The following is an 84,927-nucleotide window of genomic DNA, read 5'->3' on the forward strand; positions in this document are numbered from 1 at the left end:
TCTCAATCCAGGGGGGCGGGCTGTGGATAACGTGCCTTGCGTTCGAGGTCATCGAGATCGATGTGGTTGCGCATGTACTGTTGGCTGGCGTCCACCAATGGCTGGTGGTCCCAGCTTTTCAGCTTGCCGATGGCCAGCGCTTCGGCCACCAGCCGGCGGCGGCGCTGGCTGGCCAGTACCTGCTGGCGCAGGTTGGGGATGTCCCAGCGCTGTTGCGCTTCATCGACAAATGCCTGTAGCAGCGTCTGGTGGTCCGGGCTGCCGGTGAGGTTCTCCCGCTCGTGCGGGTCGCGGCTCAGGTCATAGAGTAGACACGGGTCGTCTTCGCTGTACACGAACTTGTAGTGCCCGCGGCGGATCATCATCAGCGGGCCGACGGTGCCTTCGGCCATGTACTCGCCGATCACCTCGTCGTGACCGCCCTGCCCTTGCAGGTGGCCCAACAGTGAGCGGCCATCCAGATGCAGGTCTTTATCCACAGCGCCGCCAGCCAGTTCGACCAAGGTTGGCAGCAGGTCGCAGGTCGACACCGAGGCAGTTACCCGGCCCGCTGCAAAGCGCTTCGGCGCATGGATCAGCAACGGTACCCGCGCCGACATTTCGAACCAGTGCATTTTGTACCAGAGGCCACGCTCGCCAAGCATGTCGCCGTGGTCGCCGGAAAACACGATCAGTGTGTCATCGGCCAGGTTGCATTCCTCCAGGGTCTGCAGCAGCTGGCCAATGTTGTCATCGATATAGCTGCACGCGCCGAAGTAGGCACGGCGGGCATCGCGGATCTTGTCCACAGGCAGTGGCTTGTTCCACAGGTCGTAGACCTTCAGCAGGCGCTGCGAATGCGGGTCGAGTTCTGCCTGGCCGAACTCGGCACGGGGCATGGGGATATCCACACCTTCGTAGCGGTCCCAGTAGCGTTTGGCAATGGTGTAGGGGTCATGCGGGTGAGTCATCGAAACGGTCAGGCAAAATGGCCGGCCATCGTTTTCGCGCACATGGTCGTACAGGTACTGACGCGCCTTGAACACCACCTCCTCGTCGAAATCCAGCTGATTGGTGCGCACGCACGGACCGGCTTGCAGCACCGAGGACATGTTGTGGTACCAGCTTGGACGCACATCGGGTTCGTCCCAGTTCACCGCCCAACCATAGTCGGCCGGGTAGATGTCGCTGGTCAGGCGTTCTTCATAGCCGTGCAACTGGTCGGGGCCGCAGAAGTGCATCTTGCCTGACAGCGCGGTGCGGTAGCCCAGGCGACGCAGGTAATGGGCGTAGGTTGGCACATCGGCAGGGAAGTCGGCCGCGTTATCGTAGGCGCCAATACGGCTGGGCAACTGACCGCTGACCAGGGTGAAGCGTGATGGTGCGCACAGCGGGCTGTTGCAGTAGGCCGAGTCGAACACCACGGCTTGCTCGGCCAGGCGGCCGAGGTGCGGCATCTGGATGGGCGAAGGGCCGTAGATCGGCAGCAAGGGCGCGGCCATCTGGTCGGCCATGATGAACAGGATATTTGGACGCGTCATGGGGGCTTCCATCGTTGAGGGTTATGCGAACCGCTTGCCTACCAAGATGCGACTGTGGATAACATGGGTAAAGCCCATGGCGGGCAATGACTGGGATTAGCTACGCTTATGTTTGACCACCTTGCCGGGTTGTCGCTGGATACCTTGCGTGTATTCGAGGCTGCTGCGCGCCTGCGTGGCTTTACCGCTGCGGCGCTGGAGTTGGGTACCACGCAGCCGGCAGTGAGCCAGCAGGTGAAGCGCCTGGAGGCACAGTTGGGCACGCGCTTGTTTGACCGCATTTACCGGGGCATCGAGCTGACCGAGGCTGGCCAGGTGCTGTTCGAACAGGTGCAACAGGGGCTGCAGGCCATGGATGACGGTATCGCCCAGGCCAGCGGGCGTGGCCAGCATGAAGTGCTGCAGGTGGCCACCGACTTCGCCTTTGCGGCGTTCTGGTTGATGCCAAGGCTGCAACGCTTTCATGAGGCTTATCCACAGGTGGATGTGAGCCTGGTGACGGGTGAGCGCAGCCAGGGCATGTTGCGCCCGGACATCGATGTGGCGGTGCTGTTTGGCGATGGACGCTTTCACCAAGGAGAAAGCCGTTGGCTATTCGATGAGGAAGTGTTCCCGGTGTGCAGCCCCCGTCTGATTCATGGCAAAGCCTTGTCAGCTGTGGCCTTGCAACGATTGCCGCTGCTGCATTTGAAGGGCGAGCAGGCCAGCCGCTGGTTTGACTGGGCGGGGGTATTTCGCGGGTTTGGTGTGACCAGCCCACCGCCGGCGGGGCAGTTGCGGTTTGATAACTACACCTTGCTGATTCAGGCAGCGATTGCCGGGCAAGGAGTGGCGATTGGCTGGGGGCACCTGGTGGATGGGTTGGTGGAGCAAGGGTTGCTGTGTCGGCCGTTGGAGGGGAGCTTGCGTTCGCAACGCGGCTATTACGCGGTGTTGCCACCGCGCAAGCGGCGTGGAGCGTTGATCGAGCGGTTCGTGGATTGGCTGGAGCAGGAGCGCAACCGCTGAGCCCCAAGGCTGCGCGGTCATCTAGACCACGAAGTTAAGATGCTCGCCCCGGTGCAGGTCCAGCTCCAGCATATCCACGATCCCCGCCGCCACACGCGCCCACGCCGCGTCCGGCAGCGGCTGCGGGGTATTGATCAAGGTCCAGCGCAGCGCGCTGCGCTGCAACCCATCAACTACCTGATCCACGCTCTCCCGCTCTGCTGGGCTGTACTTGTTCGGCTCGTCCAGCACAGCGAAATCGCCCACCAGCAATAGCCGGCGTATAGTCGTACGCTCAAGCCCCGCCACCAGCGCTTCGCTCAGGCGTGCTTGCCCCGGCAGGTCACCTGACGCCAGCGTCGATAAAAGGGCGATTACCGCTGAACCGCCTGCCGCGCCATGCTCCGCCTGGTCGGCACTGTTCAGCCCGCCTATCTTGAAGTGCAGGCCGGGGCGGGCGGTGTGGCGGTTGAGGTCATCCACCACGGCGGTGACTTCGTGTTGGCGCGATAGCAGTTCGGCCACCAGGGCATTGCCCAAGCTGCTTTCAGGCCCGAACAGGACCAGTTTGAATACTGGGGTTTCGGCGTTTTTCACTGCATCACTCCGTGTACAGGTGGTGATGGTTGGACCGCAATCAGGAGTTATCGTGCAGAGGATCAAGGGTTACCACGCCCACGTTTATTACGACGCAGCCACCATGGAGCAGGCCCGGGAACTGTGCGAGGAGGCGGCGCGGCTGTTTCCCGTGACCATGGGGCGCATGCACCAGAAACCGGTTGGGCCGCATCCGGACTGGAGTTGCCAGCTGGCGTTCGGGCCGGAAGTGGTGGGGGTGGTTTTGCCTTGGTTGGCGCTGTACCGCAAGGGCCTGGTGGTATTCATGCATCCGGAAACCGGGGATGAACTGGCGGATCACCGGGATCATGCGATCTGGATGGGGGCCGTGCGGCCATTGAATCTGTCGATTTTTGGGGGCTAGGCGGGAGTAGCCTGTGCTGGCCGCTTCGTGGGTGAACCCGCTCCTATAACGCTATCGCAGAGCCAGAGGGTGGCGCTGGTTCCGTAGGAGCGGGTTTACCCGCGAAGCAGACGACGCGGTTTAGCGGCGCGCGCCGCGCACCCCTTCAGCCAATGCCGAGCACAGGCTCAATACATCGGTCACCGCCTGATCGGCGCTCTTGGCCTGGGCAATCTTGTCGACCAGTGCCGAGCCCACCACCACACCATCTGCCAGGCGGGCAATGTTCGCAGCCTGTTCCGGCGTGCGAATGCCGAAGCCAACGCTGATCGGCAGATCGGTATGCCGGCGCAGGCGGGCAATGGCTTCGGTCACATGCTCGGTGGTCGCCGAACCGGCACCGGTCACGCCGGCCACCGACACGTAGTAGACGAACCCGGAGCTGCGCTCCAGCACGCGCGGCAGGCGCGCGTCGTCGGTGGTCGGGGTGGTCAGGCGGATGAAGTCGATGCCTGCGGCCTGGGCCGGGGTAGCCAGTTCGGCGTCGTGCTCTGGCGGAAGGTCGACGATGATCAGGCCATCGACGCCCGCTGCCTTGGCTTCAGCCACGAACGTGTCCACGCCAAAGCGGTGGATCGGGTTGTAGTAGCCCATCAGCACGATTGGCGTGGTCTGGTTATCCACACGGAATTCGCGAACCATCTGCAAGGTCTTGGCCAAGGTCTGGCCAGCTTCAAGGGCGCGCAGGGTGGCCAGCTGGATGGCCACGCCATCGGCCATCGGGTCGGTGAACGGCATGCCCAGCTCGATCACGTCGGCGCCAGCAGCCGGCAGGCCCTTGAGGATCTGCAGCGAGGCGTCGTAGCCCGGGTCGCCAGCTGTGACGAAGGTGACCAGTGCCGAGCGGCCTTCGGCCTTCAGCTCGGCGAAGCGTTGTTCAAGACGGCTCATGCCTGTTTCTCCTGGGCGGCCATGTGGTTCATGACGGTTTGCATGTCTTTGTCGCCGCGGCCCGACAGGCACACGACCATCAGGTGGTCCTTGGGCAGCTTCGGTGCGCGCTTGATCGCTTCGGCCAAGGCGTGGGAGCTTTCCAGGGCTGGGATGATGCCTTCCAGACGGCAGGTTGCGTGGAACGCATCCAATGCTTCGTCGTCGGTGATGCTGACGTACTCGACGCGCTTTACCTCATGCAGATAGGCGTGCTCCGGGCCGATGCCCGGGTAGTCCAGGCCTGCGGAAATAGAGTGGGCATCGGTGATCTGGCCGTCTTGGTCCTGCAACAGGTAGGTGCGATTGCCGTGCAACACGCCCGGTACGCCGCCGTTCAGGCTGGCGGCGTGCTTGTCGGTGTGTACGCCATGGCCACCGGCTTCAACGCCGATGATCTGCACGCTCGGCTCTTCGAGGAATTCATGGAACAGGCCCATGGCATTGGAGCCACCGCCGACGCAGGCAACCAGGCTATCAGGCAGGCGGCCTTCCTTCTCTTGCAACTGGGCACGGGTTTCTTTGCCGATGATCGACTGGAAGTCGCGGACCATGGCGGGGTACGGGTGTGGGCCAGCTACGGTGCCGATCAGGTAGAAGGTGTCTTCGACGTTGGTAACCCAGTCACGCAGGGCTTCGTTCATGGCGTCTTTCAGGGTGCCGGTGCCGGCGGTAACCGGCACGATCTCTGCGCCCAGCAGCTTCATGCGGAACACGTTCGCCTGCTGGCGCTCGATGTCGGTGGCACCCATGTAGATCACGCAAGGCAGGCCAAAGCGCGCGGCGACGGTGGCGGTGGCGACACCGTGCATGCCGGCGCCGGTTTCGGCGATCAGGCGCTTTTTGCCCATGCGCTTGGCCAGCAGCACCTGGCCGATGCAGTTGTTCACCTTGTGCGCGCCGGTATGGTTGAGCTCTTCACGCTTGAAGAAAATCTTCGCCCCGCCGCAATGCTCGGTCAGGCGCTCGGCGAAGTACAGCGGGTTAGGGCGGCCGATGTAGTCGCGCTGGAAGTACGCCAGCTCTTCAAGGAACTTGGGGTCTGCCTTGGCAGCTTCGTATTCGCGGGCCAGGTCCAGCACCAGTGGCATCAGGGTTTCGGCCACATAGCGGCCGCCAAACGAGCCGAACAGGCCATTGGCGTCGGGGCCGGGGCGGTATTGGGACTGGGACATGGGGCGCTCCAAGGCGTAGTGAATGAGTGATGGGCTTTACTCTAACCACGGCAAGCTCGGCTGAAAACCGATAAGATTGCGCAAACTTGTCAGAAAAACTCACAGGTAAAATGGCCCACGACCTCCCTCCCCTCAATGCCCTGCGTGCCTTCGAGGCTACAGCCAGGCTGAACAGTGTCAGCCAGGCAGCGGAAGCGCTGCACGTCACCCACGGCGCCGTCAGCCGGCAGATCAAGGTGCTTGAGGAGCATCTGGGCGTCGCCCTGTTCGTCAAGGACGGGCGCGGCATCAAACTCACAGATGCAGGCGTTCGTCTGCGCGATGCCAGCGGTGAGGCCTTCGACCGGCTGCGCAGCGTGTGTTCCGAACTCAGCCGTGATGTGAGCGAGGCGCCGTTCGTGCTGGGCTGCTCGGGCAGCCTGCTGGCACGCTGGTTTATCCCGCGGCTGGGGCGGTTGCAGGCGGATTTGCCTGAGCTGCGCTTGCATCTGTCGGCGGGTGAGGGCGACCTTGACCCGCGGCGGCCTGGGCTGGATGCGTTGCTGGTGTATGCCGAGCCACCGTGGCCGGCGGATATGCAGGTGCATGTGCTGGCCGAGGAATGTATCGGACCGGTGCTCAGCCCGCATTTCGCAGGCTTCCAGCGCTTGCGGGGGGCGCCCGCCCAGGCACTGCTGGGCGAAGCCTTGCTGCACACCACTTCACGCCCGCAAGCCTGGCCGACCTGGGCGGTGCAACAGGGCCTGGACCCGGCGGCCATTCACTATGGCCAGGCCTTCGAGCACCTGTATTACCTGCTGGAAGCTGCCGTGGCCGGATTGGGCGTTGCGATTGCACCGCAGCCACTGGTCGCCGATGACCTGCGGGCGGGCCGTTTGAGTGCGCCGTGGGGGTTTTCACCTACCCAGGCGGCGCTGGCATTGTGGGTGCCACGGCGCGCCGCAGACGGGCGCGCCGAGCAGTTGGCGCAGTGGTTACGGGCGGAACTTGCGCGGCAGGGCGCTTAGTTTCGCTTGCACATCAGGTAGGCCGCCAGCAGGCCCAACGCACCAATGGCCACACCAGCGGTTGTGTAGGGGTGTTCCTGGGCGTAGTCCCGGGTGGCTATGCCGGTCTGGCGGGTGCGCTGCTTCACTTCCTCGTACGCATCGCTCAGTAGGCTGCGCGAATGACGCAGTGCGCTTTCAGCGTTGCTGCGGATTGCCTTCACCGACTTCTGGGACTCTTCCGACGCATCATGCTTGAGGTTTTCCAAGCTTTTCAGAAGGCTCTCGATCTCTGCTTCCATGCTTTCCAGGGACGTTTTACGCAGCGAGTTACGGTGCATGTTGACTCTCCTTTGCAGTATGGGCTCTAAGGATTGCGACCCTTGGCCTGCGAGAAAGTGCGATCGAACTTTCGCTGACAGTGGCCGCTCGCAGGTAAACCAGGCCTGCGCTGCTAGGCTGAAACTCACTGTCACCCATGGAGAGCACTCATGACCGATCATCACACCTACAAGAAAATCGAACTGGTAGGGTCTTCGCCCACCAGTATCGAAGACGCCATCAACAATGCTCTGGCTGAAGCCGGCAAAAGCATCAAGCACCTGGAATGGTTCGAAGTGGTCGATACCCGTGGCCATATTCGTGACAACAAGGCGGCGCACTTCCAGGTCACGCTGAAGGTCGGCTTCCGTATCGCCAATAGCTGATATAGCGTCGGGCTGCATGATCTCGGCGTGATGAGGTATTCAGGAACGGGGCGCCTTGGTGGGGTCCCCTTCTGATTTCATCTGCACAAGGAAAGCGAGTGATGAACAAACTGATTCTGGCGCTGGGCCTGATGACCCTGGCCGGTGGTGCGCTGGCAGCGGGCAAACCGTGCGAGGAACTGAAGGCGGAAATTGCGGCCAAGCTGGATGCCAAGGGCGTTACTGGCTACAAGCTGGAGATCGTCAAGAAAGGCGAGCCGGCGGGCAAGGTCATTGGTAGCTGCGAGGCCGGTACCAAGGAGATTGTGTACCGCCGCGGCTGATGGCCCCGCTCATTCGCGGGCTTGCCCGCTCCCACAGGTACAGCGCAGGCCTTGAAGGCTCCAGTCAACCTGTGGAAACGGGCGAGCCCGCGACGAGGGTCACTCGGTCTTGAGGGCCTGCGCCATCAGCTCATATGACCGAATGCGGTCCGCATGCTCATACAGGTCACAGGTAAAGATCAGTTCATCCGCTCCCGTCTGGTCCAGCAGCACTTCTACCTTGGCCTTTACCTTCTGCGGGCTGCCGATCATGGCCAGCCCCAGGAAGCTGCCCACCGTCTCCCGCTCATGGGGCAACCACAGCCCATCCATGCTCTCCACGGGTGGCTTCTGCATCAGGCTCTGTCCGCGAATCAGCGCCAGAATGCGCTGGTAGACCGAGGTTGCCAGGTATTCGGCCTTCTCGTCGGTCTGCGCCACCACCATGGGTATGCCCAGCATCACATACGGCTTATCCAGCGTGGTCGAGGGCCTGAAATGATTGCGATATACGCGAATCGCCTCGTGCATGAAGCGTGGTGCAAAATGCGAGGCGAAGGCGTAGGGCATGCCGCGCATGCCGGCCAGCTGGGCGCTGAACAGGCTGGATCCCAGCAACCACATTGGCACGTCGGTGTCGTGCCCGGGTACGGCGATCACTTTTTGATCATCGGTGCGTGGCCCGAGGTAGCGCGAAAGCTCCTCGACATCGTCCGGGAAGTCATTCGGGCTGCCAGCGCGCTCGCGTCGCAGGGCATAGGCGGTCATTTGGTCCGAACCCGGCGCACGGCCCAGGCCAAGGTCGATACGCCCCGGATACAGGCTGGCCAAGGTGCCGAACTGCTCGGCAATTACCAGCGGCGCATGGTTGGGCAGCATTACCCCACCAGAGCCCACGCGAATACGTGAGGTCCCACCGGCCAGGTAGCCGATCAGCACCGAAGTCGCCGAACTGGCGATGCCGTCCATATTGTGGTGCTCGGCCACCCAAAAACGGTTATAGCCAAAGCGCTCGACATGCTGCGCCAGGTCCAGCGAGTTGCGCAGCGATTGCGCGGGGCCGGCGTCGGCGCGCACGGGCACCAGGTCCAGGGTGGAAATCTTCAGGTCACGCAGCTGCGTCATGGAGCCTCCGCAAGAATGATTGGCCAGAGGCCTTTTTGATTCTGTATGGGCGCATTCGTTGGATTCAATGCCTGCAAGCATATTGCTCTGAACTTGCGGCAGGCGGCGGGCCTCTGAACCGTAGGCAAGCAACCCAGTGATCAGGAGGCATCATGAAAAAGACAGCATCGGCGATCTGGCAAGGTGGCCTGAAGGATGGGAAAGGTCTGCTTTCTACCGAAAGCGGCGCGCTCAAGCAGAACCCTTATGGCTTCAATACACGTTTCGAGGGCACACCCGGTACCAACCCGGAGGAGCTGATCGGCGCGGCGCATGCCGGTTGTTTCTCGATGGCGCTATCAATGATGCTCGGCGAGGCGGGGCTTACCGCAGAGCGGATCGACACGGCTGCAGAGGTGACGCTCGACAAGCAAGCGGACGGTTTTGCCATTACTGCCGTGCACCTGGTGCTCAGGGCCAAGGTACCCGGGGCCAGCGAGGCTCAATTCCTGGAGATTGCCAGCAAGGCGAAGGAAGGCTGCCCGGTGTCCAAGGTTTTGAATGCGAAGATCAGCCTGGATGCCGCGTTAGTGGGGTGAAGCGGTGCAACGGTAGTGGTTTGCTGTAGTCTAAAGAGCGTCGGCAGCGCCACTGCCCTTTCCAGGAGCCGTTCCATGATTCGCGTAGCTATCGCTGTGTTGGCTACCCTTGTCGCCACGTCTGCGCTGGCGGCCGTCAAGCCATGCGAGGAGCTGAAAGCCGAGATCGAGGCCAAGATCCAGGCCCAAGGGGTTACGTCCTACACGCTGGAGATCGTGCCCAACAGCGAGGTCGAGGACCAGAACATGGTCGTCGGGACCTGCGATGGCGGGACGAAGAAGATCATCTATCAGAAGAACGATCGATAAGCATCAGGGCTCGGGGCTGCAATGCAGCCCCGAATTCACGGTATGCAGAACACCTCGCTAGGCTCGTTCACCACCACCTTGCGGTTGGCGTCATACAGCAGCACCTGCGGCTCCATCACTGGCGCTCGCGCCTCCAGGCGATAGCGCTCGCCGGCCTTGAAGTTGTCAAAGCGTACGGTCAGGTAACAGGTTCGGTCCCTGGGTTCTGACATGATGCCGCCCGAGTAGATTTCATAATCGAAGCGCACCACCAGTTCGTGCTTGCCCGGCGTCACCTGAAAGTAACGGCCATCCTCCAGGCGCTTGCCATCGAGGCGGTCGGCCATGATCACCCGGCCGGGGGTCATGGTGTACAGGTCGACCCACGCCTGCTTCGGGTCGACGGGCGGCAAGGGGCTGGCGCAAGCCCCCAGTGTACTGAGGGCGATCAGCATCATGGGCTGGCGCATGGCGAAACTCCCACTTGCGATTTACAAGTAACAAGCATAGCGCCGTTTGTGCGTTCAGGTGCGTTGGCAACCTGCCGGCAGCCCTTGACCCAGCAGTTTTTGCTGGTGGTCGTAGAGTTTGATCCAAGGGCGGAAGCCAATGCTGCCAGCCTGCAGCTGATAACGCTGCCCGGCGCTGAAGTCCTTGAAGGTCAGCTTGACCTGGCAATCGCGCCACAGTGGCTCATTGACGGGGCCGATATTGCTGGGATTAACCGGAAACTGATAGCGCACGGTCAGTTCGTGGCTGCCGGGTTGAACCTCGAAATAGCGGCTGTCAGCCCAGTCACGCTCATCTACCTGCACGGCGTACAGCGAGGTGTTGTCGTAGCGCGTGAGGTCGACCCACGCCTGATTCGGGTCTGGGTCTGGCAATGTTGAACAGGCAGAGATCAACAACAGTGAGCCGGCGACCAACAATGCACGCATGGCGAAACTCCCCCTTGGCGAGATAGTCTTGGAGCGAAATGGTCTTGAGCGAGTCAGACAGTACCGGATGCTTCGACTTTTTCTTATGCAGCGCTCAGGCCTTGGGGCACTCGACCGCATTTTCACCCGTTTGGTTCCGCTGCTTGCGGCGCTCCTGCTGAACGGTTGCAGCAATGTCGCCTACTATGGGCAGCTGGCCCAGGGCCAGTGGCAGTTGCTGCGGGCGCGGCAGCCTGTAGAGCAGGTATTGGCCGACCCTGCTACCCCTGCACCTTTGCGCGCGCACCTGCAACAGGCCGAACAGGCGCGGGTGTTTGCCAGCCAGCAATTGAAACTGCCAGACAACCGCAGCTACCGGGTATACGCCGACCTTGGCCGCCCCTACGTGGTGTGGAATGTGTTCGCCACGCCCGAGTTGTCGTTGCAACCGGTAACGCACTGCTTTCCGATAGCCGGGTGCGTGGCGTACCGCGGCTACTACCAGCAAGGCGCGGCGCGGGGCGCGGCGGCGTTGATGCGCCAGGATGGCCTGGATGTTTACGTCGGCGGCGTGGAAGCTTATTCGACCCTGGGTTGGTTCGATGACCCGATTCTGTCGTCGATGGTGGGCTGGGGCGATGAGCGCCTGGCTACGTTGATCTTTCATGAACTGGCCCACCAGCGCTTCTACGTGCAGGACGATACCGAATTCAATGAATCCTTCGCCTCGTTCGTCGAGCAGGAGGGCACGCGGCAATGGGGTGCGGCGCGTGGGCTGGCGGCGGTTGGCGCAGGGCAGAGGCAGCAGCAGCGTGACCAGTTCATCCGCCTGGTGCTGGCCTGTCGTGAGCGATTGCAGGCCATTTATGACGGGCCTTTGGATGATGCGCACAAGCGGCTGGCCAAGCGGGCGGAGTTCGACCGGTTAAGGCAGGAATACCGGCAGTTGCGTGATGGCCAATGGGGTGGGGACAAACGCTATGACGCCTGGATGCATGGGCCGATGAATAATGCCAAGTTGTTGCCGTTCGGGCTGTATGACCAGTGGGTGCCGGCGTTTGCCGCGCTATTCCATGAGGTTGATGGTGACTGGGCCCGGTTTTATGAGCGAGTCGAGCAATTGGGGCGTTTGCCGATTGATGAGAGAAAGGCAGCGCTACAGGGGTTGATGGCTGGCCGGTAAGATCCTGGGGGCCGCAAAGCAGCCCCCAGGGCCGTCACGCCTTGAGGAATGCCTGATGCATCTCGGCCAAGGTGGCAAAGTGGAAGGCAGGCTCCTCTGCCATCAACTCTTCCTGGCTGCCAAACCCGTACCCCACCGCTACTGCCTGCAGCCCGTTGCTGCGCGCGCCGATCAGGTCATGCTTGCGGTCACCGATCATCAGCGTCTGTGCAGGGTCCAGCCCTTCTTCATCCAGCAAATGGCGAATCAGCTCGACCTTGTTGGTGCGCGTGCCGTCCAGTTCACTGCCGTAGATCACCTTGAAGTGATGATCGAAGGCGAAGTGCCGGGCGATTTCGCGGGCGAACTCCCACGGTTTTGACGTGGCAATGTACAGCGTGCGGCCCTGGCCGTTCAGGGCTTCGAGCAATTCGGGCACGCCGGCGAACACCAGGTTTTCGTACAGCCCGGTCACGCGGAAGCGCTCCCGGTAGAAGTTCACCGCATCCCAGGCCTTGGCTTCGTCGAAGTTGTAGAACTGCATGAAAGCCTGCAGCAGGGGTGGGCCGATGAAATGCTCGAGGCGGGCCAGGTCCGGTTCATCGATGCCCAGCTTGGCCAGGGCGTACTGGATCGAGCGAGTGATGCCCAGGCGTGGGTCGGTCAGGGTGCCGTCGAGGTCGAAGAGGATGTTTTGCTGGTGCATGTACAGGGTTCCACTTGAGTGCTGCGTGGCCTTCTTCGCGGGCATGCCCGCTTCCACAGGTACAGCGCAGGCCTTGATGGCTCCACTGAACCCGTGGGAGCGGGCGCGCCCGCGAATGCGGTCATTCAGGTTGATCGTAGCCTTCGGCCAGGTGCTGGTCCTTGAGCTTCACGTAGTTGCCGGCGCTGTAGGAGAAAAATGCGCGCTCCTTGTCATTCAGCAGCCGGGCCTGTTTCACCGGGCTGCCCATGTACAGGTAGCCACTGACCAGGCGTTTGCCCGGCGGCACCAGGCTGCCAGCGCCGATGATCACTTCGTCCTCGACGATGGCACCGTCCATGATGGTGCTGCCCATGCCCACCAGGATGCGGTTGCCCAAGGTGCAGCCATGCAGCATCACTTTGTGCCCGATGGTCACTTCGTCGCCGATGATCAGCGGGAAACCGTCCGGGTTGAAAGGCCCCGCGTGGGTAATGTGCAGCACGCTGCCGTCCTGCACGCTGGTGCGCGCGCCAATGCGGATGCGGTGCATGTCGCCGCGCACCACGGTCAACGGCCAGACCGAACTGTCTTCACCGATCTCCACGTCGCCCAGCACCACCGCCGAACGGTCGACGAAGGCCCTGGGCCCAACTTTCGGAGTGTGTTGCTGGAAGCTGCGAATGGCCATGATAGCGTCTCTCATCTGTGCCGATAGGCAGGCTGCCTGCTGCGGTCGGCGTCGATTGTAATTAAGATGGGGCAGTGTTTCTTCTGCCAAGGTATCCAAACCGTGACTGCGAACAACCCGCTTCTGCAATCCCACGATCTGCCGCCCTTCTCGCAAATTCGTGCCGAACACGTGTTGCCGGCGATCGAAGCGATCTTGGCCGACAACCGTAAAGCCATTGCCGAGATCCTAGAAAAGCAGGGCAAGAACCCTACATGGGCCGGCCTGGTGCTGGCCATGGACGAACTGAACGACCGCCTGGGCGCGGCCTGGAGCCCGGTCAGCCACCTCAATGCGGTGTGCAACAGCGCCGAGCTGCGCGAGGCTTACGAGTCTTGCCTGCCAGCCCTGAGTGCCTACTCTACCGAACTGGGCCAGAACCGCGCGCTGTTCGAAGCCTACCAGGCGCTGATCGACAGCCCGGAGGCCGCCAGCTTCGACGTGGCGCAAAAGACTATCCTCGAGCACGCCCTGCGTGACTTCCGCCTGTCGGGTATCGACCTGCCAGCGGACAAGCAGCAGCGTTACGCCGAGGTGCAGAGCAAGCTCAGCGAGCTGGGCAGCCGTTTCTCCAATCAGTTGCTCGACGCCACCCAGGCATGGACCAAGCATGTCACCGACGAAGCTGCGCTGGCCGGCCTGACCGATTCGGCCAAGGCGCAGATGGCCGCTGCAGCCCAGGCCAAGGGCCTGGACGGCTGGTTGATCACCCTCGAGTTCCCCAGCTACTACGCGGTGATGACCTACGCCAGCGACCGCGCCCTGCGCGAAGAGCTATACGCCGCCTACTGCACCCGCGCCTCCGACCAGGGCCCGAATGCCGGCCAGTTCGACAACGGCCCGGTGATGCGCGAAATCCTCGACCTGCGCCAGGAACTGGCCGAACTGCTGGGCTACAAGAACTACGCAGAGCTGAGCCTGGCCACCAAGATGGCCGAGTCCAGCGACCAGGTGCTGAGTTTCTTGCGTGACCTTGCCAAGCGTTCCAAGCCGTTCGCCGCCCAGGACCTGCAACAGCTCAAGGCCTACGCTGCCGAACAAGGCTGTCCCGAGCTGGCCAGCTGGGACGCCGGCTACTTTGGCGAGAAGCTGCGCGAGCAGCGCTACAGCGTGTCGCAGGAAGCCCTGCGCGCCTATTTCCCGATCGACAAGGTGCTGGGCGGCCTGTTCAGCATCGTGCAACGCCTGTACGGCATCGAAATCGCCGAGCTCAAAGGCTTCGACAGCTGGCACCCGGACGTACGTCTGTTCGAGATCAAGGAAAATGGTCAGCATGTTGGCCGTTTCTTCTTCGACCTGTACGCCCGCGCCAACAAGCGTGGCGGCGCCTGGATGGACGGCGCCCGTGACCGTCGCCGCACTGCCGGCGGCCAGCTGCAGAGCCCGGTGGCCAACCTGGTGTGCAACTTCACTCCGGCCGCGCCCGGCAAGCCCGCGTTGCTGACCCACGATGAAGTCACCACCCTGTTCCACGAGTTCGGTCACGGCCTGCACCACATGCTGACCCGCATCGAGCATGCCGGCGTGTCCGGCATCAACGGCGTGGCCTGGGATGCGGTCGAGCTGCCAAGCCAGTTCATGGAAAACTGGTGCTGGGAGCCGGAAGGCCTGGCACTGATTTCGGGTCACTACGAAACCGGCGCCGCCCTGCCCCAGGACCTGCTGGACAAGATGCTGGCCGCGAAAAACTTCCAGTCGGGCATGATGATGGTGCGCCAGCTGGAGTTCTCGCTGTTCGATTTCGAGCTGCACGCCAGCCATGGCGACGGCCGCAGCGTATTGCAGGTGCTCGAAGGTGTGCGTGACGAGGTGTCGGTCATGCGCCCGCCGGCTTACAACCGCTTCCCCAACAGCTTTGCGCACATTTTTGCGGGCGGTTACGCGGCGGGCTACTACAGCTACAAGTGGGCCGAAGTGCTGTCGGCTGACGCCTTCTCGCGCTTCGAGGAAGAAGGCGTGCTGAACGCCGAGACCGGCCGCGCCTTCCGCGAGGCGATCCTGGCCCGTGGTGGTTCGCGCGAGCCGATGGAGCTGTTCGTCGACTTCCGTGGCCGTGAGCCTTCCATCGATGCATTGCTGCGCCACAGTGGTCTCACCGAGGACGCTGCAGCATGAGTGAGGTAGCTGTGAACAAGACCAAGAAGCGCTTCATTGCCGGTGCCGTGTGCCCGGCGTGCAGCGAGCCCGACAAGCTGATGATGTGGAACGAAGACGGCATACCGCACCGTGAGTGTGTGGCTTGCGGCTTTACCGACACCCTCAACGAGCAGGGCTTGTCGGTGCCGAAAGAACTGGGCACCCGGGTCAACCACCTGACGCCGAAAGCCGCGCCGGCCAAGGTGCAGACCGTGCAGTTCTTCCCAAATCCGAAGCTGAAAAAGCCGGCTGAGTAATACAGTCATGCCGCCCGGGTGCAATGCCCGGGCAGGCATGGACAGGTGTTAGATAGTCAGGCCACCTGGCGCACGTTGGCCATGCAAGCTCTCTTGCTCATTTCTACCAGCAAGGTGTGCGTCATGGCCAACCCTCTTCTGCAAAATAGCCATATCCCCGTCGATTACTCATCCATCACCCTCGAAAACATGCAGGCGGCATTCGCTCACGTGCTGCTGGCACACGAGAACGGTGTAGAACGCATCATCCGTGATCAACGAACCATGCCCACCTGGGATGACATGGTGCTGGCGGTGGATGGGCTGGATAGCCAGCTGCTGGCAGTGTTGTATGCCGCTTCACCACTGGTCGGCCGGGATACGGCCTGGGCCAACGCCATCATCGATTTCTACGGCAGAGTGACGGCATGCTTCGAACAGAAGTTCGCCAACACTGGCTTGCATGAGCTGTATGAACGCTTGGCCGGCAGTGACATCGGCAAACAACTGGATGCCGGGAAGCGCGCCACCTTGCGTTGGCATCTGGACAAGTTCGCCGCTGGCGGCGCGTTACTCGACTCCGCAGGCAAAGCGCGTCTGGCAAACCTTCAGGCGCAGATTGGCACCGCACGCGAGGCGTTCCGCAGCAACATCAACCGGCCTGGGTTGAATATCACCGATGAAGCCGAACTGAGCGGCATACCACAGCGGGTACGCGACGAATTGGCTGCAGGAGCACAACAAGCAGGTAAGCAGGGGTGGTTGATTGCGTGTGACACGGTGACTACTCGTGAGGTGCTCAAACATGCTGGCAACCGCCAGCTCCGTGAGCGTGTGTACCGGGCTTTCCACGCCCGCGGCGTCAGCCATGATCCGCAACAGGACAACGGCACGTATCTGCAGCAACTGGCGCAGTTGCTTGAGGCGAAGGCCCTCCTGCTCGGTTACTCCGGCCATCTGGAGCAGAGCTTGCAGGTGAAGAGTGCGGGTTCGGTAGCCCAGGTGTGCGGTTTTCTCCACGATCTGGCCGAGCATGTGCGACCTGCCATGTTGCGGTGGCGTTCGCAGGTGGAGCGCGGGGCTGCCGAGCAGGGCCTGGGCAAACCCCTGCCCTGGGATTTCGAGTACCTGCGGCGTGCTTCGCGTAGTGAGTTTCCTGCCGAAGCGCTGCGCGATTACTTCCCGCTGAATACCGTTGTCAGTGCGTTGCAGCAATTGGCGCAGAAGTTGTTTGGTGTAGTGCTGCAGCCCAAAGCGCTGCCTGCTTGGGATGACAGCGTGCAGCCGTTCGAGGTGTGGCAGGACAGCGCTTTCATTGGCTTTCTGTATCTGGATGCCGTGCAACACGCAGGCAAGCAGCCAGACGCGGTGTTTACCACCTATGTAAGGAATCGTCGGGTCGATGCAGAGGGTATCTACCAGGCAGCCTCGGTGGTGGTGTTCAGTGATGTGCCGCAAGCGCTGTCAGGTTTACAGCCGTTGCTCGATCATTTGTCACTGCGCAAGCTTTTCCATGAATTCGGCCATGCCTTGCACCACCTGCTGGTACGTACGACGAACCACGTCATGTCCAACGTGACCGAGCTGGGCACCGATGGTGTGGAGTTGTTCGGCAAGCTGTTCGAGCGTTGGGTCTGGGACGCGGACTATCTGGTGGCGATCTCGGCGCGCACGCAGGACGGCCGTCAACTATCCCGCAAGCAAGCCGATGAGTGCCTGCAGCAGTTACGACAGCAGGGCGTGGAGGAGATCGCGAGTGATCTGTGCCTGGCGTTGTTCGACATGGACCTGCATGGCACACCAAACGATGGCAGGTCCTTGGAACAGCGATTGGGTGATGCCCGCGAACGTTGTGGTTACTGGCCGCTGGCTGATTTCGAACATCCGGCGCATGCCTTCGACCACCTTGTGAACGGCTACGATGCTGGTTACTACGCCTACCTGTGGTCGGATGTGCATGCCTTCGATTTGTTCACCCGCTTCGAAGCCGAGGGCCTGTTGAACGAAGCCACGGGTCGGGCACTGCAGGAAGCACTGTTCGCTCCAGGGGCATCGCGCCCGTTACGTGAAGGCATCGAGGCGTTTCTTGGGCGGCCATCGAGCCAGGCAGCGTATCTCAGCTGGCATGGCCTGAAGTAGTCAGACCAGAGGTGCTGGAAAGATCCCGGCATGCACGATACTGTATATGAATACAGTATGCAGGTGAGCCATGATTCCTCCAGCACCGCAAAAGGGCCGTGGCACGGCGCACAACCCACACAACCGCTTTGCCCCTGGTCATTCGGTGGCGGAAGATGATGGCTGGTACCAGGAAGTGCCGCAAACCCAGGGCACCGAGGTGCGGATTGAGACAGCCAAGTCGGTGATCAGCCGCAACACTTCACCCGACCTCCCTTTCGATCGCTCCATCAACCCTTACCGTGGCTGCGAGCATGGCTGCATCTACTGCTATGCCCGCCCCTCGCACGCCTACTGGGACCTTTCTCCCGGCCTGGATTTCGAGACCAAACTGATAGCCAAGACCAACGCAGCCGAGGTGCTGGCACAGCAATTGAGCAAACCGGGCTACGTGTGCGCGCCGATCAATCTGGGCTCCAACACCGACCCGTATCAGCCGATTGAGCGGGAACAGTTACTGACCCGGCGCTTGCTCGAAGTGTTACTGCGTTTTCGTCACCCGGTGACCATTGTCACCAAGGGTTCACTGGTGCTGCGCGACCTTGACCTGCTGGCCGAGATGGCCCGCCAGCGCCTGGCACGGGTGATGATCAGCCTGACCACGCTGGACGACAGCCTCAAGCGCGTGCTCGAACCCCGAGCGGCCTCACCCGGTGCGAGGTTGAGGGCCATCCGGGTATTGCGTGAAGCGGGCGTACCGGTGGGTGTTTTGTGTTCGCCAATGATTCCAATGATCAACGACAGTGAGCTGGAGCGCCTGCTGGAGGCGGCCAGGGAGGCTGGCGCACAGAGTGCGGCCTACATGATGCTGCGTCTGCCGCTGGAAGTGGCGCCGTTGTTCGAGCAGTGGTTACAGGACCATTACCCGCAGCGGGCGGCGCATGTGTTGAGCCTGATCCGCCAGAGCCGCAGTGGCGCGCTGTATGACAGCCGGTTCGGCGTACGCATGCGTGGTGAAGGGGTGTTTGCCGAGTTGCTGGCGCAGCGCTTTGCCAAGGCAATGAAGCGGCTGGATTTCGAAGGGCGCGAGGCGCAGGCGCTGGATTGCTCGGCGTTCTGCCCGCCGGGTGGGCAGATGACGCTGTTCTGACATGATCCCGCTCACACAAGGGCTGCGCATTGCTCACAACGCTACTAATAACAACCAATAATTGCGCTAATACATATTGGCAACTGATGTTTTTTTGCTATTATCCAACTCTCGCCTTTTTCTCTGGAACGCCCGTTCTAGAGCCTTCTAATTAAGTTTCAGTTAAGTTTTCCCCGCTAGCGTAGGTAATAAGTCCACACCGACTGTGATCTATGGCCCGTGCGTGTCATCTAAAACCGTGCATAGCCTGAATCTTTCACCGGTAAAATGGATTTACCTACACACCGTCAAGAGGATGAATCATGCCCGTCAAGGACCCATCCAAGGTCGTACCGCAGGTCCCCGCGGAAAGCGCCGATGCTGCCCTTAAGCACATCGTCGACGGCTTCCTGCGCTTTCACCATGATGTTTTCCCTGATCAGCAAGAGCTGTTCAAGAAGCTCGCCACCGCGCAAACACCACGCGCCATGTTCATCACCTGTGCCGATTCGCGCATCGTTCCCGAGCTGATCACCCAAAGCTCGCCAGGCGACCTGTTCGTAACCCGTAACGTGGGTAACGTGGTACCGCCTTATGGCCAGATGAACGGGGGCGTTTCCAGCGCCATCGAGTACGCCGTAATGGCGCTTAAAGTGCACCACATCATCATCTGTGGCCACTCCGACTGCGGCGCCATGCGTGCGGTACTCAACCCCCAGTCGCTGACCAAGATGCCTACCGTTGGCGCCTGGTTGCGCCACGCTGAAGTAGCCCGCACCGTGGTCGAGAACAACTGCTCCTGCGGCAGCGAGCACGAGACGATGCAAGTGCTGACCAAAGAGAACGTCATCGCCCAGTTGCATCACTTGCGCACCCATCCTTCGGTGGCTTCGCGCCTGGCGGCCGGTGAGCTGTTCATTCATGGTTGGGTGTACGACATCGAGACCAGCAAGATCGAAGCCTACGACGCCGCCAGCGACAGCTTCCTGCCCTTGGCCGCTGGTGAACCCGTTCCCTGCGCCACTCCGAGAGGCCGCTACTAAGCGACCCGTCCGCCGCTAGAACCTTGATAGCCGGCTGCACCCTGCAGGGGTGTGGCGCGGCCTTCGGCTGCCTTGAATTCCCTGACTGCCCTGCCGGCGTGCTCGCTGGCGGCCCGCGCCTGCGCGCTTGTCAGGGGCAAACGTGCCCACGGCCAGGGGAATGGCCGTGCGACTAGAGAAAGGAGAAACACGGTGAACATTACACAGTTGAAAGCGGCCCTGCCGCGTGAGTTGCTGGCGTCGGTGGTGGTCTTCCTGGTGGCCCTACCGTTGTGCATGGGCATTGCGATCGCCTCGGGCATGCCACCGGCGAAAGGCCTGATTACTGGGATTATCGGCGGCATTGTCGTTGGGTTCCTTGCCGGATCGCCGCTACAGGTCAGCGGCCCCGCTGCCGGTCTGGCGGTACTGGTGTTCGAGCTGGTACGCCAGCACGGCATGGCCATGCTTGGGCCGATCCTGCTGTTGGCCGGCTTGCTGCAGTTACTGGCCGGGCGCCTGCGCCTGGGCTGCTGGTTCCGCGTCACTGCGCCGGCGGTGGTGTACGGCATGCTGGCGGGGATTGGCGTGTTGATCGTGCTGTCTCAGGTGCATGTGATGTTCGACACGGCGCCGCAACCGTCAGGCCTGCAGAACCTGCTGGAGTTCCCGGCAACCGTGGCGGCAGCCCTGTCACAGGAGGGTGTTGGCTCAGGTTGGATGGCCGGTGCGCTTGGCCTGGGGACCATCGCCATCATGTGGGGTTGGGAGCGCCTTCGGCCGCAGCGGCTGCGCTTTGTCCCGGGTGCCCTGCTCGGCGTGGCAAGCATGACCGCCATCAGCATGTGGCTGGTCCTGCCGGTAAACCGCGTGCAAGTGCCGGCAGACCTGACTGAGGCCATTGACTGGATTCGCCCGGGTGACCTGATGCAACTGGCTGACCCTGCTCTGCTGGTCGCCGCCTTTGCCCTGGCTTTCATCGCCAGCGCCGAAACCCTGCTGTCGGCTGCAGCGGTCGATCGCATGCACAGTGGTCAGCGCTCGGATTTTGACCGTGAGCTTTCAGCCCAAGGCATTGGCAACATGCTTTGCGGGGTGCTGGGCGCCTTGCCGATGACCGGGGTGATCGTGCGCAGTTCGGCCAATGTCCAGGCCGGAGCGCAGACCCGGGCCTCGGCGATTTTCCATGGCCTATGGCTGTTGGCGTTCGTGGTGGCGCTTAGTAGCGTGCTGCAACAGATACCGGTAGCGAGCCTGGCGGGTGTGCTGGTGTTTACCGGGATCAAGCTGGTCGACTTCAAAGCGTTTCGTGGGCTAGGCCGTTATGGCCGCATGCCGATGTTCACCTATGCGGCGACGGCGCTGGCGATCATCTTTACCGACCTGTTGACTGGGGTACTGCTTGGCTTTGCCCTGACCTTGCTGAAACTGGCGTTCAAGGCTGCGCGGCTGAAGATCAACCTGGTCAGCCTGGAGAAGCCGGGGCATATGGAGCTGCGGCTCAGCGGTGCGGCGACGTTCCTCAAGGTGCCGGCGTTGACCCAGGTGCTTGATAGCGTTCCGGCGGGCACCACGTTGCACGTCCCGCTGGGTAACCTGAGTTATATCGACCACTCGTGCCTTGAGTTGCTGGAGGACTGGAGCCGCAGCAATTCTGCCAATGGATCACGGTTGCGGATAGAGCAGCGGCGCCTGAAGCGGCGGATCGAGGGGCGCTTGCGGACCACGGCGGGGGTTGGGGCCTAGCCCCCAGTGTAGGAGCGGGTTCACCCGCGAATACGATGGCAGCGGCAGCGGTGAACGGCGGGTGGAAATTGGTTAGCAGGCCCGGCCCATTCGCGGGCAAGCCCGCTCCTACACCGGGCACGCTTCGGTGGTTCGGCACAGGCCGTTGTAGGAGCGGGTTCACCCGCGAATGGGCCGGGACAGGACAATCAGGCCGGCTGACCCAGCTCCACACCCAGCTGGCGCGACAGGCACGGCCAGCGCTTCCACGCCGCGCCGGTTTCCGGGCTGCTCAGCTTTTCGCGGTAAGCCTCCACCGATTCCACCGCAAAGCTTTCGTCATTGAGCATTTCGTCAACCGAGTGGTGCACCACTTCATCCAGCTGGTTGGCAAAGCTTTCGCCAATCAACTGGTGGGCAATCAGGTTGGCCACCGTGGTGTCGACCGGGATCAACGGCTGCTGGAAGTGGCGGATGTACAAGTCATTCACCTCTTCCACCAAGCGGTGCGCCAGGTAGGCCTCATCCAGTAGGCAGTCCAGGCCCACATGCCCTTGCATCACACTGGGCGGCTGAAGGAAGTAGGCCTCGGCAATTTTCAGTACCGGTTTGATCTGGGCTTCGATGCCGGCTTCGCGAGCGACCTCGTGGGCGGCCTCCAACAGTTCCGGAACCTGATCGATGTAGGCGCTGACGAAGCGCGCCAAAGTACCCTGGGCGTCCTGCTCAGGCAGTTGGATCGAGGGGTGCAGGTGGGGCAGTTGCAACTCGAGACGCTGTTTCAATTGGCCGGTCTGGCCTTCATGTTGATGGGCTTGGCTTACCTGCTCGCGTACAGCAGCGATGTTCATGACAACTCCAGGGACATTACGTTTCAAACGGAAGACACTAAATTAGCTCGGTATACAGAATACCTAAGACGTATTTGTTATAAACCACGCAAACGTGTGCTATCTCTGGCATAACCGAATGCCACCATTTTGCCATGAACTCTCAAGCGCGCGGTTTTCAGGCGTTCTGGCCATTTCGTGAAGTTCATTTCACAGGCGTCATTGCGTGCCATTGGTCGCTGTCTATACTCCCGTTGAACGTGATTCGTTGATGAGGCCCGACTGCTTTTAGCAGGGGCTCGGTCGTCGAAGCCAGGCAGTCTTGACCGCCGTTCCCTCTTGCCGCAGGCCACGCCTCCGGGACAACAAGAATTAGAAGGGGAACCCGCAATGATGCGACATCCACATGTCTGGATGGGCCTCCTGTTGTGGTCGGTTTTTGGTCAGGCGAACGCCGCCTGGACCGTGAACATGCACCCAGGGGCGACGGAAGTTTCCAACGCCGTCTTCGACCTGCACATGACCATCTTCTGGATCTGCGTGATCATTGGCATCGTGGTGTTTGGCGCGATGTTCTGGTCGATGGTCATCCACCGCCGCTCCACTGGCCAGCAGGCTGCGCATTTCCACGAGCACACCTGGGTGGAAATCCTCTGGACCGTAGTCCCCTTCCTGATTCTGGTGGCCATGGCTATCCCGGCCACCAAGACGCTGATCGACATCTACGATGCCAGTGACTCGGACATCGACATCCAGGTCACTGGGTACCAGTGGAAATGGCATTACAAGTACCTGGGCCAGGACGTCGAGTTCTTCAGCAACCTAGCTACCCCTGCCGACCAGATCCACAACAAGGCGCCCAAGGATGAGCATTACCTGCTGGAAGTCGACCAGCCGCTGGTGCTGCCGGTGGGCGCGAAAGTGCGCTTTCTGGTCACCGCTGCCGACGTGATCCACTCCTGGTGGGTGCCGGCCTTCGCGGTCAAGCGCGACGCCATCCCGGGCTTCGTCAACGAAGCCTGGACCCGTATCGAAAAGCCCGGCATCTACCGTGGTCAGTGCACCGAGCTGTGCGGCAAGGACCACGGCTTCATGCCGGTGGTGGTCGACGTCAAGTCCAAGGCCGATTACGAGACCTGGCTGGGCGAGCGCAAGGCTGAAGCCGCCAAGCTCAAGGAGCTGACCAGCAAGGAATGGACCCTGAACGAGCTGGTGGAACGAGGCGACAAGATCTACCACACCACCTGCGTGGCCTGTCACCAGGCCGAAGGCCAGGGCCTGCCGCCAATGTTCCCGGCGCTCAAAGGCTCGAAGATTGCCACCGGGCCCAAGGAAGACCACTTGAGCATTGTCTTCCATGGCAAGCCCGGCACGGCCATGGCCGCTTTCGGCAAGCAGCTGTCGGAAGTCGACATCGCCGCTGTGGTCACCTACGAGCGCAACGCCTGGGGCAACAACAAAGGCGACATGGTCACGCCGAAGGACGTGCTGGCGCTGAAGCAGGCAGAAGCCAAGTGAACCGGGTTACTCGCGGCAATCATTGGATTGCAGGAGACAGGACATGAGTGCAGTGATCGACGACCACGCCCACGGCCACGACCATGCGCACGGCCCGGCCAAGGGCCTGATGCGCTGGGTACTGACCACCAACCACAAAGACATCGGCACGATGTACCTGTGGTTCAGTTTCATCATGTTCCTGCTCGGTGGCTCGTTTGCCATGGTGATCCGCGCCGAGCTGTTCCAGCCGGGATTGCAGATCGTGGAGCCGGCGTTCTTCAACCAGATGACCACCATGCATGGCCTGATCATGGTGTTCGGCGCGGTGATGCCAGCCTTCGTCGGCCTGGCCAACTGGATGATCCCGCTGATGATCGGCGCACCTGACATGGCACTGCCACGGATGAACAACTTCAGCTTCTGGCTGCTGCCGGCGGCCTTCCTGCTGCTGGTATCGACCTTGTTCAGCCCGGGCGGAGGGCCGAACTTTGGCTGGACGTTCTACGCGCCGCTTTCCACCACCTATGCGCCAGCCAGCGTCACCTTCTTCATCTTCGCCATCCACCTGATGGGTATCAGCTCGATCATGGGGGCGATCAACGTGATTGCCACCATCCTCAACCTGCGTGCCCCTGGCATGACCCTGATGAAAATGCCGCTGTTCGTCTGGACCTGGCTGATTACCGCGTTCCTGCTGATTGCGGTGATGCCGGTGCTGGCCGGCGTGGTAACCATGATGCTGATGGACATCCACTTCGGTACCAGCTTTTTCAGTGCCGCAGGTGGCGGTGATCCGGTGCTGTTCCAGCATGTGTTCTGGTTCTTCGGTCACCCTGAGGTTTACATCATGATCCTGCCCGCCTTCGGTGCGGTCAGCTCGATCATCCCGGCGTTCTCGCGCAAGCCGCTGTTCGGTTACACCTCGATGGTGTACGCCACCGGCGCCATCGCCTTCCTGTCATTCATCGTCTGGGCCCACCATATGTTCGTGGTAGGCATCCCGGTGGTCGGCGAATTGTTCTTCATGTACGCCACCATGCTGATTGCCGTGCCCACCGGGGTGAAGGTATTCAACTGGGTCAGCACCATGTGGGAAGGTTCGCTCACCTTCGAAACGCCGATGCTGTTTGCCATCGCCTTTGTCATCCTGTTCACCATCGGCGGTTTCTCCGGGCTGATGCTGGCGATCGCCCCGGCGGACTTCCAGTACCACGACACTTACTTCGTGGTGGCGCATTTCCACTACGTACTGGTGCCTGGTGCAATTTTCGGCATCTTCGCCTCGGCCTACTACTGGCTGCCGAAATGGACCGGCCACATGTACGACGAAACCCTCGGCAAACTGCATTTCTGGCTGTCGTTCATCGGCATGAACATGGCCTTCTTCCCCATGCACTTCGTAGGTTTGGCCGGCATGCCACGGCGCATTCCCGACTACAACCTGCAGTTCGCCGATTTCAACATGGTGTCGTCGATCGGCGCGTTCATGTTCGGTGCCACGCAGATCTTCTTCCTGTTCATTGTCATCAAGTGCATCCGCGGTGGCGCGCCGGCACCGGCCAAACCCTGGGATGGCGCCGAGGGCCTTGAGTGGTCGATACCCTCGCCTGCGCCCTACCACACCTTCCAGACACCCCCGGAAGTGAAATAGGAACCTGCCATGAACGGCCTGTCGCTGAAACGCCTGGTAACGCGCCTGCTGATGCTGACGGTGGTGATGTTCGCCTTCGGCTTCGCGCTGGTGCCGATCTACGACGTGATGTGCAAAGCCTTCGGTATCAACGGCAAGACCGGCGGCCAGTACGAAGGCAGCCAGGTCAGCGACCCGACGCGTGCGGTGCGGGTGCAGTTCATGTCGACCAATGCCAGCGACATGGTCTGGGACTTCTACTCCACTGCCGACCAGCTGGAGGTCAACCCGGGGGCGGTGAACCAGATGATTTTCATTGCCCACAACCCGACCGACCGGCCGATGAGTGCGCAGGCAATACCCAGCATTACCCCGGCCGAGGCCGCGGCCTACTTCCACAAGACCGAGTGCTTCTGCTTTACCCAGCAGGTGCTGCAGCCCGGCGAACGCATCGAGATGCCGGTGCGCTTCATCGTCGACCGCGACCTGCCGGCCAGCGTGAAGCAACTGACACTGGCCTACACCTTGTTCGACATCACCGCTCGCCACCCGCCGGTCGCGCACGTTGCGGCGCAGGACGTCCAGGGCGCCCGTTAAGGGAAGGAGAACAGCAATGGCAAGTCATGAGCACTACTACGTTCCGGCGCAGAGCAAATGGCCGATCATCGCCACCATCGGCATGTTCATCACGGTGTTTGGCCTGGGCACCTGGTTCAACGACATGAAGGCGGGCCACCCGGATTCGCACGGGCCGCTGATCTTCTTCGTGGGTGCGTTGTTTCTGGCCTACATGCTGTTCGGCTGGTTTGGGTCAGTGGTGAAGGAGAGCCGCGCCGGGTTGTACAGCCCGCAGCTGGATCGCTCGTTCCGCTGGGGCATGAGCTGGTTCATCTTCTCTGAAGTGATGTTCTTCCTGGCCTTCTTCGGTGCGCTGTTCTATGTGCGCGTACTGGCGGGGCCGTGGCTGGGTGGCGAAGGGGCAAAAGGTGTTGCGCACATGCTGTGGCCAACCTTCGAATTCACCTGGCCGCTGCTGCACACCCCCGACCCCAAGCTGTTCCCGCCGCCCAAGGAAGTGATCGACCCGTGGCACTTGCCGCTGATCAACACCATCCTGCTGGTCAGTTCCAGTGTGACAATCACCATTGCCCATCACGCCTTGCGGCGTGACCACCGCGGCCCACTGAAATTCTGGATGGCGTTGACCATTGTCCTGGGCATCAGCTTTATCGCGCTGCAGGCCTTCGAGTACCACGAGGCCTATACCAAGCTGGGGCTGACACTGGGCTCAGGGATCTACGGTGCGACGTTTTTCATGCTTACCGGCTTCCACGGTGCCCACGTGACATTGGGCACGATCATTCTGATTGTGATGTTCGTGCGCATTCTGCGCGGGCATTTCAACCCGGAAAAACACTTCGGCTTCGAGGCGGCCAGTTGGTACTGGCACTTCGTCGATGTGGTGTGGGTGGGGTTGTTCATCTTTGTTTATGTGTTGTGAATACGAGAACGCTGTAGGGGCGGGTGAGAACTTCAGAAAGGGGCGTGGGAGACCAGTTGACCGCTGATCAAACCCCAGGCGACCAGGCCTATGGTCAGGGCTGCCAGGGTCACCCGTACGGTCAGGGCCTTTAGCAGACGGGTCGAGTTTTCATCATCTTTGACCAGAAACACCAGGCCACTGAACAGGCTGGCAATGGTGGCCAACAGCATCAGGACAATCGCGGCCTTGAGCATGGCGTTACTCCGGGGGGATGCGGTGATGTGGATAAGTATAGCGAGGCGCCCGTGAGGCCGTTTCGCCCAGGCTGGGTACCGACGCTGGTGGTGCTTGCACTGCTGCCGGGGCTGATTGCGCTTGGTTGCTGGCAACTTGGCCGTGCCGAGGAAAAGCGCGTGCTGCTGGCCACTTATGCAGAACGGCGGATTGAAGCGCCGATCACCACCGCCCAGCTCCTCTCGAAAGAAGACAACGCCTTCCGCCGCGTGCATTTGTATGGCCGCTTCGACGCCGAGCACAGCGTGCTGCTGGACAACCGCATGCGCGACGGCAAAGCCGGTGTCGAGCTGCTGCAGCCCTTCCACGACCAAGCCAGCGGCCTGTGGTTGCTGATCAATCGTGGCTGGCTGCCATGGCAGGACCGCCGGCTGCCGGTGCACTTCGAAACCCCTGCGCAGGCCTTGGCGCTGGATGCTTCTGTGTATGTCGCGCCTGGAAGCACCTTCCAGCTGCACCCGGACCCCATCGGCGGGCAATGGCCACATCTGTTGACCGCTATCGATGCCGCGCTGCTATGGCAACAGCTTGATCGCGAAGGCTTCGCCCAGGAATTGCGCCTGGAGCCGGGCCCGGCGAGCTATCGCCTGGACTGGCCGGTTGTCGCCATGAGCCCCGAAAAACACGTGGGTTACGCCGTGCAGTGGTTTGCCCTGGCGACCGCTCTGGTTCTGCTCTACCTCTTCTTCGGCTGGCACCAAAACAAGGAGAAACGCCATGGCCACCGCCACTCCACTGGACGCGCATGAACGTAGCAAACCCAGAGCCCGTGGGCGTTTGCAGCTGTTGCTTATCCTGCTGGTGGTGCTTGGGCCGATGGTTCTGGCCACCAGCATGTACAAGCTCAAATTCTGGGTGCCGGAAGGCCGCAGCTACCATGGTGCCATGATTGGCAATGGGGAAAGCCGTGCCGATCTCGGCGTGGCAGGGCAGGACAATCGCTGGCAGTTGCTGGTCAGCGCACCCCAGGCTTGCACCGAAGACTGTCAGCGCCTGGTGTACCTGGCTCGGCAGATTCAGGTCGGGCTGGGGCGTGATGCCAGCCGCGCCAGCCACGCGCTGGCCGCCGCCCAGCCGCTGAGTGCCGACTACCAGGCACTGCTCGGCCGCGAGTACCCGCAGTTGCAGCGCTACCCGCTGGATGCGCAACGTTACCAGCAGAAGGTTGTCGAGCCCGGCCCGCAGCTGTGGATCGTCGACCCGCACGGCAACCTGGTGCTGCGCTACGACGGCAAGGTCAACGGCAAGCATGTGCTGGATGACCTGCGCCACCTGCTCAAGCTGTCCAATATCGGCTAGGAGCCTGCCATGGCCAGACCTGGATTTCGCCTTGCTGTGTTCGCCACCCTGCTGGCACTGCTGGTCGTCCTGCTCGGTGCCTATACCCGCCTGACCCACGCCGGCCTCGGTTGCCCCGACTGGCCAGGGTGCTATGGCTTTATCAGCGTGCCCAAGAGCGACGCGCAGTTGGCCCATGCCGAGCTGCACTTTCCTGAGCACCCGGTGGAGGCTGCCAAGGGCTGGGCCGAAATGGTCCACCGCTATTTCGCCGGTAGCCTGGCCGTGGTGATCGCCCTGCTCGCCTTTCAGGCAGTACGCCGGCATGCCCGCGATGGGCAGCCTTATCGCCTGCCCATGCTGCTACTGGGTGTGGTGCTGGCCCAGGCAGCCTTCGGTATGTGGACCGTCACCCTGAAGCTATGGCCGCAGGTGGTCACGGCGCACTTGTTGGGTGGCTTTACCACGTTGAGCCTGCTGTTCCTGTTGTCTCTGCGTCTGTCCCGGGCCTTTGCGCCCTTGCCGAAACTGCCGCTGAGCCTGCGCCGAATCGCGGCGTTGGCGCTACTGGTGGTAATCGGCCAGATCGCCCTGGGCGGTTGGGTCAGCGCCAACTACGCCGCCGTGGCCTGCATCGACCTGCCGACTTGCCATGGCCAGTGGTGGCCAGCGGCGGACTTCAGCAACGGCTTCCACCTGACCCAACACGTCGGGCCCAATTACCTTGGCGGGCAGCTGGACAGTGATGCGCGTACGGCCATCCACATCAGCCACAGGCTGGGCGCGCTGCTGGTGACCTGCGTGCTACTGATGCTCAGCTGGAAGCTGCACCGCTGTGGTCTCCCCGGCCTGGCACGGCTGGTGCTGCTGGCGCTGGCCCTGCAAGTGGGCCTGGGCATCAGCAATGTGGTGTTCCACCTGCCGCTGGCGGTGGCTGTTGCGCACAATGCCGGCGGGGCGATGCTGCTGCTGAGCATGGTGCTGGTGAACTACCGCATTCGAGTGGTCGACAAGGTTCGAGTGGGCGTCGGCCATGGCTGGCGTCTGCGGCCCGTGGTCGGGGTGGGCATTTCCCATCATATGAGGAACGACTCGTGGCGACGCTTCTAAGCGTACGACGGGCTCGCTGGCGCGATTATCTTGAGCTGACCAAGCCCAAGGTGGTGGTGCTGATGCTGATCACCTCGCTGGCGGGCATGTTCCTGGCCACCCGGGCGGGCGTCAGCTGGAGCGTGCTGTTGTTCGGCAACCTGGGCATAGGCCTGTGCGCGGGTGGCGCAGCGGTGGTCAATCATGTGGTGGATCGGCGCATCGATGCGCTGATGGCGCGCACCCACAAACGGCCTTTGGCCCAAGGCCGAGTCGAGCCCCTGCCGGCGCTGTTGTTCGCCTTGGCCCTGGCCCTGTTGGGCATGGTTCTGCTGCTTGTGTTCACCAACGCCCTCACCGCCTGGCTGACCCTGGCCTCATTACTCGGTTATGCGGTGCTCTACACTGGCTTTCTCAAGCGCGCCACGCCCCAGAACATCGTCATCGGTGGCCTGGCCGGCGCCGCTCCACCGTTGCTAGGCTGGGTGGCGGTAAGCGGCCATGTCAGCGCCGAACCCTTGCTGCTTGTGCTGATCATTTTCGCCTGGACCCCGCCACATTTCTGGGCGCTGGCCATCCACCGCAAGGAGGAATACGCCAAGGCCGATATCCCGATGTTGCCGGTGACCCACGGCGAGTACTACACCAAGCTGCATATCCTGCTGTACACCCTGATCTTGCTGGCAGTGAGCCTGCTCCCGTACGCCATCCACATGAGTGGCCCGCTGTACCTGGCCTGTGCCCTGGCTTTGGGCCTGCGCTTCCTGCAATGGGCCTGGGTGTTGTACCGTAGCAGCCGGCCGCACGCAGCGATCGGCACCTTCAAGTACTCTATCGGCTACCTGTTCGCGCTGTTCATTGCGTTGCTTCTTGACCACTACCTGTTGCTGAACCTATGACCCGAACCCAGAAAACCGTCTTCATCCTCGTTGCCCTGGTCGCGTTGATCATGGGCCTGACCGTCAACAAGGTGCTTAATGGTCGTGACCAGCCCAACCCTGCCGAGCTGATCGATGCGGGCATCATCCTGCTGCCGCAGAGCCGCGCCGTGGCCGATGTCACCATGACCAACCAGGACGGCCAGCCGGTGCAGATGGATGCCCTCAAGGGCAAATGGTCGCTGCTGTTCTTTGGCTACACCTACTGCCCGGATATCTGCCCGACCACCCTGGCCCAGCTGCGCCAGGTGAAGAGCGAGCTGCCCAAGGATGCCGTCGACCGGCTGCAGGTGGTGTTGGTGAGTGTGGACCCTAACCGCGATACGCCGAACCAGCTTAAGCAGTATCTGGGCTATTTCGACAAGGACTTTGTCGGGGTGGCGGGGTCGATCGAGGATACCCAGAAGCTGGCCAATGCCTTGAGCATTCCGTTCATTCCGGCGGACACCAGCAAGCCGGGGTATACCGTGGATCACAGCGGTAACCTGGCGATTGTCGGGCCGGATGGGCGGCAGCGCGGGTTCATTCGGGCGCCGTTCAACAACCAGAAGCTGGGGGCGCAGCTGCCGGGGCTGGTCAAGCGGGATTGAGTCAGCCCCAAAAGCTTCGCGGGTAAACCCGCTCCTACAACGATGTGTGTAGGGGCGGGTTTACCCGCGAAGAGTCCAGCGTGATAGGTCGGATCAGAACGCCGGAACCACAGCGCCTTTGTACTTCTCGATGATGAACTGCTTCACCGCAGGCGAGTGCAGTGCAGCCGCCAGTTTCTTCATGTCGTCCGAGTCCTTGTTGTCCGGGCGGGCAACCAGAATGTTCACGTAAGGCGAGTCGCTGCCCTCGATGGCCAGCGCGTCTTTTTCCGGGTTCAGCTTGGCTTCCAGCGCGTAATTGGTGTTGATCAGGGCGGCATCTACCTGGGTCAGCACGCGCGGGATGGTGGCGGCTTCCAGCTCACGGAACTTCACGTTTTTCGGGTTCTCGGCAACATCCTTCACGGTCGACAGGATGTTCTTGTTGTCCTTGAGCTTGATCACGCCAGCCTTGTCCAGCAGCAGCAAGGCGCGGCCGCCGTTGGTGGCGTCGTTGGGGATGACCACGGTGGCGCCGGAGGACAGCTCGTCGAGCTTCTTGATCTTGGTCGAATACACGCCCAGTGGCTCGATGTGCACGCCAGTCACGCTCACCAGGTTTGTGCCCTTGGCCTTGTTGAACTCATCCAGGTAAGGCTGGTGCTGGAAGAAGTTGGCGTCCAGGCGCTTTTCGGCCACCTGCACGTTCGGCTGGATGTAGTCGGTGAATTCCTTGACCTTCAGCTCTACGCCTTCTTTCGCCAGTTGTGGTTTGACGAAGTTGAGGATCTCGGCGTGCGGCACCGGGGTGGCGGCGACGGTGAGGGTATCGGCCTGGGCCGAGAAGGCCGCGACAGCGGCAGCGACAGCAAGCAGCTTCTTCATTGATCACTCCTTGTGAGGGCCGCGACGGCCCCCGAACGGGTCGGCCAGGCCGACCCCATTGGGGTTACTTACGGGAAAAATGCACGACCAGTTTGTCGCCCACGCTCTGCAGTACTTGAACCAGTACCAGCAGCAGTACCACGGTCACTACCATCACATCTGTCTGGAAACGCTGGTAGCCGAAGCGGATAGCCAGGTCGCCAAGGCCACCGGCACCCACCACACCGGCCATGGCGGTGTAAGAAACCAGGGTAATGGCGGTTACGGTAATGGCCGCGAAGATGCCCGGACGGGCCTCCGGCAGCAGCGCACTGGTGATGATCTGGCGGGTGGTGGCACCCATTGACTGGGTGGCCTCGATGATGCCGCGGTCCACTTCACGCAGGGCGGTTTCAACCAGGCGCGCAAAGAACGGCGTGGCACCCACTACCAGCGGCGGGATGGCACCCGCAACGCCCAGCGAGGTACCGGTGATCAGCACGGTGAACGGGATCATCACGATCAGCAAAATGATGAATGGCAGCGAGCGCAGGATGTTGACCACCAGCGACAGCAGCGCATAGACGCCTTTTTGTTCGAACATCTGCTTTGGCCCGCAGAGGAACAGCAGCACACCCAGTGGCAGGCCCAGCAGCACGGTGAAGAACAGCGAGCCGAACAGCATGATCATGGTATCGACGGTGGCCAGCCAGATTTCGGCCCAGTCGACGTTGGCGAAGAAACTCAGAGCGTCCATCAACGCATTACCTCCATATGTACGTCAGCTGCCTTGAAGCGGGCGAACGCCGCTTCCATGTCTCCGCCGATCAGGGCGAGAGTGAGCTGGCCATAGGGGACATCCTTGATGCGGTCGATACGCCCGGCGAGGATGCTGTAGTCGACACCGGTTTCGCGGGCCACGGTGCCCAGCAGCGGCGCGTAGGTGGCGTCGCCCTGGAAGGTCAGGCGTACGATGCGGCCTGGAACGTGGGCAAAGTCGTCGCGCTGCTCGCCTTCGTCGACCTGCTCGTCTTCCTGGACGAAGCGCTTGGTGGTGGGGTGCTGCGGGTGCAGGAACACCTCGGCCACCGAGCCTTGCTCGACGATCTTACCGGCGTCCATCACTGCCACGCAGTCGCAGACACGGCGGATCACGTCCATCTCGTGGGTGATCAGCACGATGGTCAGCTTCAGTTCACGGTTGATCTCGGCCAGCAGTTGCAGGACGGAGGCCGTGGTTTGCGGGTCGAGGGCACTGGTGGCCTCGTCGCATAGCAGGATCTTCGGGTTGGTCGACAGGGCGCGGGCGATACCGACGCGCTGTTTCTGGCCACCGGACAGCTGTGCCGGGTACTTCTTGGCGTGGTCCGACAGGCCAACGCGAGCCAGTAGCTCGGTGACGCGCTTGTCGATTTCGCTGCGCGACAGCTCGCCGGCCAGGGCCAGCGGCAGGGCGACGTTGTCGGCGACGGTCTTGGAGGCCAGCAGGTTGAAGTGCTGGAAAATCATCCCGACCTGCTGGCGGAAGCCGCGTAACTGGCTGGCGTTGAACGCGGTGACGTCTTCGCCGTCGACGATGATCTTGCCGCCGGAGGGTTCCTCCAGGCGGTTGATCAGGCGCAGCATGGTGCTTTTGCCGGCGCCGGAATGGCCGATCAGGCCGAACACCTGGCCATCTTCGATGGTCAGGCTGGTCGGATTCAGTGCGGGGATTTCCCTACCGGCAACGCGGTAGGTTTTATGTACCTGTTGGAACTCGATCACGTAGCGAACCTTGTGGGGCGCATTGAAATTTGGGTCAGCGGTTAGCTGGGGTCGCGCATTTTAGCCTTTTCCCATAGCTGTTCTTAGCATTTATTTCGTCATGTACCAATCCATCGGGCATATCGCGACAACCGGTAATCCTGATTGAACGCTCGGCAACGCCCTCCAGTCACTACTTGCACAAGCCCTGAACGGGCACGCCTTAAGACTGATGAGGAGAGCCGATCATGCCCAGTAAGAAAACGGATGCGCCCAAGCACAGCGAGGCCGCCGGCACCCAGACCCCCGACCGGGCCAACACCAATGCCAAGCTGCAGAGCCTGGAGGCCGACCGCAGCGATGCGACCGGGCATGCGCTGCGCACCAACCAAGGCGTGCGCATTGCTGACAACCAGAACTCCCTCAAGGCGGGTGATCGCGGGCCGTCGCTGCTTGAAGACTTCATCATGCGCGAGAAAATCACCCACTTCGACCATGAGCGTATCCCCGAGCGCATCGTGCACGCCCGCGGTGCCGGGGCACACGGGTTCTTCCAGAGCTATGGCAACCACGCCGAGCTGACCAAGGCCGGCTTCCTGCAAGATCCGGAAAAGATCACCCCGGTTTTTGTCCGCTTCTCGACGGTTCAGGGCCCACGCGGTTCTGGCGACACGGTGCGAGATGTGCGGGGCTTTGCCGTCAAGTTCTATACAGATGAAGGCAATTTCGACTTGGTCGGCAACAACATGCCGGTGTTTTTCATCCAGGATGCCATCAAGTTTCCCGATTTTGTCCACGCGGTGAAGCCGGAGCCACATAACGAGATACCTACCGGCGGTTCAGCTCATGACACCTTCTGGGATTTCGTATCGCTGGTGCCGGAGTCGGCTCATATGGTCATGTGGGCCATGTCTGACCGCGCCATTCCGCGCAGCCTTCGAATGATGGAAGGCTTCGGCGTGCATACTTTCCGCCTGATCAATGCCAAGGGCGTGGCCAGCTTCGTCAAGTTTCATTGGAAACCAAGCCAGGGCGTGCATTCCCTGCTGTGGGATGAAGCCCAGAAACTGGCGGGCAAGGACACCGACTTCCAGCGCCGTGACCTATGGGAAGCCATCGAAACCGGTGACTACCCGGAATGGGAACTGGGCGTGCAGATTGTGCCTGAGGCCGACGAACACAAATTCGATTTCGACCTGTTGGACCCGACCAAGATCATCCCGGAGGAACTGGTACCCGTCACGCCGCTGGGCAAGATGGTGCTCAACCGCAACCCGGACAATTTCTTTGCCGAGGTCGAACAGGTGGCGTTCTGCCCGGGCCATATCGTGCCGGGTATCGACTTTACCAACGACCCGCTGCTGCAGGGCCGACTGTTCTCGTACACCGATACCCAGATCAGCCGCCTGGGTGGGCCGAACTTCCACCAGATCCCGATCAACCGACCGGTATCGCCGAACCACAACAACCAGCGTGATGCGCTGCACCAGCACGTTGTGCACAAGGGGCGGGCGTCCTACGAACCCAACTCGATTGACGGCGGCTGGCCGAAGGAAACCCCGCCTGCGGCGCAAGACGGCGGCTTTGAGAGCTATCAGGAGCGTATCGATGCGCACAAGATTCGCCAGCGCAGTGAGTCGTTCGGCGATCACTTCTCTCAGGCTCGGCTGTTCTTCCAGAGCATGAGCCCGACTGAGCAACAGCACATCATCAAGGCTTACAGTTTCGAATTGGGCAAAGTCGAGCGTGAACATATCCGCGCCCGGGAAGTGAATGACATTCTCGCCAACATCGACTTGAAGCTGGCGGCGGCGGTTGCGGCCAACCTGGGCCTCCCCGCGCCGAAAGCGGGTACGGTGCAGGTAAAGGGTAGCCAGCCGGCGCAATCGCCTGCGTTGAGCCAGATGAACCACCCAGGTACGGTGGGTATCAAGGGGCGCAAGATTGCCGTGCTGGTGGCAGATGGCGTGGACGCTGGCAGCGTCGACAAACTGGTCAAAGCCCTGGAAGCGCACAGTGCCCGGCCGATGCTGCTGGGTCCGACCTCGGCGCCGGTGAAGGCGGCGGATGGCAAGCAACTGCCGGTAGCGGCGTCGATGGAGGGGATGCCTTCAATCATGTTTGACGGGATTGTCGTGCCTGCAGGCAAGCCGTCTACGGATGCACTGGCGGCTAGCGGATTGGCCAAGCACTTCTTGCTGGAGGGTTACAAGCACCTGAAGGCGCTGGTGCTGACCAAGGAATTGGCGAAAGCGTTGGGGCTCAAGGAGGACAAGGGGCTGTTGCTCGGGGATGAGCAGAAGGCAGTGGATGCCTTTGTCAAAGCGGTTGAAGGCCACCGGGTGTGGGAGCGGGAGGCGGCTGCTGAAGCGGTTCCTGCCTGATAAGGCCTTTTCGCGGTTAAACCCGCTCCTTCTGTAGAAGCGGGTTTAACCGCGAAGCTTTTACTGCCGATGCGGGACCAGCACCACCTGTGCCGGCAGCGAGCGCTGGATCTGATGCTTCTGCTTCAGCTCAAACCCACTGTCAATCTTGCGCACCCGCTTTTCCAGCAAGGTTTTCAGCCAAGGTGCATCCCCGGTGCGCGGCACCTGAAACACCACTTCACACTGGTAACTCACCACATCGGCGGCAATGTCGTCCAGTTGGCGGCGCAGCGCGCGGCTGTCAGTGGTCTTCAAGGCCACCACGGTACTTGGCGCTGTCGGGTCGATGATGCGTGCCTTGGGCTTGGCTTCGGCGGCTTTCAGCGCAGCTTCCGCTTTTTCCAGCTCGGCCTTGCGGGCCTGGGTCACAGCATCCCCGCCGGTCACCGCTGGCGCCTGCGGCATCAGTGCACGGGCGCGGGCCAGCGCGGTAGCTGCCGCGTTCACATCGCCCTTTTGCAGGACGATCTGGCTACGTTGCAAGTAGGCTTCGGCCAGTTGGCGCTGGTATTGCTCCAGGCGTGCATCATCCGGCGACTGGGCCTGCAGTGCTGCAAGCTGGTCTTCGGCGGTAGCCAGCTCATTGCTGGCGATGTTCTGTTGCAACTGCTGCCAGGCATCTGCTTGGGCAGGTGCGGTGGCCTGGTCGACCGGCGCATTGGAACAGGCAGCCAGGATCAGGGAAAACGCGGCAACAAGCAGATAACGGGAGGCGAACGGCTTCATTCCTGCGACTCTCTATTTGCGCAAAAAGCGAGCAAGTCTACACCCAGGTGCGCACGCTCGAAAATAGGCCTTACAGACCCTTTACCGGCCAAAGGTTGCAAGGTGTGCCTGCACACACCCTGCCTCTCAGCGTTTTGGCAGGGCCAGGCTCAGCAAGAATAGCACCGCGGCGCAGACCACGATCGACGGCCCGGCGGGGGTGTCCTTGAACCAGGACATGGCCAGGCCGCCGCAGACCGCGGTGACGCCCAGCAGGCTGGCCCCCAGGGCCATTTGCTCTGGTGAGCGGGCGTGCCGCTGTGCCGCAGCCGCAGGGATGATCAGCAGCGAGGTGATCAGCAGCACGCCAACGATTTTCATGGCAACTGCAATCACCACTGCAATCAGCAGCATCAGCGCCATGCGCAGGCCGGCCACGGGCAGGCCTTCGACCATGGCCAGTTCTTCATGCACGGTAACTGCCAGTAGCGGCCGCCACAGCACAGCGAGCAGCAGCAGGACCAGTGCACTGCCGCCGAGGATCCAGGCCAGGTCGGTGGGGCTGATGGCCAGCAAATCGCCGAACAGGTAAGCCATCAGGTCGATGCGCACATCGTGCATGAAGCTCAGCACCACCAGGCCCAGCGACAAGGTGCTGGGGGCCAGGATACCCAGGAGGGTGTCGGAGGCCAGTGGCTGGCGTTGCTGCAATGTCACCAGCAGAATCGCCAGCAACAGGCAGCCCACGGTTACCGCCAGTGCCGGGCTGACATCCAGGGCGAAACCCAGGGCCACACCGAGCAGGGCGGCGTGAGACAGGGTGTCGCCAAAGTAGGCCATGCGCCGCCATACCACGAAAGAGCCCAGTGGGCCTGCAACCAGTGCCAGGGACAAGCCGGCAAGCAAGGCGTAGAGAAGAAAGTCAGCCATGCTTGCAGTGCTCTCCGTGAACATGGGTGCCAGGGGCGACCACCGAGCCATGCAGGTCGTGGCTGTGGTCGTGATGGTGGTGGTAGATGGCCAGGCTCGGTGCGGTTTTGCCGAACAGTTCGACGAACGCTGGGTCACCGCTGACTTGCTCGGGATGGCCCGAGCAGCATACGTGGCGGTTCAGGCACACCACCTGGTCGGTGGCGCTCATGACCAGGTGCAGGTCGTGGGACACCATCAGCACGCCGCAGCCGTGGCGGTCGCGCAGGCGGGTGATGAGGTTGTAAAGCTCGGTCTGGCCGACCACGTCCACACCTTGTACCGGTTCGTCGAGCACCAGCAACTGGGGTTCGCGCAGCAAGGCGCGGGCCAGCAGCACGCGTTGCATTTCGCCGCCGGAAATAGTCTGGATCGGGCTATCGATGACTTGCTCGGCGCCCACTTCCTGCAGCGCCGACAAGGCTGCCGCGCGGTCTACACCTGGCACCAGGCGCAGGAAGCGCAGCACCGAAAGCGGCAGTGTGGCATCAACCTGAATCTTCTGGGGCATGTAGCCAATGCGCAGCTTGGGCTTGCGCCATACCTTGCCGCGATGTGGCTTGAGCAGGCCAAGTACGGCGCGCACCAGGGTCGTCTTGCCCGCCCCGTTGGGGCCAATCAGGGTGACGATCTGGCCTGGGGCGACCGACAGGTCGATGCTGTCGAGCACCGCCTCGCCGCCAAAGGTGACGCCGACCTGCTCCAGGCGAATCAGGGCGTCGCTCATGCTGCGCTCCGGCAGCTACCGCACAGGCCGACCACTTCCACGGTCTGGGTCTCGACCGTGAAACCCACGCCTTTGGCGCTGTTGATGATGGCCTCGCTGATGCTGCTCTGTTCAAGCTCGATGGCCACATGGCAGGCCCGACAGATCAGAAACTGACCTTGGTGCACGTGCTCGGGGTGGCTGCAGCCGATGAAGGCGTTGAGCGACGCGATGCGATGCACCAGGCCGTTTTCCAGCAGGAAGTCCAGCGCGCGGTACACCGTGGGCGGCGCGGCGCGGCGGCCGTCCTGCTCACTGAGCACCGCGAGGATGTCGTAGGCACCCAGCGGCTTGTGGCTCTGCCACACCAGCTCCAGCACACGGCGGCGCAGGGCGGTCAGGCGCAGGCCCTGGCGGGTGCACAAGGCATCGGCTTCAGCCAGTGCGCTGTGTACGCAATGGGAGTGGTCGTGAGGACGGTTGGCCAGCGGTGTGATGGACATGGGCAGCGACGGTTCTGGACAGAGACGTTATTATGTTACCTGTTTCTGACGACTCGAGTATTCACCGTGTCCCGATTCCTGGTTCTGTTTGTCGCTTTCATCGCATTTTCCGCGCAGGCCGACGTGCGTGTGCTCACCAGTATCAAGCCCCTGCAGCAGATTGCCGCTGCCGTGCAGGATGGTGTTGGCAGCCCTGAAGTGCTGCTGCCACCCGGGGCTTCACCCCACCACTATGCGCTGCGCCCCTCCGACGTGCGGCGGGTAGGCGATGCCGACCTGCTGTACTGGATCGGCCCGGACATGGAGAACTTCCTTCCGCGTGTGCTGGGAAGCCGCAGCAAGGCCACAGTGGCTGTGCAGGCGCTGCCTGGCATGAAGTTGCGCCACTTTGGCGAGGACAGCCATTCCCATGAGGAAGAAGACCACAGCGACCACGACCATGACCACCGCCCAGGCAGTCTTGATGCACACTTGTGGCTATCGTCGGTCAATGCGCGAGTGATCGCAGCTAAAATGGCAGCTGATCTGGCCCAGGTCGATCCGGCCAATGCGGCTCGCTATCAGAGCAACCTGAAGGCCTTCGATGAACGCCTGGATGCGTTGGACGGGCGTATCAAGGCGCGCGTGGCCGGTATTGCCGGCAAGCCGTACTTCGTCTTCCATGAAGCCTTCGATTATTTTGAGGCTGAATATGGCTTGAAGCACGCGGGCGTGTTCAGCGTAGCGTCCGAGGTGCAGCCTGGGGCGCAACATGTGGCGGCCATGCGCCAGCGCCTGCAGGAAGTAGGGAAGACCTGCGTGTTCAGCGAGCCGCCAATACGGCCGCGATTGGCCGAGACCCTGACTGCCGGGTTGCCGGTGCGCCTGGCCGAGCTGGATGCCCTGGGCGGCACTGATCCGGTGGATGGCAAAGGGTATGAGCGCTTGCTGGAGAAGCTGGGCGGTGACCTGGCAGGCTGCCTGGAACAGTTGTAAGCCTGTCCCGGCCCTTCGCGGGTGAACCCGCTCACACAGGTACTGCACAGGCCTCAAGGCTGTCGCTATCCCTGTGGGAGCGGGTTCACCCGCGAAGAAGCAGACGCGGTCTAAAGAGCGAACGGCAGGTGCAAAGCCACCTGCTGGCGCTGCGCCAGACGCACTTCGAACTCACCCGGATCGTGGATCATCACATCCATCCCGGCGAACGACTCGGCCGCAATCAGGCGCGACAGCCAGAAACGCACGCAGCCTACCCGCAACATTTCCGGCCACAGCTCGGCTTCGGCTGCAGTGAACGGCCGTAGCGCCGCATAGGCTGCCAGCAGCGCCTGGGCGCGTGGTACATCTACCGCGCCCTGCTCATCCAGGCACCAGTCGTTCACGGTGATGGCGATGTCATACAGCATCGGCCCGGAGCAGGCATTGTAGAAGTCGATCACACCGGTCAGGTGGGTGCCTTCGAACATCACGTTGTCGCGGAACAGATCGGCATGCAGGTTAGCCCGCGGCAAGGCCAGAATCTGCGCCTTGTGTGCGCTGATTTCGTCCAGCGCCGGCTGCAGTAATGCGGCTTGCTCTGCAGTCAGGCGTGGCAGTAGCTCGGCACCCGAGGCCAGCATCCAGTCCAGCCCGCGGTCGGTGCGGCGCTCGATGATGTGCTCGCGGGTGGCCAGGTGAATGTGTGCCAGTAGTTCGCCGACCTGGGCGCAGTGCTGGTTGTTGGGTGCCTTGATGTGTTTACCCGACAGCCTGGGCTGCAACAATGCCGGCTTGCCGCACAGCTCGCGCAGGCCATTGCCGTCGCGGTCACGAATGGCATAGGGCACCGGCATGTCGGCAGCGTGCAGGGTGTCGAGCAGCTCGATGAAGAACGGCATGTCCTCGCTGGGCCCACGCTCGATCAGCGTCAGGACGAACTCCCCCTGTTCGAGGCTGACGAAGAAATTGCTGTTCTCGGTACCGGCGGCAATGCCCTGGAAGTCGAGCAGACGGCCCAGCTCGTACGGCGCCAGAAAGGTTTCCAGCTCAGGCCGGGTCACGGGGGTGAAGACTGACATGATGAAAAATTGCCCATACGGGCACTTCCGCCGGGAAGTGCCGGGTTGATGTGAACGGTGCGCGTCAGCTTACCACTCGAAGATCTTCCAGGACGGAATCAGCATGTCCGGCTGGTCGGATCGAATGAAATTGGCATCAGTGCCATCGGCGCGTACCAGAAAATAAGGCTTGCCGTTTTTCGGCGTGATCTTGATCGCATACAGGAAGCCGTTCTGCCGGTATTCCTGGATGGTTCTATCGCCTTCCGTGCGAATGGTCACCTCGGGATCGGCCGAGGGGGCGTCGTCCGCCGCCAGGGTGACGACAGGCGTGGTTGCCAACAGGCCGAGCAGTAACAGGCGATTGAGTGTGCGCATGATAACCTAGTCCCTTTGTCGTCAATGATTCTGGCTATTCTAGCGCCGGACCCGTCGAAAAGGTTGATTCTGCTCATGAGCCAAGCGCCCCTCGTCCTGGTGGACGGTTCCTCCTACCTTTATCGCGCCTTCCACGCGCTGCCGCCGCTGACCACGTCCAAGGGCATGCCGACCGGTGCGGTGAAGGGTGTGCTGAACATGCTCAAGAGCCTGCGCAAGCAATACCCCGACAGCCTGTTCGCTGTGGTGTTCGACGCCAAGGGCGGCACTTTCCGTGATGCCATGTTCGCCGAATACAAGGCCAACCGCCCCAGCATGCCGGACGACCTGCGTGTACAGATCGAGCCGCTGCACGCCAGCGTCAAGGCGCTGGGCTACCCGCTGCTGTGCGTGGAGGGTGTCGAGGCTGACGACGTGATCGGTACCCTGGCGCGCAGCAGCGCCGCCCTGGGTCGCCCGGTGATCATCTCGACCGGTGACAAGGACATGGCGCAACTGGTGGATGGGCACATTACCTTGGTCAACACCATGACCGGAAGCGTGCTGGACGTGGCTGGCGTGCACGAGAAATTCGGCGTCGGCCCGGAACACATCATCGACTTCCTGGCCCTGATGGGTGACAAGGTCGACAACATCCCCGGCGTGCCGGGCGTGGGTGAAAAAACGGCGGTGGGGCTGCTGACCGGCATCGGCGGCGGTCTCAGCGACCTTTACGCCAACCTGGACAAAGTGCCAGCGCTGGCCATTCGTGGCGCCAAGACCTTGCCGGCCAAGCTGGAGGAGCACCGCGACGCGGCATTCCTGTCCTACGAACTGGCCACCATCAAGGTTGACGTGCCGCTGGATGTGGAGGTCGAGGCGCTGGTGTGCGGTGAACCTGACCGCGAGGCGCTGCTGGCGTTGTACACCGAGATGGAGTTCAAGAGCTGGGTTGCCGAAGTGCAGCGCGATGCGGCCAAGGCTGGTGATGATGTCGCCCCGGCCGCGGAGCCGGCGGCCAAGGTCGAGCCTAGGTACGAAACCATTCTCGACCAGGCCCGTTTCGACGCCTGGCTGGAGAAGCTGCGCCAGGCACCGCTGTTCGCCTTCGACACCGAGACCACCGGCCTGGACGCCCAGCAGGCGCAATTGGTCGGTCTGTCGTTCGCTGTCGAGCCGCATGAAGCGGCCTATGTGCCGCTGGCCCACGATTACGAAGGCGCGCCCGTCCAGCTGGACCGCGAGGCCGTGCTGCTGGCGCTGAAACCACTGCTGGAGGACCCGGCCAAGGCCAAGGTCGGGCAGAATGCCAAGTACGACATCAACATCCTCGCCAATGGCTCCCCCGCCATCGAGATGCGCGGCGTGGCCTACGACACCATGCTCGAGTCGTATGTGCTGAACTCCACCGCCACCCGTCATGACATGGACAGCCTGGCGCAGAAGTACCTCGACCACACCACGATCGCCTTCGAGGACATCGCCGGCAAGGGTGCCAAACAGCTCACCTTCAACCAGATCAACCTGGACAAAGCTGGCCCCTACGCCGCCGAAGATGCCGACATCACCCTGCGCCTGCACCACGTATTGCAGGCCCGCCTGGCACAGACGCCGAGCGTGCAACCGGTGCTGATGGATATCGAGATGCCGCTGGTGCCGGTGCTGGCCAGGATCGAGCGCCAGGGTGCTCTGGTCGATGCCGAGCTGTTGAAAGTACAGAGCGGTGAGCTGGGCGTGAAGATGGCTGAGCTTGAGCTGCGTGCCTACGAGCTCGCCGGTGAGGCGTTCAACCTCGGCTCGCCCAAGCAGCTGGGCGCGATCCTTTACGACAAGCTGGGCATGCCGGTGCTGAGCAAGACTGCCAAGGGCCAGCCATCTACCGCCGAAGCAGTACTCGACGAGTTGGCCGAGCAAGGCTACCCGCTGCCAGAGGTGCTGATGCAGTATCGCAGCCTGAGCAAACTCAAGAGCACCTATACCGACAAGTTACCGGGGCAGATCAACCCGCGCACCGGGCGTATCCACACGTCCTACCAGCAGGCCGTGGCGGCCACCGGCCGGTTGTCGTCGAGCGACCCGAACCTGCAGAACATCCCGATCCGCACCGCAGAAGGCCGGCGTATCCGCCAGGCGTTCGTCGCCAGCCCGGGTTACAAGCTTCTGGCGGCGGACTATTCACAGATCGAGCTGCGCATCATGGCCCACCTGGCCAAGGACGAAGGCTTGCTGCATGCCTTCCGCAACGACCTGGACGTGCACCGCGCTACGGCAGCCGAAGTGTTCGGAGTGGCCCTGGAAGATGTCACCACCGACCAGCGCCGCAGCGCCAAGGCCATCAACTTCGGCCTGATCTACGGCATGAGCGCCTTTGGCCTGGCCAAGCAAATCGGCGTCGATCGCAAGCAGTCACAGGACTACATCGATCGCTATTTTACCCGCTACCCGGGCGTGCTGGCCTATATGGAGCGCACCCGCGCTCAGGCGGCCGAGCAAGGCTTTGTCGAAACCCTGTTTGGCCGCCGGCTGTACCTGCCAGACATCAATGCCAAGAACCCTGCCCTGCGCAAGGGCGCCGAGCGCACGGCGATCAACGCGCCGATGCAGGGGACTGCTGCCGACATCATCAAACGGGCAATGGTCAAAGTAGACAACTGGTTGAGCGAGAGCGGGCTGGATGCCCGGGTGATCCTGCAAGTGCACGACGAACTGGTGCTCGAGGTACGCGAGGACCTGGTGCAGCAGGTGAAAGATGAAATTCGCCACCACATGAGCCAGGCCGCGCAGCTGGATGTGCCGCTGCTGGTCGAGGCGGGAGTTGGTGCGAATTGGGACGAAGCTCACTGATTGAGCAGGTAAAACTGTGTAGGATCTGCGACGTAGTGACGCAGATCCAGGCACCGCTCAGTGCCGTGGATGCTTAAGTTTCATGAAACTATCGCAAATAGTTTTATGGGCTTCGGAACTAAACCGGTGAAGCGGAACTCAGAGTAACTGAATGGCTGGTGAAGCCCTTCGATGCTCCTATGTTGTGTTAAGTGTTGGCAGATATCTGGACCCCGCCCTAGCGGTCCGGACTTGGACCCCGAACTTCCCCCTCCCCATACGAAGTCCGGGGTTTTTTTTGCCCGGAATTTGCCGTTTGGCTTGTACTGAGCCCCGTAGGAGCGGGTAAACCCGCTCCTACGGTTCAAGTGCAAATTAAACGACCGGCTTGTCTTCCAGTTCCATCCAGTCGGCCAGCACCCGGTAGGCATCCTCCACACCCAGACGCTTGGGTGCCGAGAACAGCTGGATGGTCACGCCATCGCCCCAGCCCTTGCGGATTTCCGACTGCACTTTCAGCAGTGTGTTCTTGCCCGCGCCGTGGGTCAGCTTGTCGGCCTTGGTCAGCAGGATGTGCATCGGCATGCTGCTGGCCTTGGCCCAGTCGAGCATCATTTTGTCGAAGTCGGTCATCGGGTGACGCACGTCCATCATCAGGATCACGCCACGCAGGCACTCACGGCTGCCCAGGTAGGCTTCCAGGTGTTTCTGCCAGTGCTGCTTGAGCGGAATCGGGACTTTTGCATAACCATAGCCTGGCAGGTCGACCAAACGCCGTTCATCGTCCAGACTGAAGAAATTCAACAGCTGGGTGCGCCCGGGAGTTTTCGAGGTACGCGCCAGGCTGGCATGAGTCAGGGTATTGAGGGCGCTGGATTTGCCGGCGTTGGAACGGCCGGCAAAAGCCACCTCGTAACCCTGGTCGTCCGGGCATTGTTCGACCTTGGCTGCGCTGAGGGCGAATTTGGCTTTCTGGCAGAGGCCGAGGATGGGGTTCTTGACTTGCATGGGATATCCGATGTGGGTGTTGCCTGACTTTGTAGAGCCAAGCCTGGCAAGCGGTGTCGTTTCCGTTTGGATGGCGGAAGTATATAATGCCCCAGTTTTTGTGTGCTCATTCTCCCAGCGAAGGAGAACGGGCATGGGGTGTCGAACAATAGCTCGCGCAACAGAACGCAGCGCGGCCCCCAACCCTGAAGGTCGTTCCGCATGGCGAAATGGCTGCTTGCTGTCGGTATGTTCCTGCCGTTTTTCAGCGCACAGGCTACACAGGATCCCGAGGTGTTGTACAACCGCACGTGTGCGGCCTGTCACACCGGGCAGTTGCCACAGGCACCCAGACGGGGTGACCGGGCAGCATGGGAGCCAAGGCTGGCGCAAGGCATGGATGTACTGGTGAAGCACGTGACCCAGGGTTTCAAGGCTATGCCGCCGCGTGGATTGTGCATGGACTGCAGTGCCGAGGACTACCGTTTGGTCATCCTTTGGATGAGCGGCAGTCCCGATACATAACATTTCACCCTTAGCCGTGTTGGATTAGCTGATGAACAAACTAGTCGTGAGTCTGCTGTTGACCTTGGGTGTCGCTGGTGCGGCCACTGCTGCGCAACCTATCAAAGGCGATGCCGCCGCTGGCCAGGCCAAGACCGCCGTCTGTGGCGCCTGCCACAATCCCGACGGCAACAGCCTGGCACCGAACTTCCCTAAACTGGCCGGCCAAGGCCAGCGCTATCTCGAAAAACAACTGCACGATATCAAATCGGGCAAGCGTACCGTGCTGGAAATGACCGGCATGCTGGCCGCATTCAGCGACCAGGATCTGGCCGATATCGCTGCCTATTTCTCTAGCCAGAAAGGCAGCGTGGGTGCCGCCGATCCCAAGCTGGTCGAGCGCGGCCGTGCGCTGTTCAACGGCGGCGACCTGGAAAAGGGCATGCCAGCGTGCACTGGCTGCCACTCGCCTAACGGCGCGGGCATCGCCCTGGCTGGCTTCCCGCACCTGGGCGGGCAGCACTCGCAGTACGTGGCCAAGCAGCTCACTGACTTCCGCGAAGGCAACCGCACCAACGATGGCGATGCCATGACCATGCGCACTATCGCTGGCAAGCTGAGCAACCATGATATCGAAGCGTTGGCCAGCTACATCCAGGGCCTGCATTAACTTTCGGTTAATGTTGTAGGCCAATGATGAAAGGGCGGCCGGGCTGCCCTTTTTTCCGTCCGCAGCCGTTACACTACAGAACTCGAGCCCTTCCCGGCCTGTCTCAGTGCAGGTCGCGTCGTGGCGACTCATGACTGCTCAGGAGTAAAGCATGCGTAAACTGATTCTCAGCGCTGCGCTGGTCGCCGCCAGCGTATTCGGTATGACTGCCGTTCAGGCCGCCGAGCCTGTTGCTGGCAAGGAATACATCGAGCTGAGCAACCCTGTTCCGGTTTCCGTACCTGGCAAGATCGAAGTCGTCGAGCTGTTCTGGTACGGCTGCCCACACTGCTACCACTTCGAGCCGACCATCAACCCTTGGGCTGAAAAGCTGCCCAAGGACGTCAACTTCAAGCGCGTACCTGCCATGTTCGGTGGCCCGTGGGATGCGCACGGCCAGATGTTCCTGACCCTCGAAGCCATGGGCGTCGAGCACAAGGTGCACGCGGCGGTGTTCGATGCCATTCAGAACCAGCACAAGCGCCTGACCGACAAGAACGACATGGCCGACTTCCTCGCCACTCAAGGCGTTGACAAGGACAAGTTCCTCGCTACCTTCGACTCGTTCGCCATCAAAGGCCAGGTCAAACAGGCCAAGGAACTGGCGAAGAAGTATGAAATCACCGGCGTACCGAGCATGGTCGTCAACGGCAAGTACCGCTTCGACCTGGGTACTGCCGGCGGACCGGAAGGCGTGCTGAATGTCGCCGACCAGCTAATCGACAAGGAGCGCGCCGCCAAGTAGGCGGCGCCATCCATGCCCCGCTTCAGAGCTACGCGTGGCATTGGCCTGCACGAGCCGCAGGTCAACGAGCATCACCTGCAGGCCCCGGGCCTGCCCGAGGATGGCCGCCTGCGGTTGCTCAGTTTCAACATCCAGGTGGGCATAAGCACCGAGCGCTACCGCCATTACCTGACGCGTAGCTGGCAGCACCTGCTGCCGCATAACGGGCGTGCCGGCAACCTGCAGAAAATCGGCAGGCTGCTGGGCGACTTCGACCTGGTGGCCCTGCAGGAAGCCGATGGTGGCAGCCTGCGCTCGGGTTACGTCAACCAGGTCGAACACCTGGCCCACTTGGGGGCCTTCCCCTATTGGTACCAGCAGCTCAACCGCAACCTTGGGCGTTTTGCCCAGCACAGCAACGGTGTGCTCAGCCGTCTGAAGCCTCAACTGCTCGAAGACCATCCGTTGCCTGGCCCGGCCGGGCGTGGTGCGATCCTGGTCCGGTTTGGCGAAGGTGACGATGCGTTGATAGTGGTGATGATGCACCTGGCATTGGGGGCCAAGACCCGCGCCCTGCAGCTGGGGTATATCCGCGAGCTGATTGGCGGTTACCGTCACCAGGTGCTGATGGGCGACATGAACACCCACGCCACCGACCTGCTCGAGCACTCGCCGCTGCGCGACCTGGGCCTGGTCGCCCCGCAAGTCGAGGCCACTTTCCCCAGCTGGCGACCGCAGCGTTGCCTTGATCATATTCTGCTCAGTTCAAGCCTCACACTGGAACGTGTCGAGGTGCTGGCGCAGCCAATTTCGGACCACCTTCCCGTTGCAGTCGAGATTCGATTGCCTGATGCATTGACTGTGGATACGCTGCCGGTTTTGAGCTAATTGCCATCACCGTTTGCGGACCCGGGCATGACTGAAGACGCTGAGCGCTGGAAAGAAAAATACCTTAAAAGCATCGAGCAGCAAGAAAAGCTCGAGCGTCGTTGGGACGCCCGTCTTGACCTGCTGCGTCGAGGTCTGGTGCGCAGCACCCTGGCTGCTGAAGGCAGTGACAAGGTGGTAGACGAGTGCATGAAGGAAATGCGCGACGTCATTCGCAGCAGCAACATGGACGCCGGCCTCGCCGGCTTGATTCCGCGCCTTGAGAAAGCGGTACTGGATTCTGAACAGCGTCGCGAAGCCCGCATGAACCAGGTCAGCGATGCGCTGACCGCACTGGTAAGCCAACTGCAAGGTCTCCCGTTACCCAGCGATATTTCGCGGTCATTGAAGAAGCTGGCGAAGAAGCTCGACGGCGGGGTTGCCCAGTCACGCGAGCTGCCGCCACTGTTGGGCGAGTTGAGTGGCTTGCAGGGGCGCGCGCTGTCGGCCCTTGGCAAGACGGGTGAAGAAGCCCGACCGGGTTTTCTGCAGCGGTTGTTTGGAAGCCGCGAGGAAGATGTACAGGCAGGACCAGAGCTTGCGCCGGTGGCGTTGCCAGTTGAAGAGGTTGTGCCCTTGGCAGCCGGCAGTACCGAGCCCTCGCAGCCCGATGACGTCGATGCGCTACAACCGCTGGCGGCCCCTGCTGCTCCGACTGCCGAGGTGGCCGAAGCGCCCGAGCTTGAGCTGGAGGCGCTTGGCCCTGCTCTGATCGAAACGGCGGAAATGCCGCCAGCCCCGTTGCCACAGCATAAAGTGCCACTGCCAGAAGTTGCAGTTGCCGTCAGCGAGCCGTTGGCTGAGGCAGAACCATTACAAGCCCTTGAAGAAATCCTTGGTGAAGACGGTCCCTATGCACTGCCCTACGCAGTGGAGCCGCCTTACAGCCAGGTTGCCGCGCACATTGAGCAGACCCTGATCGGTCTGCTCGATGACCTCAGCCTGCCCGAGCGACACAAGGCTCAGGCGCTGGAAATGCGCGAGCGGGTTGCCCGCGGATTGAACTGGTATGAGCTGATTCCGGTGCTGGATGACTTGGCAGTACTCATGTTGGCGATCACCGACAGCGGCCAGCACGAATTCGAAACTTACCTGCAGCAGCTCAATGAACGCCTGGAAGGTTTCCAGAGTCATCTGCACGAGGCCAGCGCCGGCCATGCTGACAACAGCACCGCTGCCCGCGAACTGGATAGTCAACTGCGTGAACACGTCGACGGCCTGCAGAGCAGCGTGCAAGGTGCCGCCGATGTAGACAGCCTCAAGCACATTCTGGAAAACCGCCTGGAAGGCTTGCTGGTGACCATGGACGAGCACAAGCACGAGCGTGATCGCCGCGAGCAGGAACTGGCCGATCGACTGCAAGGCTTGTCGGAGCGGGTGGCGAGCATGGAGCATGAAGCACTTGGTTATCGCGAGCACCTGGAGGAGCAGCGCCAGAAAGCTCTGCTGGACCCGCTCACCGGCCTGCCCAACCGTGCGGCCTGGAGCGAGCGAGTCGAACGCGAAATGCTCGAATGGAAGGAAAACGGTGGCCATCTGGCGATGGCGATTCTTGACCTGGACCATTTCAAGCGCATTAACGACAACTATGGGCATCTGGCTGGGGACAAGGTCCTCAAGATCGTTGCCGACCAGTTGCGCAAGCGTCTTCGGGCCCGTGATTTTATCGCCCGGTTTGGCGGCGAGGAATTCGTCTTGCTGCTGCCGCAGACCACGCCGGCAGTTGCCGCGCAAATGGCCGAGGTGTTGCGCGCCACAGTCGAAGCCTGCCCATTCCACTTCAAGGGTGAGCGGGTGGTGATCACCACCTCCATCGGCTTGGGCGCATTCCACTCTGGCGAGCGCAGCGATCAGGTGCTCAAACGAGCCGATGCAGCGCTGTACCGGGCAAAGGAGCAGGGGCGAAATCGCGTTGAGCAGGGCTAGCCGGCCGCCGTCGCCTCGGCAGGCACAGCGCAGGCGAGCACGTTATACTGTAGCACTCGTACGCTGAGGCCACTGACGTGCTTTCCACGCTTAAAAAAACCCTGATTTCCTTTTTGCTGTTGTCTGTCGCCGGTTGCTCGACAGGCCTGCGTATCGACCGCAGTCACCCTTCGGTCAATCAGGACAACCGCATCCAGTTCATTGTCCTGCATTACACCAATGCTTCGCTGGAGCGCTCCCTGGCGCTGCTTACCCATGGTGAGGTCAGCAGCCATTACCTGATCGGCGATGGTCCGGCCAAGGTGTATCAACTGGTGGATGAAAACCGTCGTGCCTGGCATGCCGGTGATAGCCAGTGGCAGGGGCGCACCTGGCTGAACTCCTCGTCCATTGGTATCGAGATCGTCAATCCGGGCTTCACCGACACCCCGAACGGCCGGGTCTGGCACCCTTACAGCGAGGCGCAGATCCAGTCGTTGATCGTGCTGCTCAAGGACATTGTCAAACGCAACAACATCGAACCACGCCATATCATCGGCCACAGTGACATCGCCCCGCTGCGCAAGCTGGACCCGGGACCATTGTTTCCGTGGAAGCGCTTGGCCGATGCCGGGCTGGGTGTCTGGCCGGATGCCAACGCCGTGGCACGGCAGCAGGCCTACTTCAGCGTCAACCCGCCAAGCGTTGGCTGGTACCAGCAGGAGCTGGCACGGTTTGGCTATCAGATCGATCAGACCGGTGTGCTGGATGTAGCCACACGCCATGTAATCGCCGCGTTCCAGATGCGCTTCCGCCCGCAGCGTTTCGGCGGCATGCCGGATGCGCAGACAGCAGCGATGCTGCAGGTACTTAACCGCATGCGTTGAGACACGGCGGGCGGGGTATTTGTTGTAGCAGCCTTGCGCTGCGAAGAGTCGGGTTTGGTCGACGCAGTTGTATCAACGTTAATGGTCTCATCACAGCCACGAGGCTGCCTCTAAAAAAGAGCGTAGGTGGATAGCAGCGAAGCGCCAAACGGTGAGGGTGATTCTTGATTCAGTTGCTATACCTTGGTTATCAACTGGATGCCTTTGATGTCAGCCTTCATCGCCTTGCTGCGCCAAATTTTTTACCGTCCCTGGATGCTGGCCACTTTGGCAGCGCTGGCCAGCGCCGCGGTGTTGCTCTCTGCCAGCATCGGCATTGCCCTGCAACAAATGAAACAAAGCGAAAGCGAACAAATGAATGCTCAGGGCGAGCGTTTTCTGGAGCGGCTCGAACAGGTGTTCGGCCAGTTGCGCGAAGGGGTCGATCTGCTGCAGGCCCAACCCCTGCGTGGCTGCAGCCCGGCAATGCTGGCAGCCTTGCAACAGGTTGGCCTGAACTCGCGGTTCATCTATGAAGCTGCTTATGTGGATGGTGATGTTGCCTGCTCCAACCGCGGTGATGAGCGAGCGTTCGTTCCCTTGCGGGCGCCGGATATCCAGGGGCCGACTTACAGCTACTGGCTTAACACCACCACCGAGCCGAACGAGAACCTGGCAGCACTGATGCTGGGTCGGGGCAAGTTTCTGGTTTCCACCTCCCGTGGGCATTTGACTGATGTGGTGGACCTGCCCCCGGGCGGCAGCCTGGTCGTGGTGTTGGACAACGGTGCCCGGGCCATTCCGGTGCTCGGCCCGCCACAGGTATGGCCACCGCCCTCGGCCTGGTCGACCAGCCAAAAGTCGCTGCTGGAACTCAGTGACCGGCTGATCTACCGAATGCCGACCAAGTCGCCGGATTACCAGTTGGTGCTGATTGCCCCGAGGGCCAGTCTGCCGCTGAGGATGAACGGCATGCTCTGGCTGCTGTTCCCCGGCAGCGTGCTGGCGGCCTGCTGCATCGGTTGGTTGGTACTCCAGTTGATTCTGCAACGGCGGTCGATGAGCTCAGAGTTGCAGAATGCCTTGCGTCGTGGAGAGCTGCAGGTGCTCTACCAGCCAATCATCGAGCTCGACAGCCGGCGCTGTGTGGGCGCCGAGGCCTTGGTTCGCTGGCGCCGCCCGGACGGCACCCTGACCAGCCCGGACCTGTTCATCCCGCTGGCGGAAAATACCGGGCAGATCCGCCAGATCACCGACTTTGTCCTGCAGCGTGTGCTTGAACAGCTAGGGCAGCTACTGCGTTCGCACCCCAAGCTATACATCTCGATAAACCTGGCGGCCTGCGATGTGATGGTGCCCCGTATTGGCCGGGTGGCGGCGCGCTTGTTGGCCTTGCATCGAGTGGCGCCCAGCCAGATTGCCTTCGAGGTGACCGAGCGCGGCCTGATTGACGTGGTGGTCGCCCGTGACAACCTGCAGGCGCTACGCGCCGTGGGGCACCAGGTGCTGATCGACGATTTTGGTACCGGTTATTGCAGCCTGGCCTACCTGCAAACCCTTCCAGTGGACTGCCTGAAGATCGACAAGGCATTCATCGACGCTCTGGGCCACGATGCCGCCAGTAGTGGCGTGGCCCCGCATATCATCCGCATGGCCCATGACTTGCACCTGCGGGTAATTGCCGAAGGTATCGAGTTCGAGGACCAGGCAGTGCTGCTGAACAGCGAGGGGGTCAATTATGGCCAGGGCTGGCTGTTTGCCCGGCCGCTGAACGCCCGGCAGTTTGCCGAGTTGGTGACTCGTGGACACCTGCCGCGGCGGGTGTAGGTGCGGTAAAGCAGTCAGACCGGCAACGCCATGTAGAATTGGGTCCCCTGCCCTGGCCGGGAAAACACGCCCATGCGCCCTCCGTGCAACTGCACAATCTCCTTGCACAGCGCCAGGCCCAGCCCAGCGCCGCCTTTCTTGCGACCTACCTGCACGAAGGGCTCGAAGATGCGCCCTTGCTGCCCATAGGAAATGCCCTCGCCGTTGTCCTCGACGCTGATGATCACCCGTTCCGCATGGCGTCGGGCATGCAGGCGTATGCGCCCGCCGTTGGCAGTGTGGCGGATGGCGTTGTGCAGCAGGTTGTCCAGCACGCGGTCCAGTTGGGCGACGTCGGCCTGGATACGCGGTAGCGGCGGGTCCAGTTCCTTGATCAGTTCGATCTGCTTGTTCGCAGCCTGTTCGGCAAAGCGCAATTGCGCCTGCTCCAGCAGTTCGTCGATGGCACAGGGGGCCAGCTCGAGCTTTTGCAACCCGCTTTGATAACGGGAGAAGTTGAGCAGGTCATTGATCAGTTGGGTCAGGCGCTGCATTTCTTCGCCGATGGTTTCCAGCAGGTCGTACTCGCGGGCCTCGGGCGGGAACTTGACCCGCTCGCGCAGCAGGCCGAAGGCCATGTGCATGCCGGTCACCGGGGTGCGCAGTTCGTGGGAGGCGCGCAGCACGAACTCGCTGCGCACCCGCTCGAAGGCCCTTTGCTCGGTCACATCGTGCAGTACCATCACCGCGCCGAGGATTGGCCCCTGCGGGTGGCTGACGGGGGTCAGGCTGTAGGTGAGCAGACGTGATTCTTCATCAACCTCCATGTTCAGGTCGTCCGGTGGGCGGTCGAGGCTGCCCCCGCGCAGAACCTGGCGCAGTTGTTGCTCAAGCTCGGGTCGCTGCAAGGCTTCGACCAGGCTGCTGCCCACGCGGCTGTCGTTCCAGCCCAGCTGACGCTGTGCCACCGGGTTGAGGTGCTCGAGGCGGCCCTGGCGGTCGATGATCAGCAGGCCGTCGTCGATGCTGTCGAGCACGGCTTGTAAACGCTGCTGGCCGGCCAACAGTTCGTCAACGTTGGTGGCCTGGTGCTTGCGCAAGGCATCGGCCATCAGACCAAAACGGCGGGTCAGCTGGTTAAGCTCGGCGGCCTGGGTGACCGGCAAGGTAACGTCGAAATTGCCCTTGCCCAATTGGTCGGCTGCCTTGGCCAAGGCTTCGATCGGTTGGCCGAAACGCCGGGCGATGTTGTGCGCGGTGATAAAGCCCAGTACCAATACCACCAGCCCCATCAGGCCGAGTACACCACTGACCAGCAAGGCGCGGTCACGGGTGCGTTCCTCGCTGCGGGTAATCAGGTCCAATGCTTGCTTGTGGGAATCGATCAGGTCGGTGCGCACCTGATTGAACGCAGCTCCAAGCGGCTGATCGACACCCATGCTGCGAGCGGGTGTGGCGCTGTCGCGATAGGTCTGGAGGAAGGACTGGTAATTGCTGCTGGCTTTGCTGAAACCGGTGCGCTCACCGCCTTGCTCCAGCCCTTGGTTGAGCAGGTCCTGGAAGTTGTCCTGCAGCAGCCGCAGGCTTTCCGGGGCGGTGTTCTCATCGAGAATCAGCATCAGCTGTTCGCCCAGGTTCTGGCGCAACTTCAGCCCGACTTCCAGGGCATGGGTGGTATCGCGCACCAGCTGCTGTTGCACTGTAGCCATCTGCAGCATGCTGACCAGGCCCAGCAGCAGCCCTAGCAACGCCACAGTGATGAGCGCCGAGATGCTAAGGAAAAGCCGCGTGCGCAGCTTCATGGGCGGCCATTTCATAGGTTGTACTGCTTGCGCTTGCGGTACAGGGTAGAAGCATCGATGCCCAAGGTCTTGGCGGCTTGATCGAGGGTATCGCTGGCGGCCAGTACGGCACCGATATGGGCACGTTCCAGCTCATCCAGGCTAAGCGCGGCACCTACGCGTGGGGCATTGCCGGCGGGTTGTTCACCCATGCCCAGGTGGCTGAGTTCCACGCGCTCCTGCGGGCAGATGATGCTGGCCCGTTCTACTACGTTGCGCAGTTCGCGAATGTTGCCGGGCCAGCGGTAATTGAGCAGGGCGGCGCGCGCCTCATCACTGAAACCACGAGCGGGGCGGGAGTATTCCTTGACGAAACGGGCGAGGAAGCGGTCGGCCAGGATGAGGATGTCTTCACTGCGCTCGCGCAGGGGGGGCAGGTGCAGGGTAATCACGTTCAAGCGATACAGCAGGTCTTCGCGGAAGCGGCTTTCGCGCACCATCTCTTCGAGGTTGAGGTTGGTGGCAGCCAGGATACGCACATCGGCACGTCGGGTAACCGGGTCACCGACGCGTTCGTATTCCTTGTCCTGGATGAAACGCAGCAGTTTGGGTTGCAAGGTCAGCGGGAAATCGCCGATCTCGTCGAGGAATAGCGTGCCCCCGTCAGCCTGGCTGACCCGCCCCAGGGTACTTTCGCTGGCGCCGGTGAAGGCGCCGCGGGTATGGCCGAATAGCTCGCTTTCCATCAACTCGGCGTTAAGCGATGGGCAGTTGATGGTCACACAGGCTTTGCGTGCACGTTTGCTCCAGCCATGGATGGCCCGTGCCAGCTCGCCCTTGCCGGTACCCGATTCGCCAAGGATGAGGATGTTGGCGTCGGTGATGGCGACTTGGCGGGCAGTTTCAAGCACCGCCATCATGGCCGGGCTATGGGAATCGAGGCCGTCCTTGGGTTTGCGTACTTCACCTTCCAGAGCTTCCAGGCGCGCAGAAAGCTGGCGCACCTCCAGTTGCTTGGCGGTGGCCAGGCGTAACTGGTCGGGGCTGCACGGTTTGACAAGGTAGTCGGCAGCGCCGGCCTGGATGGCGTCTACTGCGGTGTCGATCGCCGAGTGCGCAGTGACGATCACCACCCGCATCCACGGGGCCTGGATACGCATTTGCGCCAGCACGTCGAGGCCGTTGTCTTCACCCAGGCGCAAATCGAGGAAGCACAGGTCGAACACCTGGCGTTGCAGCAGGCTCTCTGCCTGGGCGGCACTGTTGGCCGTGGCCACGCTGTAGCCCTCGTCTTCCAGGCAGTAGCGGAAGGTGCGCAGGATTGCGGACTCGTCATCCACCAGCAGAATGCGGCCTTGGTTGTCCTGGGCTGATTCCATTTCCTGTGCTCCTTAGGATAGATCTTTATTTAGTGTGGGAAAAATCGGGCAAGTTGCATGGTCAATTCTGAAGGATTCTGTCCTTTGCATGCTAGCCAATGGCCAAACGATGCCCACGAGCCGCGATTCTTCAATGATTTGCTTAGAGGCACGCGCTGGCACATTGGTTGCGATGATTTTCAGATTTTGCCCACGAAGGAGGCACTGTCATGCCCTTTTCCCTGCGTACAGCCGTTTTGGCCGTCACCCTGTTGCCAATATTTACCCCAGCATTCGCCGACCCTGTGCAGGACGCGCGCCTGGAAGGCGCCCTGCAGACCGCTTTGTCACTGAACCGGATGCTCGACCCGTTTCGTATCAAGGTTGAAGTGAACGGCAAGCAAGCGCGGCTTTCCGGTGAGGTGGAGAACGAGGTCGAGCGGCAGCTGGCCGAGGATGTGGCCCGTGCTACCCGGGGCATCGAGCAGGTGGAGAACCTGCTACAGCTCAATACCCAACTGGTGGAGCGTCCGCTGGAGCTGCGTGCCTACGCTCAGCGCCTGGAAGACGTGACCCTGTCTGCTGTGGTGCGTGCTCGGCTGTTGTGGAGCCGTACCACCGAAAAGGCACCTATAGAAGTACAAAGCAGTGAGGGTGTGGTGACGTTGCGTGGCAAGGTCGACAGTGCCGAAGCCAAGGAGCTGGCGGGCGTGATAGCGCGTACCACCGACGGCGTGTATCTGGTCAACAACCTGGTCAGCCTCGATACCGCCGCCATGGCCAAGGCGCGGGAAACACCAGTGGGCGCGCCAACCGGGCCGCAACCAAGCGACAGCTGGATCGTCGACAAGGTCCAGAGCAGCTATCGCTTCAGTCGCAACCTCGATGGCCTGAACCTGAGGGTGGTCAGCGAAGCAGGCATGGTGCGGCTCTCGGGCGAGGTGGTTAGCGCGGAGCAGAAAACCATCGCTGTGGAGATCGCCCGGCAGATCATCGGCGTACGTGGCGTGGATGCTGACCTGCTGAAGGTGGCCACCAAGGTCGAAGGCTGATCGTGCAATTCGCACGACCCCACAGGCGTCATCGTGCAGGATACGTCCTTGTGGTGTAACTGTTAACTGCATAACCAATTGATTTATAACGATTTTATCAAAATCAAAAGGCTGGCATGCAGGCTGCAATTACCTGTTCAGGTTTGAACAAAAATTACAGCAGGAGGAGCCAGCATGAATCGCCAACCCGTCGCCCGCTCGCAGAGCGCCGCACTGCCTTTGCGCCAGGTGCTGACCCTCGGCATGGCGATGCTGCTGACCTTGGCCGCTGGCCTCTTCTATTACAGCTTGCAGACGGCGCGTCTGGCTGAGCAGGTGGCAGCTCAAACTGCCCTGTTGACGCAGATTCAGGCAACTCGTGCCAACACCTTGGTCAAGGCCGCTGACTGGCAGCCAGCTGGCCAGGCCATTGCATCACCGGCCACTGTGGAAAAAGTTGTTCCTCAGGAGCGCTGGGTTTTTTGACCTGACGGCCGGATCGATTCCGCAAAAAGAAAGGAGAACTACCATGCTGAGTTGGGCTATCACTTTCCTCATCATCGCCATTGTCGCCGCCGTACTGGGCTTCGGTGGTATTGCGGGCGCTGCTACAGGTATCGCCAAGATCCTGTTCATTGTCTTCCTGGTGTTGTTTGTAGCCTCCTTCTTCTTTGGACGCGGGCGAGGTTGAAGATGGGCAGGAAGCTTCGTTCAGCCGTGGTCGCCGCCCTGCTGCTGGGCGGTAGCGCGGCAGCCATGGCGGCCAATGACGGCCAGGTTCGGGTCGACCAGCTACTCGGCTCGGACCCGGAGTACCGGGAAACCTGGCAGGACACCATCGAAGGCGAGGAACGCCTACCCGATTGGGTGGTCAACCTGACCGGCAGTGCCCAGCAGCAGATGTCTGCCGTTACTGAAGACGGCGACAAGTACCTGGTCGGCCCGTTGTGCGAAAAACAGGACAATTGCACCTACAAGCGGCTGATCGTGGCGTTCAGTTGGGACAAGGATGATGCCTACGGGATGCTGGTGGAGGTACCCGAAGGTTTGCCGAGCGACAAGTCGCCCACCCGTCACGCGCAGTATCGCTGGCTGGGCGAACCCGACGACGGCATGAAGGCAATGCTGCAGGAGCAGCTCAAGCGTGACCCGAACTGGTACTGAGCATTTGTTGCCGGTACGGATGAAAGGTCACTCACTGTCACGTAATAGAAGCTGAAGCTTTCTATAGTTCAGCCTTCTATGATGCGCCGCCCCGAGGAGGGGTAGCACATGACCAAGGGGCCGGGCTGTTCTGGTTGTTACAGGATCGGAGTGGCCTAGGGGTACAGGGAGTGCCTCCAGTAATGGGCCGGGTCAGGAAAGGCGAAATCGGAAGTCTCAGGTCGGCGGTGTCACAGGGATACCTTGCGAGACCTGACTTCCGAGGAGCCTGTATGAAACGTCGCTTCCCTTGCGCGTTTTTTCCCTTGAGACACATTTTGTCTCGACCGTACATCAAATTTTTTTCGACTATCTCGGTGCGCCTACAAGTGGCATTTCCGCCATTCGGATTGTCGAACAGGCCATCTTTCATACCCAATCTGTACTGCCAAATCTGCCGAAATATGGCGGTTTGGTCTTGTTCGGGATTCCGAATGTTATAAATCAAGCACTTGCGAAGCTGCCGGCTAGGTCGAAAATAGTATGCATAAACGGCATGGGTTATGCGTTTCCGGCATTAGCTTTCGCCCCTTGCCGTCGCAATAGTTGCCGCCTTTTTCGCTGGCCAGAGCGCCTTGTCGCTCGCCTGCGGTGTCCTTACATGACGTCGCCTTACGGAAGCCCTTACTGCCCGTGACCTTGCCCATGGCTCTGTTACGCGCGTTTCCGCCAGGTGCCATGACCACTAAAACAAAGGGTAAAGACATGAAGAAGGCAAAACTGAGCCTCGCCTGGCAGATCGTCATCGGTCTGGTCCTGGGTGTTGCAATCGGCGCGCTACTGAATCATTTCAGTGCAGAAAAGGCATGGTGGATCAGCAACGTCCTTCAGCCCGCTGGTGACATCTTCATCCGCCTGATCAAGATGATCGTTGTCCCGATCGTGATTTCGTCGCTGATCGTGGGTATCGCCGGTGTTGGCGACGCGAAGAAACTGGGCAGCATCGGCCTGAAGACCATCATCTACTTCGAAGTAGTGACCACGATCGCCATCGTCGTAGGCCTGGTGCTGGCAAACCTGTTCCATCCGGGCGCCGGCATCGACATGAGCACTCTGGGCACTGTGGACATCTCCAAGTACCAGGCGACAGCGGCCGAAGTGCAGCATGAGCACGCGTTCATCGAAACCCTGCTGAACCTGATCCCGTCGAACATCTTCGCAGCGCTGATGCGTGGCGAAATGCTGCCGATCATCTTCTTCTCGGTGATGTTCGGCCTGGGCCTGTCGAGCCTGCAGGCAGAGCTGCGTGACCCGCTGGTTCGTACCTTCCAGGCCGTCTCGGAAACCATGTTCAAGGTCACTCACATGATCATGAACTACGCCCCGATCGGCGTGTTCGCCCTGATTGCCGTGACCGTGGCCAACTTCGGTTTCAGCTCGCTGCTGCCGCTGGCCAAGCTGGTGCTGCTGGTGTACTTCGCGATCGCCTTCTTCGCCTTCATGGTGCTGGGCCTGGTGGCCCGCGTGTTCGGCTTCTCGGTGATCAAGATCATGCGCATCATGAAAGATGAGCTGATCCTGGCCTACTCCACCTCCAGTTCGGAAACCGTGCTGCCGCGGGTGATCGAGAAGATGGAGAAGTACGGTGCGCCAAAGTCGATCTGCTCGTTCGTGGTTCCGACCGGCTACTCGTTCAACCTCGACGGTTCGACCCTGTACCAGAGCATCGCGGCGATCTTCATTGCTCAGCTGTACGGTATCGACCTGTCGTGGAGCCAGCAACTCCTGCTGGTACTGACCCTGATGGTCACCTCCAAAGGTATCGCTGGTGTGCCGGGCGTATCGTTCGTGGTACTGCTGGCCACCCTGGGCAGCGTGGGCATCCCGCTGGAAGGCCTGGCCTTCATCGCCGGTGTGGACCGCATCATGGACATGGCCCGGACTGCGCTGAACGTTGTGGGCAACGCCTTGGCTGCGTTGGTCATTGCTCGCTGGGAAGGCATGTACGACGCGGCCAAGGGCGAGAAGTACTATGCCTCGCTGATGGCCGAGAAGCGGGAAGCTGTAGTGGTTGGCGAAACCGCCAAGCGCTGAGCCTGATGGCTGTTTGACCAAGAGCCCCGACTTGTCGGGGCTTTTTGTTATCTGCGAGATTTTGAGCCGCACCTGCAAAGGCTCGCGATCGCCAGTCACAGGCTGCGATACGCTATTATTCGGGCACTTTTGAGGGGGAACATACGGATGCTCAACGGCCTTTGGCTCGGCTTTTTCCTGGTGGCGGCGGTGTCCGCCCTGGCCCAATGGCTGGTAGGTGGCAACGCTGGCATCTTCGCGGCAATGGTCGAAAGCATCTTCGCCATGGCCAAGCTGTCGGTCGAGGTAATGGTGTTGCTGTTCGGCACGCTGACCCTATGGCTGGGCTTTCTCAAAATCGCCGAAAAAGCCGGCATCGTCGAATGGCTGGCCAAGGTTTTGGGCCCGCTGTTCGCTCGTTTGATGCCGGAGGTGCCGCCTGGCCACCCGGCCCTGGGCCTGATCACCATGAACTTCGCCGCCAACGGCCTGGGCCTGGACAATGCCGCCACGCCGATTGGCCTGAAGGCCATGCGGGCGCTGCAGGAGCTGAACCCCAGCAGCACTACGGCAAGCAATGCGCAGATTCTGTTCCTTGTGCTCAACGCCTCGTCGCTGACCCTGCTGCCGGTGACCATCTTCATGTATCGGGCCCAGCAAGGTGCGGCAGACCCGGCCATGGTGTTCCTGCCAATCTTGCTGGCTACCAGCGTCTCGACCTTGGTTGGCCTGCTGTCAGTGGCGGTGATGCAGCGCTTACGCCTGTGGGATCCGGTCGTGCTCGCCTACTTTATTCCCGGCGCTTTGCTGCTGGGTGGTTTCATGGCTTTTCTTGGCTCGTTGTCGGCGGCTGCGCTGGCAAGTCTGTCGTCAGTCCTGGGCAACCTCACGTTGTTTGGCGTGATCACGTTGTTCCTGGTGATCGGCGCCCTGAGACGCGTGCAGGTATATGAAGCCTTTGTCGAAGGCGCCAAGGAAGGCTTTGATGTGGCCAAGAACCTGTTGCCTTACCTGGTGGCGATGTTGGTGGCGGTGGGTGTGCTACGTGCGTCAGGTGCCCTTGAGCTGGCCTTGGAAGGCATTCGCCATGCGGTGAACTGGATGGGCATGGATACACGCTTCGTCGAAGGCTTGCCGACAGCGCTGGTCAAACCGCTCTCTGGCAGCGCTGCACGGGCGATGCTGATCGAGACCATGCAGACCCACGGCGTGGACAGTTTTCCGGCGCTGCTGGCGGCGACTATCCAGGGCAGTACCGAAACCACCTTCTATGTGTTGGCGGTGTACTTTGGTGCCGTGGGCATCCAGCGCGTGCGCCATGCGGTGGGATGCGCGCTGCTGGCTGAGTTGTCCGGCGTGATCGCGGCGATCTTTGTCTGCTATTGGTTCTTTGCCTGAACCTTCAGCTGTGCCTGATTGGCCTGGGTGATGGTCCAGTTCACGACTTGCCCCACCAGTTGGTCGCTGGCCTGGCCGAAGCCGGCGACCACTGCTGATACCCGTGTATCGTCCAGCGGTTGTCGGATTTCGAAGCGCTTGCTGGCCAGAATGCGTTGGTTGCGGCCCTGGACCAAGCGAGCGTCATAGCGGATCACAACCTCCACTCCCCCATCTGTGCGGTATTCACTCTGAAATGCCAGCAGCTCGCCGGCCAACTCGTAGTCAGCCTGCAGGTTGCTGTCGTCGGCGCTGAGGCGCTGTACCTGGCCCTCTCGCTGGAACCCATCGAGCAAGCGGTTGCGCAGCAGCACCGGGGCCGCATCGCTCCAGCGCGCGCCCTTGTAGCTGCTCACCACATTGCCTTGGGGAATCACGGCAATCCTTGGCCCGGCCAACACTTCGCTGGCCAGCGGCTTGTTCAGGCGCAATGACCAGTCCAGCGCCGGTGCCGTGCGGCTGGGTTGATTCACCGGCAGGCGATAAAGGTCCACAGGTTCGCTTTTCGGCAGGATCGAGCAGGCGCTGGCCAGGCTCAGCGCAACCACAAGGGTCAGCAGGCGTAGCGACGGATTCATGGCTGGAACTCCTTGTTATTGTCGCGGCCCAGCAGGTAGCCGCTTGGATCGGCTTCCAGTTGCCGGGAAATGCCTTTGAGTGCGTTAAGGGTTTCGCGCAGTTCGCGAATGGCTGGGGCGAGTTGGTTCAGGCTCTGGGCGCCGTCACCGATAGCCTCGCTGTTGTTCTTGAGCAGGTTATTGATGGTTGCCGTGCTTTGGGCCAGTGACTGCATGGCCTGTTCGGCGCTGCCGATCGCCTGTTTGCCTTCGCTACCCAGCAGGCCGTTGGCATTTCGCATCAGCACCTGGGTTTCGGCCAGGGTGGCACTGGCCTGCTTGCCAACCTGCACCAGCTGCTCGATGGCCTCGGCGATGCTGCCGTGCTGGCCGGCAAAGGCGCCGGTGGTCTTGTCGAGGTTGGCCAGCGTGTTGCTGAGGTGGCCTATGTTGTCCTCGGAGAACATCTGGTTGGCGTTGTGTAGCAGCATGTTGATGTTGGTCACCAGGTCGCTGCTGTCGTTGAGCAGACGCGAGATTGGCGATGGCGAAGCGACGATCACCGGCAGCTTGCCATCCTTGCCTTTAAGCTCGGGGCTTTGCGGGGTGCCGCCGCTGAGCTGGATGAACGAGTTGCCGGTGACGCCGGCCAGGGTCAGTTTGGCCTGGGTGTCTTCCTTCACCGGGGTATCGGCGCTCAGACGCACCCGTGCCAATACCCGGCGCGGGTCTTTCGGGTCCAGGCGCAGGGTGGACACGTCGCCCACCTTGATGCCGTTGTACTGCACCGTGCTGCCACGGGAAAGGCCAGACACGGCTTCGTTGAATACTACTTCGTAATCCTTGAAGGCGTCGTCGACACTGGACTTGGCCAGCCACAGGCCGAACAGCATGGCCCCGGCCACCACCAGAACGGTGACCAGGCCGATGAGGACGTGATGGGCTCGGGTTTCCATTGCTCAGCGCTCCTGCCCGGCACGGGTGGCAGCCTGTTCGGCTGCACGCCCGCGTGGGCCGTGAAAGTATTCTTGGATCCAGGTGTCGTTGGTTTTCTCGACCTCGGCCAGCGGGCCGGCCACCAGGACTTTCTTCTGCGACAGCACCGCGATGCGGTCGGTGATGGTGTACAGGGTGTCGAGGTCGTGGGTGATCAGGAACACCGACAGGCCCAGAGCATCGCGCAGGGTAAGGATCAACTGGTCAAATGCTGCAGCACCGATCGGGTCCAGGCCAGCCGTGGGCTCGTCGAGAAAAAGGATGTCCGGGTCCAGGGCCAAGGCGCGGGCCAGCGCTGCGCGCTTGATCATGCCGCCTGACAACGAGGCCGGATACTTGTCGGCAGCCGAAATCGGCAACCCGGCAAGGGCCAGTTTCACCCCGGCCAAGTGCTCGGCATCATTGCGCGACAGCCCGGCGTGCTCGATCAGCGGCAAAGCCACGTTTTCGGTCACCGTCAGCGAAGAGAACAGCGCGCCCTTCTGGAACAACACGCCAAAGCGCCGTTCGACCAGTGAACGCTGTTCTTCGCGCAGGCCGGTCAGGTCCTGGCCGAGTACCTTGATCTGCCCTTCATTGGGCCGGCGCAGGCCAATGATGCTGCGCAGAAGCACCGACTTGCCGCTGCCTGAGCCGCCTACCACGGCGAGGATTTCGCCGCGGTACAGGTCAAGGTCAAGGTTTTCATGCACCACCTGGCGGCCGAAGCGGTTGCAGATGCCGCGGGCTTCGATTACGCAATCCTGGCCACTCACCAGCCCATCTCCATGAAGAACAGCGCTGCCACCGCATCCAGCACGATGACCACAAAAATCGACTGCACCACTGCCGAGGTGGTGTGTGCCCCCACCGACTCGGCGCTGCCGCTGACCTTGAAGCCTTCCAGGCAGCCGATGGCGGCGATCAGGAAGGCGAAGAACGGTGCCTTGGCCAGGCCTACCAGGAAGTGCTGCACGCCAATGTCGCTTTGCAGCAGTGACAGGAACATGGCCGGCGAAATGTCCAGCGTCAGGGCGCATACCACTGCACCACCAACGATGCCGCAGATCATCGCGACAAAGGTGAGTAACGGTAGTGAAATCAACAGGGCCAGTACCCGCGGCACCACCAGCAGCTCCATGGGGTTGAGGCCCAGAGTGCGGATGGCGTCAATTTCTTCGTTGGCCTTCATCGAGCCGATCTGTGCGGTGAACGCGCTGGCAGTGCGGCCGGCCATGAGAATGGCTGTCAGCAGCACGGCGAACTCGCGCAGGAACGAGAACGCAACCAGGTCGACGGTGAAAATGGTCGCGCCGAAATCGGCCAGCACCGTGGCACCGAGGAACGCGACTACGGCGCCCACCAGGAATGTCAGCAACGCAACGATGGGCGCGGCATCCAGCCCGGTCTGTTCAATGTGTGCCACCACAGGAGTGAAGCGCCAGCGATGTGGCTGGAAGGCGCGGCGCAGCAAGGTTTCGAGAATCACACCGACGAAACCAAGCAATTGCATGCTGTCCTGCCAGAGCGTGCCGACGGCGCAACCGATACGCTCCAGCAGCTGCAACAGTACATTGCGCTCGGGCTCTTTGACCGGGATGCAGTAATCCTGGACCGAGCAGTAGACATTCTTCAGCAGCGCCCGGCTGGCTTCAGGCAGCTCGAGGGTGCAGCGCGACAGGCGCTCGGAGCCTAGCAGTTCGGCCAGCAGCGAAGCGCCGGCGGTGTCCAGGCGGCCCAGCTGGCTGAGGTCGGCGATGGTGTCGTCAGGGCACTGCGTGCGCAGGCGCTCGCTCTCGCGCTTGAGGTTGGCGTAGTGTGCCAGGGTCCAGTCGCCGGTAACCCGCAGGCAGGCCGGTTGGCTGCGGGTGTCCAGGGTGGCGCTGGGGGTGGTCATAGGCTCCATGCAATTGACTCGGCGCTAAGGCTTAGGGCCTGATCATAGCGCAGGGGGCATGGGGTGTTTGGTGATTATGTGCTGTATGTACGCTTGGCAACAGTGACCTGGGCCTGCTTGTGCTGCGCAAGGCAGGGGTCAACTAGCAGCTGGTGCATCATTGACCACCTTGAAGCGCAGCACGCCGATCACTTGCCCATCCTCGGTCAGCACCCTCACCTGCCACTTGCCTACCGGGTTGGGCGGGAAGTTCTGCTTGTGGGTCCAGGCCCGATAGCCTTCCTTACGTCCGCCGTGGATGTCCAGGGCAATGCGGTCGACCTCCTGGCCGTCCTTCTGCCACACATGGTAGATCCGCTCGTTCAGGCCGCGTGGAGCGTTGATGGCGGTGTAGGCATACAGGCCACTGCTGCGGATGCGGCTGGCGGCAATTTCGTCCAGCGAATCGCCCGGTTGGCGGTTCAGTACCTCAGTACTCACCGCCACCTCGGTCATCCACAGGGTTGCCGGCGGTACCCAGGAGCGCAGCAGCCAGCCCCCGGCTCCGACCGACAGGGTAACCAGCACCAGTGCCACGGCACGACGCCAGTTGTTGACCGGGAAGCTGCTGGCCAGGCTGGGGAACGAAAGGACCATGGCCGCGATCAGGGCCAGCTTGAAGCTTTGTGCGGTGGTTAGGTGCAGGATGATCGGGAGGGCGGTCAGCAGAGCGGCGAACAACGTTAGGGTATGCAGCGCCAGGAACAGCCAGCGCCGCGGTGCCAGCCACTTGTAGTACAGCGGGTCGATGATCGAGACCAGGCCGGCGGCGCCGAGCAGGCCTGTGAAGACCAGCTGACCGCTGTTCCAGGTGGTGGTGATGAAAAAGAACGGCAGCACGAAGAACAGCGTTTCCTGGTGGATCATCTGCGTTGCATAACGCAACAGCGGCTGAGGGATCTCGCGGTTGAAAGTGCGCGTGAACAGCCCGGTGAGGGTGTTCTCCAGCATCAGCCAGACCCAGCTGACCAGCATGAGCACGGCGACCCAGCTGGCCAGGCCAGCCTGGCGGTCGACCAGGATGAAACTGCCGATGCCGGAGAGGAAACCGCCGAGCGCGATGATGCCGGGGTAGCGCTTGAGGAGTTCGATGATGCGCTGAACGATTTGGGGGATTTGGGGCATTGGGGGCTACAACAGAAAAGTGAGGTGGCTGTGCCAGCCTCTTCGCGGGCAAGCCCGCGAAAGGTCCGGTACTGGCAAAAGGATACCGCCGAATCACCGCTGCCGTGTAGCACCACTGGGCCGCTCAGGCCTTTGCCGCCGCCAGCGCAACAGCCCCGCCGCCAGGACCAGCCCTACAAGCAAGGCCATCAGCCCGTAAAGCTCGTCATAGCCTAGCAACGGCTTTTCGATGCGCACATAGCCATCTTCCTTGAGTAGATCCTTCAGCGCCTCGTTGGCCTGTTCCAGGCTGACCTGGCGCAGCTTGCGCACCGGGTTGGCAAAGCGCCCGTCGGTGTAGTCGTTCAGCGCCCCCCAGTAGTAGTCGGCCAAGGCACTGTTGCCTTGGGTGCTCCAGCTTTCCTTGCCGATGCTGGCTTCCTTGATGCGGGCGAAGGTGTCTGGGTCCAGGCCTTCTTTGCGCAGGTGGTCGAACAGGCCCTGCATCACCTTGATTGCCTTGTCGATGTCATCGCGCTCAAGGTCCGCATTGAGGCTGAGCAGGCCGGTGTCGCCAAAGCTCTCACGCTGTACGGAGGGGCCGTAGGATAGCCCGTTGCGCAGGCGCAGCTGGTCGTACAGCGCCCAGTCCAGGTAGCGCGACAGCAGGTCGAGGGTGGTTTGGTGGTCGTTGTCCAGCACCGGTTCGATGAACAGCCAGTGCAGTTTGACGCCATCGCCCAGCCAGCCGCGGGTCAGGTTGCGACGCTGCTCGGCCTGTCGGGTGATGCTTTCTAGGTTGCGGCGCTCTTCGGGTTCAGTAGTGGGCAGCTCGCCAAAGGACCGCTCCAGATAGGCCGGAAGCAGGCGGTCGAGGCCGCCGACCATGATCAGGGTCATGTTGTTGGCCGCGTACCAGCGGTCACGCAAAGCCTGGACTTGCGCCAAGGTCATGTCGTCGAGGTTGGAACGCTCCGGGCATTTCAGACCCAGCTCGGTGGCCAGTTGACTGCTGGCGGGATGGCCGATGTCCTGGCGGTCGAGCCAGCGCTGCAGGTGGCCATAGTGGCCGCCATCCTCGCGCTCTATGATGCGCTTGGCGGTGGCCAAGGCCTTGGCGTCGATGCGGGTATCGCGGATTACTGCCAACAGCAGGTCCAGGACCTTGCGCTGGTTGCGCGCCGGGGCCTCGATGACAAAGGTGGTGTCGGCACTGCTGGTATAAGCGTTCCACTCGCCGCCAAGCGCTTGCAAGCGCTCTTCCAGCCCACCTTCGCCTGTTTCGTCGATACCACTGAACAACAGGTGCTCAAGCAGGTGTGGCAGCTCTTTCTGCTCGCAGTCGAAATCATCCAGGCCCACGCCGACCACCAGACGAATCGCCACATGGTCACGTTCGTAACCGTTTTTCAGGATGACCTGCAGACCATTAGGCAACAGGTAGCCTTCAACCCGCGAGCGGTCGAGGGCGAACGAGGACAGGCTGCAGATCAGCAGGCAAACGAACATCAGGCAACGCATGGGCGAGCGAGGGTCCTCAGCAAGGAGAAATCAGGGCTGGCGGGCTTCATCGGGCACACTGTCGAGCATCAGCCCTCCGGTGTCCGAGCCGCCTAGTACCACATAGGCACTACTACAGAACAAAGAGTTCAACCGCTTCATGTCGGCGATCAGCTCCAAGTGTAGCGAACTGGTTTCGATACTTTGCACGATCTTGCGCTGCAGGCGGCTGACATGGGCGTGGGCGAGGCGCCGTTCCTGGGCACGGAACCGACGTTTTTCCCGCAGCAGCAAGCGGGCGCTTTCCGGGTCGGCACTGAGGAACACCGACAGGCCCAGGCGCAGGTTGGCCAGCAATTGCTCCTGCAGGCCGGACAGCTCTTCCAGGCCTACCTGGGAGAATTCCCGGCGCTGGCTGGTTTTTTGCTGCTGGACCTTGCGCAACATGCGTTCGATCAGGTCACAGGCGAGTTTGAGGTTAATTGCCAGTTCGATGATTTCGGCCCAGCGGCGGTTGTCCTGTTCGCTGAGGTCTTCCCGTGACATCTGCGCCAGGTACAGCTTGATTGCGCTGTACAGGGCTTCGGCGTCCTCGCCCAAGGCGCGAACTTGCTGTGGCAAGGCGGCCTGGGTGCCACGCAGGGCTCCGAGCATGGCTTCGAGCAGGCTATCGACGATGTCCCCCAGGCGCAAAGTCTCGCGCGCGGCGTTGGCCAAGGCCAGGCTGGGCGTTTCCAAGGCCGAGGCGTCAAGGTGGCGCGGACGCATCTGGCCATTGCCGGTTTCCCGTTCCGGCAGGAGGACGTTGCACAGTCGCCCCATCGGTTTGACCGTGGGCAGCATGATCAGACAGCGCAGCGTGTTGTAGAGCAGGTGAAAGCCGATGACCAGCTCCTGAGGGCTGAAACTCAACGAGTCCATCCATTCCACCAGCGGGTGAAGCACAGGGATGATCAGCACCAGGCCGATCAGCTTGTACAGCAGGCTGCCCAAGGCTACCCGACGCCCGGCGCCGTTCTGCATGCTGGTACTGATGAAAGCCAGCAGCCCGCTGCCGATATTGGCGCCGACCACCAGCCCGATGGCTACCGGCAAGCTGATCAGTTCGGCGCCGGCCAGTGTCGCTGTGAGCAGAACGGCGGCCAGGCTGGAATAGGAAATCATGGCGAACATTGCCCCGACCAGAGCGTCGAGCATGATGTCGCCGGTCAGTGAGGCAAACAGCACTTTCACGCCTTGGGCATGGGTGATCGGTGCAGCTGCCTGCACGATAAGTTCAAGTGCCAGGATGATCAGGCCAAGCCCGATGCCTACCCGGCCCAGTTGGCCGGCCCGTGTCTGCTTGCGCGAAAGGAAGAAAATCACGCCAAGGAAGATCAGCAGCGGCGACAGCCAGGACAGGTCGAAGGTCAGCACCCGGGCCATCAGCGCGGTACCCACGTCGGCACCCAGCATGATCGCCAAGGCCGGGGTCATGGCCATCAGGCCTTGGCCGACGAAGGAGGTGACCAGCATGGCCGTGGCGTTACTGCTTTGAACCATGGCAGTGACCAGAATACCGGCGATGAATGCCAGCGGGCGCTTGTCCATGTTCTGGCTGATGATGCGCCGCAAGTTCGAGCCGAATACCCGAAGGATGCCGGTACGCACAATGTGGGTACCCCAGACCAGAAGCGTCACGGCCGAGAGCAGGTTGAGCAGGGTCAGCATGGCGAAGGCCCCCTGTTGCAAAGGCCCATTGGGCCAAGAAAAGAAACGTGAGCGTTTGAATAATTTTCAGTGCTCACTCAAAGCTTTAGTTGTTTTGCCCAGGTGTCGCCAGCTTCGCATGGCAGTCATTTATTTGAAACAGATCTGAAATGAATGATTGCTTGTACGGGTAGCTTCGCGGGCAAGCCCCCACTGTGACCCCACACAAAAAAACGGGCATGAAAAAGGGCCCTGCGAAGGGCCCTTGTTGTGCTGCACTTCCTTGGCCTTATTGACCCGGAATGTCCTTGCGCAGTTTCACCGGTTCATGATCTTTGCCCTCCTTGCGGGCCATGGCGGTGCGCATGCGTATGTTGATGGCTTCCACCCCCAGCGAGAAGGCCATGGCGAAGTAGACATAGCCCTTCGGCACATGCACATCGAACGCTTCAGCGATCAACACCGTACCGACCACGATCAGGAACGACAGCGCGAGCATCTTCAGCGACGGGTGCTTGTCGATGAAATTGCTGATGGCGCCGGCGCACAGCATCATCACCAGCACGGCCACGACGATGGCGGCGATCATCACCGGCACGTGGGACACCATGCCCACTGCGGTGATCACCGAGTCCAGCGAGAACACGATGTCGATGATGGCGATCTGGATGATGGTGTAGAAGAACTTGCCACCTGCGCCTTTGGGCTCCTCTGCGTTCTCGTCCTCGCCTTCCAGGCCGTGGTAGATCTCTTGCGAGCTCTTCCACAGCAGGAACAGGCCTCCGAAGAACAGGATCAGGTCACGCCCGGAGATGCCTTGGCCAAAGACCACGAACAGGTCGGCGGTAAGGCGCATCACCCAGGTAATCGACAGCAGCAGCATGATACGGGTGACCATGGCCAGGGCCAGGCCGAAGATCCGGGTGCGTGGCTGCATGTGCTTGGGCATGCGGCTGACCAGAATCGAGATCATGATGATGTTGTCGATACCGAGGACGATCTCAAGCGCGGTAAGGGTGAAAAAGGCAACCCAGATTTCCGGGCTGGTCAGCCATTCCATGTATTTTCCTTCGAGCGGTAATGGCAACGCGCCCCGGTCAGGGCGCGTCGCGTATGTGATCCAGATGTATTAAAGACTACTGAACAGCGGGAAAATCCCCATCAGCAGTGCGCCGAGCATTATGCACAGGCATACCAGCACTGCCCACTTGAGCGTGAAGCGCTGATGATCGCCGAACTCGATACCGGCCAGGGCCACCAGCAGGTAGGTGGAGGGTACCAGCGGGCTGAGCAGGTGTACCGGCTGCCCGACGATCGACGCACGGGCCATTTCTACCGGGGTAATGCCGTAGTGGCTTGCGGCTTCGGCCAGCACCGGCAGCACGCCGTAGTAGAACGCGTCGTTGGACATGAAGAAGGTGAACGGCATGCTCACGATCGCGGTGATTACAGCCAGGTATGGGCCTAGCGCTTCAGGGATGACCGACAGCAGGCTCTTGGACATGGCGTCGACCATGCCGGTACCGGACAGGATGCCGGTGAAGATGCCGGCGGCGAAGATCAGCCCGGTTACGGCCAGCACGCTGCCGGCGTGGGCAGCAATGCGGTCCTTCTGTTGTTGCAGGCATGGGTAGTTGACGATCATGGCGATACTGAAGGCAATCATGAACAGCACTGGCAGCGGCAGTACACCGGCGATCAGTGCGGCCATCAGGGCGGCGGTCAGGGCACCGTTGAAGTACAGCAGTTTGGGCCGACGTGCGTCCGGGTACTGCGAGACGGTGATTTCGCTGTGGTCGATGTCGTCGGTAGGCAGATGCAGTTCGCCCAGGCGGGCACGTTCACGTTTGCCATACATGTAGGCAATGGCCAGGATCGCCAGCACACCGAACAGCATGGCCGGGATCATCGGCACGAAGATGTCTGACGGGTCTACGTGCAGGGCGCTGGCAGCACGGGCGGTCGGGCCACCCCAGGGGGTCATGTTCATCACGCCGCCGGCGAGGATGATCAGGCCGGCCATGATCCGCGGGCTCATGCCCAGGCGGCTGTACATCGGCAGCATGGCGGCGCAGCAGATCATGTAGGTGGTAGCACCGTCACCGTCGAGCGAGACCACCAGGGCCAGTACAGCGGTGCCCACCGAGACTTTCAGCGGATCGCCCTTGACCAGCTTGAGGATCTTGCGCACGGCCGGGTCGAACAGGCCGGAATCGATCATCAGGGCGAAATAGAGGATGGCGAACATCAGCATCACGCCGGTAGGTGCGAGCTTGCTGATGCCCTCTAGCATCATGGGGCCGATCTTGGCGGAAAAACCACCGAACAGGGCGAACAGGATCGGTACCAGAATCAGCGCGATCAAGGCCGACAGGCGCTTGCTCATGATCAGGTACATGAAAGTGATGACCATGGCAAAGCCGAGGAAGGTCAGCATGGCAATACTCCAGGCGTGGCGCGGCGAAAGGACAGTCGATTCGGGCGTATCAGCGCGCAGGGCGCTGTGCAGAGAGCATGCGGAGGGGGGCTACGAAAAGGCGGGCGCAGGAATACATCAGAATCACCATTGTTGTTGTTGATTGGGCCGGGCGCGGTATTGACCGGGTGCCCTGGCTGACCGGTCTTGTGCCGGTAGTGGGCGCTATCCTAAGAGGGCAAGCTTTCAGCCAGCTTTCGCTGAAGCAAAGGTGACGAGAGGTAGGTGATGCAGGATGTAACCGAAGGTGGCTGCCATTGTGGAGCCCTGCGTTATCGACTGGAGGGCAACCTGACGGACATTGCCCACTGTCATTGTTCGATCTGCAGGCGGGTCAGCGGTGGATTGGTAGTCACCTGGCTTACCCTGCCCCGTTCTGGGTTCCAGTGGTTAACGGGCGAGCCGAACTGCTATGTGGCGCCTGCCAGTTGCAGCCGCTACTTCTGTGGGCAGTGTGGGGCGCATGTGGCGCTGGTGACCACGCATAGCCCGCAGACGATCGATGTGACGGTGGCGACGCTGGATCACCTTGAGCGGGTACGAGCCAACCGACATATCTGGGTAGGCAGCCGGTTGCCTTGGTTGCATCTGGATGAGGATTTGCCCTCGGAAGATGAGGAGAGCCTGTAGGCGCGGGCTTGCCCGCGAAAGGGGCAGCCCTGCATGCATCACAGCTGCAGGCCACCAGCAGCTTTGTGCAACGCCCGCAAGTGCTCGCCGATCTGCTTCACGTTGGCCTCGACCGCTGCAATTTCCCTGGCTCGCGACGGCTCCAGCAGCGCCCTCACCTCTTTGTCCAGGCTGGTGCTCAAACGCAACAGCTGTGCCTGCCGCTCGCTGCTCACCTGCTCCAGGTGCTTGCGCTCCTCCGGCTGCGGTAGCCCGTAGCCGTTGGAGTCGAGCAACTCTGCCGGGCGGCTTAGAAAACCGCTGTTGGCAAGCATTTGCTTGAGCGTGGCATCGGCTTTGTTGATGCTGCCATCTTTCAATGCTGCGGCATTCAGGTAGCGCTGCTTGACCTCGTCCTGGGCCAGCAGAAGCTGCCGGCGCAGGCTGGCTTGCTCAAGCAGAAGCAGTGCCGCGCTGGTGCGCAGGTCGGCCTTGGCGAACCAGCTGCGACGCTGCTCCGCATCGAGGGCCAGCCAGTCCTCAACCAAAGCTTGCTTGATCGGCAGCTGTTTTCTCAGCACCTCGAACATCGCCTGGTAGCGGTCGCGGTAAGAATCGAAGCGGTAGCCCAGGCGTAACGCTTCGCGCGGGTTATCAAGCACGCTGGTGTCTGCCAGCCCTCTGCCCTTGAGCACGGCCAGCAAACCGTTGGGCATGATGCTGTCCAGGTCGTTGAGGCGCGGATTGGCGGTGCCGCTGCGCAGCAGCTTCAACGACTCCACTGCACAGTTGTTTGACAGGAACCAGTAGTTGCCGTCGTAGCTCCAGTGCATTTCGGCGGCCTGGCGCACCAGATTTTCGATTTCGTCGCGGTTGAGTTTCAAGGGCACCGAGGCCAGGCTGCGCAGCTCGGTCTTGGTGTATTCGTCGATCACCTGGCCCAGCGGCAGCACGAATAGCCGCGACGGGTAGTTGCCGACCAGGCCGTCCCAGCTGGACAGTTGCACGTCGTTGACGAAGGCGCGGTACGACAGCACCAGGCTTTGATCGAGGTCCAGGCGGCAATCTGGTCCGCGTGGGCGGCCTGGTTTGCAGATCACCAGGCGCAGCATGCTGTGCCCCCAGCGGCTGACCAGGTTCTGATTGGCTTCAGCCAGCAGGTAGTCCACTTCGTAGACCCGCTCCGGGTCGATTTCACCTAGTGGCTGGCGGGCGAAGTCGCTGCCGGCATTGATGAATGGTAAGCCTTTGGCACAGGTGCTCTGTTGCGGTGCCCAGCCGAAGTGTTCGTGAAGGTATTGGTACAGCGCCGGGCGACGGCAGCTGTAGCTCGGGTCGAGGAGGAAATACTCCATGTTGACCGCAATGTATTCCTTGGGACTGCTCAACTCATAGCTGTCGGGGCTGCGCACGAATTGACCATTGTGCTGCTCGCGCTCGCCACGTCGGCCCACATACTGCTGCCACCCGGCCAGGTCGAGCAGCCGCGGGTCGTCGCTTAGGGTGAAGCGGCGGTCGGCCTGGCCGCGGCATTCTTCCGGCAGGCCGACCTTACCCAGCGTGCCTTGCTGGCGCTTGCAGCGTGCAATCAGTGTTTTTTCGGCGCTGGGCCAGAGGCGGGCACGGTCGTAGAGATGGGTGAGCTCGTGTAGCACGGTGGCCAGCAGCTCTTCACGCACCGTGCCATGTGGGCGACTGGTGCGCTCGTTGGCGGCGCTGCCATCGGTTAGGCTGGGCAGCAAGCGGCGGTTGAGCTCGAGGGTGGATATCAGTGATGCCTGCCCGTAAGTGTCGGCAGGCATGTTGTCGCTCCAGCTGACCCGTACGCGGCGGTCCAGCTGTTGCTTGAAGCGCGGTGGCAGCTTGCCCATGGCCTCGTCGAGCAGGGCTTGGGAGGCTTGTGCTTGTCGCGGGTCGAGGCCGGACGACTGCAGCTCAAGCTGCAGGTCGGCCAAGGCGGGCGTGCCGAGCAGCGTCAGGGCGCAGCCGAGCAGCCAGGCACGCACGCGCTTCACAGGGCGAGTATGGCTTCAGCCAGTACCTGGTCGCTGGCGCTGCGCGCTTCCGGTACGCGCTCGCGCAGGGTATTGAAGGCGGCCTCGAGTTGGACGCCGCGGATGTCACCGTTACTGGCGACGAAGCTTGCAGCGTCGTCGTGGGCTTCGCGCACCACTTTGGAGTCGCGGATCGATGTGGTGGTGTCCGAGGTGAAGTCGATCGAACGGCCAAAGGCACGCACGATGATGTTGCTGGTGGCCACCAGGGTCTGTGCCTGGGCCAGGTCGGCCAGCAGCAGCATGCCGAGGGAAGCGGCAATCAGCGGTTTGCGCATGGAGCATCTCCGAAAAATACAGGGAGTCAGGTGTGGTTATTGGACGAGAATTGCCTGCGCCAGTTCCAGATCGCCGACGGCGTGCCGTGCGCAATTGTGGCGTAATGATTCCAAGGCGGCTTCCAGGCGTGCCCCACGGATACGCCCGTCGCTGGCAACGAATGCGGCGGCATCGTCGCGGGCCTGTGTGACCAGTTTGCGATCGAACGGTGCGGTTGTGACCTGGCTGGTGACATAGCCGGTGATGACCAGGCTTTGTGTGGTGGTATCCATGGCATGGGCGCTGGCCATGCCTGTGGCGGCGAACAGCAACGGCAACAGATAACGCATGAGCTTTCTTGAAGGCTGGAAAAATGAACGGCGAAGCCTACCTCAGGTGCGAGGGCCGAAGCCAACGCACCTGTTTTGCATGGCGTGTATCAGAGCGCCAGGATGGCCTGGGCCAACTGTGTATCGCTAGCTTGCAGGTCGGGCATGTTCGAACGGATGTGAACAAAAGCGCTTTCAAGTCGGGCGCCGCGGATAGCGCCCTGAGTGCCGACGAAGCTGGCTGCGTCATCGCGGGCGGCCTGGACGATCTTGTCGTCGCGGAACGAAGAGCTCAGGTCGGAAGTGGCGTCGGTGGAGGCGGCAACGGCACGTACTACCGTATCGGTGGTGACAACGAAGCTGGTGGCGTTGGCAGTGCCGGCCAGGCCAAGCAACAGCGCGGCGCCAAGCAAGTGTTTGCGGGACATGGTCGTGGACTCCTGGGTAGGTCAGGTTGGTTCTGCTGTATCGGACGTTTGCAGGGCTCGTTACGTTACGTTTTCAATAATTGGTTCTGGCAGACGGTTAGGCCAAGCGTACCACGCGGTGCTGCATGGAGAGGATGACGACTGCTGAGCTGGAGAACTGTTCAGGCCAATATGAAGTTTTGTAAAACTGTACTGGTCGAATCTTAAGTACTCTACAACGGTGCGTCTTCGGGCATTAAAAAACCCGCTGCAGTCGCCTGCAACGGGTTTGAGGAATTCACGGTGCCGGCCAAAGCCGGCAAGCCGGGAGCTTAGCGCCAGAAAGGCTTGCTCAGCTCTTCGTAACGCTGCGACTCGCTGATACCGGCGTCTGCAAGCAGGCGGGAGTCCAGGCGAGCCAGTTGACGACGGCTGGTCATGCGACGCTGCCACAGCAGCAGGGTCGACAATGCACGCAGTGGCATCGAGGCGTTGGATTGTTGGGCGTTGCTTTCAAAAACCAGACCGGAACTGAGGGTACGTTCCATGATGCTTCATCCTTCCGCTTATGGCGGGATTAGGTAGTGATTTAACTGATGCCAATGATCCTCCTCTGTCGTCCATAACAGTAGATACAGTTCGATTGAAAGACGATGGCTCAGTTAACTGTGTAACCCTACTGTTGCACTCGAAATAGGCGTAACTGTACTGGTCCGCACTTCTTTGGTGCGTTTTGATTCGAGAAATGGGATTTGTCAGTCGGGAAGGTCTGAAAACACCAGTACAGTAGTACAGATTGTGCTGCTGATGGCGGAAAGGTGTATTGAGAGAAGGGTTTGACTGTTATGGTCCATTCGCGGGCAAGCCCGCGAAGGGCCGGAACAGCGGAAGCAGGGCCGCCGTTCCGTACCACATCTGGATCAGCTTGCCAGCATGCGCCCGGTTTCTTCCAGGTTTTCGTGCCAGCTCAGGGCCTCACGCAGGATGTGCGGGGTATGCCCGCCACGCTGGCAGGCGCGGTCGAAGTAGTCGTTCAGCGCAGCGCGGTAGTCTGGATGCACGCAGTTGTCGATGATCGCCCGCGCCCGTTCGCGCGGTGCCAGGCCACGCAGGTCCGCCAGGCCCTGCTCGGTGACCAGGATGTCCACGTCGTGCTCGGTGTGGTCGACATGGCTGACCATTGGCACCACGCTGGAAATCGCCCCGCCTTTGGCAATCGACTTGGTGACGAAGACCGCCAGGTGAGCGTTACGGGCGAAGTCGCCGGAGCCACCGATGCCGTTCATCATCCTGGTGCCGCAGACGTGGGTGGAGTTGACGTTGCCGTAGATATCGAACTCCAGTGCGGTGTTGATACCGATGATGCCCAGGCGACGTACCACTTCCGGGTGGTTGGAGATTTCCTGCGGGCGTAGCACCAGCTTGTCCTTGTAGCGTTCCAGGTTGCCGAACACATCGGCATTGCGGCGCGTCGACAGGGTGATCGAGCTGCCCGAGGCGAAACTCAGCTTGCCGGCGTCGATCAGGTCGAAGGTGGAGTCCTGCAGCACTTCAGAGTACATGGTCAGGTTTTCGAACGGCGACTCGATCAGGCCGCACATCACCGCATTGGCAATGCTGCCAATGCCGGCTTGCAGCGGGCCGAGCTTGTTGGTCATGCGGCCGGCATCCACTTCCTTCTTGAGGAAGTTGATCAGGTGGTCGGCGATGCCCTGGGTTTCATCATCTGGCGGCAGCACAGTGGACGGCGAGTCTGGCTGGTCGCTGATGACGATACCGACGATTTTGGCCGGGTCGATCGGGATGGCGGTGCTGCCGATTCGGTCGTCGACCTTGACCAGCGGGATTGGCGTGCGGGTCGGGCGGTAGGTTGGGATATAGATGTCGTGCAGGCCTTCGAGGTTGGTGTTGTGCGAGAGGTTGATCTCCACAATCACCTGCTTGGCGAAGATCGCGAAGCTGGCCGAGTTGCCCACCGAAGTGGTTGGCACGATGTGGCCTTGCTCGGTGATGGCCACGGCTTCGATGACCGCGATGTCCGGCAGCTTCAGCTGCTGGTTGCGCAGTTGCTCGACGGTTTCCGACAGGTGCTGGTCGATGAACATCACCTGGCCGTCATTGATAGCCTTGCGCAGGGTGCTGTCGACCTGGAATGGCATGCGGCGGGCCAGTACACCGGCCTCGGTCAGTTGTTTGTCCAGGTCATTGCCCAGGCTCGCGCCGGTCATCAGGCTGATTTTCAGAGGCGATTGCTTGGCACGTTCGGCCAGTGCATGCGGTACGGCCTTGGCCTCGCCGGCGCGGGTGAAACCGCTCATGCCGACAGTCATGCCGTCCTCGATCAGACCAGCGGCATCAGCCGCACTCATTACCTTGCTGTGCAGGGAGGACAAGCGGATACGATCACGGTACATGGATTGTTATCTCGGGCTACTGAAACTACTGCAGCGCAGTCTAGAGATTTCGCCCATTGCCGTCCCACGACCATGGTCGTATGAGAAGCCTTGTATTTGAGCCGTTGATCCGGATCAACAAAAGAAAAGCCCCGGCAGATTCTGTCCGGGGCTTCCTTTATATCAGCTGGTTTGTAGCGGCTGTTGTCACTCCACCGCCTTGACCATGTCCTCGATGACCTTCTTGGCGTCACCGAACACCATCATGGTCTTGTCCAGATAGAACAGTTCGTTGTCCAGGCCGGCATAGCCGCTGGCCATCGAGCGTTTGTTGACGATGATGGTCTTGGCCTTGAACGCTTCGAGGATCGGCATACCGGCGATTGGCGACTTGGGATCGTTCTTCGCCGCCGGGTTGACCACGTCGTTGGCGCCCAGCACCAGCACCACGTCGGCCTGGCCGAACTCGGCGTTGATGTCTTCCATCTCGAATACTTGATCGTACGGCACTTCAGCCTCGGCCAGCAGTACGTTCATGTGCCCGGGCATACGGCCCGCCACCGGGTGAATCGCATACTTCACGGTCACGCCGTTGTGGGTCAGCTTCTCGGTCAGCTCTTTCAGCGCGTGCTGGGCACGGGCCACCGCCAGGCCGTAGCCTGGAACGATGATCACGCTGTCGGCATTGCTGAGCAGGAAGGTGGCGTCGTCAGCCGAGCCGGACTTCACCGGCCGCTGCTCTTGCGAACCTTGCGCCGCGCCAGTGTCGGTATCGCCACCGAAACCGCCAAGGATGACGTTGAAGAACGAACGGTTCATCGCCTTGCACATGATGTACGAGAGGATGGCACCGGACGAACCTACCAGGGAACCGGCGATGATCAGCATCGAGTTGTTCAGCGAGAAGCCGATACCGGCCGCTGCCCAGCCCGAGTAGCTGTTGAGCATCGACACCACCACTGGCATGTCGGCGCCGCCGATCGGAATAATGATCAGCACACCCATGATGAAGGCCAGGACCAGCATCAGAGTAAAGGCACTGTAGTGGCCAGTGAAAGTGAACAGAAGGCCGAGGGCGATGGTGGTCAGGCCAAGGATCAGGTTGAGTTTATGCTGGCCAGCGAACTGTACCGGTGCGCCCTGGAACAGGCGGAACTTGTACTTGCCCGACAGCTTGCCAAACGCGATCACCGAACCGGAGAAGGTAATGGCACCGATGGCGGCGCCGAGGAACAGTTCCAGGCGGTTACCGGTAGGGATCGGGTCGCTGATGGCAGCCACAATGCCCATCGACTGCGGCTCCAGTACCGCGGCAATGGCGATGAATACCGCGGCCAGGCCGATCATGCTGTGCATGAAGGCGACCAGTTCGGGCATCTTGGTCATCTCGACGCGCTTGGCCATGATCGAACCGGCGGTGCCGCCGACCAGCAGGCCGACGATGACATAGCCGATACCGGCAGTGGCAAGTTCAGCCCCGAGTTTGTAAATGAGGCCAACCGTAGTGAGGATGGCGAGCCCCATGCCGATCATGCCGAACAGATTGCCGCGCCGCGAGGTGGTCGGGTGCGACAGGCCTTTGAGCGCCTGGATGAAGCACACCGAGGCGACGAGGTAGAGGAGCGTTACCAGATTCATGCTCATGCTTACTTCTTCGCCTCGTTCTTGGTTTTCTTCTTGAACATCTCAAGCATGCGGCGGGTGACCAGGAAGCCACCGAACACGTTGACTGCGGCAAGGGCCACGGCCAGGGTGCCCATCAGCTTGCCGGCCGGGGTCACGGTCAGGGCCGCGGCCAGCATGGCGCCGACGATGACGATTGCCGAGATGGCATTGGTGACCGCCATCAGTGGGGTGTGCAACGCCGGGGTGACGTTCCACACCACGTGGTAGCCCACATAGATGGCCAGCACGAAAATGATCAGGTTATAGATGCCGTGGGAAATCAGCATGTCTTCCATTGTCGTGCTCCTTAGCCGTTCTTGCGGACGACTTGACCATCACGGCACATCAGGCAGGCCGCGACGATGTCGTCTTCGAGGTTGATGATCAGCGCGCCGTCCTTGTCGAACAGCAGCTTCATGAAGTCCAGCAGGTTGCGTGCATACAGTGCCGAGGCATCGGCACCCACCTGGGCCGGCAGGTTGGTAGGGCCGACGATGGTCACGCCGTTCTCCTGCACCACTTGGTCTGCGACGGTCAGCGGGCAGTTGCCGCCTTGGGCGGCAGCCAGGTCGATGACCACCGAGCCAGGCTTCATCTGCGCCACGGTTTCGGCGCTTAGCAGGGTCGGCGCCTTGCGCCCAGGGATCAGCGCGGTGGTGATGACGATATCGGACTGCTTGGCGCGCTCGTGCACGGCCTGGGCCTGGCGCTGCATCCAACTGGCCGGCATTGGTCGGGCATAGCCGCCAACGCCTTCGGCGCACTCTCGCTCCTCGTCGGTCTCGTAGGGTACGTCGATGAATTTTGCGCCCAGTGATTCGATCTGCTCTTTCACGGCCGGGCGAACGTCGGATGCTTCGATTACTGCACCCAGGCGCTTGGCTGTGGCGATGGCCTGCAAGCCGGCAACGCCGGCACCCAGGACCAGCACGCGTGCCGCCTTAACGGTACCGGCAGCGGTCATCAGCATTGGCATGAAGCGTGGGTAGTGATGGGCTGCCAGCAACACGGCCTTGTAACCGGCGATGTTGGCCTGTGATGACAGCACGTCCAGGCTCTGCGCCCGCGAGGTGCGCGGCGCGGCTTCCAGGGCGAAGGCGGTAATACCGCGTTCGGCCATCTTGCCGATCAGTTCACCGTTGAAGGGGTTGAGCATGCCCACCAGAAGGCTGCCGCTGTTGATCAGCGCCAGTTCCTGGTCGTTGGGGGCGACCACCTTGAGTACCAATTGGGCGCCGTAGGCATCGGCAGCGCTCCCAATGGAAGCACCCACGGCTTCATAGGCACTGTCCGGAATGGCGGCGTTGAGCCCTGCCCCCCGTTGAACGGTGACCTGATGGCCCTGGCCAATCAGTTTCTTGATGGTTTCGGGGGTCGCAGCGACCCTTGTCTCACCGGTCTGCGTCTCGAGAGGAACACCAATGTGCACGACTATTTCTCCTGCGGTGACCTTTTGTCTTTGTAGAAGCCAGCACACTTCGGATGGTGCGCTGGGGCGGCAGTGGAGCGCCAACCCGCCGGATCCCGGGCGGGGCGAAGCATTTTGCAGACGAACCCAGAGGCCTTCAACCGGTTCTGGAGCGAAACGAAGTCAAAACTACAAGTCACCCTGTGACCGCTTGTCGCAGTGATAGGGCTGCGGCCCGTCAAACATGGGCCATTGGCAGATTAGGAGAAAAAATCAAAAAAAAAGCGGCCAATTCGCTTACGACTAGTTGGATGTCGCAAAATAGCCCGCAAAGCCGCGTACTTAGCACGGTTAAAGGGTATTTTTGTGCCTGCGTTACAGTTTGCGAATATGCGACATATACATATATCTGTAGGTGTTTAAAATAATTGACTACAGGGTCAGCTTGTCTCTGTTCTGTGTATGTAGGCCTGAGCCTGGCTTACCAGCCAGTCGCGAAAGGCGCGTAGCGACGCCGACTCCACCTTGCGCTCGGGAATCATCAGATAGTAGGCCTTGTCGCTACTCAGGGCATGCCTGTTAGCGACCACCAGCCTACCCTCCTCCAACTCCCGCTGGATCAGGAACGGTGGTATCAGGGCAATGCCCATGTCGTGCATGGCCGCCTGGGCGAGCATCGAGAATAGTTCATAGCGCGGTCCTGTCATGTCGCGCTCCACATACATGCCCACACTGCCGAACCATTGCCGCCAGGCATACGGGCGTGTGCTCTGCTGCAGCAATGGTAGCTGCGCGATGTGGCGTGCCTCGAGCATGCCTTGGTCGTTCAACAGCGTCGGGCTGCACACAGGTACCGGGTTTTCACCCATCAGTTGGTGCGACTGGGTGCCTGACCAGTCGGCATCACCAAAATAGATGGCGGCATCGAAGGCCGTGTCGGCAAACAGGAATGGCCGGGTGCGGTTGGTAAGGTTGACTGTGACCTCCGGATGGCGCTGCTGGAAGTCCTTGAGTCGTGGTAGCAGCCATTGAGTGCCAAACGTCGGTACTACCGCCAGTTCGATCACATTGGCGCCTTGCTGGCGCATCACCGACAAGGTATCGCGCTCTACAGCGTCCAGTTGGGCCGCCACTTGGCGACTGTAGGACAGGCCGGCTTCGGTCAGCCTCACGCCGCGGCGCGAGCGACGGAACAGTTCCACATTAAGGAAGGCTTCCAGGCCACCGATCTGCCGACAGACGGCACCCTGGGTTAGCGCGAGTTCCTGGGCAGCCTTGGTAAAGCTCTCGTTGCGGGCTGCCGCCTCGAAGCAAATCAGGGCGGTAGTACTGGGGATCTTGCGGCGCATGTACGTCAACCTCACTTGTAAGGCTGTCAATAAGGCGTTTTGCCGATTTACGGAGTGACAAAATATCACTAATCGGTGCGCAATCCTCGTTTGTCCCCATGGCCGATCAGGCCTAGGCTCAAAGGCACAAGAAACTGCCCCCTATTTCGAGGATTCGCTCATGGCCGGTAAAGCAAGCTTCAACTGGATCGACCCGCTGCTGCTGGATCAGCAGCTCTCTGAAGAAGAGCGCATGGTGCGTGACAGCGCTTATCAGTTCGCCCAGGACAAGCTGGCGCCGCGTGTGCTTGAGGCCTTCCGCCATGAGCGGACCGACCCGGCGATCTTTCGCGAGATGGGTGAAGTCGGCCTGTTGGGTGCAACCATCCCCGAGCAATATGGTGGCAGCGGCCTGAACTATGTGTGCTACGGCCTTATTGCTCGCGAAGTGGAACGTATCGACTCGGGCTACCGCTCGATGATGAGTGTGCAGTCGTCGCTGGTGATGGTGCCGATCAACGAAATTGGCACTGAAGCTCAAAAGCAGAAGTACCTCCCCAAGCTGGCCAGTGGCGAGTGGATCGGTTGCTTCGGTTTGACCGAGCCTAACCATGGCTCCGATCCTGGCTCGATGATTACCCGGGCGAGAAAGGTCGACGGTGGCTACCGGCTGACCGGCAGCAAGATGTGGATCACCAACAGTCCAATCGCCGATGTGTTTGTGGTGTGGGCCAAGGATGATGCGGGCGATATCCGTGGCTTTGTCCTGGAAAAAGGCTGGCAAGGCCTCAGTGCCCCGGCAATTCATGGCAAGGTTGGTCTGCGCGCCTCGATCACTGGTGAAATCGTCATGGACAATGTGTTCGTGCCAGAAGAGAACATCTTCCCGGACGTGCGTGGCCTCAAGGGCCCGTTCACCTGCCTGAACTCGGCTCGCTATGGTATTTCGTGGGGGGCGCTGGGGGCCGCTGAAGCCTGCTGGCACACCGCCCGCCAATACACCCTGGATCGTCAGCAGTTTGGTCGTCCATTGGCCGCCAACCAGTTGATACAGAAGAAGCTGGCCGACATGCAGACCGAAATCACCCTGGCGCTGCAGGGGTGCTTGCGTCTGGGGCGCATGAAGGATGAAGGGACGGCTGCGGTGGAAATCACCTCCATCATGAAGCGCAATTCCTGCGGCAAGGCGCTGGATATCGCCCGTATGGCGCGTGACATGCTGGGCGGCAACGGCATCTCCGACGAATTTGGTGTGGCCCGCCATCTGGTTAACCTGGAGGTGGTCAACACCTATGAAGGTACCCATGACGTGCACGCACTTATCCTGGGGCGTGCGCAGACCGGTATCCAAGCGTTCTATTAATAAGGAGCAAACCATGGGCGCGCTATCACATCTGCGGGTGCTAGACCTTTCGCGCGTGTTGGCCGGCCCGTGGTCTGGCCAGATTCTGGCTGACCTTGGTGCCGACGTGATCAAGGTCGAGCGCCCAGGCAGTGGCGACGATACCCGCTCATGGGGGCCGCCATTCCTCAAGGATGTTGAAGGTGAGGACACCAGCGAGGCGGCCTATTACCTGTCGGCCAACCGCAACAAGCGCTCAGTGACCATCGACTTTACCCAGCCGGAGGGGCAGCGCCTGGTGCGTGAGCTTGCGGCGAAGTGCGATATCGTCATAGAGAACTTCAAAGTGGGTGGGCTGGCTGCCTATGGTCTGGACTACCAGAGCCTCAAGGCGGTAAACCCGCAGCTTATCTATTGCTCCATTACCGGCTTCGGTCAGACTGGGCCATATGCCAAGCGCGCTGGCTATGACTTCATGATCCAGGGGTTGGGTGGGCTGATGAGCCTGACCGGTCGTCCGGAGGGCGAGGAAGGCGCGGGGCCGGTCAAGGTGGGTGTGGCGCTTACCGACATTCTGACCGGGTTGTATTCCACGGTCGCCATGCTGGCTGCCCTCGCCTACCGGGACCAGGCCGGGGTCGGCCAGCATATCGACATGGCATTGCTCGATGTGCAGGTGGCCTGTCTGGCGAACCAGGCGATGAACTACCTGACCACGGGCAGCCCTCCTCGTCGGCTGGGTAATGCGCATCCTAATATAGTCCCTTACCAGGACTTTCCGACGGCAGATGGCGATTTCATTCTTACCGTGGGCAATGACAGCCAGTTCCGCAAGTTCGCCGAAGTGGCCGGACAGCCGCAATGGGCGGAAGACCCTCGGTTCGTTACCAATAAGCTGCGGGTGGCCAACCGGGGCGAACTGATTCCATTGATTCGGCAGGCTACGGTGTTCAAAACCACGGCTGAGTGGGTGGCCCAGTTGGAGGCGGCAGGGGTGCCATGTGGACCTATCAATAACCTGGCGCAAATGTTCCAGGACCCCCAGGTGCTTGCACGCGGGTTGGCGGTGAGTATTCCCCATCCATTGGCGGGTAGTGTGCCGCAGGTTGCGAGTCCGATACGGTTGTCGGAGACGCCGGTGGAGTACCGCCGGGCTCCACCACTGCTTGGCGAGCATACCGAAGTGGTGCTGGGGGAAATGCTGGGGCTGGATGCTGGCGAGGTGCAGCGCCTGCGTGATGCTGGTGTGCTCTAGATGAAAAGCGGGGAGGCCGTCAGGCCTCCCCGCTTTGCTTTTCTGCGCAATCAAGGTTTCTTGAAATTAAAGGTTGACGCGCTTTCGAATCCCCTTATAATGCGCCCCACTTCCAGCGACATCGGAACGAAAAACTCCTTGATATTCAACGAGTTAAGTAGTTAAGGCGAAAGCTGGAGGGGCTACGGTC

Annotated in this window: 85 protein-coding genes; 42 read left to right on the forward strand and 43 right to left on the reverse strand. The window is 61.3% G+C overall.

The window, feature by feature from the left end; genetic code table 11:
• Nucleotides 1-2: 2 nt before the first annotated feature.
• Complete coding sequence (gene betC / locus ACF8EA_RS12035) at nt 3-1,520, reverse strand: choline-sulfatase (protein WP_021784563.1); 1,518 nt, start codon at nt 1,518-1,520, stop codon at nt 3-5.
• A 108-nt stretch (nt 1,521-1,628) separates the two neighbouring features.
• Here betC and ACF8EA_RS12040 point away from each other — a divergent pair, with 108 nt between their 5' ends.
• Nucleotides 1,629-2,528: a choline sulfate utilization transcriptional regulator gene (locus ACF8EA_RS12040; RefSeq protein WP_053870428.1), complete on the forward strand. Its 900-nt coding sequence runs from the start codon at nt 1,629-1,631 to the stop codon at nt 2,526-2,528.
• 21 nt (nt 2,529-2,549) lie between these two features.
• Here ACF8EA_RS12040 and ACF8EA_RS12045 read toward each other — a convergent pair whose 3' ends face one another.
• The gene (locus tag ACF8EA_RS12045; RefSeq protein WP_392522128.1) at nt 2,550-3,104 is read right to left on the reverse strand and encodes an NAD(P)H-binding protein; all 555 of its coding nucleotides are present in this window, start codon (nt 3,102-3,104) and stop codon (nt 2,550-2,552) included.
• 52 nt (nt 3,105-3,156) lie between these two features.
• On the opposite strand from ACF8EA_RS12045, the gene ACF8EA_RS12050 reads away from it, so the two are divergent.
• Complete coding sequence (locus tag ACF8EA_RS12050; RefSeq protein ID WP_003253084.1) at nt 3,157-3,489, forward strand: DOPA 4,5-dioxygenase family protein; 333 nt, start codon at nt 3,157-3,159, stop codon at nt 3,487-3,489.
• A 120-nt stretch (nt 3,490-3,609) separates the two neighbouring features.
• Here the strand turns inward: ACF8EA_RS12050 and trpA are convergent, their stop codons facing one another.
• The gene (gene trpA / locus ACF8EA_RS12055) at nt 3,610-4,419 is read right to left on the reverse strand and encodes a tryptophan synthase subunit alpha (RefSeq protein WP_011953131.1); all 810 of its coding nucleotides are present in this window, start codon (nt 4,417-4,419) and stop codon (nt 3,610-3,612) included.
• Nucleotides 4,416-5,633, reverse strand: coding sequence for a tryptophan synthase subunit beta (gene trpB, locus ACF8EA_RS12060; protein WP_021784567.1), 1,218 nt, complete (start codon nt 5,631-5,633; stop codon nt 4,416-4,418). Before trpB ends, trpA begins: the two co-directional genes overlap by 4 nt.
• Nucleotides 5,634-5,743: 110 nt before the next feature.
• On the opposite strand from trpB, the gene ACF8EA_RS12065 reads away from it, so the two are divergent.
• A complete protein-coding gene (locus ACF8EA_RS12065) occupies nt 5,744-6,640 on the forward strand; it encodes a LysR family transcriptional regulator (protein WP_021784568.1) in 897 nt (298 codons plus the stop codon).
• Here the strand turns inward: ACF8EA_RS12065 and ACF8EA_RS12070 are convergent.
• Entirely contained in the window at nt 6,637-6,960 is a 324-nt protein-coding gene (locus tag ACF8EA_RS12070; protein WP_016712811.1) for a YqjD family protein, read from the reverse strand. The two genes, ACF8EA_RS12065 and ACF8EA_RS12070, sit on opposite strands and share 4 nt — an antisense overlap.
• A gap of 150 nt (nt 6,961-7,110) precedes the next feature.
• On the opposite strand from ACF8EA_RS12070, the gene ACF8EA_RS12075 reads away from it, so the two are divergent.
• Both ACF8EA_RS12075 and ACF8EA_RS12080 read left to right on the forward strand, forming a co-directional pair.
• Entirely contained in the window at nt 7,111-7,326 is a 216-nt protein-coding gene (locus ACF8EA_RS12075; RefSeq protein ID WP_012269893.1) for a dodecin, read from the forward strand.
• A gap of 101 nt (nt 7,327-7,427) precedes the next feature.
• Nucleotides 7,428-7,649 (forward strand): DUF1161 domain-containing protein, encoded by a 222-nt coding sequence (locus ACF8EA_RS12080; protein ID WP_020191565.1) that lies wholly within the window; start codon nt 7,428-7,430, stop codon nt 7,647-7,649.
• Between the two features lie 99 nt (nt 7,650-7,748).
• On the opposite strand, the gene ACF8EA_RS12085 is transcribed toward ACF8EA_RS12080, so the two are convergent.
• Nucleotides 7,749-8,753 carry an LLM class flavin-dependent oxidoreductase gene (locus ACF8EA_RS12085; protein WP_392522129.1) on the reverse strand — a complete coding sequence of 335 codons (1,005 nt, stop codon included), beginning with the start codon at nt 8,751-8,753 and terminating at the stop codon, nt 7,749-7,751.
• A gap of 152 nt (nt 8,754-8,905) precedes the next feature.
• Between ACF8EA_RS12085 and ACF8EA_RS12090 the strand changes: the two genes are divergently transcribed.
• Nucleotides 8,906-9,331, forward strand: coding sequence for an OsmC family protein (locus ACF8EA_RS12090; protein ID WP_021784571.1), 426 nt, complete (start codon nt 8,906-8,908; stop codon nt 9,329-9,331).
• Between the two features lie 75 nt (nt 9,332-9,406).
• Complete coding sequence (locus tag ACF8EA_RS12095) at nt 9,407-9,640, forward strand: DUF1161 domain-containing protein (protein ID WP_021784572.1); 234 nt, start codon at nt 9,407-9,409, stop codon at nt 9,638-9,640.
• A gap of 35 nt (nt 9,641-9,675) precedes the next feature.
• On the opposite strand, the gene ACF8EA_RS12100 is transcribed toward ACF8EA_RS12095, so the two are convergent.
• Nucleotides 9,676-10,089, reverse strand: coding sequence for a hypothetical protein (locus ACF8EA_RS12100; protein ID WP_021784573.1), 414 nt, complete (start codon nt 10,087-10,089; stop codon nt 9,676-9,678).
• 54 nt (nt 10,090-10,143) lie between these two features.
• The gene (locus ACF8EA_RS12105; RefSeq protein ID WP_103443609.1) at nt 10,144-10,557 is read right to left on the reverse strand and encodes a hypothetical protein; all 414 of its coding nucleotides are present in this window, start codon (nt 10,555-10,557) and stop codon (nt 10,144-10,146) included.
• 85 nt (nt 10,558-10,642) lie between these two features.
• Between ACF8EA_RS12105 and ACF8EA_RS12110 the strand changes: the two genes are divergently transcribed.
• A complete protein-coding gene (locus tag ACF8EA_RS12110) occupies nt 10,643-11,719 on the forward strand; it encodes an aminopeptidase (protein WP_392522131.1) in 1,077 nt (358 codons plus the stop codon).
• A 34-nt stretch (nt 11,720-11,753) separates the two neighbouring features.
• Here the strand turns inward: ACF8EA_RS12110 and ACF8EA_RS12115 are convergent, their stop codons facing one another.
• Nucleotides 11,754-12,404, reverse strand: coding sequence for an HAD family hydrolase (locus ACF8EA_RS12115; protein WP_103443607.1), 651 nt, complete (start codon nt 12,402-12,404; stop codon nt 11,754-11,756).
• 121 nt (nt 12,405-12,525) lie between these two features.
• A complete protein-coding gene (locus tag ACF8EA_RS12120) occupies nt 12,526-13,074 on the reverse strand; it encodes a gamma carbonic anhydrase family protein (protein ID WP_004575263.1) in 549 nt (182 codons plus the stop codon).
• A 66-nt stretch (nt 13,075-13,140) separates the two neighbouring features.
• Between ACF8EA_RS12120 and prlC the strand changes: the two genes are divergently transcribed.
• The 6 genes from prlC (at nt 13,141) to ACF8EA_RS12150 (ending at nt 21,500) form a co-directional block, all read left to right on the forward strand.
• Nucleotides 13,141-15,228 (forward strand): oligopeptidase A, encoded by a 2,088-nt coding sequence (gene prlC / locus ACF8EA_RS12125; RefSeq protein ID WP_392522133.1) that lies wholly within the window; start codon nt 13,141-13,143, stop codon nt 15,226-15,228.
• Nucleotides 15,225-15,506: a YheV family putative zinc ribbon protein gene (locus ACF8EA_RS12130; protein WP_135192423.1), complete on the forward strand. Its 282-nt coding sequence runs from the start codon at nt 15,225-15,227 to the stop codon at nt 15,504-15,506. The genes prlC and ACF8EA_RS12130 overlap by 4 nt, the downstream gene beginning before the upstream one ends.
• A gap of 123 nt (nt 15,507-15,629) precedes the next feature.
• Complete coding sequence (locus tag ACF8EA_RS12135) at nt 15,630-17,624, forward strand: M3 family metallopeptidase (protein ID WP_392522135.1); 1,995 nt, start codon at nt 15,630-15,632, stop codon at nt 17,622-17,624.
• A 70-nt stretch (nt 17,625-17,694) separates the two neighbouring features.
• Nucleotides 17,695-18,753: a PA0069 family radical SAM protein gene (locus tag ACF8EA_RS12140; RefSeq protein WP_021784580.1), complete on the forward strand. Its 1,059-nt coding sequence runs from the start codon at nt 17,695-17,697 to the stop codon at nt 18,751-18,753.
• 302 nt (nt 18,754-19,055) lie between these two features.
• Nucleotides 19,056-19,775 (forward strand): carbonic anhydrase, encoded by a 720-nt coding sequence (locus ACF8EA_RS12145; RefSeq protein ID WP_003253046.1) that lies wholly within the window; start codon nt 19,056-19,058, stop codon nt 19,773-19,775.
• Nucleotides 19,776-19,967: 192 nt separating this feature from the next.
• The gene (locus ACF8EA_RS12150; protein ID WP_021784581.1) at nt 19,968-21,500 is read left to right on the forward strand and encodes a SulP family inorganic anion transporter; all 1,533 of its coding nucleotides are present in this window, start codon (nt 19,968-19,970) and stop codon (nt 21,498-21,500) included.
• A 188-nt stretch (nt 21,501-21,688) separates the two neighbouring features.
• On the opposite strand, the gene ACF8EA_RS12155 is transcribed toward ACF8EA_RS12150, so the two are convergent.
• Nucleotides 21,689-22,330, reverse strand: coding sequence for a hypothetical protein (locus ACF8EA_RS12155; protein ID WP_028697691.1), 642 nt, complete (start codon nt 22,328-22,330; stop codon nt 21,689-21,691).
• Nucleotides 22,331-22,699: 369 nt separating this feature from the next.
• On the opposite strand from ACF8EA_RS12155, the gene coxB reads away from it, so the two are divergent.
• From coxB to ACF8EA_RS12175, 4 genes are read left to right on the forward strand one after another with little or no spacing between them, the layout of a single operon-like run.
• Nucleotides 22,700-23,827 carry a cytochrome c oxidase subunit II gene (coxB, locus tag ACF8EA_RS12160; protein WP_103443604.1) on the forward strand — a complete coding sequence of 376 codons (1,128 nt, stop codon included), beginning with the start codon at nt 22,700-22,702 and terminating at the stop codon, nt 23,825-23,827.
• 43 nt (nt 23,828-23,870) lie between these two features.
• Nucleotides 23,871-25,460: a cytochrome c oxidase subunit I gene (gene ctaD / locus ACF8EA_RS12165; protein ID WP_003253037.1), complete on the forward strand. Its 1,590-nt coding sequence runs from the start codon at nt 23,871-23,873 to the stop codon at nt 25,458-25,460.
• Nucleotides 25,461-25,469: 9 nt separating this feature from the next.
• Nucleotides 25,470-26,036 carry a cytochrome c oxidase assembly protein gene (locus ACF8EA_RS12170; protein ID WP_021784585.1) on the forward strand — a complete coding sequence of 189 codons (567 nt, stop codon included), beginning with the start codon at nt 25,470-25,472 and terminating at the stop codon, nt 26,034-26,036.
• A gap of 16 nt (nt 26,037-26,052) precedes the next feature.
• Nucleotides 26,053-26,940, forward strand: coding sequence for a cytochrome c oxidase subunit 3 (locus ACF8EA_RS12175; protein ID WP_003253033.1), 888 nt, complete (start codon nt 26,053-26,055; stop codon nt 26,938-26,940).
• Between the two features lie 32 nt (nt 26,941-26,972).
• Here ACF8EA_RS12175 and ACF8EA_RS12180 read toward each other — a convergent pair whose 3' ends face one another.
• The gene (locus ACF8EA_RS12180) at nt 26,973-27,176 is read right to left on the reverse strand and encodes a twin transmembrane helix small protein (protein ID WP_003253030.1); all 204 of its coding nucleotides are present in this window, start codon (nt 27,174-27,176) and stop codon (nt 26,973-26,975) included.
• Nucleotides 27,177-27,227: 51 nt separating this feature from the next.
• Between ACF8EA_RS12180 and ACF8EA_RS12185 the strand changes: the two genes are divergently transcribed.
• From ACF8EA_RS12185 to ACF8EA_RS12205, 5 genes are read left to right on the forward strand one after another with little or no spacing between them, the layout of a single operon-like run.
• Nucleotides 27,228-27,965, forward strand: a complete 738-nt coding sequence (locus ACF8EA_RS12185; RefSeq protein ID WP_028697690.1) for an SURF1 family protein — start codon at nt 27,228-27,230, stop codon at nt 27,963-27,965.
• Nucleotides 27,934-28,515 (forward strand): hypothetical protein, encoded by a 582-nt coding sequence (locus ACF8EA_RS12190; protein WP_021784587.1) that lies wholly within the window; start codon nt 27,934-27,936, stop codon nt 28,513-28,515. The genes ACF8EA_RS12185 and ACF8EA_RS12190 overlap by 32 nt, the downstream gene beginning before the upstream one ends.
• 9 nt (nt 28,516-28,524) lie before the next feature.
• Nucleotides 28,525-29,604, forward strand: coding sequence for a heme A synthase (locus ACF8EA_RS12195; RefSeq protein ID WP_021784588.1), 1,080 nt, complete (start codon nt 28,525-28,527; stop codon nt 29,602-29,604).
• On the forward strand, nt 29,589-30,482 hold the full coding sequence (gene cyoE, locus ACF8EA_RS12200; RefSeq protein ID WP_392522137.1) for a heme o synthase: 894 nt from the start codon (nt 29,589-29,591) through the stop codon (nt 30,480-30,482). Before ACF8EA_RS12195 ends, cyoE begins: the two co-directional genes overlap by 16 nt.
• On the forward strand, nt 30,479-31,111 hold the full coding sequence (locus ACF8EA_RS12205; protein WP_021784590.1) for an SCO family protein: 633 nt from the start codon (nt 30,479-30,481) through the stop codon (nt 31,109-31,111). Before cyoE ends, ACF8EA_RS12205 begins: the two co-directional genes overlap by 4 nt.
• 93 nt (nt 31,112-31,204) lie before the next feature.
• Here ACF8EA_RS12205 and ACF8EA_RS12210 read toward each other — a convergent pair whose 3' ends face one another.
• From ACF8EA_RS12210 to ACF8EA_RS12220, 3 genes are all read right to left on the reverse strand, one after another.
• Nucleotides 31,205-31,975: a MetQ/NlpA family ABC transporter substrate-binding protein gene (locus ACF8EA_RS12210; protein ID WP_392522139.1), complete on the reverse strand. Its 771-nt coding sequence runs from the start codon at nt 31,973-31,975 to the stop codon at nt 31,205-31,207.
• 64 nt (nt 31,976-32,039) lie between these two features.
• A complete protein-coding gene (locus ACF8EA_RS12215) occupies nt 32,040-32,711 on the reverse strand; it encodes a methionine ABC transporter permease (protein ID WP_021784592.1) in 672 nt (223 codons plus the stop codon).
• Nucleotides 32,711-33,718 (reverse strand): methionine ABC transporter ATP-binding protein, encoded by a 1,008-nt coding sequence (locus tag ACF8EA_RS12220; protein WP_021784593.1) that lies wholly within the window; start codon nt 33,716-33,718, stop codon nt 32,711-32,713. The genes ACF8EA_RS12215 and ACF8EA_RS12220 overlap by 1 nt, the downstream gene beginning before the upstream one ends.
• 227 nt (nt 33,719-33,945) lie before the next feature.
• Here ACF8EA_RS12220 and katE point away from each other — a divergent pair, with 227 nt between their 5' ends.
• Entirely contained in the window at nt 33,946-36,081 is a 2,136-nt protein-coding gene (gene katE / locus ACF8EA_RS12225) for a catalase HPII (RefSeq protein ID WP_392522140.1), read from the forward strand.
• Nucleotides 36,082-36,141: 60 nt separating this feature from the next.
• Here katE and ACF8EA_RS12230 read toward each other — a convergent pair whose 3' ends face one another.
• The 4 genes from ACF8EA_RS12230 to zur form a co-directional block, all read right to left on the reverse strand.
• Nucleotides 36,142-36,849, reverse strand: a complete 708-nt coding sequence (locus ACF8EA_RS12230; protein ID WP_103469512.1) for a PA5502 family lipoprotein — start codon at nt 36,847-36,849, stop codon at nt 36,142-36,144.
• Nucleotides 36,850-36,975: 126 nt separating this feature from the next.
• Nucleotides 36,976-37,758, reverse strand: a complete 783-nt coding sequence (gene znuB, locus ACF8EA_RS12235; RefSeq protein WP_021784596.1) for a zinc ABC transporter permease subunit ZnuB — start codon at nt 37,756-37,758, stop codon at nt 36,976-36,978.
• Nucleotides 37,751-38,524, reverse strand: coding sequence for a zinc ABC transporter ATP-binding protein ZnuC (znuC, locus tag ACF8EA_RS12240; protein ID WP_003253004.1), 774 nt, complete (start codon nt 38,522-38,524; stop codon nt 37,751-37,753). Before znuC ends, znuB begins: the two co-directional genes overlap by 8 nt.
• Nucleotides 38,521-39,006, reverse strand: a complete 486-nt coding sequence (gene zur / locus ACF8EA_RS12245; protein ID WP_021784598.1) for a zinc uptake transcriptional repressor Zur — start codon at nt 39,004-39,006, stop codon at nt 38,521-38,523. Before zur ends, znuC begins: the two co-directional genes overlap by 4 nt.
• A 66-nt stretch (nt 39,007-39,072) precedes the next feature.
• On the opposite strand from zur, the gene ACF8EA_RS12250 reads away from it, so the two are divergent.
• Nucleotides 39,073-39,981, forward strand: coding sequence for a zinc ABC transporter substrate-binding protein (locus ACF8EA_RS12250; protein ID WP_031322607.1), 909 nt, complete (start codon nt 39,073-39,075; stop codon nt 39,979-39,981).
• Nucleotides 39,982-40,091: 110 nt separating this feature from the next.
• Here ACF8EA_RS12250 and ACF8EA_RS12255 read toward each other — a convergent pair whose 3' ends face one another.
• Together ACF8EA_RS12255 and ACF8EA_RS12260 are read right to left on the reverse strand one after the other, a co-directional pair.
• Complete coding sequence (locus ACF8EA_RS12255; RefSeq protein WP_021784600.1) at nt 40,092-41,042, reverse strand: homoserine kinase; 951 nt, start codon at nt 41,040-41,042, stop codon at nt 40,092-40,094.
• A gap of 69 nt (nt 41,043-41,111) precedes the next feature.
• Nucleotides 41,112-41,399 carry a DUF2782 domain-containing protein gene (locus ACF8EA_RS12260; protein ID WP_176683014.1) on the reverse strand — a complete coding sequence of 96 codons (288 nt, stop codon included), beginning with the start codon at nt 41,397-41,399 and terminating at the stop codon, nt 41,112-41,114.
• Between the two features lie 75 nt (nt 41,400-41,474).
• Here ACF8EA_RS12260 and polA point away from each other — a divergent pair, with 75 nt between their 5' ends.
• Entirely contained in the window at nt 41,475-44,222 is a 2,748-nt protein-coding gene (polA, locus tag ACF8EA_RS12265; RefSeq protein ID WP_021784601.1) for a DNA polymerase I, read from the forward strand.
• 354 nt (nt 44,223-44,576) lie between these two features.
• On the opposite strand, the gene yihA is transcribed toward polA, so the two are convergent.
• Nucleotides 44,577-45,209 (reverse strand): ribosome biogenesis GTP-binding protein YihA/YsxC, encoded by a 633-nt coding sequence (gene yihA, locus ACF8EA_RS12270; RefSeq protein WP_010951522.1) that lies wholly within the window; start codon nt 45,207-45,209, stop codon nt 44,577-44,579.
• A 201-nt stretch (nt 45,210-45,410) separates the two neighbouring features.
• Here yihA and ACF8EA_RS12275 point away from each other — a divergent pair, with 201 nt between their 5' ends.
• The 7 genes from ACF8EA_RS12275 to ACF8EA_RS12305 all read left to right on the forward strand — a co-directional run bounded on the left by ACF8EA_RS12275 (nt 45,411) and on the right by ACF8EA_RS12305 (nt 52,650).
• Nucleotides 45,411-45,713: a cytochrome c5 family protein gene (locus ACF8EA_RS12275; RefSeq protein ID WP_003252992.1), complete on the forward strand. Its 303-nt coding sequence runs from the start codon at nt 45,411-45,413 to the stop codon at nt 45,711-45,713.
• 31 nt (nt 45,714-45,744) lie between these two features.
• Entirely contained in the window at nt 45,745-46,362 is a 618-nt protein-coding gene (locus ACF8EA_RS12280; protein ID WP_003252989.1) for a cytochrome c, read from the forward strand.
• A 151-nt stretch (nt 46,363-46,513) separates the two neighbouring features.
• On the forward strand, nt 46,514-47,146 hold the full coding sequence (dsbA, locus tag ACF8EA_RS12285; RefSeq protein ID WP_003252987.1) for a thiol:disulfide interchange protein DsbA: 633 nt from the start codon (nt 46,514-46,516) through the stop codon (nt 47,144-47,146).
• Nucleotides 47,147-47,158: 12 nt separating this feature from the next.
• Entirely contained in the window at nt 47,159-48,013 is an 855-nt protein-coding gene (locus ACF8EA_RS12290) for an endonuclease/exonuclease/phosphatase family protein (RefSeq protein ID WP_103443600.1), read from the forward strand.
• Nucleotides 48,014-48,040: 27 nt separating this feature from the next.
• Nucleotides 48,041-49,978, forward strand: coding sequence for a GGDEF domain-containing protein (locus ACF8EA_RS12295; RefSeq protein ID WP_392522142.1), 1,938 nt, complete (start codon nt 48,041-48,043; stop codon nt 49,976-49,978).
• 77 nt (nt 49,979-50,055) lie between these two features.
• Nucleotides 50,056-50,844 carry an N-acetylmuramoyl-L-alanine amidase gene (locus tag ACF8EA_RS12300; protein ID WP_392522143.1) on the forward strand — a complete coding sequence of 263 codons (789 nt, stop codon included), beginning with the start codon at nt 50,056-50,058 and terminating at the stop codon, nt 50,842-50,844.
• A gap of 207 nt (nt 50,845-51,051) precedes the next feature.
• Complete coding sequence (locus ACF8EA_RS12305) at nt 51,052-52,650, forward strand: EAL domain-containing protein (RefSeq protein WP_021784605.1); 1,599 nt, start codon at nt 51,052-51,054, stop codon at nt 52,648-52,650.
• A gap of 14 nt (nt 52,651-52,664) precedes the next feature.
• On the opposite strand, the gene ACF8EA_RS12310 is transcribed toward ACF8EA_RS12305, so the two are convergent.
• Together ACF8EA_RS12310 and algB are read right to left on the reverse strand one after the other, a co-directional pair.
• The gene (locus tag ACF8EA_RS12310) at nt 52,665-54,446 is read right to left on the reverse strand and encodes a KinB sensor domain-containing domain (RefSeq protein WP_021784606.1); all 1,782 of its coding nucleotides are present in this window, start codon (nt 54,444-54,446) and stop codon (nt 52,665-52,667) included.
• On the reverse strand, nt 54,443-55,789 hold the full coding sequence (gene algB, locus ACF8EA_RS12315) for a sigma-54-dependent response regulator transcription factor AlgB (protein ID WP_103443599.1): 1,347 nt from the start codon (nt 55,787-55,789) through the stop codon (nt 54,443-54,445). The genes ACF8EA_RS12310 and algB overlap by 4 nt, the downstream gene beginning before the upstream one ends.
• Nucleotides 55,790-55,998: 209 nt before the next feature.
• Between algB and ACF8EA_RS12320 the strand changes: the two genes are divergently transcribed.
• The 6 genes from ACF8EA_RS12320 to ACF8EA_RS12345 all read left to right on the forward strand — a co-directional run bounded on the left by ACF8EA_RS12320 (nt 55,999) and on the right by ACF8EA_RS12345 (nt 61,413).
• Nucleotides 55,999-56,820 (forward strand): BON domain-containing protein, encoded by an 822-nt coding sequence (locus ACF8EA_RS12320; RefSeq protein WP_021784608.1) that lies wholly within the window; start codon nt 55,999-56,001, stop codon nt 56,818-56,820.
• A 174-nt stretch (nt 56,821-56,994) separates the two neighbouring features.
• Nucleotides 56,995-57,285 carry a hypothetical protein gene (locus ACF8EA_RS12325; RefSeq protein WP_021784609.1) on the forward strand — a complete coding sequence of 97 codons (291 nt, stop codon included), beginning with the start codon at nt 56,995-56,997 and terminating at the stop codon, nt 57,283-57,285.
• 43 nt (nt 57,286-57,328) lie between these two features.
• Entirely contained in the window at nt 57,329-57,490 is a 162-nt protein-coding gene (locus ACF8EA_RS12330) for a DUF1328 domain-containing protein (protein ID WP_003252966.1), read from the forward strand.
• Nucleotides 57,491-57,492: 2 nt separating this feature from the next.
• On the forward strand, nt 57,493-57,963 hold the full coding sequence (locus ACF8EA_RS12335) for an inhibitor of vertebrate lysozyme family protein (protein WP_021784610.1): 471 nt from the start codon (nt 57,493-57,495) through the stop codon (nt 57,961-57,963).
• A 744-nt stretch (nt 57,964-58,707) separates the two neighbouring features.
• Entirely contained in the window at nt 58,708-60,036 is a 1,329-nt protein-coding gene (gene gltP, locus ACF8EA_RS12340; RefSeq protein ID WP_209968883.1) for a glutamate/aspartate:proton symporter GltP, read from the forward strand.
• A 147-nt stretch (nt 60,037-60,183) separates the two neighbouring features.
• A complete protein-coding gene (locus ACF8EA_RS12345) occupies nt 60,184-61,413 on the forward strand; it encodes a nucleoside recognition domain-containing protein (RefSeq protein WP_021784612.1) in 1,230 nt (409 codons plus the stop codon).
• Here ACF8EA_RS12345 and ACF8EA_RS12350 read toward each other — a convergent pair.
• From ACF8EA_RS12350 to ACF8EA_RS12390, 9 genes are all read right to left on the reverse strand, one after another.
• On the reverse strand, nt 61,395-62,030 hold the full coding sequence (locus tag ACF8EA_RS12350; protein ID WP_392522146.1) for an ABC-type transport auxiliary lipoprotein family protein: 636 nt from the start codon (nt 62,028-62,030) through the stop codon (nt 61,395-61,397). The two genes, ACF8EA_RS12345 and ACF8EA_RS12350, sit on opposite strands and share 19 nt — an antisense overlap.
• Nucleotides 62,027-62,965: an MlaD family protein gene (locus ACF8EA_RS12355; RefSeq protein ID WP_275967249.1), complete on the reverse strand. Its 939-nt coding sequence runs from the start codon at nt 62,963-62,965 to the stop codon at nt 62,027-62,029. The genes ACF8EA_RS12350 and ACF8EA_RS12355 overlap by 4 nt, the downstream gene beginning before the upstream one ends.
• A gap of 3 nt (nt 62,966-62,968) precedes the next feature.
• Nucleotides 62,969-63,760, reverse strand: a complete 792-nt coding sequence (locus tag ACF8EA_RS12360; protein ID WP_014754977.1) for an ABC transporter ATP-binding protein — start codon at nt 63,758-63,760, stop codon at nt 62,969-62,971.
• Nucleotides 63,757-64,890, reverse strand: a complete 1,134-nt coding sequence (locus ACF8EA_RS12365) for an ABC transporter permease (RefSeq protein ID WP_021784615.1) — start codon at nt 64,888-64,890, stop codon at nt 63,757-63,759. Before ACF8EA_RS12365 ends, ACF8EA_RS12360 begins: the two co-directional genes overlap by 4 nt.
• Before the next feature lie 129 nt (nt 64,891-65,019).
• Nucleotides 65,020-66,045 (reverse strand): DUF5924 family protein, encoded by a 1,026-nt coding sequence (locus ACF8EA_RS12370; protein ID WP_392520125.1) that lies wholly within the window; start codon nt 66,043-66,045, stop codon nt 65,020-65,022.
• A 93-nt stretch (nt 66,046-66,138) separates the two neighbouring features.
• Complete coding sequence (locus ACF8EA_RS12375) at nt 66,139-67,545, reverse strand: M16 family metallopeptidase (RefSeq protein ID WP_392520126.1); 1,407 nt, start codon at nt 67,543-67,545, stop codon at nt 66,139-66,141.
• A 30-nt stretch (nt 67,546-67,575) separates the two neighbouring features.
• Nucleotides 67,576-69,234: a Na/Pi cotransporter family protein gene (locus ACF8EA_RS12380; protein ID WP_103443598.1), complete on the reverse strand. Its 1,659-nt coding sequence runs from the start codon at nt 69,232-69,234 to the stop codon at nt 67,576-67,578.
• Between the two features lie 268 nt (nt 69,235-69,502).
• Nucleotides 69,503-70,273: a TerC family protein gene (locus ACF8EA_RS12385; protein ID WP_003252940.1), complete on the reverse strand. Its 771-nt coding sequence runs from the start codon at nt 70,271-70,273 to the stop codon at nt 69,503-69,505.
• A gap of 69 nt (nt 70,274-70,342) precedes the next feature.
• Nucleotides 70,343-71,650, reverse strand: coding sequence for a CitMHS family transporter (locus ACF8EA_RS12390; protein ID WP_021784619.1), 1,308 nt, complete (start codon nt 71,648-71,650; stop codon nt 70,343-70,345).
• 267 nt (nt 71,651-71,917) lie between these two features.
• Between ACF8EA_RS12390 and ACF8EA_RS12395 the strand changes: the two genes are divergently transcribed.
• Nucleotides 71,918-72,319 carry a GFA family protein gene (locus ACF8EA_RS12395; protein WP_392520127.1) on the forward strand — a complete coding sequence of 134 codons (402 nt, stop codon included), beginning with the start codon at nt 71,918-71,920 and terminating at the stop codon, nt 72,317-72,319.
• Between the two features lie 38 nt (nt 72,320-72,357).
• On the opposite strand, the gene ACF8EA_RS12400 is transcribed toward ACF8EA_RS12395, so the two are convergent.
• The 10 genes from ACF8EA_RS12400 to ACF8EA_RS12445 form a co-directional block, all read right to left on the reverse strand.
• Nucleotides 72,358-74,313 (reverse strand): DUF4105 domain-containing protein, encoded by a 1,956-nt coding sequence (locus ACF8EA_RS12400; RefSeq protein WP_392522148.1) that lies wholly within the window; start codon nt 74,311-74,313, stop codon nt 72,358-72,360.
• Nucleotides 74,310-74,630, reverse strand: a complete 321-nt coding sequence (locus tag ACF8EA_RS12405; RefSeq protein WP_021784622.1) for a DUF2388 domain-containing protein — start codon at nt 74,628-74,630, stop codon at nt 74,310-74,312. The genes ACF8EA_RS12400 and ACF8EA_RS12405 overlap by 4 nt, the downstream gene beginning before the upstream one ends.
• 36 nt (nt 74,631-74,666) lie before the next feature.
• On the reverse strand, nt 74,667-74,960 hold the full coding sequence (locus tag ACF8EA_RS12410; protein WP_021784623.1) for a DUF2388 domain-containing protein: 294 nt from the start codon (nt 74,958-74,960) through the stop codon (nt 74,667-74,669).
• Between the two features lie 89 nt (nt 74,961-75,049).
• On the reverse strand, nt 75,050-75,367 hold the full coding sequence (locus ACF8EA_RS12415; protein ID WP_028697682.1) for a DUF2388 domain-containing protein: 318 nt from the start codon (nt 75,365-75,367) through the stop codon (nt 75,050-75,052).
• A gap of 311 nt (nt 75,368-75,678) precedes the next feature.
• Entirely contained in the window at nt 75,679-75,894 is a 216-nt protein-coding gene (locus ACF8EA_RS12420) for a DUF1127 domain-containing protein (RefSeq protein WP_021784625.1), read from the reverse strand.
• Between the two features lie 372 nt (nt 75,895-76,266).
• Nucleotides 76,267-77,760, reverse strand: a complete 1,494-nt coding sequence (locus ACF8EA_RS12425) for an acetyl-CoA hydrolase/transferase family protein (RefSeq protein WP_021784626.1) — start codon at nt 77,758-77,760, stop codon at nt 76,267-76,269.
• 186 nt (nt 77,761-77,946) lie between these two features.
• Nucleotides 77,947-79,383 (reverse strand): NAD(P)(+) transhydrogenase (Re/Si-specific) subunit beta, encoded by a 1,437-nt coding sequence (locus ACF8EA_RS12430; protein ID WP_003252919.1) that lies wholly within the window; start codon nt 79,381-79,383, stop codon nt 77,947-77,949.
• Between the two features lie 2 nt (nt 79,384-79,385).
• The gene (locus tag ACF8EA_RS12435) at nt 79,386-79,700 is read right to left on the reverse strand and encodes an NAD(P) transhydrogenase subunit alpha (protein WP_003252914.1); all 315 of its coding nucleotides are present in this window, start codon (nt 79,698-79,700) and stop codon (nt 79,386-79,388) included.
• Between the two features lie 11 nt (nt 79,701-79,711).
• Nucleotides 79,712-80,833, reverse strand: coding sequence for a Re/Si-specific NAD(P)(+) transhydrogenase subunit alpha (locus ACF8EA_RS12440; RefSeq protein ID WP_021784628.1), 1,122 nt, complete (start codon nt 80,831-80,833; stop codon nt 79,712-79,714).
• Nucleotides 80,834-81,252: 419 nt separating this feature from the next.
• Nucleotides 81,253-82,161 (reverse strand): LysR family transcriptional regulator, encoded by a 909-nt coding sequence (locus tag ACF8EA_RS12445; protein WP_392522150.1) that lies wholly within the window; start codon nt 82,159-82,161, stop codon nt 81,253-81,255.
• Between the two features lie 160 nt (nt 82,162-82,321).
• Here ACF8EA_RS12445 and ACF8EA_RS12450 point away from each other — a divergent pair, with 160 nt between their 5' ends.
• Together ACF8EA_RS12450 and ACF8EA_RS12455 are read left to right on the forward strand one after the other, a co-directional pair.
• On the forward strand, nt 82,322-83,503 hold the full coding sequence (locus tag ACF8EA_RS12450; RefSeq protein WP_392522151.1) for an acyl-CoA dehydrogenase: 1,182 nt from the start codon (nt 82,322-82,324) through the stop codon (nt 83,501-83,503).
• 13 nt (nt 83,504-83,516) lie between these two features.
• On the forward strand, nt 83,517-84,737 hold the full coding sequence (locus tag ACF8EA_RS12455; RefSeq protein ID WP_392522152.1) for a CaiB/BaiF CoA transferase family protein: 1,221 nt from the start codon (nt 83,517-83,519) through the stop codon (nt 84,735-84,737).
• The last annotated feature ends 190 nt before the right edge of the window (nt 84,738-84,927 follow it).

It is taken from the genome of Pseudomonas sp. YQ_5, from assembly GCF_043103305.1.
Classification (GTDB): Bacteria; Pseudomonadota; Gammaproteobacteria; order Pseudomonadales; family Pseudomonadaceae; genus Aquipseudomonas; species Aquipseudomonas putida_Y.

Coding starts and splice junctions, on each gene's coding strand:
- betC (WP_021784563.1), bottom strand. CDS start 1,520: ATGACGCGTCCAAATATCCTGTTCATCATGGCCGACCAGATGGCCGCG.
- ACF8EA_RS12040 (WP_053870428.1), top strand. CDS start 1,629: ATGTTTGACCACCTTGCCGGGTTGTCGCTGGATACCTTGCGTGTATTC.
- trpA (WP_011953131.1), bottom strand. CDS start 4,419: ATGAGCCGTCTTGAACAACGCTTCGCCGAGCTGAAGGCCGAAGGCCGC.
- trpB (WP_021784567.1), bottom strand. CDS start 5,633: ATGTCCCAGTCCCAATACCGCCCCGGCCCCGACGCCAATGGCCTGTTC.
- ACF8EA_RS12065 (WP_021784568.1), top strand. CDS start 5,744: ATGGCCCACGACCTCCCTCCCCTCAATGCCCTGCGTGCCTTCGAGGCT.
- ACF8EA_RS12070 (WP_016712811.1), bottom strand. CDS start 6,960: ATGCACCGTAACTCGCTGCGTAAAACGTCCCTGGAAAGCATGGAAGCA.
- ACF8EA_RS12075 (WP_012269893.1), top strand. CDS start 7,111: ATGACCGATCATCACACCTACAAGAAAATCGAACTGGTAGGGTCTTCG.
- ACF8EA_RS12080 (WP_020191565.1), top strand. CDS start 7,428: ATGAACAAACTGATTCTGGCGCTGGGCCTGATGACCCTGGCCGGTGGT.
- ACF8EA_RS12085 (WP_392522129.1), bottom strand. CDS start 8,753: ATGACGCAGCTGCGTGACCTGAAGATTTCCACCCTGGACCTGGTGCCC.
- ACF8EA_RS12090 (WP_021784571.1), top strand. CDS start 8,906: ATGAAAAAGACAGCATCGGCGATCTGGCAAGGTGGCCTGAAGGATGGG.
- ACF8EA_RS12095 (WP_021784572.1), top strand. CDS start 9,407: ATGATTCGCGTAGCTATCGCTGTGTTGGCTACCCTTGTCGCCACGTCT.
- ACF8EA_RS12100 (WP_021784573.1), bottom strand. CDS start 10,089: ATGCGCCAGCCCATGATGCTGATCGCCCTCAGTACACTGGGGGCTTGC.
- ACF8EA_RS12105 (WP_103443609.1), bottom strand. CDS start 10,557: ATGCGTGCATTGTTGGTCGCCGGCTCACTGTTGTTGATCTCTGCCTGT.
- ACF8EA_RS12110 (WP_392522131.1), top strand. CDS start 10,643: ATGCAGCGCTCAGGCCTTGGGGCACTCGACCGCATTTTCACCCGTTTG.
- ACF8EA_RS12115 (WP_103443607.1), bottom strand. CDS start 12,404: ATGCACCAGCAAAACATCCTCTTCGACCTCGACGGCACCCTGACCGAC.
- ACF8EA_RS12120 (WP_004575263.1), bottom strand. CDS start 13,074: ATGGCCATTCGCAGCTTCCAGCAACACACTCCGAAAGTTGGGCCCAGG.
- prlC (WP_392522133.1), top strand. CDS start 13,141: ATGGGGCAGTGTTTCTTCTGCCAAGGTATCCAAACCGTGACTGCGAAC.
- ACF8EA_RS12130 (WP_135192423.1), top strand. CDS start 15,225: ATGAGTGAGGTAGCTGTGAACAAGACCAAGAAGCGCTTCATTGCCGGT.
- ACF8EA_RS12135 (WP_392522135.1), top strand. CDS start 15,630: ATGGCCAACCCTCTTCTGCAAAATAGCCATATCCCCGTCGATTACTCA.
- ACF8EA_RS12140 (WP_021784580.1), top strand. CDS start 17,695: ATGATTCCTCCAGCACCGCAAAAGGGCCGTGGCACGGCGCACAACCCA.
- ACF8EA_RS12145 (WP_003253046.1), top strand. CDS start 19,056: ATGCCCGTCAAGGACCCATCCAAGGTCGTACCGCAGGTCCCCGCGGAA.
- ACF8EA_RS12155 (WP_028697691.1), bottom strand. CDS start 22,330: ATGAACATCGCTGCTGTACGCGAGCAGGTAAGCCAAGCCCATCAACAT.
- coxB (WP_103443604.1), top strand. CDS start 22,700: ATGATGCGACATCCACATGTCTGGATGGGCCTCCTGTTGTGGTCGGTT.
- ctaD (WP_003253037.1), top strand. CDS start 23,871: ATGAGTGCAGTGATCGACGACCACGCCCACGGCCACGACCATGCGCAC.
- ACF8EA_RS12170 (WP_021784585.1), top strand. CDS start 25,470: ATGAACGGCCTGTCGCTGAAACGCCTGGTAACGCGCCTGCTGATGCTG.
- ACF8EA_RS12175 (WP_003253033.1), top strand. CDS start 26,053: ATGGCAAGTCATGAGCACTACTACGTTCCGGCGCAGAGCAAATGGCCG.
- ACF8EA_RS12180 (WP_003253030.1), bottom strand. CDS start 27,176: ATGCTCAAGGCCGCGATTGTCCTGATGCTGTTGGCCACCATTGCCAGC.
- ACF8EA_RS12190 (WP_021784587.1), top strand. CDS start 27,934: ATGGCCACCGCCACTCCACTGGACGCGCATGAACGTAGCAAACCCAGA.
- ACF8EA_RS12195 (WP_021784588.1), top strand. CDS start 28,525: ATGGCCAGACCTGGATTTCGCCTTGCTGTGTTCGCCACCCTGCTGGCA.
- ACF8EA_RS12205 (WP_021784590.1), top strand. CDS start 30,479: ATGACCCGAACCCAGAAAACCGTCTTCATCCTCGTTGCCCTGGTCGCG.
- ACF8EA_RS12210 (WP_392522139.1), bottom strand. CDS start 31,975: ATGAAGAAGCTGCTTGCTGTCGCTGCCGCTGTCGCGGCCTTCTCGGCC.
- ACF8EA_RS12215 (WP_021784592.1), bottom strand. CDS start 32,711: ATGGACGCTCTGAGTTTCTTCGCCAACGTCGACTGGGCCGAAATCTGG.
- katE (WP_392522140.1), top strand. CDS start 33,946: ATGCCCAGTAAGAAAACGGATGCGCCCAAGCACAGCGAGGCCGCCGGC.
- ACF8EA_RS12230 (WP_103469512.1), bottom strand. CDS start 36,849: ATGAAGCCGTTCGCCTCCCGTTATCTGCTTGTTGCCGCGTTTTCCCTG.
- znuB (WP_021784596.1), bottom strand. CDS start 37,758: ATGGCTGACTTTCTTCTCTACGCCTTGCTTGCCGGCTTGTCCCTGGCA.
- znuC (WP_003253004.1), bottom strand. CDS start 38,524: ATGAGCGACGCCCTGATTCGCCTGGAGCAGGTCGGCGTCACCTTTGGC.
- zur (WP_021784598.1), bottom strand. CDS start 39,006: ATGTCCATCACACCGCTGGCCAACCGTCCTCACGACCACTCCCATTGC.
- ACF8EA_RS12255 (WP_021784600.1), bottom strand. CDS start 41,042: ATGTCAGTCTTCACCCCCGTGACCCGGCCTGAGCTGGAAACCTTTCTG.
- ACF8EA_RS12260 (WP_176683014.1), bottom strand. CDS start 41,399: ATGCGCACACTCAATCGCCTGTTACTGCTCGGCCTGTTGGCAACCACG.
- polA (WP_021784601.1), top strand. CDS start 41,475: ATGAGCCAAGCGCCCCTCGTCCTGGTGGACGGTTCCTCCTACCTTTAT.
- yihA (WP_010951522.1), bottom strand. CDS start 45,209: ATGCAAGTCAAGAACCCCATCCTCGGCCTCTGCCAGAAAGCCAAATTC.
- ACF8EA_RS12275 (WP_003252992.1), top strand. CDS start 45,411: ATGGCGAAATGGCTGCTTGCTGTCGGTATGTTCCTGCCGTTTTTCAGC.
- ACF8EA_RS12280 (WP_003252989.1), top strand. CDS start 45,745: ATGAACAAACTAGTCGTGAGTCTGCTGTTGACCTTGGGTGTCGCTGGT.
- dsbA (WP_003252987.1), top strand. CDS start 46,514: ATGCGTAAACTGATTCTCAGCGCTGCGCTGGTCGCCGCCAGCGTATTC.
- ACF8EA_RS12290 (WP_103443600.1), top strand. CDS start 47,159: ATGCCCCGCTTCAGAGCTACGCGTGGCATTGGCCTGCACGAGCCGCAG.
- ACF8EA_RS12295 (WP_392522142.1), top strand. CDS start 48,041: ATGACTGAAGACGCTGAGCGCTGGAAAGAAAAATACCTTAAAAGCATC.
- ACF8EA_RS12305 (WP_021784605.1), top strand. CDS start 51,052: ATGTCAGCCTTCATCGCCTTGCTGCGCCAAATTTTTTACCGTCCCTGG.
- ACF8EA_RS12310 (WP_021784606.1), bottom strand. CDS start 54,446: ATGAAATGGCCGCCCATGAAGCTGCGCACGCGGCTTTTCCTTAGCATC.
- algB (WP_103443599.1), bottom strand. CDS start 55,789: ATGGAATCAGCCCAGGACAACCAAGGCCGCATTCTGCTGGTGGATGAC.
- ACF8EA_RS12320 (WP_021784608.1), top strand. CDS start 55,999: ATGCCCTTTTCCCTGCGTACAGCCGTTTTGGCCGTCACCCTGTTGCCA.
- ACF8EA_RS12325 (WP_021784609.1), top strand. CDS start 56,995: ATGAATCGCCAACCCGTCGCCCGCTCGCAGAGCGCCGCACTGCCTTTG.
- ACF8EA_RS12330 (WP_003252966.1), top strand. CDS start 57,329: ATGCTGAGTTGGGCTATCACTTTCCTCATCATCGCCATTGTCGCCGCC.
- ACF8EA_RS12335 (WP_021784610.1), top strand. CDS start 57,493: ATGGGCAGGAAGCTTCGTTCAGCCGTGGTCGCCGCCCTGCTGCTGGGC.
- gltP (WP_209968883.1), top strand. CDS start 58,708: ATGAAGAAGGCAAAACTGAGCCTCGCCTGGCAGATCGTCATCGGTCTG.
- ACF8EA_RS12345 (WP_021784612.1), top strand. CDS start 60,184: ATGCTCAACGGCCTTTGGCTCGGCTTTTTCCTGGTGGCGGCGGTGTCC.
- ACF8EA_RS12350 (WP_392522146.1), bottom strand. CDS start 62,030: ATGAATCCGTCGCTACGCCTGCTGACCCTTGTGGTTGCGCTGAGCCTG.
- ACF8EA_RS12355 (WP_275967249.1), bottom strand. CDS start 62,965: ATGGAAACCCGAGCCCATCACGTCCTCATCGGCCTGGTCACCGTTCTG.
- ACF8EA_RS12365 (WP_021784615.1), bottom strand. CDS start 64,890: ATGGAGCCTATGACCACCCCCAGCGCCACCCTGGACACCCGCAGCCAA.
- ACF8EA_RS12370 (WP_392520125.1), bottom strand. CDS start 66,045: ATGCCCCAAATCCCCCAAATCGTTCAGCGCATCATCGAACTCCTCAAG.
- ACF8EA_RS12375 (WP_392520126.1), bottom strand. CDS start 67,545: ATGCGTTGCCTGATGTTCGTTTGCCTGCTGATCTGCAGCCTGTCCTCG.
- ACF8EA_RS12380 (WP_103443598.1), bottom strand. CDS start 69,234: ATGCTGACCCTGCTCAACCTGCTCTCGGCCGTGACGCTTCTGGTCTGG.
- ACF8EA_RS12385 (WP_003252940.1), bottom strand. CDS start 70,273: ATGGAATGGCTGACCAGCCCGGAAATCTGGGTTGCCTTTTTCACCCTT.
- ACF8EA_RS12390 (WP_021784619.1), bottom strand. CDS start 71,650: ATGCTGACCTTCCTCGGCTTTGCCATGGTCATCACTTTCATGTACCTG.
- ACF8EA_RS12395 (WP_392520127.1), top strand. CDS start 71,918: ATGCAGGATGTAACCGAAGGTGGCTGCCATTGTGGAGCCCTGCGTTAT.
- ACF8EA_RS12405 (WP_021784622.1), bottom strand. CDS start 74,630: ATGCGCAAACCGCTGATTGCCGCTTCCCTCGGCATGCTGCTGCTGGCC.
- ACF8EA_RS12410 (WP_021784623.1), bottom strand. CDS start 74,960: ATGCGTTATCTGTTGCCGTTGCTGTTCGCCGCCACAGGCATGGCCAGC.
- ACF8EA_RS12415 (WP_028697682.1), bottom strand. CDS start 75,367: ATGTCCCGCAAACACTTGCTTGGCGCCGCGCTGTTGCTTGGCCTGGCC.
- ACF8EA_RS12420 (WP_021784625.1), bottom strand. CDS start 75,894: ATGGAACGTACCCTCAGTTCCGGTCTGGTTTTTGAAAGCAACGCCCAA.
- ACF8EA_RS12425 (WP_021784626.1), bottom strand. CDS start 77,760: ATGTACCGTGATCGTATCCGCTTGTCCTCCCTGCACAGCAAGGTAATG.
- ACF8EA_RS12430 (WP_003252919.1), bottom strand. CDS start 79,383: ATGAGCATGAATCTGGTAACGCTCCTCTACCTCGTCGCCTCGGTGTGC.
- ACF8EA_RS12435 (WP_003252914.1), bottom strand. CDS start 79,700: ATGGAAGACATGCTGATTTCCCACGGCATCTATAACCTGATCATTTTC.
- ACF8EA_RS12445 (WP_392522150.1), bottom strand. CDS start 82,161: ATGCGCCGCAAGATCCCCAGTACTACCGCCCTGATTTGCTTCGAGGCG.
- ACF8EA_RS12450 (WP_392522151.1), top strand. CDS start 82,322: ATGGCCGGTAAAGCAAGCTTCAACTGGATCGACCCGCTGCTGCTGGAT.
- ACF8EA_RS12455 (WP_392522152.1), top strand. CDS start 83,517: ATGGGCGCGCTATCACATCTGCGGGTGCTAGACCTTTCGCGCGTGTTG.